This is a genomic window from Marinobacter shengliensis (assembly GCF_030297115.1).
Taxonomy (GTDB): Bacteria; Pseudomonadota; Gammaproteobacteria; order Pseudomonadales; family Oleiphilaceae; genus Marinobacter; species Marinobacter shengliensis.
In genome coordinates this window covers 3,786,263-3,900,254 of record NZ_AP028062.1, presented here as the reverse complement: position 1 = coordinate 3,900,254, position 113,992 = coordinate 3,786,263, and the positions used below count along the sequence as shown (strand labels likewise).

General features: G+C 59.2%; 107 protein-coding genes (2 of these 107 cut by a window edge). 51 read left to right on the top strand and 56 right to left on the bottom strand.

What is annotated here, in order from left to right:
• The 3 genes in view from hemB to QUE75_RS17920 are tightly spaced (at most 49 nt apart) and all read left to right on the top strand, a layout consistent with a single transcriptional unit that may run on beyond the window.
• Positions 1–673: the 3' portion of a porphobilinogen synthase gene (gene hemB, locus QUE75_RS17930; protein ID WP_171039992.1), read on the top strand. It extends 359 nt beyond the left edge of the window; only the last 673 of its 1,032 coding nucleotides appear in the window; its start codon lies off the left edge, out of view; it ends in the stop codon at positions 671–673.
• Positions 674–716: 43 nt separating this feature from the next.
• Positions 717–2,858, top strand: a complete 2,142-nt coding sequence (gene ppk1 / locus QUE75_RS17925) for a polyphosphate kinase 1 (protein ID WP_061330832.1) — start codon at positions 717–719, stop codon at positions 2,856–2,858.
• Positions 2,859–2,907: 49 nt separating this feature from the next.
• Complete coding sequence (locus tag QUE75_RS17920; RefSeq protein ID WP_061330831.1) at positions 2,908–4,200, top strand: DUF945 family protein; 1,293 nt, start codon at positions 2,908–2,910, stop codon at positions 4,198–4,200.
• Positions 4,201–4,205: 5 nt separating this feature from the next.
• Here QUE75_RS17920 and coaD read toward each other — a convergent pair whose 3' ends face one another.
• From coaD to QUE75_RS17900, 4 genes are all read right to left on the bottom strand, one after another.
• Positions 4,206–4,688 carry a pantetheine-phosphate adenylyltransferase gene (gene coaD, locus QUE75_RS17915; protein WP_061330830.1) on the bottom strand — a complete coding sequence of 161 codons (483 nt, stop codon included), beginning with the start codon at positions 4,686–4,688 and terminating at the stop codon, positions 4,206–4,208.
• A 241-nt stretch (positions 4,689–4,929) separates the two neighbouring features.
• Positions 4,930–6,525 carry a GMC family oxidoreductase gene (locus QUE75_RS17910; protein WP_286252196.1) on the bottom strand — a complete coding sequence of 532 codons (1,596 nt, stop codon included), beginning with the start codon at positions 6,523–6,525 and terminating at the stop codon, positions 4,930–4,932.
• A gap of 26 nt (positions 6,526–6,551) precedes the next feature.
• The gene (locus tag QUE75_RS17905; RefSeq protein ID WP_061330828.1) at positions 6,552–7,187 is read right to left on the bottom strand and encodes a hypothetical protein; all 636 of its coding nucleotides are present in this window, start codon (positions 7,185–7,187) and stop codon (positions 6,552–6,554) included.
• Between the two features lie 278 nt (positions 7,188–7,465).
• Positions 7,466–8,911: a coniferyl aldehyde dehydrogenase gene (locus QUE75_RS17900; protein ID WP_286252194.1), complete on the bottom strand. Its 1,446-nt coding sequence runs from the start codon at positions 8,909–8,911 to the stop codon at positions 7,466–7,468.
• A gap of 177 nt (positions 8,912–9,088) precedes the next feature.
• On the opposite strand from QUE75_RS17900, the gene QUE75_RS17895 reads away from it, so the two are divergent.
• The gene (locus QUE75_RS17895; RefSeq protein WP_072676133.1) at positions 9,089–9,799 is read left to right on the top strand and encodes a TetR/AcrR family transcriptional regulator; all 711 of its coding nucleotides are present in this window, start codon (positions 9,089–9,091) and stop codon (positions 9,797–9,799) included.
• 142 nt (positions 9,800–9,941) lie between these two features.
• On the opposite strand, the gene yihA is transcribed toward QUE75_RS17895, so the two are convergent.
• Positions 9,942–10,580, bottom strand: a complete 639-nt coding sequence (gene yihA, locus QUE75_RS17890; RefSeq protein WP_061330825.1) for a ribosome biogenesis GTP-binding protein YihA/YsxC — start codon at positions 10,578–10,580, stop codon at positions 9,942–9,944.
• Positions 10,581–10,762: 182 nt separating this feature from the next.
• On the opposite strand from yihA, the gene QUE75_RS17885 reads away from it, so the two are divergent.
• The 3 genes from QUE75_RS17885 to QUE75_RS17875 all read left to right on the top strand — a co-directional run bounded on the left by QUE75_RS17885 (position 10,763) and on the right by QUE75_RS17875 (position 13,074).
• Positions 10,763–11,371, top strand: a complete 609-nt coding sequence (locus QUE75_RS17885) for a c-type cytochrome (protein WP_286252189.1) — start codon at positions 10,763–10,765, stop codon at positions 11,369–11,371.
• A 156-nt stretch (positions 11,372–11,527) separates the two neighbouring features.
• The gene (locus QUE75_RS17880) at positions 11,528–12,163 is read left to right on the top strand and encodes a thiol:disulfide interchange protein DsbA/DsbL (RefSeq protein WP_106693972.1); all 636 of its coding nucleotides are present in this window, start codon (positions 11,528–11,530) and stop codon (positions 12,161–12,163) included.
• A gap of 50 nt (positions 12,164–12,213) precedes the next feature.
• Positions 12,214–13,074 (top strand): endonuclease/exonuclease/phosphatase family protein, encoded by an 861-nt coding sequence (locus QUE75_RS17875; protein WP_061330822.1) that lies wholly within the window; start codon positions 12,214–12,216, stop codon positions 13,072–13,074.
• 92 nt (positions 13,075–13,166) lie between these two features.
• Here the strand turns inward: QUE75_RS17875 and rpmG are convergent, their stop codons facing one another.
• The 3 genes from rpmG to radC all read right to left on the bottom strand — a co-directional run bounded on the left by rpmG (position 13,167) and on the right by radC (position 14,463).
• Positions 13,167–13,322 (bottom strand): 50S ribosomal protein L33, encoded by a 156-nt coding sequence (gene rpmG, locus QUE75_RS17870; protein WP_008173465.1) that lies wholly within the window; start codon positions 13,320–13,322, stop codon positions 13,167–13,169.
• A gap of 11 nt (positions 13,323–13,333) precedes the next feature.
• Positions 13,334–13,570 (bottom strand): 50S ribosomal protein L28, encoded by a 237-nt coding sequence (rpmB, locus tag QUE75_RS17865; protein WP_058091504.1) that lies wholly within the window; start codon positions 13,568–13,570, stop codon positions 13,334–13,336.
• A gap of 218 nt (positions 13,571–13,788) precedes the next feature.
• Entirely contained in the window at positions 13,789–14,463 is a 675-nt protein-coding gene (gene radC, locus QUE75_RS17860) for a RadC family protein (protein ID WP_106693971.1), read from the bottom strand.
• 174 nt (positions 14,464–14,637) lie between these two features.
• Between radC and coaBC the strand changes: the two genes are divergently transcribed.
• From coaBC to argA, 7 genes are all read left to right on the top strand, one after another.
• On the top strand, positions 14,638–15,852 hold the full coding sequence (gene coaBC, locus QUE75_RS17855; RefSeq protein ID WP_286252180.1) for a bifunctional phosphopantothenoylcysteine decarboxylase/phosphopantothenate--cysteine ligase CoaBC: 1,215 nt from the start codon (positions 14,638–14,640) through the stop codon (positions 15,850–15,852).
• Positions 15,849–16,310 carry a dUTP diphosphatase gene (dut, locus tag QUE75_RS17850; protein ID WP_286252178.1) on the top strand — a complete coding sequence of 154 codons (462 nt, stop codon included), beginning with the start codon at positions 15,849–15,851 and terminating at the stop codon, positions 16,308–16,310. Before coaBC ends, dut begins: the two co-directional genes overlap by 4 nt.
• A gap of 97 nt (positions 16,311–16,407) precedes the next feature.
• Entirely contained in the window at positions 16,408–19,047 is a 2,640-nt protein-coding gene (locus QUE75_RS17845) for a phosphomannomutase/phosphoglucomutase (RefSeq protein WP_286252176.1), read from the top strand.
• Between the two features lie 38 nt (positions 19,048–19,085).
• A complete protein-coding gene (gene argB / locus QUE75_RS17840; protein ID WP_058091499.1) occupies positions 19,086–19,982 on the top strand; it encodes an acetylglutamate kinase in 897 nt (298 codons plus the stop codon).
• Positions 19,983–20,006: 24 nt separating this feature from the next.
• Positions 20,007–21,251, top strand: a complete 1,245-nt coding sequence (locus tag QUE75_RS17835) for an acetylornithine deacetylase (protein WP_286252173.1) — start codon at positions 20,007–20,009, stop codon at positions 21,249–21,251.
• 22 nt (positions 21,252–21,273) lie between these two features.
• Positions 21,274–22,443, top strand: a complete 1,170-nt coding sequence (argE, locus tag QUE75_RS17830) for an acetylornithine deacetylase (protein ID WP_286252171.1) — start codon at positions 21,274–21,276, stop codon at positions 22,441–22,443.
• Positions 22,444–22,460: 17 nt separating this feature from the next.
• Positions 22,461–23,768, top strand: a complete 1,308-nt coding sequence (argA, locus tag QUE75_RS17825) for an amino-acid N-acetyltransferase (RefSeq protein ID WP_286252169.1) — start codon at positions 22,461–22,463, stop codon at positions 23,766–23,768.
• Here argA and QUE75_RS17820 read toward each other — a convergent pair.
• Entirely contained in the window at positions 23,742–24,812 is a 1,071-nt protein-coding gene (locus QUE75_RS17820) for an aminopeptidase (RefSeq protein WP_286252166.1), read from the bottom strand. The two genes, argA and QUE75_RS17820, sit on opposite strands and share 27 nt — an antisense overlap.
• Before the next feature lie 193 nt (positions 24,813–25,005).
• Between QUE75_RS17820 and QUE75_RS17815 the strand changes: the two genes are divergently transcribed.
• On the top strand, positions 25,006–28,758 hold the full coding sequence (locus tag QUE75_RS17815; protein ID WP_286252163.1) for a DUF1631 family protein: 3,753 nt from the start codon (positions 25,006–25,008) through the stop codon (positions 28,756–28,758).
• Positions 28,759–28,776: 18 nt separating this feature from the next.
• Complete coding sequence (locus QUE75_RS17810; RefSeq protein ID WP_230712873.1) at positions 28,777–29,643, top strand: phosphoribulokinase; 867 nt, start codon at positions 28,777–28,779, stop codon at positions 29,641–29,643.
• Positions 29,644–29,646: 3 nt separating this feature from the next.
• Here the strand turns inward: QUE75_RS17810 and QUE75_RS17805 are convergent, their stop codons facing one another.
• The 3 genes from QUE75_RS17805 to QUE75_RS17795 all read right to left on the bottom strand — a co-directional run bounded on the left by QUE75_RS17805 (position 29,647) and on the right by QUE75_RS17795 (position 31,999).
• Positions 29,647–30,507: a pirin family protein gene (locus QUE75_RS17805; RefSeq protein ID WP_286252161.1), complete on the bottom strand. Its 861-nt coding sequence runs from the start codon at positions 30,505–30,507 to the stop codon at positions 29,647–29,649.
• A 133-nt stretch (positions 30,508–30,640) separates the two neighbouring features.
• Positions 30,641–31,432 carry an adenosylmethionine decarboxylase gene (speD, locus tag QUE75_RS17800; protein WP_061330812.1) on the bottom strand — a complete coding sequence of 264 codons (792 nt, stop codon included), beginning with the start codon at positions 31,430–31,432 and terminating at the stop codon, positions 30,641–30,643.
• 144 nt (positions 31,433–31,576) lie between these two features.
• Positions 31,577–31,999, bottom strand: coding sequence for an OsmC family protein (locus tag QUE75_RS17795; RefSeq protein WP_286252158.1), 423 nt, complete (start codon positions 31,997–31,999; stop codon positions 31,577–31,579).
• Positions 32,000–32,279: 280 nt separating this feature from the next.
• On the opposite strand from QUE75_RS17795, the gene crp reads away from it, so the two are divergent.
• On the top strand, positions 32,280–32,921 hold the full coding sequence (gene crp, locus QUE75_RS17790; protein WP_007153756.1) for a cAMP-activated global transcriptional regulator CRP: 642 nt from the start codon (positions 32,280–32,282) through the stop codon (positions 32,919–32,921).
• Positions 32,922–32,995: 74 nt separating this feature from the next.
• Here crp and QUE75_RS17785 read toward each other — a convergent pair whose 3' ends face one another.
• The 4 genes from QUE75_RS17785 to QUE75_RS17770 form a co-directional block, all read right to left on the bottom strand.
• On the bottom strand, positions 32,996–33,886 hold the full coding sequence (locus tag QUE75_RS17785) for an alpha/beta fold hydrolase (protein ID WP_396631671.1): 891 nt from the start codon (positions 33,884–33,886) through the stop codon (positions 32,996–32,998).
• A gap of 90 nt (positions 33,887–33,976) precedes the next feature.
• Positions 33,977–34,912, bottom strand: coding sequence for an alpha/beta fold hydrolase (locus QUE75_RS17780; protein ID WP_286252154.1), 936 nt, complete (start codon positions 34,910–34,912; stop codon positions 33,977–33,979).
• On the bottom strand, positions 34,878–35,852 hold the full coding sequence (locus QUE75_RS17775) for a sterol desaturase family protein (RefSeq protein WP_286252152.1): 975 nt from the start codon (positions 35,850–35,852) through the stop codon (positions 34,878–34,880). The genes QUE75_RS17780 and QUE75_RS17775 overlap by 35 nt, the downstream gene beginning before the upstream one ends.
• 109 nt (positions 35,853–35,961) lie before the next feature.
• Positions 35,962–36,699 carry a glutathione S-transferase family protein gene (locus tag QUE75_RS17770; protein WP_138435900.1) on the bottom strand — a complete coding sequence of 246 codons (738 nt, stop codon included), beginning with the start codon at positions 36,697–36,699 and terminating at the stop codon, positions 35,962–35,964.
• A gap of 109 nt (positions 36,700–36,808) precedes the next feature.
• On the opposite strand from QUE75_RS17770, the gene QUE75_RS17765 reads away from it, so the two are divergent.
• Together QUE75_RS17765 and QUE75_RS17760 are read left to right on the top strand one after the other, a co-directional pair.
• The gene (locus QUE75_RS17765) at positions 36,809–37,249 is read left to right on the top strand and encodes an META domain-containing protein (protein ID WP_138435899.1); all 441 of its coding nucleotides are present in this window, start codon (positions 36,809–36,811) and stop codon (positions 37,247–37,249) included.
• Between the two features lie 137 nt (positions 37,250–37,386).
• Entirely contained in the window at positions 37,387–38,364 is a 978-nt protein-coding gene (locus QUE75_RS17760) for an META domain-containing protein (RefSeq protein ID WP_138435898.1), read from the top strand.
• Here the strand turns inward: QUE75_RS17760 and QUE75_RS17755 are convergent.
• Positions 38,337–39,191: a substrate-binding periplasmic protein gene (locus QUE75_RS17755; protein ID WP_286252147.1), complete on the bottom strand. Its 855-nt coding sequence runs from the start codon at positions 39,189–39,191 to the stop codon at positions 38,337–38,339. The genes QUE75_RS17760 and QUE75_RS17755 overlap by 28 nt on opposite strands.
• Before the next feature lie 151 nt (positions 39,192–39,342).
• On the opposite strand from QUE75_RS17755, the gene QUE75_RS17750 reads away from it, so the two are divergent.
• The 4 genes from QUE75_RS17750 (at position 39,343) to QUE75_RS17735 (ending at position 42,493) form a co-directional block, all read left to right on the top strand.
• The gene (locus QUE75_RS17750; RefSeq protein ID WP_138435896.1) at positions 39,343–40,443 is read left to right on the top strand and encodes a M14 family zinc carboxypeptidase; all 1,101 of its coding nucleotides are present in this window, start codon (positions 39,343–39,345) and stop codon (positions 40,441–40,443) included.
• A gap of 1 nt (position 40,444) precedes the next feature.
• Positions 40,445–41,182 (top strand): alpha/beta fold hydrolase, encoded by a 738-nt coding sequence (locus QUE75_RS17745; protein WP_286252144.1) that lies wholly within the window; start codon positions 40,445–40,447, stop codon positions 41,180–41,182.
• A gap of 74 nt (positions 41,183–41,256) precedes the next feature.
• On the top strand, positions 41,257–41,874 hold the full coding sequence (locus QUE75_RS17740) for a glutathione S-transferase family protein (RefSeq protein ID WP_138435894.1): 618 nt from the start codon (positions 41,257–41,259) through the stop codon (positions 41,872–41,874).
• 19 nt (positions 41,875–41,893) lie between these two features.
• Positions 41,894–42,493, top strand: a complete 600-nt coding sequence (locus tag QUE75_RS17735) for a DUF4202 domain-containing protein (protein WP_286252142.1) — start codon at positions 41,894–41,896, stop codon at positions 42,491–42,493.
• 19 nt (positions 42,494–42,512) lie between these two features.
• Here the strand turns inward: QUE75_RS17735 and soxZ are convergent, their stop codons facing one another.
• From soxZ to QUE75_RS17715, 4 genes are read right to left on the bottom strand one after another with little or no spacing between them, the layout of a single operon-like run.
• The gene (gene soxZ, locus QUE75_RS17730; protein WP_286252140.1) at positions 42,513–43,289 is read right to left on the bottom strand and encodes a thiosulfate oxidation carrier complex protein SoxZ; all 777 of its coding nucleotides are present in this window, start codon (positions 43,287–43,289) and stop codon (positions 42,513–42,515) included.
• Between the two features lie 37 nt (positions 43,290–43,326).
• On the bottom strand, positions 43,327–44,391 hold the full coding sequence (locus QUE75_RS17725; protein ID WP_286252139.1) for a YeeE/YedE family protein: 1,065 nt from the start codon (positions 44,389–44,391) through the stop codon (positions 43,327–43,329).
• Between the two features lie 9 nt (positions 44,392–44,400).
• A complete protein-coding gene (locus QUE75_RS17720) occupies positions 44,401–45,723 on the bottom strand; it encodes an FCSD flavin-binding domain-containing protein (RefSeq protein WP_286252137.1) in 1,323 nt (440 codons plus the stop codon).
• Between the two features lie 28 nt (positions 45,724–45,751).
• Positions 45,752–46,075 (bottom strand): c-type cytochrome, encoded by a 324-nt coding sequence (locus QUE75_RS17715; protein ID WP_058091478.1) that lies wholly within the window; start codon positions 46,073–46,075, stop codon positions 45,752–45,754.
• A gap of 224 nt (positions 46,076–46,299) precedes the next feature.
• Here QUE75_RS17715 and QUE75_RS17710 point away from each other — a divergent pair, with 224 nt between their 5' ends.
• The 7 genes from QUE75_RS17710 (at position 46,300) to QUE75_RS17680 (ending at position 53,754) form a co-directional block, all read left to right on the top strand.
• The gene (locus tag QUE75_RS17710; protein WP_106693949.1) at positions 46,300–47,004 is read left to right on the top strand and encodes a response regulator transcription factor; all 705 of its coding nucleotides are present in this window, start codon (positions 46,300–46,302) and stop codon (positions 47,002–47,004) included.
• Entirely contained in the window at positions 47,001–48,347 is a 1,347-nt protein-coding gene (locus tag QUE75_RS17705) for a sensor histidine kinase (protein ID WP_106693948.1), read from the top strand. The genes QUE75_RS17710 and QUE75_RS17705 overlap by 4 nt, the downstream gene beginning before the upstream one ends.
• An 88-nt stretch (positions 48,348–48,435) precedes the next feature.
• Entirely contained in the window at positions 48,436–50,409 is a 1,974-nt protein-coding gene (locus QUE75_RS17700; RefSeq protein WP_286252133.1) for a TonB-dependent receptor domain-containing protein, read from the top strand.
• Positions 50,410–50,417: 8 nt separating this feature from the next.
• On the top strand, positions 50,418–51,566 hold the full coding sequence (locus tag QUE75_RS17695; RefSeq protein WP_286252132.1) for an ABC transporter substrate-binding protein: 1,149 nt from the start codon (positions 50,418–50,420) through the stop codon (positions 51,564–51,566).
• Entirely contained in the window at positions 51,563–52,657 is a 1,095-nt protein-coding gene (locus QUE75_RS17690; RefSeq protein WP_106693945.1) for a FecCD family ABC transporter permease, read from the top strand. The genes QUE75_RS17695 and QUE75_RS17690 overlap by 4 nt, the downstream gene beginning before the upstream one ends.
• On the top strand, positions 52,654–53,439 hold the full coding sequence (locus QUE75_RS17685) for an ABC transporter ATP-binding protein (RefSeq protein ID WP_138435886.1): 786 nt from the start codon (positions 52,654–52,656) through the stop codon (positions 53,437–53,439). Before QUE75_RS17690 ends, QUE75_RS17685 begins: the two co-directional genes overlap by 4 nt.
• A 24-nt stretch (positions 53,440–53,463) precedes the next feature.
• Entirely contained in the window at positions 53,464–53,754 is a 291-nt protein-coding gene (locus QUE75_RS17680) for a DUF2218 domain-containing protein (RefSeq protein WP_061330791.1), read from the top strand.
• On the opposite strand, the gene QUE75_RS17675 is transcribed toward QUE75_RS17680, so the two are convergent.
• The 13 genes from QUE75_RS17675 to rpe all read right to left on the bottom strand — a co-directional run bounded on the left by QUE75_RS17675 (position 53,730) and on the right by rpe (position 68,027).
• On the bottom strand, positions 53,730–54,605 hold the full coding sequence (locus QUE75_RS17675) for a sugar phosphate isomerase/epimerase family protein (protein WP_106693943.1): 876 nt from the start codon (positions 54,603–54,605) through the stop codon (positions 53,730–53,732). The two genes, QUE75_RS17680 and QUE75_RS17675, sit on opposite strands and share 25 nt — an antisense overlap.
• Positions 54,602–55,621, bottom strand: coding sequence for a DUF6005 family protein (locus QUE75_RS17670; RefSeq protein ID WP_061330789.1), 1,020 nt, complete (start codon positions 55,619–55,621; stop codon positions 54,602–54,604). Before QUE75_RS17670 ends, QUE75_RS17675 begins: the two co-directional genes overlap by 4 nt.
• Complete coding sequence (locus tag QUE75_RS17665) at positions 55,618–55,887, bottom strand: phosphopantetheine-binding protein (RefSeq protein WP_061330788.1); 270 nt, start codon at positions 55,885–55,887, stop codon at positions 55,618–55,620. Before QUE75_RS17665 ends, QUE75_RS17670 begins: the two co-directional genes overlap by 4 nt.
• Positions 55,884–57,185: an AMP-binding protein gene (locus QUE75_RS17660; protein WP_286252126.1), complete on the bottom strand. Its 1,302-nt coding sequence runs from the start codon at positions 57,183–57,185 to the stop codon at positions 55,884–55,886. The genes QUE75_RS17665 and QUE75_RS17660 overlap by 4 nt, the downstream gene beginning before the upstream one ends.
• Positions 57,182–59,020, bottom strand: a complete 1,839-nt coding sequence (locus QUE75_RS17655) for an IucA/IucC family protein (RefSeq protein WP_286252124.1) — start codon at positions 59,018–59,020, stop codon at positions 57,182–57,184. Before QUE75_RS17655 ends, QUE75_RS17660 begins: the two co-directional genes overlap by 4 nt.
• Positions 59,007–60,839 carry an IucA/IucC family protein gene (locus tag QUE75_RS17650; RefSeq protein ID WP_286252122.1) on the bottom strand — a complete coding sequence of 611 codons (1,833 nt, stop codon included), beginning with the start codon at positions 60,837–60,839 and terminating at the stop codon, positions 59,007–59,009. Before QUE75_RS17650 ends, QUE75_RS17655 begins: the two co-directional genes overlap by 14 nt.
• Before the next feature lie 74 nt (positions 60,840–60,913).
• Positions 60,914–62,287, bottom strand: a complete 1,374-nt coding sequence (locus QUE75_RS17645) for an MATE family efflux transporter (RefSeq protein WP_061330784.1) — start codon at positions 62,285–62,287, stop codon at positions 60,914–60,916.
• A 27-nt stretch (positions 62,288–62,314) separates the two neighbouring features.
• A complete protein-coding gene (trpC, locus tag QUE75_RS17640; protein WP_286252118.1) occupies positions 62,315–63,127 on the bottom strand; it encodes an indole-3-glycerol phosphate synthase TrpC in 813 nt (270 codons plus the stop codon).
• 164 nt (positions 63,128–63,291) lie between these two features.
• Entirely contained in the window at positions 63,292–64,320 is a 1,029-nt protein-coding gene (trpD, locus tag QUE75_RS17635) for an anthranilate phosphoribosyltransferase (protein ID WP_061330782.1), read from the bottom strand.
• Between the two features lie 15 nt (positions 64,321–64,335).
• Positions 64,336–64,914, bottom strand: coding sequence for an aminodeoxychorismate/anthranilate synthase component II (locus QUE75_RS17630; RefSeq protein WP_286252117.1), 579 nt, complete (start codon positions 64,912–64,914; stop codon positions 64,336–64,338).
• Positions 64,915–64,930: 16 nt separating this feature from the next.
• Positions 64,931–66,418 (bottom strand): anthranilate synthase component I, encoded by a 1,488-nt coding sequence (trpE, locus tag QUE75_RS17625; RefSeq protein ID WP_286252114.1) that lies wholly within the window; start codon positions 66,416–66,418, stop codon positions 64,931–64,933.
• A 236-nt stretch (positions 66,419–66,654) separates the two neighbouring features.
• Positions 66,655–67,344, bottom strand: a complete 690-nt coding sequence (locus tag QUE75_RS17620; RefSeq protein ID WP_061330779.1) for a phosphoglycolate phosphatase — start codon at positions 67,342–67,344, stop codon at positions 66,655–66,657.
• On the bottom strand, positions 67,341–68,027 hold the full coding sequence (gene rpe, locus QUE75_RS17615; protein WP_286252112.1) for a ribulose-phosphate 3-epimerase: 687 nt from the start codon (positions 68,025–68,027) through the stop codon (positions 67,341–67,343). The genes QUE75_RS17620 and rpe overlap by 4 nt, the downstream gene beginning before the upstream one ends.
• Positions 68,028–68,122: 95 nt before the next feature.
• Between rpe and QUE75_RS17610 the strand changes: the two genes are divergently transcribed.
• Positions 68,123–69,046, top strand: coding sequence for a DUF3530 family protein (locus QUE75_RS17610; RefSeq protein WP_286252110.1), 924 nt, complete (start codon positions 68,123–68,125; stop codon positions 69,044–69,046).
• Positions 69,047–69,071: 25 nt separating this feature from the next.
• Here QUE75_RS17610 and QUE75_RS17605 read toward each other — a convergent pair whose 3' ends face one another.
• The 3 genes from QUE75_RS17605 to QUE75_RS17595 are packed head-to-tail and all read right to left on the bottom strand — an operon-like array spanning position 69,072 to position 71,559.
• A complete protein-coding gene (locus tag QUE75_RS17605; protein WP_138435873.1) occupies positions 69,072–69,827 on the bottom strand; it encodes a DnaJ domain-containing protein in 756 nt (251 codons plus the stop codon).
• A complete protein-coding gene (murU, locus tag QUE75_RS17600; protein ID WP_061330775.1) occupies positions 69,824–70,516 on the bottom strand; it encodes an N-acetylmuramate alpha-1-phosphate uridylyltransferase MurU in 693 nt (230 codons plus the stop codon). The genes QUE75_RS17605 and murU overlap by 4 nt, the downstream gene beginning before the upstream one ends.
• Entirely contained in the window at positions 70,513–71,559 is a 1,047-nt protein-coding gene (locus tag QUE75_RS17595) for an aminoglycoside phosphotransferase family protein (RefSeq protein WP_286252104.1), read from the bottom strand. Before QUE75_RS17595 ends, murU begins: the two co-directional genes overlap by 4 nt.
• A 237-nt stretch (positions 71,560–71,796) precedes the next feature.
• Between QUE75_RS17595 and QUE75_RS17590 the strand changes: the two genes are divergently transcribed.
• The 9 genes from QUE75_RS17590 to slmA all read left to right on the top strand — a co-directional run bounded on the left by QUE75_RS17590 (position 71,797) and on the right by slmA (position 80,333).
• On the top strand, positions 71,797–74,118 hold the full coding sequence (locus tag QUE75_RS17590) for an LPS-assembly protein LptD (protein ID WP_286255730.1): 2,322 nt from the start codon (positions 71,797–71,799) through the stop codon (positions 74,116–74,118).
• 69 nt (positions 74,119–74,187) lie between these two features.
• The gene (locus QUE75_RS17585; protein WP_061330773.1) at positions 74,188–75,531 is read left to right on the top strand and encodes a peptidylprolyl isomerase; all 1,344 of its coding nucleotides are present in this window, start codon (positions 74,188–74,190) and stop codon (positions 75,529–75,531) included.
• The gene (pdxA, locus tag QUE75_RS17580) at positions 75,528–76,538 is read left to right on the top strand and encodes a 4-hydroxythreonine-4-phosphate dehydrogenase PdxA (RefSeq protein ID WP_286252101.1); all 1,011 of its coding nucleotides are present in this window, start codon (positions 75,528–75,530) and stop codon (positions 76,536–76,538) included. The genes QUE75_RS17585 and pdxA overlap by 4 nt, the downstream gene beginning before the upstream one ends.
• Complete coding sequence (gene rsmA / locus QUE75_RS17575; RefSeq protein WP_072676171.1) at positions 76,535–77,368, top strand: 16S rRNA (adenine(1518)-N(6)/adenine(1519)-N(6))-dimethyltransferase RsmA; 834 nt, start codon at positions 76,535–76,537, stop codon at positions 77,366–77,368. The genes pdxA and rsmA overlap by 4 nt, the downstream gene beginning before the upstream one ends.
• Positions 77,361–78,164 (top strand): symmetrical bis(5'-nucleosyl)-tetraphosphatase, encoded by an 804-nt coding sequence (locus tag QUE75_RS17570; RefSeq protein ID WP_286252097.1) that lies wholly within the window; start codon positions 77,361–77,363, stop codon positions 78,162–78,164. Before rsmA ends, QUE75_RS17570 begins: the two co-directional genes overlap by 8 nt.
• A 34-nt stretch (positions 78,165–78,198) precedes the next feature.
• Positions 78,199–78,549 (top strand): DUF423 domain-containing protein, encoded by a 351-nt coding sequence (locus tag QUE75_RS17565; protein WP_061330942.1) that lies wholly within the window; start codon positions 78,199–78,201, stop codon positions 78,547–78,549.
• Between the two features lie 17 nt (positions 78,550–78,566).
• Complete coding sequence (thiS, locus tag QUE75_RS17560) at positions 78,567–78,767, top strand: sulfur carrier protein ThiS (RefSeq protein ID WP_058091456.1); 201 nt, start codon at positions 78,567–78,569, stop codon at positions 78,765–78,767.
• Between the two features lie 51 nt (positions 78,768–78,818).
• Positions 78,819–79,628, top strand: a complete 810-nt coding sequence (locus QUE75_RS17555; RefSeq protein ID WP_058091455.1) for a thiazole synthase — start codon at positions 78,819–78,821, stop codon at positions 79,626–79,628.
• A 117-nt stretch (positions 79,629–79,745) separates the two neighbouring features.
• On the top strand, positions 79,746–80,333 hold the full coding sequence (gene slmA, locus QUE75_RS17550) for a nucleoid occlusion factor SlmA (RefSeq protein WP_061330769.1): 588 nt from the start codon (positions 79,746–79,748) through the stop codon (positions 80,331–80,333).
• Between the two features lie 285 nt (positions 80,334–80,618).
• Here slmA and QUE75_RS17545 read toward each other — a convergent pair whose 3' ends face one another.
• The 3 genes from QUE75_RS17545 to QUE75_RS17535 all read right to left on the bottom strand — a co-directional run bounded on the left by QUE75_RS17545 (position 80,619) and on the right by QUE75_RS17535 (position 84,236).
• On the bottom strand, positions 80,619–81,443 hold the full coding sequence (locus QUE75_RS17545; RefSeq protein ID WP_286252093.1) for an inositol monophosphatase family protein: 825 nt from the start codon (positions 81,441–81,443) through the stop codon (positions 80,619–80,621).
• 50 nt (positions 81,444–81,493) lie between these two features.
• A complete protein-coding gene (locus QUE75_RS17540; RefSeq protein ID WP_286252091.1) occupies positions 81,494–82,789 on the bottom strand; it encodes a pyridoxal phosphate-dependent aminotransferase in 1,296 nt (431 codons plus the stop codon).
• A gap of 130 nt (positions 82,790–82,919) precedes the next feature.
• A complete protein-coding gene (locus QUE75_RS17535) occupies positions 82,920–84,236 on the bottom strand; it encodes a substrate-binding domain-containing protein (protein WP_286252089.1) in 1,317 nt (438 codons plus the stop codon).
• Positions 84,237–84,443: 207 nt separating this feature from the next.
• On the opposite strand from QUE75_RS17535, the gene QUE75_RS17530 reads away from it, so the two are divergent.
• The gene (locus tag QUE75_RS17530; RefSeq protein ID WP_106693921.1) at positions 84,444–85,106 is read left to right on the top strand and encodes a response regulator transcription factor; all 663 of its coding nucleotides are present in this window, start codon (positions 84,444–84,446) and stop codon (positions 85,104–85,106) included.
• On the opposite strand, the gene QUE75_RS17525 is transcribed toward QUE75_RS17530, so the two are convergent.
• The 5 genes from QUE75_RS17525 to QUE75_RS17505 all read right to left on the bottom strand — a co-directional run bounded on the left by QUE75_RS17525 (position 85,075) and on the right by QUE75_RS17505 (position 90,660).
• On the bottom strand, positions 85,075–86,430 hold the full coding sequence (locus tag QUE75_RS17525) for a sensor histidine kinase (RefSeq protein WP_286252084.1): 1,356 nt from the start codon (positions 86,428–86,430) through the stop codon (positions 85,075–85,077). The two genes, QUE75_RS17530 and QUE75_RS17525, sit on opposite strands and share 32 nt — an antisense overlap.
• A gap of 74 nt (positions 86,431–86,504) precedes the next feature.
• Positions 86,505–87,599 (bottom strand): lipase secretion chaperone, encoded by a 1,095-nt coding sequence (locus QUE75_RS17520; protein ID WP_286252082.1) that lies wholly within the window; start codon positions 87,597–87,599, stop codon positions 86,505–86,507.
• A 7-nt stretch (positions 87,600–87,606) separates the two neighbouring features.
• Positions 87,607–88,533, bottom strand: coding sequence for an esterase/lipase family protein (locus QUE75_RS17515; protein ID WP_061330763.1), 927 nt, complete (start codon positions 88,531–88,533; stop codon positions 87,607–87,609).
• Between the two features lie 116 nt (positions 88,534–88,649).
• Positions 88,650–88,961 (bottom strand): DUF3301 domain-containing protein, encoded by a 312-nt coding sequence (locus QUE75_RS17510; protein ID WP_058091449.1) that lies wholly within the window; start codon positions 88,959–88,961, stop codon positions 88,650–88,652.
• 67 nt (positions 88,962–89,028) lie between these two features.
• A complete protein-coding gene (locus QUE75_RS17505) occupies positions 89,029–90,660 on the bottom strand; it encodes a methyl-accepting chemotaxis protein (RefSeq protein WP_286252077.1) in 1,632 nt (543 codons plus the stop codon).
• A 230-nt stretch (positions 90,661–90,890) separates the two neighbouring features.
• Here QUE75_RS17505 and QUE75_RS17500 point away from each other — a divergent pair, with 230 nt between their 5' ends.
• From QUE75_RS17500 to QUE75_RS17490, 3 genes are all read left to right on the top strand, one after another.
• The gene (locus QUE75_RS17500) at positions 90,891–92,549 is read left to right on the top strand and encodes a putative bifunctional diguanylate cyclase/phosphodiesterase (protein WP_286252075.1); all 1,659 of its coding nucleotides are present in this window, start codon (positions 90,891–90,893) and stop codon (positions 92,547–92,549) included.
• A gap of 136 nt (positions 92,550–92,685) precedes the next feature.
• Positions 92,686–93,153 (top strand): hypothetical protein, encoded by a 468-nt coding sequence (locus QUE75_RS17495; RefSeq protein ID WP_286252073.1) that lies wholly within the window; start codon positions 92,686–92,688, stop codon positions 93,151–93,153.
• The gene (locus QUE75_RS17490; RefSeq protein WP_286252072.1) at positions 93,093–93,650 is read left to right on the top strand and encodes a helix-turn-helix domain-containing protein; all 558 of its coding nucleotides are present in this window, start codon (positions 93,093–93,095) and stop codon (positions 93,648–93,650) included. Before QUE75_RS17495 ends, QUE75_RS17490 begins: the two co-directional genes overlap by 61 nt.
• A gap of 58 nt (positions 93,651–93,708) precedes the next feature.
• On the opposite strand, the gene QUE75_RS17485 is transcribed toward QUE75_RS17490, so the two are convergent.
• Both QUE75_RS17485 and QUE75_RS17480 read right to left on the bottom strand, forming a co-directional pair.
• Positions 93,709–96,804: an efflux RND transporter permease subunit gene (locus QUE75_RS17485; RefSeq protein WP_286252070.1), complete on the bottom strand. Its 3,096-nt coding sequence runs from the start codon at positions 96,802–96,804 to the stop codon at positions 93,709–93,711.
• Positions 96,804–97,901, bottom strand: coding sequence for an efflux RND transporter periplasmic adaptor subunit (locus QUE75_RS17480; protein WP_061330759.1), 1,098 nt, complete (start codon positions 97,899–97,901; stop codon positions 96,804–96,806). The genes QUE75_RS17485 and QUE75_RS17480 overlap by 1 nt, the downstream gene beginning before the upstream one ends.
• 321 nt (positions 97,902–98,222) lie before the next feature.
• Here QUE75_RS17480 and QUE75_RS17475 point away from each other — a divergent pair, with 321 nt between their 5' ends.
• The gene (locus QUE75_RS17475) at positions 98,223–98,723 is read left to right on the top strand and encodes a DnaJ domain-containing protein (protein ID WP_061330758.1); all 501 of its coding nucleotides are present in this window, start codon (positions 98,223–98,225) and stop codon (positions 98,721–98,723) included.
• Here the strand turns inward: QUE75_RS17475 and QUE75_RS17470 are convergent, their stop codons facing one another.
• The gene (locus QUE75_RS17470; protein ID WP_286252066.1) at positions 98,724–99,509 is read right to left on the bottom strand and encodes a secretin N-terminal domain-containing protein; all 786 of its coding nucleotides are present in this window, start codon (positions 99,507–99,509) and stop codon (positions 98,724–98,726) included. It abuts the gene before it with no gap.
• Between the two features lie 364 nt (positions 99,510–99,873).
• Here QUE75_RS17470 and QUE75_RS17465 point away from each other — a divergent pair, with 364 nt between their 5' ends.
• Positions 99,874–100,926: a 3-deoxy-7-phosphoheptulonate synthase gene (locus QUE75_RS17465; protein ID WP_286252064.1), complete on the top strand. Its 1,053-nt coding sequence runs from the start codon at positions 99,874–99,876 to the stop codon at positions 100,924–100,926.
• Here QUE75_RS17465 and QUE75_RS17460 read toward each other — a convergent pair.
• Positions 100,871–101,542 (bottom strand): LysE family translocator, encoded by a 672-nt coding sequence (locus tag QUE75_RS17460; RefSeq protein ID WP_082780480.1) that lies wholly within the window; start codon positions 101,540–101,542, stop codon positions 100,871–100,873. The genes QUE75_RS17465 and QUE75_RS17460 overlap by 56 nt on opposite strands.
• 153 nt (positions 101,543–101,695) lie before the next feature.
• Here QUE75_RS17460 and QUE75_RS17455 point away from each other — a divergent pair, with 153 nt between their 5' ends.
• Positions 101,696–103,135 (top strand): dihydrolipoyl dehydrogenase, encoded by a 1,440-nt coding sequence (locus QUE75_RS17455; protein ID WP_286252061.1) that lies wholly within the window; start codon positions 101,696–101,698, stop codon positions 103,133–103,135.
• A 46-nt stretch (positions 103,136–103,181) separates the two neighbouring features.
• Here QUE75_RS17455 and QUE75_RS17450 read toward each other — a convergent pair whose 3' ends face one another.
• Complete coding sequence (locus QUE75_RS17450; protein WP_197463799.1) at positions 103,182–103,448, bottom strand: DUF2061 domain-containing protein; 267 nt, start codon at positions 103,446–103,448, stop codon at positions 103,182–103,184.
• A gap of 224 nt (positions 103,449–103,672) precedes the next feature.
• Here QUE75_RS17450 and QUE75_RS17445 point away from each other — a divergent pair, with 224 nt between their 5' ends.
• From QUE75_RS17445 to QUE75_RS17435, 3 genes are all read left to right on the top strand, one after another.
• Positions 103,673–104,146, top strand: coding sequence for a Dps family protein (locus QUE75_RS17445; protein ID WP_072676187.1), 474 nt, complete (start codon positions 103,673–103,675; stop codon positions 104,144–104,146).
• Positions 104,147–104,310: 164 nt separating this feature from the next.
• On the top strand, positions 104,311–106,212 hold the full coding sequence (locus tag QUE75_RS17440) for a choice-of-anchor I family protein (protein WP_286252056.1): 1,902 nt from the start codon (positions 104,311–104,313) through the stop codon (positions 106,210–106,212).
• 192 nt (positions 106,213–106,404) lie between these two features.
• Positions 106,405–107,397: a porin gene (locus tag QUE75_RS17435; RefSeq protein ID WP_106693910.1), complete on the top strand. Its 993-nt coding sequence runs from the start codon at positions 106,405–106,407 to the stop codon at positions 107,395–107,397.
• 58 nt (positions 107,398–107,455) lie between these two features.
• Here the strand turns inward: QUE75_RS17435 and QUE75_RS17430 are convergent, their stop codons facing one another.
• The 6 genes from QUE75_RS17430 to QUE75_RS17405 all read right to left on the bottom strand — a co-directional run bounded on the left by QUE75_RS17430 (position 107,456) and on the right by QUE75_RS17405 (position 113,703).
• The gene (locus QUE75_RS17430; RefSeq protein ID WP_286252053.1) at positions 107,456–108,580 is read right to left on the bottom strand and encodes an NAD(P)/FAD-dependent oxidoreductase; all 1,125 of its coding nucleotides are present in this window, start codon (positions 108,578–108,580) and stop codon (positions 107,456–107,458) included.
• Positions 108,580–109,893, bottom strand: a complete 1,314-nt coding sequence (locus QUE75_RS17425; RefSeq protein WP_286252051.1) for an SAM-dependent methyltransferase — start codon at positions 109,891–109,893, stop codon at positions 108,580–108,582. The genes QUE75_RS17430 and QUE75_RS17425 overlap by 1 nt, the downstream gene beginning before the upstream one ends.
• Before the next feature lie 162 nt (positions 109,894–110,055).
• A complete protein-coding gene (locus tag QUE75_RS17420; protein WP_061330750.1) occupies positions 110,056–111,354 on the bottom strand; it encodes a TRAP transporter large permease in 1,299 nt (432 codons plus the stop codon).
• Positions 111,351–111,896: a TRAP transporter small permease subunit gene (locus QUE75_RS17415; RefSeq protein WP_106693907.1), complete on the bottom strand. Its 546-nt coding sequence runs from the start codon at positions 111,894–111,896 to the stop codon at positions 111,351–111,353. Before QUE75_RS17415 ends, QUE75_RS17420 begins: the two co-directional genes overlap by 4 nt.
• Positions 111,897–111,996: 100 nt before the next feature.
• Positions 111,997–113,073, bottom strand: coding sequence for a TRAP transporter substrate-binding protein (locus QUE75_RS17410; protein ID WP_061330748.1), 1,077 nt, complete (start codon positions 113,071–113,073; stop codon positions 111,997–111,999).
• A gap of 171 nt (positions 113,074–113,244) precedes the next feature.
• Positions 113,245–113,703, bottom strand: coding sequence for an ATPase (locus QUE75_RS17405; protein ID WP_286252046.1), 459 nt, complete (start codon positions 113,701–113,703; stop codon positions 113,245–113,247).
• A 107-nt stretch (positions 113,704–113,810) separates the two neighbouring features.
• Here QUE75_RS17405 and QUE75_RS17400 point away from each other — a divergent pair, with 107 nt between their 5' ends.
• On the top strand, positions 113,811–113,992 hold the 5' end (the start) of the coding sequence (locus QUE75_RS17400; RefSeq protein ID WP_286252045.1) for an SLC13 family permease. 934 nt of this gene lie beyond the right edge of the window; the window shows 182 of its 1,116 coding nt (coding positions 1–182); its start codon is at positions 113,811–113,813; its stop codon lies off the right edge, out of view.

The following is a 113,992-nucleotide window of genomic DNA, read 5'->3' as shown; positions in this document are numbered from 1 at the left end:
AGCTCAGCCGGAACTGGGCGTGATCACCGACGTTGCCCTGGACCCGTTCACCACCCATGGCCAGGATGGCATTATTGATCATAACGGTTATGTGTTGAACGATGTCACCGTTGAAGCTCTGGTGAACCAGGCGTTGTCCCATGCCGATGCGGGGGCTGATGTGGTTGCCCCTTCAGATATGATGGACGGTCGCGTGGCGGCTATCCGCGATGCCCTGGAAGGTGCCGGTTATGTGAATACCCGGATTCTGGCCTACTCTGCCAAGTATGCCTCCAGCTATTACGGCCCGTTCCGGGATGCGGTCGGTTCTGCCGCCAACCTGGGCAAGGCCGACAAGGCGACGTATCAGATGGATCCGGCCAACAGTGACGAAGCCATTCATGAAGTGGCGATGGATCTGGCCGAGGGTGCCGATATGGTGATGATTAAACCGGGCATGCCTTATCTGGATATTGTGCACCGGGTGAAAACCGAACTGCAGGTGCCCACGTTTGTCTATCAGGTGAGTGGCGAGTACGCCATGCATATGGCCGCTGCGCAGAACGGATGGCTGGATGGCGATGCGGTGATGATGGAGAGCCTGATGGCCATGCGCCGTGCCGGTGCTGACGGCATCCTGACCTATTTTGCAGTGCGCGCGGCGAGACTGATGAGGGATCGTTCGCGGGCATAGAGGGGCTTGAAGGCGCCCGAAATAACCATGGATATAAAGAGTAATGACAACCGAGAATGCGCAAACCGCAGAGATCAGTGACCAGAGTGTGCCTGCGCCGGTAGATGTACCGCCGGTGGGTGAAGACATCAATCTGGACGCCAGTGAAAACTATTTCAACCGCGAGCTGAGTCAGCTTCAGTTCAACTACCGGGTGTTGAAGCAGGCGCTGGATACCACTCATCCGCTGATCAACCGGTTGATCTTCTGCTGCATTTTTAGCAGCAACATGGACGAGTTCTTTGAAATCCGGGTGGCGGGCCTGCGCCAGCAAATGAAGTACGGTCGGGAGACCGTGGGCGTGGACGGCATGCAGCCAGACCAGGTGCTGGCGGAGATCAGCCGGGTGGCCCACGACTACATCCACGAGCAGTACGACATCATCAATAACGTGCTGATCCCCGAGCTGGAGAAAGAGAACATTCACTTTGTCCGGCGCCGTGAGTGGACGCCGGCCCAGGCAGAGTGGGTGCGGAACTACTTCGAGGAAGAGATATTACCGGTGGTCAGCCCCATCGGGCTGGATCCGTCGCACCCGTTCCCACGCTTGGTGAACAAGAGCCTCAACTTCATCGTTGAACTCGATGGCAAAGACGCCTTCGGTCGGGAAACCGGCATGGCCATTGTGCCCGCCCCCCGCTCCTTGCCTCGCCTGGTTCGGCTGCCGGATGACGTCTGTGACGGCGGCGACAACCTGGTGTTTCTGTCATCAATGATCCATGCCCATGCGGACGAGTTGTTCCCGGGCATGGAAGTGAAAGGCTGCTACCAGTTCCGGTTGACCCGTAACGCTGACCTTGAGCTGGAAGACGACCTGGAAGACCTGGCCTCGGCCCTGCGCGGCGAATTGTTGAGTCGCCGGTTTGGTGACGGAGTGCGTTTGGAGGTGGCCGACAACTGCCCGGAGGAGTTGGTGCAGTTTCTGTTGCGGGAGTTCGGTCTGACCGAGCGGGATCTGTATCAGGTGCATGGGCCGGTCAACCTGACCCGTCTGATGGCCGTTGGCAGCCTGGTGGATCGCCCCGACCTGACCTATTCCAGTTTTTCACCCTCGATTCCGCGCCAGATTCGCAGCAAGGAATCCATGTTTGATGCCATCCGCAAGCGGCCCTTGCTGTTATTGCATCCCTATGAAAACTTCAGCCCGGTGGTCGACCTGCTGCGTCAGGCGGCGAAAGATCCCCATGTGCTGGCGATCCGCCAGACCCTGTACCGCACCGGAGCCGACTCCGAAATTGTCGAGGCGTTGGCGGATGCCGCCCGACGGGGTAAGGAAGTGACCGCCGTTATTGAGCTGCGGGCCCGGTTCAGCGAGGCAGAAAACCTGGAGCTGGCAAGCCGTCTGCAGGAGGCGGGGGTTATTGTGGTATACGGCGTGGTGGGCTACAAAACCCACGCCAAGATGATCCTGATTGTGCGCCGGGAAGAAGGCCGGCTGCGCCGTTATGTGCACCTGGGTACCGGTAACTACCATGCCGGTAACGCCCGGCTGTACACCGATTACAGCTTCATGACCTGCGACGAATCCATCGGTGACGATGTCAACAAGCTGTTCCAGCAGCTGACCGGCATGGGCAAGGCATTGAAGATCAAGAAGTTGTTTCACGCCCCCTTCACCCTGCACAATCGCCTGATCAGTCTGATAGAGCGGGAAGCCGGGCTTGGGGAGAACGGGCGGATTATCTTCAAGTTCAACGCCCTGACCGAGCCGCAGGTGATCAAAGCCCTGTACCGGGCGTCCCAGGCCGGTGCCAGTATTGATCTGATCATTCGTGGTATCTGCTGCTTGCGTCCCCAGGTGCCGGGCCTGTCAGAAAATATCCGGGTGCGGTCCATCATCGGGCGCTTTCTGGAGCATACCCGGGTATATTACTTCGGCAACAACGGCAAACCCGACGTTTACTGTTCCAGCGCCGATGGTATGGAGCGGAACCTGCTGAGCCGGGTTGAGACCGCCTTCCCGATCGAAGAGCCGGCGCTGATCGAGCGGGTGACCGAGGATCTGGATACCTATCTTTCAGATAACTGCCAGTCCTGGGTATTGCAGTCTGATGGCAGTTATCTACAGAATCAGCCAGAAGAAGGTGAGGAGCGCCTGGCTTCGCAGCTGGTGTTGCTGGACCGGTTAACCTCTAAACCGAATTAATACGCTGGCCCCGGCCAGCAGGAAATAAAAACACAACAGGATTGGAACCTTGAATCTTAAACGTTGGACCATCGCCGGCACGGCGATACTGGTAGTGGCTGGCGTAGCCCCCTGGGGCGTAGGCTATCTGACTGAGCAACATTGGCTGAATGCGACCGAGGAAGTCAACAATGCCCAGCCATTCCTGCGCATGGAAACCGATCGGTACCGGCGCGGTGTGATGAGCTCCGAAGTGTCTGGCACAGCCACCTTTCTGGACCCGGCCACGGGCGAGAGTAACCGCATAGATTTTGAGGTTCAGGTTTCTCACGGCATTACTGGCAGCCACTTGAATTTCAGACCTACGGAAGGCTGGCAGCCGGAGGGGGCAGGCTGGTTCCCCAACGACGAACCAAAACTGACACTGGAAACCCGGGTTTGGGGTTCCGCCACGCTGGAATTGCAGGCCCCTGCTATCGAGATCAGCGAGCCACACGGTGGTGGTGTTTTGCGCAGCAGCGGTGGTCTGGCACGGATTGATATTGGCCGTTTGGGTGAAAAAGCCGACATGCTGGTGGTCTGGCCGGCGGTGGTGCTGTCCGGGCCGGAGATGAATGTCACCATTGAAAACGTGCACATGGAGCAGAGCCTTGCCTGGTTATCCGGTGATATCTGGACCGGCGCCGGTGCGGTCACTATTGATGCCTTGACCATGCAGGGTCCTCAGGTGCCACCCGTGGCGTTTAACGGTATCGCCCTGAGCAGTCATAGCGAGGCAGACCGAAAAGGCGAGCGACTGGATTCCTCGATTGCCCTGGAGCTGGACTCCGTTGTCTTTGATGACGGTACCTTCGGCCCGCACCGGATAGAGTTCGCTGTAGATGGTCTTGATGTTGCCAGCTGGAATGAGTTCAGTTCGGTGATGACCGACATGCAGCTGATGGCGGCGCAGGCCGGTCAATCCCCGCAGGCGGCGTTCGAGCAGCAGATGGCCCTGATGCAGCGGTTTAACGACTCGGTTCGCGGGCTAGCGGCCGCCGGATTTTCCGCCGGCATCCGGGAGTTGAGCCTGGATACGCCAGAGGGAGCCGTACAGGGAAGCCTGGATCTGTCCCATCCCGAGTTGTCTGAGAGTGAACGGGCCAACATGCTGATGGTGATGCAGGGCTTAACCGGGGCGCTGGACTTCCGCATGCCGTTGGCCCTGGCTGAGAACTATCCGGCCGTGCGCATGCAGGTGGCACCCTTGATCAAACAGGGGTTGCTGGTGGATGCCGGCGACCAACTGGTCATGACTGGCCGCCTGCAGGATCTGGTTCTGGATATCAATGGCATCGAGATTCCGATGCCGCCACTGCTTTAATCCCTTCAGGACTTGCTGAACTTCTCTTTCAGGGCATTTGCCACTGCGGGGTCGACGAATTCGGAGATGTCGCCACCGAGCGAGGCGATTTCCCGGATCAGGGTCGATGAGATGTACGACAGGTGGTTGGCGGGTGTCAGGAACACGCTCTCCACTTCCGGTGCCAGGCGGCGGTTCATGTCGGCGAGCTGGAATTCGTACTCGAAGTCGGAGACTGCGCGCAGGCCGCGGAGTATGACGGTGGCGTTCTGTTCCCGTACGAAGTCGGCGAGCAGGTTGCTGAAGCCGGTGACGCTGACGTTCGGGAGGTGGGTGGTGGCTTGCCGGACCAGTTCGCAGCGTTCTTCGAGGTTGAGCAGGGGCTGTTTCTTCGGGTTGTAGGCAACAGCGACGACGATTTCGTCGAACATGCGGCCGGCGCGTTCTATGAGGTCGGTGTGGCCGTTGGTGATGGGGTCGAAGGTGCCTGGATAGATGACTTTGGGCATGCACAGCTCCTTTTGTTGATGGGCCGTAGGATAGCAGGAACCTTTGGTGGGCTGTAGTCCAGAGCCTTGTTCAACGCTGTCTTAGTTGTGTGCCATGCATATGCAGTGCCTCCCCTCCCGGGAAACGCTACAAGCACATCCATGTGCGCTTGACTCAGGCCATCCCTGGCCTTCGACATTCCCGGGAGGGGAGGCACTGCATATGCGAGCTGACAATCCGTATGCCGCTCCGGCAATCCAATTATGCCCCGCTCAACTTCTGCGCCAACCGGTTACTGTTCCTTGCCGCCAATGCATACACCGACAACTGCGGATTCGCACCGATGCTGGTGGGGAAGATGGACGCGTCGTGGATGCTCAGGTTGGCTACCTGGTGGTGTTCGCCGAATCCGTTGACCACGGAGTTTTTCGAGTCGGCACCCATGCCGCAGCCGCCCATCTGGTGGGCGGTGAACAGGCGGGCGCGGTGGGGTTTCATGGGGAGTTGGTTGATGGCGTCTTTGGCCTGGGTCCAGCTGGTGTACCAGCCGGAGTCCAGGTGCACGGCCTGGACGGCTTCGGCGCCGGCGGCGAACTGGATTTCGGCCATGTCCAGGTAGGCCTGGCGAATGCCTTGCCAGAGGTAGTCTGTGATGGGGTAGTCCAGTACCGGGCTGCCGTCGTCCCGCAGGCTGACGGTGCCGCCGGGGCTGTCTTCGTGGAAGCCGTCGCGCAGCAGGGCGATGACGGATTGCATCCAGGGCAGTTGGCCGAGGTTGTCTCTCTGTTCCTGGCCGTGGCCGGGGACGACGCCGGCGGCCATGGCCGGGTGTAGCGGCGGCACTTCCAGTTTGTAGCCTACCGGGCCGTCGACGCCGTGTTTGAAGTTGAATTCGTCGGAGTAGATCGACTGCGGCGCGCCGTAGAAGGGATCAACTTTGGCGGGCATGCGGGCGACGGTGGCGTTGACCGGGTGAATGAATGAGCGTTTGCCGACGCGCTTGTAGGGGTCCGGCAGTTCTGAACGCAGCAGCAACCCGGGGGAGCCGATGGCGCTGGCGGCGACTACGAAGTGGCGGGCTTTGAGGGTGACGGTGACGCCGGAGGGCGTGACACCGTTCGGGCCCATGGCGCTGGCCTGCAGGTGGTCGATGCGGTCCTGGTTCATCACCAGCCGGTCGGCGCGCAGTCCGTGGAACAGTTGGGCGTTGTTGTCCAGGGCGCCAGGGATGGTGGTCATCAGCGCGCCCTGTTTGGCGTTGGTGGGGCAACCGACGCCGCAGTAGCCCAGGTTCCAGCAGCCTTTGACGTTCCGGGGGATCACCTGCCAGGAGTAGCCGAGCTTTTCACAGCCTTGCTTGAGGATGTCGTTGTTCAGGTTTGGTGGTGTTACCCATGGCGCCATGGTGTGGCGTTCTTCCCGGCCCTGGAACCACGGGGCCATGGTGTCCGGGGCCAGGTCGCTCAAGCCCAGGTTCTGGCTCCAGTAATTGAGGGTTTCGTCTGGCGTGCGGAAACTGCTGGTCCAGTTCACTGTCGTCGAACCGCCCACGCAGCGGCCCTGCAGAATGGCGATGGCGCCGTCGGCGGTGACCCGGCTCATGCCTTCCTGATACAGGCTGGCATAGGACGTCAGCTCATCCATCTTGAAGTCTTTCTGGTAATACAGCCGGCCTTCTTCCACCAGAATCACCGACAGCCCCTGCCGGGCCAGAATCTCCGCCGTGGTGCCGCCACCGGCACCGGTGCCGATGACCACCACATCCGCTTCCACGGTTTGATCGGTGGTCAGTTTGCTGGCATCAGTAACATTCCAGCCAGAAGCCAGGCCCCGGGCGATAGGATCGTTCATGGACATACTGCTCTCCGTAATCTGCGATGGGGTCAGGCGTTGTGGAACTGGGGCAGGGCATCAACCGCCCAGGTGGGTGGCCCGGGGTAGCCAGACAAGTGCCAGTGCGCGTCGTGGCCATAAAACGCCACGTTACTGATCTTGGTCAGCGCGATGTAGCCGTTGTTCAGCAGACCAATCCGGCTATCCCGCCACCGGTTGAGAAACGCCTCGGCACTCTCAGTACTGACTGACGGCCAGTCCGACCACACCCGCGCCAGGGTTATCCGGGTGGGCGCGAAATTCAGCAGATCAAACAGCTTGCGCAGCTCCTTCTGATTCGCCGGCCCGAACATCACAATGCCCTGATCAATCCGCTCAATGGTCCCGGCAATCGCATGCTGCCGCTGATTCGGCTCCTCCGGCAGTGCACCGGCAAACATCGCCGGTAACAGCGCCTCAAACAGGGCAATATCATCCCGGCTCAAGAACTCGAACTGGTAACTGGCGTCCATACGGGAATCAACGGCACTTACCCGCCCGGCGGGGGCCGTAGCACAGCCTGTGAGGCCGGCGGTCATACTGACGGTGCTCAGGAACATGGCGCCGCCGAGGCCGGTTTTCAGGAAACTGCGTCGGCTAAGCTCCGGTCGATCTTCAGGGCAGTATTTCGGGGAAGGCGTGGTCATCGTTGAGGCTTCTTTTAACGTTATTGTTATAGGGCGGCAGGCACTGTGCCGGTGGCTGGGGTGTGGTGCGTCTTTCCAAGACTGTGCAAAACAGGGATGTTTTGCTCAAGCCTACATGGGTCAGTTCGAGCGATTATGAAGCGAAGCTTCATGCGACAAACTGACGACGGCAATCTATGATTGCCGGCCGGACCCCGCAGGGGTATTTACGGCGTGTCCCGGAAAGGCATCCCATCTGCCGGCCCGCACCCAACCCGAAGGCTGGGGCGAGCGGGGCTTCAGCGAATAAACAGCTTATAAACCATCCGATGGGCCGCCGTTCCGTGCGGCGCATAGACAAACTTACCGCTGTTGAACTTCTGCTTGGTAAAGATCGCCCGATGATGGGAGAAGGTCAGGAACCCTTCCTTACCATGGTAATGACCCATACCGGAATCACCGATGCCCCCAAACGGCAGATCATCCTGCGCCACATGCATCAACGCATCGTTGATACACATACCGCCAGACAGCGTGTTATCCACCACAAACTGCTGATGCGACTTGTCATAGCCAAAGAAATACAGCGCCAGCGGACGCGGCCGATCATTGATGTAATGCACGGCTTCCTCCAGACCGCCGTAACTCACCACCGGCAGAATCGGACCGAAAATCTCATCCTGCATCACCTTCATATCCGGCGTGGTTTTCAATACCAGCGTCAGCGGAATCTTCCGGGTGCCGTCCTTCATGTTCTCATTGGCCGGATTGATCTCCACCAGCTCCGCACCCTTGGCCCGGGCGTCCTCCAGATAGCTCTGCAGGCGATCGTACTGGCGCTCATTGATGATCGCCGTGAAATCATCGTTATCCCGCAGGCTTGGATACATCTCCGCAAACTTCGCGCGGAACTCATCCACAAACCCCTGAACCCGATCCGCCGGGCACAGAACGTAATCCGGTGCCACACAGGTCTGGCCCGCATTAAATGCCTTACCGAAAGCAATCCGCTGGGCCGCGTCTTCCATCGGCACATCCGGAGACACAATCGCAGGCGACTTGCCGCCCAGTTCCAGGGTCACCGGCGTCAGGTTTTCTGCGGCCGCGCGCATCACCAGTTTGCCTACCGAGGTGGAACCGGTGAACAGCAGGTGATCAAAGGGGCGCTGGGAGAAGTCAGCGGCCACGTCCGCCTCGCCGGTAATCACCGACACCAGGTCCTCCGGGAACATGGATTCAATGATTTCCTTGAACAGTGCGGAGGTGTGCGGAGTGAATTCCGACATCTTGATCATGGTGCGATTGCCGGCAGCCAGAGACGCCACCAGTGGGCCGACAGCCAGATACAACGGATAGTTCCAGGGCACGATCACACCTACCACACCCTTGGGCTGGTAATGCACCTTGTTGCTGGCGGGCTGGAACAGCACCGAAACGTGCCGCTTGGACGGTTTCATCCACTCGTTCAGATGTTTGAGCGTGTAGTTGATACCCTGGATGGATGGCATTACCTCGGCAATCAGGGTTTCATCTTTGGAACGGCAGCTGAAGTCCCTGTCAATGGCCTCTACCAGGCGGTCCTGATGGCTTAGCAAGGCATGCTTGAGCCGTTTCAGATTCTCCTTGCGTTCGGTCAGAGACGGCATCGGGTTGTTCCGGAACGCCTTCTTCTGGTCCTCAAACACGCGATGGGTGTGCTGAATCTGCTTTTTGCTCTCGGTGAGCTGGACGACAGTGGCTCCCATGTTTCTCTCCCCATTGGCTGCCGGGCGATACCCTGAGCCTGTTGTTTTTGGTTGGCTAAAATCTGGACGATTTGCACTTGAGGCTATTATTAGAGTATATACTCTAGGCAGTCAAGAAATGACGGTTGGCTCATCGGGCCATCCGTGATGCAGATAACAACAATCACTGGCGGGACGATGAAAACCAGAGACAAGATTCTGCTATCCAGTCTGGAGTTGTTTAACGAGCGGGGTGAAAGGAACATCACCACCAATCACATTGCCGCGCACCTGGCGATTTCTCCGGGCAACCTGTATTACCACTTCCGGAACAAGTCCGACATCATCTACGAGATCTTCCAGGAGTATGAAAAACTGGTGGATTATTACCTCGATATTCCGGAGGATCGGCTGCTGACGCTCGACGACCTGACCTTTTACCTGGAATCGGTGTTTGACGGATTGTGGAGTTACCGCTTCTTTCACCGGGACCTGGAATATCTGCTGGACAGCGATACCAGGCTGCGCCAGGACTACCGGGAATTCACCAATCGATGCCTTGCTGCCATCAATCGTATCTTCGGCAAGCTGGCGGAGGCGGGTATCATCGAGCCGCAGCCGGAAGATCTACGTTCGGCCATGTCGCTCAACGTCTGGCTGGTGATCACCAACTGGATGGCTTTTCTGAAGACAGCCCACGCCAGTGACGAGCCTGCCAGTCTCACCCTGACCGAACTCAAGCAGGGTATTTATCAGGTGCTGACTCTGGAATTGCCTTATCTGACCCCGGATTATCGCGAGCAGGTGCTGGCGTTACGTGAAAAGTATCGGCCAACGCTGCCGGAAAATCCGGAGCAGAACGGCGAGTCCTCACGGGCTGAAACCGGGGTTTCTGTCGGGATTGGTTAAAAATTGAACTTTTTTCCGCGATCGCGTTCAAAGGTAGTGACGTGGGAAACCGGACATTTCCTGCGTCTCCTGAGTGAGTTCTCAGGTACGTCGCAAACCCTGACGTTTCACCGGCCTGTCTGATGGCAGGCCGGTTTTTTCATCAGGGGGTTTCCGATTCCGGCGCTTCCAGCCAGTCTGTCAATGCTTCCCGGCATTCATCCACGCCTCGTTTTGAGGTGGCGGAAAACATAATCAGGTGTGCAACGCACGCAAAGGGTTTCAGTTTCTGGGCAATGCCCAGCATGGCCGTTTTCGCTTGCCCGAATTTCAGCTTGTCGGCTTTGGTGGCAAGAATCATCAACGGCAGGTTGTTATGCTCGCACCATTCCACCATCATTTGGTCGAAGTCGGTGAGTGGGTGCCGGATATCCATCACCAGCACCAGGCCTCGCAGGCAGCGGCGATCATTCAGGTAATGCCCCAGATGCTGTTGCCAGTCGTCTTTCATGTCTCGGGAGACCTTGGCGTAGCCGTAACCGGGCAGGTCGACCAGGCGCATGTTTTCTTTATTGAGTGTAAAAAAGTTTATCAGCCGGGTGCGGCCGGGTGTTTTACTGGTCCGGGCCAGTTTGCCGTTGGCAGTAATGGCGTTCAGCGCGCTGGACTTGCCGGCATTGGAACGCCCGGCGAAGGCAACTTCGGCACCGATGTCTGGCGGGCACTCGTCCAGTTTGGACGCGCTGATCAGAAAACGGGCACTGTTGAACGAAACGCTTTTTTGAGTCAGATCAGGGTCCACGATGGTTGGTATTCCTTTGGATTTCAGTTATCGGCGATTAATGTATAATGCTACACCAATTTCCGGCGGGACGCTGCGCGTTGCCGCTGTCAGCCCCGGTGAAAAGCCAGACAGATTGGCGCCTGCCGGCTGCACAACGAAGAATACTTTCAAGATGCAAAGATGAGAGAAGCGGAGCGAGCATGAAAAGACTGATCGCAGGAGTTGTTCTCGGAGTTGGCCTGACGGCAATGGCTCACGGGGCAGGAGATCCGGCAGCGGGTGAACAGAACGCAGCGGTATGTGCCAGCTGTCACGGCCAGGGCGGCGCCAAGCCGATCATGGCGGTGTATCCGAAGTTGTCCGGATTGGGCGAGAAATATCTGTATCGACAGCTGGTCGATATTAAAACCGGAGATCGTTCGATTCCGGAAATGACCGGTTTGCTGGATAACATGTCTGACCAGGATCTGTGGGATCTGGCTGCCTACTATAACGATCAGGAGATGGTTGTTGGTCAGGCAGATCCAGATCTGGTTGAGCGTGGCCAGGCGCTGTTCCGTGGCGGTAATATGGCCTCCGGCGTTGCCGCATGTGCCGGTTGCCATAGTCCGAACGGTGCTGGCAACGAGCCAGCGGGCTACCCCCGCTTGGGCGGCCAGACCGCCGAGTACGTAGAGAAGCAGCTGAAAGCCTACCGTGACGGCGAACGTGCAGGCACCACCAACGCCAACATCATGGTGGACGTGGCTACTCGTCTGACCGATGCTGAGATCAAGGCCTTGGCAAACTACGTTTCCGGCCTTAACTGAGTCCGGCTTCTGTAGCGAGTTATAAAAACCCCGCCAAGGCGGGGTTTTTGCTGCTTACCTTTCCGTAACCATTCCCTTCTGGCCGGCAGTGGAACTTTCCCGGTTTGCTGGGTCATAATCGTGGTCACATCAGAACATCGAACTCGGAGATTCCCGATGATAAGAACACTAGGCACAGTTGTTGTTTTCGCGCTGTCTATGGCGGTTGGTGCTGTTGCGCAAGCTCAGTCATGGGTTGAGAACACCCATTACCGCACCCTGGATAATCCGGTTCGCACCGCATCCGACGAAGGCGTAGAAGTTGCTGAAGTGTTCTGGTATGGCTGCCCCCACTGCTATACCTTCAAGCCGTTGGTTGAGTCCTGGGCTGATCAGGCGCCGGACTACGTGAATTTCGTGAAGCTGCCGGCAGCACTGGGTCAAAGTTGGGAGCCTCACGCTTACGCCTTTTATGCTTTGGAGGCCATGGGCGAGCTGGACAAGGTGCATGACGCCCTGTTTACGGCGCTGGCTGGCGAACGTCGCCCCCTGAATTCCCCCGAAGCTTTGGCGGATTTCGTTAGCGGGCACGGTGTTGATGCCGAGGAGTTCCTCAACAACTACCGCAGCTTCGGTGTTCGTGCACGGGTTCAGCAGGCCCAGGCCAAGATCCGCGGCGCGCGCATCACCGGTACACCGACTATGCTGGTAAATGGCAAGTACGTGGTCAGCGCCTCCATGGCAGGTGGTCATGAGGCCGTGCTGTCTGTGGTTGACTACCTGGTCGAGCAGGAACGTGCTGCGGCAGAATGAGCCGCCGGTATTGAGGGGCGCGTTCAGGTTCAGCGTGGGAATCCCCTGTTATGTATAAGCGTCTGCGCAATCAGATTAATGGCATTCTCCGAGGACCGGAAGGTCCCCGGGGGGCCTGTTCTGGTAGCGAGCATGTGCCTGAGTTTGAACCCCATCGTCATATCCGGCTGCTCACCTTCAATATCCAGGTGGGCATCAATACCTCGTCTTACCATCACTACCTGACCCGCAGCTGGCAGCACTTTCTGCCTCATCGTCGCCGCATCGAGAATCTCGACCGTATTGCCACCCTGTTGCGGCAATACGACGTGGTGGCGTTGCAGGAATGCGACGGTGGCAGTTTGCGCAGTGGCTATATCAATCAGGTCCAGTATCTGGCAGAAGCCGCCGGTATTCCCTACTGGTATCAGCAATTAAACCGCAATCTTGGTCAGATCGCGCAGCACAGCAACGGTCTGTTGAGTCGGTATCGGCCTCTGGATGTCACTGAGCACAAACTGCCCGGCCTGATTCCCGGCCGTGGGGCTATCATTGCCCGGTATGGTTCGGAAGACGATCCGCTCATACTGGTACAAATGCACCTGTCCCTCAGCAAGGCGGCACAGCAGCGGCAGCTGGGGTACGTGCGGGATCTCATTGCCGACTACCGGCATGTAGTCCTGATGGGGGATATGAATGCTCATGCAGAGCAGCTGCTGACCCAAACGCCCCTGAAAGAGACGGATCTGATACCCCTGCCGGGCACGGCTCACAGCTTCCCCAGTTGGCGGCCCGAAAAGGCCCTGGACCACATTATGGTCAGTCCTTCCCTGGAAATCCGACGTGCCGAGGTGATTAGTTATCCGGTATCGGACCATTTGCCGATCGCCATGGATGTGGCATTGCCGAAGGGGTATCTGGAAACCTTTTAAGGTCTGCGAGACCCTTTCGGTGCAGGGGTGTTTTGCTCAGGTATAAAAAAACCCGGCTCGCTGGCCGGGTTTTTTTGTGGAGGCAGGATCAATTACTTGATCTTGGCTTCCTTGTACGCAACGTGCTTGCGGACAACCGGATCGTACTTTTTGATCTCGATTTTTTCCGGAGTGTTACGCTTGTTCTTTTTGGTCGTGTAGAAGTGACCAGTGCCTGCTGATGATACCAGCTTGATTTTCTCGCGCATGATGCGGCTCCTTAAACTTTCTCGCCGCGGGCACGAAGATCGGCCAGCACAGCGTCAATGCCTTTTTTGTCGATGATGCGCATGCCCTTGGTGGATACGCGCAGCTTCACGAAACGCTTCTCGGTCTCAACCCAGAAACGGTGGTTCTGCAGATTCGGCAGAAAACGACGACGAGTGTGGTTCATCGCGTGGGATACATTGTTACCGGTAACCGGACGCTTACCGGTAACCTGACAAACTCTGGACATACTTGCCTCCGACCTGAGCAATGGTCTATCAATACGAATTCGTTTTTTAATGCGTCTCTGGTTGCTCCGGAGCAATAACTGCCACCGGTTCGCGCCTCTAAACTGAACGCTGCTCGCCAGACGCCGCCAGAAAGGGACGCTTTTATACCAGAACTGGCCGACCAACGCAAAAAATTGTTGGGAATTTGGCCAGTTTTCCGGAAGCGACCCTGCTGCAGCTACATCAACCCTCGTTCAGCCAGGGATATTACCTCACCGTGGCCGATAACCATATGGTCAAGAACCCTGATATCCACCAGTCCGAGCGCTTCTTTCAGTCTGCGGGTCAGGGAAATGTCCGCCTGGCTGGGCTCGGCGACGCCAGAGGGGTGATTGTGGGCAAAAATGACAGCGGCGGCGTTGTCTTCGAGGGCCTGGCGAACCACTTCCCGGGGATACACGGCAGCACCGTCAATGGTGCCGCGAAACAGCTCCCGGTACTGAATTACCCGGTGGCGGTTATCCAGGAACAGGCCGGCGAACACTTCGTGGGGGTAAGTGCCCAGCCGGCTGGTGAGAAAGCGGCGGGTGTCGGCTGGTGAGCGCAGCGGATCTCCCTGGCGCAGTGGTTCGTCCATCACCCGGCGGGCCATCTCCATGGCGGCCTGAACCTGGGCGTATTTGGCCGTGCCCAGGCCTTTGACCTCACAGAACTGCCTGCGGGAGGCAGTCATCAAGCCCCGCAGGCCGGAAAATTCAGAGATCAGATGGCGGGCCAGGTCCATCACCGGCATGCCAGTGGTGCCGGTGCGCAGGAAAATGGCCAGGAGTTCGGCGTCAGACAGGGCTTCCGGGCCGTGGGCCAGAAGGCGCTCACGGGGCCGTTCATCAGTTGGCCAGGCAGGGTTGTTCATGCTGTGCGTCCTTGCGTGTCAGATTGTGATGCATCCTGCATCGGTTCTCAGAATTACAAAGGTTACTCCAAAAAGTAACATTTGGTAAACGAACGGGTGCTCTTGCAGGCTGCCTGCCGGGCCCGGGCGTGCTATCTTATAACCCTTTCATTTTACGGGATTACGGAGCCCTTCATGGCTGCCAAACGAATTCTGCTGGGAATCACCGGTGGCATTGCTGCCTATAAAAGCGCCGAACTGGTCCGGCTGCTCAAGAAAGCGGGCCTTGAAGTGCGGGTGGTGATGACCCGGGGTGCCGAGGCATTTGTGACGCCGCTGACGTTTCAGGCCCTCAGCGGCGAGCCGGTGCGCACATCGCTGCTCGACCCGGAGGCCGAGGCCGGCATGGGCCATATTGAGCTGGCCAAATGGGCCGATCAGGTGGTGGTGGCGCCCGCGTCTGCGGATTTTCTGGCCCGTCTGGCCCAAGGCATGGCGGATGACCTGCTGACCACGGTCTGTTGTGCCACTGAGGCGCCCATTGCAGTGGCCCCCGCCATGAATCAGGCCATGTGGAAGAATGTCCGGACCCAGAGAAACATGTCTCTGCTGGCGGAAGACCCGCAGATTACCGTCTGGGGGCCGGATCAGGGCGAGCAGGCTTGTGGTGATACAGGCCCTGGCCGGATGCTGGAGCCGGACGCCCTTGCCAGCCGGATTCTGGCTGATGCAACCCGGGCCACTGTCGGAGCGCTGGCGGGAAAACGGGTGGTGATCACTGCCGGCCCTACCCGTGAACCCATTGATCCGGTGCGTTATATCTCCAACCACAGCTCCGGCAAAATGGGTTATGCCCTGGCTCGGGCGGCAGCAGATGCGGGCGCCCAGGTAGTGCTGGTGAGTGGCCCGGTTAACCTGCCGGTGCCGGATGGCGTGGCAGTCCGGCCGGTGATGACGGCGCAAGACATGTTGCAGGAAGCTGAGCGGGTAGTGGCGGAGGGCTGCGACATTTTTATCGCCACGGCGGCGGTGGCTGATTACCGGCCTGCTGCCTGTGCCGGCGACAAGATCAAGAAAACGGACGAAGCGATGACACTGTCGCTGGTGCGCAATCCGGATACGCTGGCGACCATTGCCGCCCGCAAGAATCCTCCGTTTACCGTGGGCTTCGCCGCGGAAACCACAGATGTCGCCCGCTATGCCAACGATAAAATGCAACGCAAGAAGCTCAATATGATCGTGGCCAACGACGTGTCCGTCCCGGGGCTGGGCTTTAACAGCGATCAGAATGCCGTCACGGTATTCTGGCCGAGCGGGGAGCAGGCGATTGGCCCGGACAGCAAGCAGGCCATCGCAGACACATTGGTGGCGTTGATCGCCGAACACAGCAACAAGGTCGGGAACTCATGACGCAAAAGAAACTGCAGGTACGAATCCTGGACGATCGAATTGGCACCGACATACCGTTTCCGGAGTATGCAACGCCGGGCTCGGCCGGCCTGGATCTGCGTGCTTGCCTGAATGCGCCATTAACGGTCGAGCCGGGCGAGACACACCTGATTCCGACCGGACTATCCGTGCACATTGCCGACCCGTCGCTGGCGGCAATGATCCTGCCGCGCAGCGGTCTTGGCCACAAGCACGGCATCGTGCTGGGTAACCTGGTGGGGTTAATCGATTCCGATTACCAGGGTGAATTGATGGTGTCATGCTGGAACCGGGGCCAAACCGCTTTCACCATCGCCATCGGTGAACGTATTGCCCAGCTGGTTCTGGTGCCGGTTGTACAGGCAGACTTTGAAGTGGTGCCTGAATTCGGCGCCAGTACCCGCGGCGAGGGCGGGTTTGGTTCAACCGGAACGCACTGAGTCGGTTACCGGAGGCTGGCAGCGTTTATGCAGGTCGGCGTCTATACTTTGCTGGTAACTGATTGTCCGGGACGTAAAAATCATTGCGGGAAGCACTATGAAACTCGGTAAAAAGAAAATCAAAGAGCCGTCGGTGGATGACAATCCCGAAAAGAAGCCGGGAAAGAAAAACAAGCGAAAAGCAGAATCTTCAGGGTCAGGCCTCAAGCGACTCAATACCGTAGCACTCAACCAGGCGCTGGTGGTGGTTCTGGCCGGCGTGGTTGCGGTGGCCCTGCTTCATTTCCTGGTCATTGTGCCCGCCGGTGAGCGCAGTTACCAGCAGGCCCGGGTGGTTGAGGCCGACGGCGCCCAACAGAGGCTGAACCAGTATTTTAGCGCCCAGCAGGAACAAGTGCGTGCCCTGGCCAATCAGCGCTATGTGAGCAATCAGCTTGCCGAACAAGGTGACCGGGACGAGCTGGCGCGCCAGCTGCAGGCGGCGTTGCCGGGAGCCCAGGCGGTTTTTGTCTTCCGTTACCGCGATATTCCCCGCACCGGCAGCAGCGACAGCCTGCTCGGGTTTGCCGGCCTGGAGCTGGCCCGGCGGGCAGAGAACGGGCAGTCACTATTGCCGGACGCCTTTCCCCGTAACGATCAGTGGTATCTTCAGTACGCCGCGCCAGTTCGACATCCGGTCAGCAATGCAGTGCAGGGCAGTGTGCTTGTGGTTTACGGCGCGGATCAGCTCCAGCCGCTTCTGACCGTTGGCAACCGCCAGTTGGGAGGCCAGTTGTCGCTGGTGCAGGCGGCATCGGGTTCCCAGCGCACCGTGGTCAGCGCCGGCCGGGGGGCGGGCCCTTCTGAAGCCAGAACCCTGACGAATCCGGACTGGTCGGTGGTGTTCCAGCCGGCCCGGGCGCCAGAGGCGCCGGTCAATACCATTGTGGCTGCCGTGCTGGTCGGCATTCCGGCACTGGCGGCCGCGATTGTTGTCTGGGTGTTGTTGGGCGGCGCCCAGCGAGGCATTCGCCAGGATGTAACGGCCCTGATCCAGTGGTCGCACAAGGTGTTTGGTGGCGAGCGGGTGAAACTGCCGACCTTCCGTTGGGATATGGTGGCCTCTACTGGCGAGGTGCTGTTCCGCCTGTCGCAGATGGTTGATAAACGGCTGGCAAAGGCCGCCGAGAGCGCAAAACCGCAGCCATCGGCAGCTGGTGCCAGAAAGCCCGCCTCCGGTGAAGAAGAACCCCTGTTCCAGGACAAGGACATGCCCGACATCGATATGCTCGATGGCGACGAGGATGTGCTTGGTTTTGGCAGTGGCGATGATGCCCTGTTTGATGAGGATATCCCCGAGGTAGTGGAAGCCGAGCTGCCGTCGGTCGAGGTTGCCCCTGAAATCTTCAGGGCCTATGACATCCGGGGCATTGTTGGCGAGACCTTGTCGCCCGACGTGGTGAGGGTGATTGGTCTTGCCATTGGTTCCGAGGCCTCGGCCCGTGGAGTTACCTCTATCTGCGTTGGTTACGATGGTCGCCATTCCAGCCCGGACCTGGCCGATGCGCTGGCCAGTGGCCTCATGGCCACCGGCTGCAATGTGATCCATGTGGGGGCGGTGCCCACGCCGGTACTCTATTTTGCCACACACCAGCTGCAAACCGGCTCCGGTGTGATGGTGACCGGTAGCCACAACCCCGCCAACTATAATGGCCTGAAAATCATGCTGGGCGGTGAAACCCTGTCTGGCGAGGCGATTCAGAAACTTTACCAGCGTATTCAGACCGCCGACTTCACCTCTGGTCAGGGCGCCCAGTCCCGGGAAGATGTGCGCCGGGCCTATCTGGACCGGATTGTCGGTGACATCGCCGTGGCTGCCCCGCTCAAAGTCGTGGTGGATGCCGGCAATGGTATCGCGGGCGAACTCGGCCCCATGCTGATCGAGGAACTTGGCTGTGAGGTAACCCCGCTGTATTGCGAGGTAGATGGCGACTTCCCCAATCACCACCCGGACCCCGGCAAGCCAGCCAATCTGCAGGATCTGATCGCCAAAGTGCAGGAAACCGGCGCCGATATCGGCTTGGCCTTCGACGGTGACGGCGACCGCCTGGGCGTGGTGACCAACACTGGCAAGATCATCTGGCCAGACCGGTTACTGATGCTGTTCGCCCGGGATGTGGTGTCCCGTAACCCGGGCGCGGACGTACTGTACGATGTGAAATGCAGCCGCCGCCTGGCGGGCGTGATTTCCGAAGCCGGCGGCCGGCCCATCATGTGGAAATCCGGCCACTCCCTGATGAAAGCGAAAATGAAAGAAAGCGGTGCCCTGTTGGCTGGTGAAATGAGCGGCCACGTGTTCTTTGGTGAGCGTTGGTACGGTTTCGATGACGGCCTGTATTCGGCAGCCCGGTTGCTGGAAATCCTGGGTATTGAGGATCGTCACAGTGACGATGTCTTTGCCGATTTCCCTGAGGATATCAGCACGCCTGAGCTGAATGTCGAGGTGACGGAAAGCGAGAAGTTCGCGATCATTGAGCGCCTCGGTGAACTGGGTGAATTTGGTGACGGCAACATCAGTACCATCGACGGCATTCGGGTAGATTATACCGATGGCTGGGGGCTGTGCCGGGCATCCAACACCACGCCGGTTCTGGTACTCAGGTTCGAAGCTGAAACCGACGAGGCGCTTGAACGAATCAAAGCCGTCTTCCGCGAACAATTACAGAAGGCCGCACCCGACCTGGTTGCGGGCTTCTGACAAGACACATTCTCTGACAGTAAGGAATGCACATCACCATGGCGCTGGATCGTGAAACAGCAATGCAGGTGGCCTCGGTACTGAGCCGGGGCCTGCCCTATATCCAAAGATTTACTGGCAAGACCGTTGTGATCAAATACGGCGGTAATGCCATGGAAAACGAAGAGCTCAAAAGCAGCTTTGCCCGGGACGTGGTGCTGATGAAACTGGTGGGTATCAACCCCATCGTGGTTCACGGCGGCGGCCCCCAGATTGGCGAGCTGCTGGAGCGTTTGAACATCAAATCCCGCTTTGTGAACGGCATGCGCGTAACCGATGCTGAAACCATGGATGTGGTGGAAATGGTGCTGGGTGGCCAGGTAAACAAGGAAATTGTATCCCTGATCAACGCCCAGGGAGGCACCGCCGTGGGCCTGACCGGTAAAGACGCCAACCTGATTCGTGCCCGCAAGCTGGAGGTGGTTGACCGTTCACCGGAACTGGAACGACCGGAGATCATCGACATTGGCCACGTGGGCGAGGTTGCCAGTGTTAATGTCGACGTGATCGACATGCTCACCCGTAGCAACGTGATTCCGGTGATCGCCCCGATCGGTGTGGGCCCGGATGGCGCCTCCTACAACATCAACGCCGACCTGGTGGCCGGCAAGGTGGCGGAAGCCATGAAGGCGGAAAAGCTGATTCTGCTGACCAATGTCTCCGGCCTGAAGAGCAAGGAAGACAAGGTGCTGACCGGCCTGACCGCCCAGCAGGTCAACGATCTGATTGATGATGGCACCATCCACGGGGGCATGCTGCCGAAGATTCGCTGCGCGCTCAGTGCGGTGGAAAACGGCGTGCGCACCTCCCACATCATTGATGGCCGTGTTGCCCATGCCTGTCTGCTGGAAATCTTTACCGACGAAGGCGTTGGTACCCTGATTTCCCGGAACTAAACAACCTGACCCGGGAGCAACCGGATGAAGCGCCTGTTGTCATTTCTGATCACGTTGGGAATCGTGGCTTTTGTCGGTTTCAAGGCCGGCGTCTGGTGGCTGACGGATCAGCGCATGGCACAAGCGCGGTCGGAGCTTTCCAGCTATGGTGTGCTGGAGCGAGGCCAGATTGGTTCCGCTCTGGATGGGCGGGTGACCCTGAGGCAATCCCGCTGGGAAGATTTCCGACTGACCCAGCCGTTGCAGCTGGGTCTGATTGAGTTTGATGCCGGTTCCCCGGTGACCCTGCTGACCACCCTGGCCAACCCGTCACCGCTGCCGGCGACCTGGTCGCTGGCGGCAGAGCAGGCCAGCATGGCTCTTGAGCCTACCATGTTCCGGAACTGGCTGACCGCCGGTACCGAGACACAATCGCGGCTGCCGCCGCTGGTGTCACTGGCCTGTGCACCTGATCCCCGGCAGCAGTTGGGCAGTGGCGACCTGATGCGCATGGGCATTTCCGCTATTCGCGGTGATGTGCACCTGAACCAGAGCCCTGAGGGGGTCCGGTTGGAGATCAACAGTGCAGAAACCGGCAGCCTGGAAGCGGAATGGTCGGGCGCCCGGGTTCATCTCTCCGGCCTGGCGGCCACCCTGGAGAGCAGTGCTGAACCGGTTCGTATTACGTTTCGTGATGCCGGCCTGATGCGCCGCCTGTCGGCATACTGTGCCCGGGAAACCGGGCAGGACGTGAACCAATGGGCCCGTAACGCTGTCTCGGTGATGGAGGCAGGCCTGAAAGCCCGCGGCTACGATGGTAGCGATCAGTTACTGGCGCTCTATCGACAGTGGCTGATGGAAGGTGGCGAGTTGCAATTTGCCATTCAGCCCGGCGCTGGAACTTATGGAATACCGGTACGCTCCGAATCGGTGCCCGAAGCGGCCTGGCCCGTTGACTATAACGGTGCCGGGGTTCCCGACATCTACCTGACCGAAATGGAGGCCCCGGAGCCACAGCTGCCCCTGGAAGCTCTGGAACCTGTGATCCCCCAGGAGGAGCCCGGTGTTCAGCAATGGTACCCTGCGGACCTGGACGGGGCGCAGAGCTGGCTGGGGCGGCAGGTGAGGGTAACGCTGTCTAACGGCAATCAGGTAGAAGGCCGCCTGGTCAGCGTGGGTGAGCGTGAGCTGGAAGTGTCACGCACCGTTGCTGGCGGCGAAGTGGCCTATCCGATACTGATCCGTGCGATCACCCAATTCGATGTCTGGCGGCGGGGCAGGGCAGACTGAGATCAACAGCCGGGAGGCTACCATGGCGCACAGCACTGACAAGTTACAGACCGTACCGGGCATCCGGGACATGCTGACCCGGTTGATTTCGTTGCCCTCCATCAGCAGCGCATCACCGGACTGGGACCACAGCAACGAAGCGGTGGTGAGAACCCTGGCCGAATGGCTGGAGCCTATGGGGTTTGCGGTGGAAATCCTGGAAGTGCCAGGTATGCCGGGTAAATACAATCTGATTGCCACCCTGGGCAGCGGTCCGGGCGGGTTGGTGCTTTCTGGCCACACCGATACCGTTCCGTTCGATGACAAGCGCTGGCAAAGTGATCCGTTCACGCTGACCGAAAAGGACAATCGCTGGTACGGCCTGGGCACCTGCGATATGAAAGGCTTCTTTCCACTCGCCATTGAAGCGGCCAAAGCCTTTGTTGACCAGCCGCTTCAGCAACCGCTGATTATCCTGGCCACAGCGGACGAAGAAAGCTCCATGAACGGCGCCCGGGCCCTGGCCGAGGCCGGCAAACCGAAGGCCCGGTATGCGGTGATCGGCGAGCCGACCAATCTCAAGCCGGTTCGGATGCACAAGGGCATCATGATGGAACGGCTGCGGTTTGATGGTCAGTCCGGCCATTCCTCCAATCCGGACCTTGGTCGTAACGCCCTGGAGGGGATGCATGAAGCCCTGGGCGAGCTGCTGAGCCTGCGAGCTGAATGGCAGGAACGATACCAAAACCCCAACTTCAAGGTGCAGGTGCCGACGCTGAACCTGGGCTGCATTCACGGCGGCGACAATCCGAATCGGATCTGCGCCCAGTGCGAACTCCACTTCGATTTGCGCCCGCTGCCCGGGATGAACATGGAAACCCTGCGTCAGGCAATCCTCAGCCGGATGCAGCCACTGGCCGAGCGCCGGCAGTTGAATCTGACTTTCGAGCCCTTGTTCGACGGCGTACCGCCGTTCGAAACGCCGGCCGACGCGGCCCTGGTCAAGGCCTGTGAAGCGCTGACCGGCCATACCGCCCATGCGGTTGCCTTCGCCACCGAGGCGCCCTGGTTGCAGAAGCTGGGCCTGGAAACCCTGGTGATGGGGCCTGGTTCCATCGACCAGGCCCATCAGCCGGATGAGTTTCTCGAGATGTCGCAATTACAACCAACCGTGGATATTCTGCGCGGGCTGATCAAGCAGTTTTGTCTGTGATGGAAGGGGAGAAAGGTTTGAAATCGAACGAATGGCTGCACGGATTCCGCCACTCATCTCCGTACATCAATGCTCATCGCGGCCGAACCGTTGTGCTGACCATGCCTGGCGATGCCATCGAGCACCGGAACTTCATCAATATCATCCACGATATTGCCTTGCTCAGCAGTCTGGGTGTGCGCCTGGTGGTGGCCTTTGGTGGTCGCCCGCAGATTCAGTCCCGGCTGGACGACGCCGGCCTGGAGTCCGCCTTTGCCCGTGGCCTGCGCATCACCCCGGATAACCACCTGCCCCTGGTTATGGAGGCTATTGGCGGATTGCGGGCCTACCTGGAGAGCCAGTTATCCATGGGCCTGGTTAACTCGCCCATGCACAATGCCAGAATCCGGGTCACCAGTGGAAACTATGTCACCGCCAAGCCCGTGGGCGTGCTGGATGGCGTGGATTTCGGCTACACCGGGAAAGTGCGCCGGGTGGATACCCGTGGCATCGAACAGCTGCTGGAACGAGGCCACATCGTTCTGTTGCCGCCGATGGGGTACTCACCCACCGGTGATGCTTTCAATCTGTCTTACGAGGACGTTGGCAGCCAGGTGGCGGCTGCCTTGCAGGCAGAAAAACTGATCGTGTTCATTGATGACGAAGGCCTGCTTGAGGAAGACGGCTCACTGATTCGGGAGCTGTCGGCCCGCCAGGCGTCGGAACGCCTCAATACCAATGTGGTGACCGGCCATGACGCGGCACTGCTCAAAGCAGCCTGTGATGCCTGTGTGAAAGGCGTGCGCCGGGCCCACATCATCAGCTACGTTGAGGATGGCGCGTTGCTGGAGGAACTGTTCACCCGGGACGGTTCCGGAACCCTGGTCAGCGGGGATAACTACGAGCAGATCCGCCAGGCCAGGGTGGAAGATATCGGGGGTATTCTGGAGTTGATCCAGCCCCTTGAAGAGCAGGGCATCCTGGTGCGCCGCTCCCGGGAAATGCTGGAAACCGAAGTGGACCGCTTCGTCGTGGCCGAGCGGGATGGCACCATCGTTGGCTGTGCTGCCCTGTATCACTACCCGGACGAAGGCACCGGTGAACTGTCCTGTTTTGCGGTCGACCCGTCGTACCGGCGTGCCGGGCGTGGTGACGACATTCTGGCGATGATTGAAAAGCTGGCGAAGGCCCAGGGTATCCGCAAACTGTTCGTGCTGACCACCCAGACCGAACACTGGTTCCGGGAGCGGGGCTTTCTGCCCACGGCGGTGCAGGATCTGCCCGGGCCAAAGCTGGCCTCCTACAACACCCAGCGCAACTCAAAGGTGTTCTACAAACCGTTGTGACAGGGCGCTGAGCTGTTGTTCCCGCTCCTCCGGCGTGGCCCTGGACAAGGTCTTGACCGAGTCATAGAAGCGCCCGAAGTCGTAGTGGTGATCCCGCAACAATTGCCTGAATGCCGGCACATGCTGGTTGTATTGCTGGAACAGAGCCAGGTTGGCGTTGTTCAGGCGCACCGGCGGTGTGCCAAATGGGCCAGGCTCCGGGTAGTCTTCTGATAGCTCGGCGTAGGCATGGGCCAGTTCCTCCAACAGGGTTGCCTTGCGGTCCCTTAGCACGTCTGCGGCCAGTACCTGTTTTTGCTGATAAAGCTGTCGGAGCTGTGCGCCGACGTCGTTGACCAGGTCCAGGGTCCGATTACGGTGCTCCAGCCGCTGCAGGGCGCGGTCAAAACCGGCTTCGGACGCCTGCTGTTCCAGCCAGATTCTCAGGCCTTCCAGTTCAACGGCGGTGGCAAAGCTTTCGTTGAACGCGGTGTCTTCCTTGATATACACCACCTGATGGGCCAGTTCGTGGAACATCAGTGCCACCATGCGGTCATCTGGCAGGCTGGTAAAACCGGTGTGCAGAGGGTCATTGAACCAGCCCAGGGTAGAGTAGGCAGTGACGGCGCCGATGAAGGTGTCGTAATCCTGTGCGTTGAACCGGGCCTGCTCCTTGCGCGCCCGCTCCAGATTGAAGTAGCCTCGATAGGCTTGGCAGCCCACCACGGGATAACACCACTGGTGAGGGTCCAGCGAGAATTCGGGTACAGCAACCAGGTTGACCACAACCCAGGGCTGGTCCAGTTCAACGTATTTGGTAAAGGCCTTGCCGACGGGTAGCTGAAGTACGTCATTTGCGAAGGTGCGTGCGGACTGTGCAACGGACAGTTTTCGTTTCAGTTCAGGGTCAGTTTGTGGGTCGCGGGCAACGGATTCCACGGGTTGTCCCCGCAGCATCAGTGAAAGATGGCCGCCCACTGCCTGACCATAGTAGCCAATGGTCGAACACCCCTGGAGCCCCGTTAACAGTAGCAAAAGAAGATAGATCTGACTAAGCTGTCTCATGTATCCGTACGTTGTGATTGATGGTCTTTCCGGCTCCGCCCTGGTGCTCGTCGTGACAGGCTCGCTGGCTGTTTTCCGGGGCTGGCTATACTCTTTTTATCATAACAGCAGATCACAGCCACTAACTCAGGGATGTTCGCCAGGGCGACGGTCATTGGCGACCAGGCCGGCTTATCAATTGGTCAGGTAGTTCATGGATCCGAGAGAACGTCGTAGCAGTACCCGACAGCCCATTAAACTCGCGGCACAGATCGACGCAGGTGGCGGTAATACCTGGCCCTGCCAGATTGCTGATTTTTGCGCCGAAGGCCTGTTCATACGTTATTCCGGTGAAACCTCCCGAAAACTGGACCGGGTGTTCGATCAAAACCAGCCGTCCGAGCTGGTGGTTCGTTTTCGCGGTGCGGATGGTCAGCGTCGTTACGAACTGCACGTCAGTCCCGTTCGGCGTATCGACGGCGCCATGGGGGTAAACTTCACCCGCTCTAATCCCGACGCCCTGAATGCCATGCTGCAGCTTTGCGGCAGCAGTGGTGATCAGGCCAGGTCGTCGTTGCGGGCGCCGAGTGAGCGTGTGCAGTTTGTTCTCCATCAGTCCGCAAAAACGGTAACCAGTTTCATTGAGCCGCTGATGGATGCCTGTTTCGTGCAGATGGCAGAGGCGCTCCGCAAGGCTGCCCAGAAGGCACCCAGCGACCAGTTGGCCAACGAGTATATGGACGCCTCAGGGCAGCTCCAGGCACGCCAGAGGATTCTTTGGCACCATATGGCGAGGTTCCTGGAATCTCCTCTGAAGCCAGCCCAGAAGGGCGCGCCGGGGGCTGAGTTGTCTGTGGTCGACAAGAACGAGTTCGAAGACTGGCTGACCATCCGGGTAATGGTCACCCGGGCCGATACCCAGTACCGGGGCGACCTGCTTCAGCTCAAGCTGCGACTGGACAAGCTCGGTATCGCCAATCGCACCGGCCACCACAACCCGCTTGGGCCAGCGCTGGTCTGTGAGGCTTTCCATCATGCCCTGTTACAGCTCAAGGCAACCAGGGAGGTGGAGAAAGTCTGCCTGAAGACCTTTGAGCAAACCGTGCTTAAACAACTGGCGCCGCTGTACCGGGAACTGAACAACATTCTTATTCGCCATGGTGTGTTGCCAGACCTGGACCTGTCCAAATACCTCAGTGAGCAGGCACCGCCAAAGAACGAGCCCACGCCCGCTCCGACAGTCACCAGGCCAGAAGAGACCCCAGCCGAGAGCCCGGCCCAGCCCGCCGAGGAATCCCGCGCCACGACCGCAAGTCGAGCCCTGAAAAGCCGGTTATCCGGTGAATTCCGTGGCTACGCCCAGGCCGCCCAGACGGCGTTTTCCACCGTTCGCAATCTGCTCACAACCCTGCAGGCAAGCCGGGTTTCCCGAGGGGAAAGTCCCCAGGAGGACTTTGCCCCCAATGCGCGCCCACTGTCGACCGGTGAACTGCACCGGGAATTGCAGGAGTTGCAGGTGCGCGCGGCGGGCCAGGAAGAATCCGCCGCCCCGCTGAAAGAGCGTGTGGTCGAGAAGATCAAGGAAATCGGCGAAGCCCGGCTGGATGACGAGCAGCAGCAAACCCTGGATGTCGTTGATCGCTTTTTCAAAAGTGTCGTGGAAAGCCCCAAGCTCAGTGACTATGTGCAGGCCCGGATGCGTCAACTGGAAGTCCCGGTGCTCAAGGTAGTGATGCGGGATCCGGCGTTTTTCGAGGATCAGGACAGCCCTGTCCGCGGCGTGATGAACCGTTTGGCCCAGCTGGGGGTGAAGGGTGGCCGCCTGAACCCGGTGGTCCAGCGACGGGTCGACGAGCTGGTTCAGCGCATTGCCACGGATTTCGAGCAGGACACCGGCGTGTTTGAACAGACGGTGACCGAGCTGGACACCCTGATTGACCGGCAGAATCTAGTCTACCGCCGGAACGTCGAGCGTGTAACGGCAGCGGCCGAGGGTGCCCAGAAGGTGTCTGAGTCCAAGGCGGCGGTGAGCGCCGCGATTGATCAGCGTATTGCCGGTCGCAAGGTACCCCGGGCGCTGGTCAGTTTGCTGGAAGGCGGCTGGCGGGACCTTTTGTCACTGACCTGGATTCGCCAGGGGCCAGACAGTCAGCTCTGGCAGGACTACCTGGCGGTGATTGATTCGCTGCTGGCCTTTGCCGATGATCCGGAGAGCAGTATCAACCTGCCGGAGCTTCTGCGGCTGATCCAGGACGGCCTGGCGTCGATATCCAGCAATCACATGCCGTCATCCCAGATTCGCGATGAATTGAAGCACTTCCTGGTTCGCCGGCCCGACAAAACCCCTGAGATGGTCGAAGTACCGCCGGCAAAAACAACCGAGAAAGACCCGCAAACCCTCAACGAGCGGGAACAGCGCAGCCTTCAGCGCTGGATCAACCGGTCACAGCAGCTGCGTACCGGGGACTGGCTGCGGGACCAGACCCGGCCTGATGAACCCCAGTATATCCGGCTGGTCTGGATTGCCCGGGGCTTTAGCCGCTTTGTCTTCGTCAATCATCAGGGCATGCGGGTGGTTGAGCTGGAGCTGGACGCGCTGGCCCGGCAGATGCGCAAAGGCATCATCGTGCCTGATAACCAGTACGACCGACCACTGGTGGATGAAAGTATCGACCGCATGGTCCGCAACGTTTATGACCAGCTGTCCTGGGCATCCACCCATGACGAGCTGACCCGTTTGCTCAACCGCCGGGAGTTCGAACGGATGCTGGAGCAGCAGCTGGCCCGTCGTGAAGACAGCCGCACTCTGTTGCATCTGGACCTGCGTGGCTTCCGGTTGCTCAATGATACCGCTGGCTACCAGGCTGGTGATGAAACCCTCAAACAGGTGGCAGAGCTGTTGTGCCGCCATGTGGGTGATGGCATGCCGGTGGCGCGCCTGGCCGGCAATGAGTTCGCCATGCTGGTTGCGGAAGAGCAGGGCCAGGATGTGGCCGCTGCCCTGATCGAGGCCATTGAATCGGCAGAGTTTGCCTTTGGCGGCCGCCAGTATACGTTGTCGGCGAACGTTGGCCTGGTGGCCGAGTTGCCGGCTCTGGTGAGTGCTGAACGCTGGCTGAGAAGTTCGGAGCAGGCGTTATCCCAGGCCCGGAAAATGGGGCCGGGCAAGATCGCCGAATATACCCTGGATGCCGATGACCAGGCCCGCCAGGAGCAGATCGCTGCGCGCGTCGCCAGCCTGTCGGATCCGGATGAAGAGCGCATGCTGCTGCGCTGCCAGAAGATCATACCGCTTCATGCCGAGGCCCGGATGACGGCCCAGTATGAGATTCTGATCAGCATGTACGATGACAGCGGCGCCCTGATAACCGGCCAGGATTTTGTACGCATGGCTGAGCGCTATGATCGCATGCAGGCGGTGGACCGCTGGGTGGTCGGGCATATGCTGGACTGGCTGAGGGACCAGGCGCCGGACCCCCGACATGTCGGGGGCGTGTGTATCAACCTGTCTGGGTATTCGTTGAATGATCAGAGCTTGCTGGAATTTATCTACGAGAAGCTCAGTGAAAAAGACGCGCCCATCGAACGGCTTTGGTTTGAGCTGACCGAGGCATCTGCCATCAGCGACGTGCAGGCGGTGGCCGATTTCATCCTGGAAATGAAAGAGCTGGGCTGCCGGTTCTGCCTGGGTAATTTCGGCAGTGGCCCCAGTTCGTTCCAGTTCATGCGTTCCCTGCCGGTGGATCTGATCAAGATTGACAGTGCCTTCACCAGCCAGCTGGTGTCGAGCCAGACTGATCAGGCAATGGTGAGATCCATGGTGGACATGGCGCACTACATGAACCGGGAAGTCATTGCCTCCCAGGTTGAATCCCGAGACGTTCTGGATATGCTCAGGCAGCTGGGTGTGGACTATGCTCAGGGCTTTGTTGTTGAAAAACCCCGCTTGCTTACCAGCCTGACCTGATCCGGGAATTTGCTCATTATGTCCAAACGCCACCCTATCATTGCGGTGACCGGCTCCTCCGGGGCCGGCACGACCACCACCGGCCAGATTTTCAGGCGGCTGTTTGCCAGTGAGGAGTTGAACGCCGCCATGGTGGGGGGGGACAGTTTCCACCGGTACACCCGGGAACAGATGGCCCGGCTGGCGGCCAAGGGGCAGTTTGGCGAGCGTAACCACTTCGCCCTGGAAGCCAATCATATCGACCGTCTGGAAGCTTTGTTCTATGACTACAGCCATACCGGCAACGGACGATACCGCCAGTACGTTCACGATGAAGATCGCCAGCTGGTTGAGGCCGGTCATAAACCGGGGACATTCACCGCCTGGGGACCACTGCCGGCAGACACGGACCTGCTGTTCTACGAAGGGCTGCACGGGGGAGTGATCAGCGAAAGCTACAACATTGCCCAGTACGTTGACCTGCTGATCGGCGTTGTGCCCATTGTAAACCTGGAATGGATCCAGAAAATCCATCGGGATACCAACCAGCGGGGGTACAGTCAGGAGGCGGTAGTACAGACCATCATCAACCGCATGGAAGACTACGTGCACGATATCGTGCCCCAGTTTTCCCATACCCACATCAACTTCCAGCGGATACCGCTGGTGGATACCTCCAACCCCTTCATCGCCCGGGATGTGCCCAGTGAAGATGAAAGCATGGTGGTGATCCACTTTCGCGACTCCAACGAGGTGGACTTTTCCTGGCTGTTGCAGGCCATTCCCCAGAGCACGCTGTCACGCCACGACACGCTGGTGATTCCGGGGCCAAAGATGGCGTTGGCCATGGAGCTGATTATCCGCCCCATGATCCAACGCCTGATGGCGGGCCGAACCTTCGCCTGATGTTCAGGCGGCGGTTAAGCGACCGGTCTGGTAATCCCTCAGTGCCTGCTCGATTTCCTCACGGGTATTCATCACGAATGGTCCGTACTGAACAATAGGCTCACCTATCGGGCGGCCTGCAATCAACAGCAGCCGGGCACCGGATGGGCCAGCCGCCAGCAGGATCTCATCGCCGTCATCCAGCAGGTTGGCAGCCGATAGCCGAAGTTGGGTTTGTGCCTCACCAGTAACCAGGCTCGCGTTGCCCTCGTAGAGGTACAGCATGGCGTTCAGGGGCTGTGCCACGGGCAGCGAAAGCTGGGCATTGGGCTCAAGGTGAATGTCGGCGTATAGCGGTTCGGTAGTGCCGCCGGTCACGGCGCCGGATACCTGCACGCTGCTGACGTTCATCTCGCCGGCAATCAGCTTTACGGAGGCTCCGGGCTGGTTGAACACGGGGATGTCTTCGGGCTGAATATCCCGGTAGCCGGCTGGCTTCATTTTCTCGGCTGCCGGCAGGTTCAGCCACAACTGGAAGCCGCGCATGACACCGGATTCCTGTTGCGGCATTTCAGAATGCACGATGCCCCGGCCGGCGGTCATCCATTGCACGCCACCATTACGAAGGTTGCCACGGTTGCCCAGGTGGTCTTCGTGCAGCATGTGCCCTTCGATCATGTAGGTGACCGTCTCGAAGCCCCGGTGCGGGTGTGCAGGGAAGCCGGCGATATAGTCCTGGGGCTGGTCGGAGCCAAACTCATCCAGCATCAGGAAAGGGTCCATGCGAATGGCCTGGCTTTGACCCAGTGAGCGTTTGATTTTTACGCCGGCGCCATCAGAGGTGCCCAGGGCGGGAATGATTTGTTTCAGGGAGCGAAGCGTCATGTCGTCCTCCTCTCGTTGATGATGGTTCTATTAAACCGGGGAGAGACGAAGGATGAAAACGCAGAATTCTGGCGGGGCAGATCAAAAAAACTGAAGAAGTTCAGCGGTGGCACGATGCCACCGCTGAACGAGCTTATTCCACGTTGCGGGAATAGAAGATTTCCAGCATTTCGCGGCGCAGTCGGTCTTCGATGGACTGGGCTTCGGCCGGGTCCAGTTCGCCGGCATTCACACCGAACACATAGTTATCCAGGTTAAACTCTTTCAGCATCATCTTGGTATGGAACAGGTTTTCCTGATACACGTTCACGTCGATCATCTGATAGGCGTTCTGGGTGTCCTCGGTCAGGTAGTTCTGGATCGAGTTGATGTCGTGGTCGATATAGTGCTTGGTGCCATCGACATCACGGGTGAAGCCACGTACCCGGTAGTCCACGGTGACCACATCGGAGTCAAAGCTGTGGATCAGGTAGTTCAACACCTTCAGGGGTGAAATCAGGCCACAGGTGGACACGTCGATATCGGCGCGGAAGGTGCTGACGCCATCATGAGGGTGGCTTTCCGGGTAGGTGTGAACGGTCACATGGCTCTTGTCCAGGTGCGCTACGATGGTGTCGGGCAGCGGGCCCGGAGATTCTTCGTTGTTGGCTTCGCTGTCGGTGAGTTCATGCTCGGCAATCAGCATGGTCACAGAGGCACCGTGGGGCTCGTAGTCCTGGCGTGCAATATTGAGGATGTTGGCGCCGATGATCTTGACCACGTCAGACAGGATCTGGGTCAAACGCTCGGCGTTGTACATCTCGTCGATATAGTCAATGTAGGCTTCACGTTGCTCTTCGGTCTGCGCGTAACAGATATCGTAGATGTTGAAGCTCAGGGATTTGGTCAGGTTGTTGAAACCGTGCAGCTGGAGTTTGGTTTCCATAATAATTGCTCACCTTTTGCGCAGACCTGCGGAGAAAGTTGCGTATTATGCATACCGTGTGTGTCAATGAATAGTATCTACAATGACATTTTTGGTTACAGTGGCCCCAACGGCGGCATGGGGCGCGCTGGCTACGGAAATCGCTTACTCTGCGGCGCGGATTTCGTGGCTGTGGGTGATCTCGACACCGGCTTTTCCGAGCATGATGGACGCTGAGCAGTATTTTTCAGCAGACAGGCTGACCGCTCGCTCGACCTGCTTCTCTTTGAGGTTGTGGCCGGTAACCACAAAATGCAGGTGTATTTTGGTAAAGACAGCCGGCACGGCATCGGCCCGCTCTGCTTCAAGTTCGGCATGGCAGGCGGTGACGTCTTGCCGACTCTTTTTCAGGATGCTCATCACATCAAAGGCCGAGCAGCCGCCCACGCCCATCAGCAGCATTTCCATGGGGCGTGGCCCGAGGTTTTCGCCGCCGTGATCGGGTGGGCCGTCCAGCTGCACGCTGTGGCCGCTGCCACTGGTAGCCCTGAAACTGGCATTGCCGGTCCAGTCGACGGTTGCTTTCATCGGGTTCTCCCATGGGTGAGGGTTCATGGCCGGATGTGATGAAGGTTGCTCCGGAGCCTGATGGAGGATGCTAGCACAGTCTGATAGTGGCGACAGCTACCCCTTGCGACCAAAGAGGCATTGATCCCAGATACATCTTGTATCCGCTTTCGAGTTGCCGAAAGATGACCTTCTTGTTATAAGTTGCGCTGCAAACAATAAAAATCGCGAAACCCGCAAGGAAATGCGGGGCAGAAAAACATCAGGAATCGCCAGACTCTGAGGAGGCATGTCCCGCACTATGGCTACCATCGTCAAGCCGGTTGAGCAGAAAACCAAACACCTGGATTATTTCCTTTCCCAATGCCACCGTCGGCGTTACCCCGCCAAAAGCACCATTATTTATGCCGGTGACAAAAGCGACTCCCTGTTTTACATCGTCAAAGGTTCCGTCACCGTCATCATTGAAGACGATGATGGCCGCGAGATGATCATGGCCTACCTGAACGCCGGAGACTTTTTCGGCGAAATGGGCCTGTTTGATAACATGGATTCCCGCAGCGCCTGGGTCAAGGCCAAGACCGAGTGTGAAGTGGCGGAGATCAGCTACACCAAATTCCGTGAGATCGCCCAGCAGGACCCGAGGGTGCTGTATTTCATCGGCGAGCAGATGGCTTCTCGCCTGCGCCAGACTACCCGCAAGGTTGGCGACCTGGCGTTCCTGGATGTGACAGGCCGGGTGGCGCGCACCCTGCTGGACCTGTGCAAGGAGCCAGACGCCATGACCCATCCCGATGGCATGCAGATCAAGATCACTCGCCAGGAGATTGGCCGTATTGTTGGTTGTTCCAGGGAGATGGTGGGCCGCGTCCTGAAAACGCTGGAAGACCAGGGCCTGGTTCGGGTCAAGGGCAAAACCATGGTGGTGTACGGCACCCGCTGAACGATTCCCGCCTGGCAACTGCCTCAAAGGCCGCTGAATTTCAGCGGCCTTTTGCGTTGTGGCGGTCGCCCATATCAGCGATGGGCTTCGACAAATTCCCGTACCGACCGTGACACGGCCGCCGGTTCGGTGATGGGTGCCCAGTGCGTGGTATCCAGTTCCTGCAGGGTCAGCTTGCCGGTCCAGCGGGCCAGGTTCTCGGTGAGTTGGCGGCCCACATAGGCATCCCGGGTGGGGATGATCACCTGCACCGGGCAGCCTGCCAGCCTCGGCTCTGGTCGCAGCAGCTTACGAATAAAGTTGGCCCGGTAGAGTTTGACGCCATAGCGGCCGTCGGCTTTCTGGTATTCGCTGAACTGGGCATCGGCAATCTGTTCGTGTTTGCGAAGATACCCCGGCCACAAGCGGTCGAGGCCGGCCTTCCACAGGGTTTCTGGCAGCACCGGCAACTGGAACATGAACACATACCAGGAGCTGGCCAGCTGCTTCAGGACCTTGGTGGTGCCCCCGGAACCGGGTGCCATGATCTGGTCCCGCAACCAGTAGCCCACGTGATCCAGGCAAGGTCCCGAAATGGCAGTGTAGGATCGAATGCGCCCGTCCAGGGCTCCGGTGGTCACCGTTTCCCAGCTCTGGATAGAGCCCCAGTCGTGGGCCACCAGGTGGAAGCTGCGATCCGGGATCACCGCGTTAGCCACGGCCTTGAGGTCCTGCGCGAGCCACTTCATGCGATAGGCGCTGGTTCTGGCTGGCTTGTCGGAGCGGCCAGCGCCCCGAACGTCATAGCGGACGACCAGATAATCCTTTTTCAGTTGCTCGGTCACCCTGTCCCAGACACTGTGGTTGTCCGGGTAGCCGTGTACCAATACCAATGGCGTGGCCTGGGGATTACCTTCGACTCTGGCGTACAGGAGCAGGTCACCGCTGGTCACCCAATGTTCTTGTTCGATACTCACGCTGATCATTACCTTGTGGTGGCGTTGAAGTCTGATCAGGTTAGCGGTATCCGGTGGCAGGCTCTGCGGCCAAACAGGCCAGAAACCATGCCGGTGATGTCAGCCTGCCAGGGCCTGGTCGCGGCGGAGGCCCTGGCTTCGGCCGGGCAAGCATTGCAGCAGATGCTGCCAGACCACCTCAGCATTGGTTTCGTTCAGCGTTTCGTGACGCCCGCCCTCAAACAGCCGGAGGGTGACTTGTTGCACGCCGGCCTCCCGAATGGCCTGAAAGTGGCGGCGTATGCCTTTGCCCATTTCGCCCACCGGGTCATCGGTGCCGGCGAACAGGTGAACGGGCAGGTCCGGGCGCCACCGGGCGGGATTGATCGACAGCATACCCTGGATAAAGTCTTGCCATAGCCCGGTGGTGCATTCGAATCCACACCAGGGGTCGGCCAGGTACAGATCCACCTGATGCGGGTCCCGACTGAGCCAGTCACAGGGCGTGCGGTTGGGTTTGAACATCCGGTTAAATTTGCCAAACGTCATCCGGGCAATGGTCTTGCTGGCGTGCCGCTGCCCACGCAACGCACGTATCAGGCGCACCAGTAGCAGCGAGAACCGAAGTTCAGCTGTGTGGATTCGGTTGGTTGCGCTGAGGATCAGTGTATCCAGGTTCTGGCCGTATTGCTGGGCGTAGCTTTGGGCAATGAACGAACCCATGCTGTGCCCCAGCAGGGCGACCGGAATGCCCGGCATCTGTTCCCGGGCGCAGTGGACCACCTGGTTCAGGTCGTCCACCACTTTCTGCCAGCCGTCCGAGTCTGCGTAGTGTCCCGGGTGACCACTGCCCGGGCCATGGCCGCGATGGTGATAGCTGATGACCGCCACGCCCTGGTCGGCCAGCCAGGAGGCCAGGGCCGCATAGCGGTCGCCATGTTCGGCCATGCCGTGACTGATGATCAGGCAGCAGTCGGGTGACGGCTCTGGTTCAAACAGGGTCGCGTTGATCTGATGGTTGTCAGGGGTTGTCAGTAGCAGGGTCTGTTTGCGCATGGTCCTGGCCGGGTTCCTTTGCGGCCGGGCGTTGCCACTCCGGCGGTTTCCACAGGTGTTTGAGTCGAGACAATAGTCCGCCTGGCTGCTGCATGTCGCGGAACAGGTCCACGTATTCGTGGGTCCAGAGCACAATCAGGTTATTTGAGGCCACCGGGCGGGTGATGCCGTACTCGGGCGGGTCCTTGGCATCTTCGTCCACGAAGGTGCCAAACAGTCGATCCCAGATGATCAGCGTGCCGCCATAATTACGATCGATGTAGCCGGGGTTGCGGCCGTGATGCACCCGGTGATGGCTTGGGGTATTAAACACAGCTTCGAACCAGCCGGGCAGCCTCTTTACCAGCGTGGTGTGAATGAAAAACTGGTAGACCAGGGAGAACGCATAGGCCACGCCAATCCAGACAGGATTGAAACCGACCAGTGCCAGCGGCAGATAGAACATCCACATGCCGTTGAAAATATTGGTGGCGTTCTGGCGCATCGCGGTTGAGAAGTTCATCCGCTCTGACGAGTGGTGCACTACGTGGGCGGCCCAGAACCAGCGCATCCGGTGACTGGCCCGGTGCATCCAGTAAAAACAGAAGTCGACACCCAGGAAGGTCAGAAAGGCAGTGAGCCCGTTGAGCTCGAGGTCGAACAGTCGGAAGTGATAACACAGGGCATAAACCGGAAAAGCGATGATGCCTGCGAACAGCAGCTCTGTGGTCTGGTAGCCAGCGCCCAGGGCGAAATTCCGGACCGCCTCGCGGGTATCCATCAGCGCCGGGTCGTGGCGGATTTTCAGGTATTCCCACAGGGTAACGCCGACGAAAATCGGTGTGGCTACCACAAAAATAAGCTGGCGCTCATCCAGTGCCAGCCAAGGGGCTACGGTTTGCCAGAGTGCCAGCAGGCCGCTGTTTTCCAGCACCGCCTTCATCATGTCTATCAGTGCCATTAAGGAACCCGGTGTTGTTCTTGTTCAGGGTCTATCTTGGCACAATTACCGCCAAACACGTTGTCCTATTACGTCAGCGCAAGTGGCGGTTTCCGACACACGAACACCGTCAGCGATGCTTCTGGTACAGGGCTTCGATCGGCTCGAGTTTGGGGCGCCACTCTTCCAGCCAGCGTTGTACCGGTTTGGGAATACGGGCGGGCTTTGGCCAGGGCACCGGATACTGGGGCGGTTGGAATAGCGGCGCCAGCAGGGCTGCAGCGGCCAGATCTGCCCGGCTGAACCGGTCGCCCACCAGGTAGGGCCGCTGGCGGTAGATGTCGGTCAGTTCCGTGACCAGCTGCTCCAGGGTCTGTTGCGCCGCATCTGCCGTTTTCTGGTTGATCTTCATCCACTTGCGCATGATCTCATCCACCCGGCTGAAGGCCAGGCTGAGCAGAATCCGGTTATAGAACGGGGTGCCGGCGGCGAGCAAAGGAACCACCACTTTGGGCCGTTGCAGAAAGTAATGATAGACCCAGGTGCGAATGGCAGGCCCAGCCTGTTCATCCAGCTTTTTTTCCCATTCCAGGGCTTGTTCACGAAGTATGGGGTCTTCCGGTGTCAGAGGGTTGTCGGGGAACATCTGGTCCAGATAATCCACGATCTGCGCTGAACCCTGAACGATCTGGCCGTCATGGTCCAGCACCGGCACCGAGGAATCCGCCCCGGTCATTTGGGTGATGGTTCGCGCGTGTTGGCCCGGGAGCAGATTGATCGGCTTGTAGTTGACACCTTTGTAGTCCAGTGCCCAGCGGGCTTTCTCCGAATAGTGGGAAATACAGAACTGATAGAGCTTGACGGTCATGGGTGTGCTCCCGGTGTTTTGATGACGCAAGATTAACTCTTCTGTCAGCGATTTCCCACCAGGCGAGGCGTAGACTGTGAGGGTTGTTCCATAAGTTTCAGGGGGTTATATGAGTCTTGCAAAGAATGTCCTCGCTATGTTGTTGGTCACCGGGTCGTTATGGGGATGTTCCCTGTCCCAGGAGCGGGCGACGGGAAAAACCATGAACCTGGCAGGGAGTCAGTGGCAGGTCGAGGAAATTGACGGCGACCCGGTGGCAGAAGACAGCGATGTCACCATCGCCTTTACTGACGAAGGGCGGGTTTCCGGAAGTGCCTCCTGCAACCGCTACCAGGGTGGCTGGGATGCCAATGGCACCCAGCTTGAACTCTCTCGCATGGCGGCCACCCGCATGGCGTGCCCTGAACCTCTGATGCAGCAGGAAAACCGGTTTTTGAAGCTGCTGGGGGATGTACGGCATTATCAGTTCGAGCCTGACGGCCGATTGGTGCTTGAAACGGCCGATGGAACAAAAATGACTGCGGTACCACAGCCCAGCGGTCAGGAGTAATCCGCTTCGCTGGTTGTCTGAGACACGTCGACGGTTGTTTTCCGGGATGCAAGGTTCCCGTGCCCGCAATGATGGTTAATCGGGCCGGGAATCTCTAAACTAGCGACCTGTAGTGTGGAACAACAGAGGATGTGTTCATGTTTTTGCGACGAGTATTGCCGTTGTCCGTCGTGGCGCTGACGGGCCTCACCCTGGCAGCCTGTGCCTCCCATCCACAAACCGAGGGCTTGTCCGATTTTGGCCAATATCGCTGCGGCCAGCTGGATGTCCGGATGACCAGCTCTGAAGGCAGTGATCTGGTGGGGCTGGAGTACCTGAACAAGCGGGTACTTCTGAAGCCGGCAGTGGCCGCCTCCGGTGCACTCTATAAGGCGCCGGGCGACCCGGATACGAGTTTCTGGGGCAAGGGAGAGCGGGGCACACTGACATTGCGCGGGCAGGTCTATCCCGAGTGCCTGGAGCCGGGGGCCATCGAAAGTTCGTTTCGTGCCATCGGTACCGAGCCCTTCTGGTCGGTGCAGATTGAGCAGAACCAGATGACCCTGAGCCGTCCTTACGATCAGCAGCTCAGCGAGCAGATTGTGCTGAATGAAACATTGGCCAACCGGCACGGGCGAACCTACGAGGCACGGTTCGACGGTCAGGCAATGGAATTCCGTATAGCCCACCAGCTGTGCGAGGACGACATGGCCGGGGCCCAGTATCCGGCGCAGGTTCGGTTGACTCTGGACGGTGAAACCTTCATGGGCTGCGGTGGTGACCGGGAACGTTTGTTCCGCGGTGCGGAATGGGTTGTTGAGGATCTTGCAGGCAGCGGGATCATCGACCGGTCCCGGATCACGATCGAGTTTCTTGACGAGGGGCGGGTTGCGGGCCGGGCCTCCTGTAACCGCTATTCCGGCGGTTTCCGGCTGACCGGAGAAGGCCTGAGCTTTACGCCGCCGGCCACCACACTGATGGCCTGCGCGCCGGCATTGATGAACCAGGAACAGCGGTTTCTTGACCTGATGTCAGAGGTGGTCGATGGCCGAATTGGCCGCCATGGCGAGCTGCTGTTGCGGACCGCGTCCGGTGACACTATTACCGCCTATAAGTCCGGTTCAGAGAGCCTGTAAGCCGACAGGATGGCGGCGAGCCTGCCATTGGCCGTCAGCCGGGCGAGGCCGCTGTCCAACAGGTTTGCCAGTTCGGCTGCGTCAGGGTTTTCCGGCGGGAAGGCAATAAACAGGGGGGCCTCGTAGGCTAGCCCCGCGTTTCTGGGGGCGGCAATGGACGTGTTTTGAGCCAGGAACCAAGACATCACGGCGCTGTCTTCAACAAACACGTCGGTGCGTTCGCGTTCCAGAAGCTGGAGGGCTCGGGCCAGTGGTGCCGGGCCAGACAGAATCCAGATCCGCTCGGAATCATCCGTGTATTCGCTGATATAGTGATCAAGTTCCGGAGAGTAGGCGTACCCGTTAATCACCAGTAATGTCTTGCCCTGCAGGGAGTCAATGCCGTCATACTCCCATTGACTTTGCGGGTGGGTATATAGCGTAATTCGGGCTTCGCCAAGGCTGGTCTCGGGGAAGATGAAGTCCGGTGCATCGCCTTTCAGCGCGCCAACCACTCCGTCAATCAATTGCTCCCGTGCCAGCTGCAGCGAGCGTGCCCAGCCGAAATTCTGGTAATCGAATTCGTAGCCCGCCTCCGCGAAGATCTCCCTGGCAATATCCACCATGTAGCCCTCCTGCAGCGCGCCTGCCAGGCAGTTGTGGGGGCACCATGGGTCCGCGGCGAGTATCACGCGCCGAATGGCGGCACCGGCGGCTGTCGCCTGCTCGGGAGTGGCACTGGAAAGGTCGGCCTGGTTCGGAGCGTCGGTTTCTGGTGAATCCGTTGGCGCCTGGTCAGAACAGGCCGAGAGCAGGAAAAACGCAGAGAGCAACAGGGTTCTGAACATGGAAAGTTAAACCGCCATCAGTATCGGGGCAGATACTTTAATCATATCGCTTCCTGAATAGTTTGTATTGCATATTTGGGGCTGTAACGCTGTCAATCTATTGCAGCATTCCGCAGGTAAACTCCGGGGCTCAGCGACCAGAGATTGCACCATGACCGAACTACGGGCACTGACTCCCCACAGCGTCATTCCGGCTGAGCAGGCCAGCCGGGATCGCCATCAAAAACGACTGCTCAGAACCTTCCTGCCGGAGCTGGTACAACTGGAGCGACAGTTGGCTGAAGCACCGGATTTCGTCAGCACGCAGGTCGCTGGCCGAGTGGTTGTTGGCCCCATGGGGTTGCCGATCTATCGGGTGGATCTTGGCACGCCCGCGACGGATGTGCCGGTGGTATTGATTGTGGGCGGGGTGCATGGGCTGGAACGTATTGGCAGCCAGGTGGTGATGGCCTGGCTGGATTCCCTGTTGGCTCGCCTGGGTTGGGACCAGCATCTCAACGCCCTGCTTGAGAAAGTCCACATTACCCTGTTACCGATCATGAACCCCGGTGGCATGTATCTGAACCAGCGCAGCAATCCCAGCGGAGTGGATCTGATGCGCAACGCGCCCATTACCGCGCAGGATGGCAGTGCCTTTTTACTGGGCGGCCAGCAATGGTCGTCTCGACTACCCTGGTATCGGGGCCGGCCAGAGCAGGGGATGGAAGTGGAAAATCAGGCGCTGGAAGCGGTGATTCAGGACCTGTTGCCAAACCGACCGTTCAGTCTGGCACTGGATTGCCATTCCGGTTTTGGCTGGCAGGACCAGATCTGGTTTCCTTATGCCTATCGCCGCCGCCCGATGCGACGTATTGATTCGGTTATGGCGCTTAAACTGATCTGGGAGCAGGCCTACCCCAATCACAACTACCGGTTTGAGCCCCAGTCTGCCCACTACCTGACCCATGGCGATCTGTGGGACTATTTCTACAAACAGGTAAACCGGGAAAACAGTGGTGTGTTTCTACCCCTGACCCTGGAAATGGGGTCTTGGCGCTGGATACGCAAACGCCCACGGCAACTGTTCCGGCTGGATGGATTTTTCAACCCGCTGGTGCCACACCGGCATCAGCGCGTACTGCGCAGCCATCTGACCTGGATGGACTTTCTGATCAGTGCGGCGGCCAGTCACCTGAACTGGTTGCCCACCGGTGAGCAGCAGTCCATGCTGAGAGAAGCGGCCATCATGCACTGGTACAGGGATACCCGATGATATGCACTGGATACTGCTCAGGGGTTTGACGCGTGAACACGCTCACTGGGGCCCCTTTGTCGAGCAATTGCGGACGGCAATGCCGAATGATCAGGTGCATCTGGTGGATCTGCCCGGTACCGGTATTCACTATCGGGACGACAGCCCCGGCACCATTGCCGGTATCCGTCAGAAGGTGCTTGAGCAGGTTGGTCATATCCCGCGCCCGTTCTCCATCGTGGCGTTGTCCATGGGCGGAATGGTGGCGCTGGATTGGGCGCAGCATGCTGAGCCCGGTGAACTGCAGCATCTGGTTCTGATCAACACCAGTTCAGGCTTCAGCCCGCCCTGGCGCAGGATGCGGCCGGGCATCTGGCCCCGGGTACTTCGATTGCTGGCCAGGCGGGAGCTGTTCCACCGGGAGCGGGATATCCTTGAGCTGACCTCCAACCGCGAGGTGCCGTTGTCTCTCTGCAAAGCCTGGTACAGCATTCAGCGTCAGCGCCCGGTGTCGTTCCACAATGCGATACGGCAGTTGGCAGCAGCAGCCCGCTATAAGCCTCAAACCAGGGCACCGATGGCTGATGCCTTGCTGTTGGCCAGCAAAGGGGACCGGATTGTGCACTGGCAGTGCAGTGCGGAGCTGGAAAAGCGCTGGTGCTGGACCCTGAAACTGCATCCGGATGCGGGTCACGACCTGCCCCTGGACGAGCCAGCCTGGGTTATCCGGCAGATTCGGGAATGGTTGCCGGGCCAGTAGCAGTTGCTTGACGCAACCGTTTTTTCCGTTCACTCTCAAGGCCTTGATGTCAGATCAACGGAGCCAATAACAATATGAAAATCTTTGAGACCAAGTCTGCCCCCAATCCTCGTCGCGTGCGCATATTCATGGCGGAGAAGGGCCTTCTGGACAAGGCCGAGTTTGTACAGGTGGATATCGAAAAAGGCGAGAACCTGACACCGGAATACGTAGCCCGCAACCCGATGAAGAAAGTGCCGGTCATGGAATTGGACGATGGCACCTGTATTGCGGAAACCATGGCCATTTGCCGTTACTTTGAAGAAGCCTATCCGGACACGCCAAAACTGCTGGGGCAAACCCCGGTCGAAAAAGCGCTGGTGGAGCAATGGCTGCGCTGGCTGGAATTCTATTTCTTCATGCCCACCGGTATGTGCTTCCAGCACACCACCGGATACTTCAAGGACCGGATGAACCCGATCAAAGAGTGGGGCGAGGAATGCGGGAAGGGTGTGGAGAAATTCATGCACTTCCTGGACAAGCATCTGGACGGCAAAGAGTACATCTGCTGCGACCGCTTTACCGCCGCAGACATCAATGCCTTCACCACCATCGCCTTTGCCCGGGTGGTGAATATCCGCATCAAGCCGGAACAGGCCAACCTGCAAGCCTGGTATGACCGGATCAAGGCCCGGCCCTCCGCCCAGGTATGAACCAACTGTAAAGGTAATCATGAGCCAGAAACTGGATTGCACCCTGAGCGCCATTGATCAAGCTAACCTGGCCGATCCGAATCGGGAGTTGTTAGAGGGAGAAACACTGCCCAGGGAATATGCCTACAGCCTGCACATGACGCGTTGGCTGTTCGCGCTGGAACCGGAGCCTTCCGAGCGTATGCAGATTGCCTGCCGGGCCCAGCATATCGAGCGCTGGACCATGCCCCGAAGTGATTACGGGGAGGGCCGGCAAAATTACTATCAGTGGCGCCAGGCCTGTGGCCGCATGCATGGCCGGCGGGCCGCGGAGATCATGGCCGAATGTGGCTACCCGCCGGAGGAATGCGAACGGGTGGAGCTGATTCTGACCAAGCGCAAGCTGCGGGAGGATGAAGACACTCAATTACTGGAAGACGTGGCGTGCATGGTGTTTCTGGAACGCTATTTTGCGCAGTTCTTCGAGGAAAAGCCGGACTACGACAAAGAGAAGTGGCTGCGCATCGTGCGCCGAACCTGGGGCAAGATGACACCCCGGGGCCACGAGGCGGCCCTGAATTTGGCCGGCAAACTGCCAGACCACCTTCAGTCACTGCTAAAGGAGGCCCTGGCCGAATGACGCCAGCTGCGGGTGCGGTTCAGAACCTGATAGGCTGGCTTGCTTCCATCTGCTCACCCTCCTGATCCTGCCAAACCAGCTTCAGTTCGCCTTCTTCTTCCGGCGTCAGCTGGAACTGGAGGTAGGGGTTAGCGGAGGTACCCGTGAAAAAGCGGGCGGTCAGTACCGGCTCGTCGTTCAGGGTGGCGGTCAGCGATTCAACCAGCTGCTGTTCAATGCTGTCATCGGCCTGGCCATCCGGCCGCAGTCCGGTTTCCATTGGATGATTGATCAGCGACCTGACCGTCACCGGCTGGCTCTTGCGAACACTGCCGGCCAGCGCCAGGCGTGGATTGGCCATGGCAATGGCAGACGCATCGCCGCCGCCCACCAGGCAGCCACTGACCGTCACTCTTACATCCCGGGTTGTGAGAAAGGCGCGATCCTGGTTGGTGATGGCCAGGGCCACCACCTGCTGGGTTTCACTCAGGCGAATTCGGGTGGCAATGTTGGCGGGTGAAGCCAGCGCGCTCAGGGTAATATCGGCCACCTCGGGGCGGGGATTGCCGGGCGCAAACAGGCGGACCTTTTCGATGTGTTCGCCATCTTCCAGGCTGCCGGTAAACGACACGGACAACGCAACGCTGCTGCCGTCTTCCGCCACCAGGGGAAGCTCAAGGCTCAGGCCTTCCAGTTCAGGTACCCGGTTGTCGAGTGCCTGGGTCACGGCTTCTACCCTTTGCCAACGCTGATCGGCGTTGGCGGTACCCATCACGAACATCAGGGCAAAAGCGGCGAGCAGGAAACGGGATATCATGACTACCTCGAATTGATCAGAACCATTGGCCGTGCGCTTAGCGGCTGGCAGCAATGCCGCCACTGAAACGAAGCGCCAGGCGTGAGCCTGCTACTATACCGGCAAGGGCCAGAAAACTGGAAATTGCCAGGGTGGAAAAGCCACTGAGCCCCTGGCCCAGTGTGCAGCCTATCGACATGATGCCGCCCACGCCCATCAGGAATCCGCCGACGATGGCACGGCCATTGTGGCCCGGGCTGGTGAAGCTCTGCCAGACGAATTCCCGGGTGAGTAGCGCCACCAGAAAGCTGCCCGCCACAATGCCCGCCACCACGGTAACCCCGAAGCGCAGTGATGTGCCGGTGGAGAGCATCAGGTACTGCAGGCTGTCGCCAACCGGTGCGACAAAGGTGAGAGACGCCAGCCGAACCGGGTCAAAGTCGTCTGCGCCCAGCACCCCGGTGATCCACCAGCCGGCGGCAACCAGAAGCCCGATCAGCAGCCCACCCAACCAGTCCCGGGGCGAGGTTCGGAATGCCCGGGAAGACAGCGCCCAGGCAGTCAGCGCCAGAGAAAGCAGGCCCGCCAGAACCAGGCGACCGGTCTCTGTGTCGAGCCCCAGGGGCGCCGTCACAAGGGTTAGATCGGTGGCAGGAAGGGTAGGGCGGTACAGATCTTCCATCCATAACCGGAATTCAGCCAGCACGCCGGACATGGTCATATAGGCAGCAATGCCAAGAACCAGCAGCACCAGTAACGAGCGCAGATTGCCAGTGCCCAGCAACACCAGCGAGCGGGCGCCACAGGCGTTGGCCAGGGCCATGCCATAGCCAAACAGCAGGCCGCCAACAAGCAGGGCGACTACTGGTAAACTGGTCGGGTGGTAAGGTGTGCGGGTGAGGTTGATGCCTGCCTGCCAGGCCAGCCACTGGCTGCTGACCAGCGCGACCGCCATGGCCAGGGCGAAGGCCCTTAGCCGGCGGCTGTCGTTCTGCTGCCAGCGATTAAACAGGCCCCGCAACAGGCAGAACCGGCTCCACTGGGCGATCATGCCGTATACCACGCCAATCAGGGCGCCGGCCCAGAGCACGGCGCTCAGGTGGTTTGCAAACAGGTTGCCCATCGTCCCGGCCTAGCGGCGCGTGCCCCAGGTGTCCTGGGTGATGGCGCTGTACCAGCCCGACGCGTAATCGGCTTCCAGTTTGCGGAAGGTGGCATTGGCATCGCTGGGGCTGACACCGCCGGACGACTCGTGAATCAGGCCTTCCTGAATCCGGTACACCGCAGCCACGGAAATGCCGTATTCCGGGTTGATCAGGCTGTAACAGGTGTTTGCCCAGGACGGCTCCAGCGGCCGCTGACCTTCCAGGGCGGCAATAATGGCCGCGGCGGCCACCTTGCCCAGGGCGTTGGCGGCAAAGCCGGACTTCGGCATCGGGGCGGCAATGGTGGCGTCGCCCACCACGTAGATATCTTTTACCTGGGTGGATTCGAAGGTAACCGGGTCCACCGGCACCCAGCCGGACTCATTGGTTACGCCCGCCCGGTCAGCAATAAAGCCGGCCTTCTGGGGTGGCACCACGTTCAGCACTGAGGCCTTGTGAATGGTGCCGAATTCGGTTTCCACTTCCCGCTTGCCGGCATCAACACGAACCACCTTGCCGTCGCCAGACAGCCCGACCCACTCAATGCGGTCGCCGTGCACGTCTTTCCAACCCTGCATGAACAGGCCCTGCTTGGAGAAGTTGTCCTTGGCATCCAGGATCAGCACCTTTGAGCGGGGTTTGTGCTGGCTCAGGTAATGGGCTACCAGGCTGGCGCGCTCATAGGGCCCTGGCGGACACCGGAACGGGTTGGCGGGGGCGGTCAGTACGAACACTCCACCATCATCCATGGCTTCGATCTGGCGACGCAGCAATCGGGTCTGGTCGCCAGCCTTCCAGGCATGGGGCGCCTGTTCTGCAGCAGCCTGGTCATAGCCTTCGATGGCGTTCCAGCGGATATCAATGCCCGGTGATAACAGCAGTTTCTCATAACGGATACTGCTGCCATCGCCGAGGCTGACCGTGCGGGAAACCGGGTCAACATCCTGGGCGGTGGTGTGTACTACCCGGACACCCAGCTCACGCAGCTCGTTGTAGTTGTGGCTGATGCTGTCCATGGTGCGCATGCCCGCCAGTACCAGATTCGAGAACGGGCAGGTGTAGAACACCTTGTTGGGTTCAACCAGGGTAACGTCCAGATCCGGTGCGTTTCGCTTCAGGTACTTGGCGGCGGTGGCGCCGCCAAAGCCGCCGCCCACCACCACGACCCGTGCAGACAGATCTTTGCTGGCGGACCCGCCAAGGCTGCTGCAGGCGCCCAGCAGAGGCAAGGCAGAGGCCGCGCCCATCAACTTGAGCAGATCACGACGGGACGAGTTCAGGCCCTGATTCTTGATGTTTGATTTGGTCATGGTCTCGATTCTTCTGTCGTGGTGATAATCAGCGCTGCTGGGCGGAGCCGATGCGTGAGAAATACTGGGCCAGGGCTTTCAGCTCGTCATCGGAATAGCCTTTGGCAATCCGCGGCATGACGGTGGCCCGGGTGGAGTCGCTGTGCTTGAACTCCATCAGCTGGTTTTCAAGCGCCGTGGCGGGCCGGTTGGCGATGGCCGGGATAACGCCGGCCAGCTTGCCATCGGTACCGTGGCAGTTGGCGCAGGAAGCGGCGAGCAGCGCGGTTTGCGCGGCGTTTGCCTGGTCGTCAGCCAGCGCCGGCAAGGCCGGCAGCAGCAACGCAAAGGTCAGAGCGAATCTTGTTTTCATGGAGTGGTCTGCCCGGATTAACTGGATGATAGAACAGCTAATTTACTGGGCCAGACCTCGGGTAGGCCAATAATATGGCGGTATATGATATTCGCTTTGGTTATTAGAATTCCTGGTTATTTCGGGTTCTCGGGAATAAGTCTCAACGTTGGTAGTCGTGTGATTGATAAATGATAATCAACTGCATATGATAAGGTGAATTGATAAGCTAAGGTTGCCCGGTAATGTCCTCTGGTACCCAGTCCCGCCCAAGAATCCTGATTGTTGAAGACGACCAGACCCTGAGCGATCAGCTATCAGGGCTGCTGACCAGCAAGGGGTATCAGGTTCAACAGTGCTTTGAGGGCGACCAGGCCCTGCTTGACGCGCTCAGCCTGCGGCTGGACCTGATCCTGCTGGATGTGTTGTTGCCCAGGATGAACGGGTTTGATGTCCTGGAGCGCCTGCGAAAGACCCGCCAGACGCCGGTCATGATGTTGACCGCCTGTGGCGCGGAGGAGGAGCGTATCCTGGGTTACCAGCAGGGTGCGGACGATTATCTGCCCAAGCCGTTCAGCTTTACCGAATTGCTGCTCAGGATCGAAGCACTGCTCCGGCGCACCCTCAAGGCAGGCGACCAGCGTGCCGACCCCACGGAACTGGTGGTTGGTAATCTGACGCTCAATCGCGCAAGTCTGTCGGTGGTTTGCAACGGCGAGGCAATTTGCCTGACGCCCATCCAGTTTCGACTGCTTTGGATGCTGGTTCTGCACCAGTCGGAGACTCTCAGCAAACCCTATCTGTACCAGGTGGTTCTGGAAAAGGAGTTCAGCCGTTACGACCGGAGTCTGGATATGCATTTGAGCCGGGTGCGCCGCAAGCTGGTTGAGGCCGGCATGGCGGCGGACCGCCTGCAGACTGTCCATGGCCGGGGGTACTGTTTTCTGTGAGCCGCAAACTCTGGTGGCGCCTTTGCGGCACCCTGGCCCTGGGTACGCTAGTGCTGGTCTGGGTGATCTCCTTTCTGGGGGCCACCACCGAACAGCAGATGAGTTTTATCGCCAAGCACCATCAGGACACTCTGAAGCAATGGGGGCGAACGGCCGAGCGGCTATACCTATCCGGCGATGAACGGGCGCTGGCAGACTGGCTGGAGAACCTTCAGGTGCAGGAGGATACCTGGGCGGCGGTGGTGCGGTCGTCGGTGCAGCCCCTGGCTGGAAGTGAGTTGTCCGGGCAGTTTATGGAAGGCTTTCGTCTTGGCCGGAACGTAGAGTGGAAAATCCATCTCTACTTCGCGGACAACCCGATCATGGACATGACCTTTGCCGATGGCCATACCCATTTTCTGATTACCCTGCCGCAACGGATGCGCCCGGGCACCTACCTGCCGGAGATGAAACTGTTCCTGAAAGTGGCCTTGCCGTTAGTGGTGCTGTTGGTGCTGTCACTGGTCATTTACCGGCATGTGATGAATCCCATCCGGCAATTGGAACTGGCTACCCGTCAGTTCAGTGAAGGTAATCTGGGAACCCGGGTGCGTGCCCTGCTGGGCAATCGTAACGATGAACTCACCGCCCTGGCAGATACCTTTGACCGTATGGCGGAGCGTATTGGCGATCTGATCCTGTCCCAGCGCCGTCTGATTGCTGACCTCTCTCACGAGTTGCGAACCCCGTTGACCCGGATCGATATGGCCGTCAGTTGCGTTGAGGAAGGCATTGATACTCATCATTTCCTGCCGCGTATCCGGCGGGAGTGTGATCTGATGCGGGCGTTGGTGGAAGATACCCTGACCCTGGCCTGGCTCGAGAACGAACAGCCGGACCTGGGCAACGAAGACCTGAACCTGACCGACCTTGTGGACACCATCGTTGAGGATGCCCGCTACGAGAACCCCAGCCGCAGGATTGTGGCCGAATTGCCTGATCAGGCCATGCTGGCGGGGAGCAGTCACCGGGCCATAGCCCAGGCGGTTGAGAATGTCGTGCGCAATGCCTGTCACTACACCCCGGCGGAGGGCTGTATCCGGATCGTGCTGGAGCCCCAGGACAACGGATACCGGCTGTCGGTCAGCGACCAGGGGCCGGGCGTGCCGGCCGAGCAGCTTGAGCTGATCTTCAAGCCATTCTTTCGGGCCTCCCGCACGGGTCAGTCCGGGCCTGGCGGGCATGGACTGGGGCTATCCCTGGCTCGTCGTCAGGTTGAGGCCATTGGTGGCTGGATTCAGGCCCGGAATCGGCCCGGCCGGGGGCTTCAAATGGATCTGTGGTTTCCTGCGTCACGTTTGTAACAAATGTAAAAGTCGTTCACTTCCTCGATTTTCTAATCGAGAATGCGCCCCAAATAGGAATCATTTTCAGTATTGGAGCGCAGTACCCATGGCAAATCTAGGAACTGAATCTCGAGTGGGTGGTTTTCGTCGCAACGCCTTGTGGCTTGCCCTGGCCGCATCCCCCCTGGCCCATGCAGACCCGGTGTCCCTGGAGGCGATACAGGTGACCGCTGAGCGGGAAGCTGCCAGCGATATCGTCATTGACCGGCAGAACCTGGATCGTTACCAGGCGGATGATCTGAACGATGTGTTTGCCGGGCGCCCGGATGTCAATGTGGGTGGTTCGAACAGCATTGCCCAGAAAGTCTACGTGCGGGGCTTTGAAGATCCCCTGCTGAACGTATCAGTGGATGGCGCCACCCAGGCCGGGGCGCTGTTTCATCATTCCGGCCGTCTGTCGGTGGAGCCCGAACTGCTCAAGCAGGTTGAGGTCAACGCCGGGGCCGGTCGGGCCACGGATGGTGCGGGTGCCCTGGGTGGTTCAATCCGTTTCGTGACCCGGGATCCGGAAGACCTGTTGCGACCGGGAGAAAACGCTGGCGCCCTGGTCAAGCTGGGTTCTTTCTCCAACACCGACGGCTACAAGGCAAGCGGAACAGCCTTTGGCCGGCTGAGCGATAACTGGAGCACCCTGGTGTCTGTCAGCCAGAGTGATCACGAGCCCTTCAAGGATGGGAATGGTGAGCGTGTTGCCGGCAGTGATGCCCGCCAACAGCTTGGCTTTGCCAAACTGGTAGGCCAGTTGCCGGCCGATCAGACCCTGAAACTCAGTCACGAAGTCCGCACCGACAAGGGCGAACGGCCCCAGCGCCCACAGTGGATCGTTAGTGGTTTCAATCGCCTGTACGACCTTGATGGCCGCCGGGATACCACCACACTGAATTACGGATATGCACCCTCCGGCAATGCCCTGGTGGATTTGGAAGCAACCGTTTACCACACCGAGTCCGACATCGAGCAGAACGTTGAGGACCGCTGGGGTCGCTACTTCGGGTTCAGCAAGAACACCGGCGGCGACCTACGCAATACCAGCCGTTTCGGCGAGCACAGCCTCACCTACGGCGTGGACTATCGGGAAGACAAGGTCAATGCCGGCTACGAGGACGACAAGAAGGCCGAACAGCAGACCGGTGAAGTGCTGGGTATCTACCTCCAGGGTGATGTATGGCTCACTAGCCGTCTGCTGTTCAGTGCCGGTGCCCGCTATGATGACTACCGGCTCAAGGACAACAATGACCAGCGCTTCAGTGAGGATGAGGTCAGTCCGAACGCCAACCTGGCCTGGGAGGTGGTCGACGGTTTGACCCTGAAAGCCGGCTATGCCGAGGCATTTCGTGGGCCCACCACCCAGGACTCCTTCAAACTGGAAGGCTCGGAAAACGATCCCGACCTGAAGGGGGAAAAGGCCCGCAATACCGAAGTTGGTTTCGACTACCGCTATGACCGCTTCCGCCTGTCTGCGGAGGTGTACCGTTCCGAGATCAAGGATGCGATTGCCGACCCGCTGCTGCCTTTCCGGGAGTCCATCTACAAGAACATCGGTGACCTGGAGTCCGATGGCTATCTGATTTCAACCGGTTACCAGTGGCAGGCGCTGTCCGCCGGGCTCAGTTTCCACAGCAACGATGCCGAAGTGGATGGCCAGCCGTTGACCGTTTACGAGCATAACCTGCTTGGCAACACCATGGGCGACACCTGGATTGCTGATTTTGCCTACCGCTGGGACCGCAACCTGGAGTTTGGCTGGCAGGGCCGGTTCGTCAAGGGTATTGATGGCCTGGAAACCTCTGTGGGTACCATCGACAAGCCCGGCTACGGCGTACACGACGTGTTTGTTCACTGGCTGCCTACCGGCAGTGAAGATCTGAGGCTGACCCTCACGGTCAAGAATGTGGGTGACAAGCAGTACCTGGATCATGCCAGTAACGCCGATTACCAGCATATCGAGGACTACGAAGGCATTGTTGGTATGCCTGAACCCGGTCGTGACATTCGCCTTGGCCTGGCCATGCGGTTCTGAGGTCGCTGATGGCATTGTCACAGTTTGTCGCCGCCCTGCTGGGCGGCGTTCTTCTGATCCAGGCAGGCGTGGTCCAGGCGGCGAGAACCGTCACGGACCTGGCCGACCGGCAGGTGACCATTCCCGAGACCGTGGACCGGGTGATACTGGGTGAGAGCCGCTATATACCGGCGCTGGCCATTCTGGACGGCGATGCAACGATTGATCGCCTGGCCGGCATATTGCCGGATTTCGAACAGACCGACCCCGGTGGTTATGCCCAGTATCTGGAACGCTTTCCCGCATTGGCGGAGGTGCCCAAGGTGGGGCATGCATCTGCCGACAGTTTCAGTCTGGAATCGGTGCTGGCCATCGGGGCCGACCTGGCCATCTTCAGCCTGGAGGGCCATGGTCCCGGAGCCCACAACAGGGCGTTGATTGAGCGCCTAGAGCGGGCTGGCGTGGCGGTCGTGTTTGTCGATTTCCGGCAGCAGCCCCTGGTCAATACACCCCGAAGTATGGCCCTGCTGGGAGATGTGCTTGGCCGAGAGCAGGAGGCGCAGAGGTTCAACCGTTTCTACCGGGAGGAGCTTGCACGGGTCAGTGAGGTGGTATCTGACATCCCTCCGGACAACCGGCCCAGGGTGTTTCTCCACAGCCGGTTAGGCCTGCATGACAGCTGCTGCGAAACCATGGTCCGGGGAATGATGGGGCGCTTCATTGACGCAGCGGGCGGGCGCAATGTGGCGGCAGACCGGGTGCCCGGGGTTTCCGGTGTGATGAATCTGGAGTACCTGCTCAGTGACCCTCCCGATCGCTACCTGGCCACGGCCATTGGTTCGCGCAAGTACCAGGTGTCCGATGCCGATCAGCCCTATGTGATGCTGGGGGCAGGTGTTGATGGGCCGATGGCCCGCGAGTCGTTCCGGCGAGCGACGGATCGGCCCGGGCTTCGGGCCCTGGAGCCAATCCGGGAGCTGCGGGCCATGGCGATCTGGCATCACTTCTATAACACGCCGATGAACGTAGTTGCGGTTCAGGCGCTGGCTCGCTGGCTGCACCCGGAGGCGCTGTCTGAACTGGACCCGGAGCAAACCCTGGAAACCTTTTATCGGGAGTTTCAACCGGTGCCCCTGGATGGTCGTTACTGGATCACGCTTGGCGAGGAAACGCTATGACGTCGCCGAGTGCAGGCGCTGCCGCCAACCGGGCAGGCACACCGGCGGATGGCGGGCTGGCGAGCCAGTACCGCCGTTTTGTGTTCCGGCGGGTACTGTGTCTGGCTGGTCTGGTGACTGCGGCGGTGGCTGCATTGCTGGTAGACATCGCCTCGGGGCCGGCCATGCTGGGTTTGCTGGACGTGATTCGCGGGCTGTTGAATCCTGAAAGCCTTGATGCCGGCACCCGGGTGATCATTCAGGACATCCGGGTGCCCTACGCGTTGATGGCGGTGGTGGTGGGCGCCTGCCTGGGCCTGGCCGGGGCCGAGATGCAGACAGTACTGAACAACCCCTTGGCCAGCCCGTTTACCCTGGGCGTCGGCGCGGCTGCCACCCTGGGGGCGTCACTGGTGATCGCCTTCAATATCTCGGTATTGGGGCTGGCGGCCCATGTGCTGTTGCCTCTGTCGGCCTTTGTGTTCGCTGCGGCCGCCTCGCTACTGATTCTGGTGCTGTCACGCAGCCTGGGCGCTTCGGTGCATGCGGTGGTGCTGTTCGGTATTGCCCTGTTATTCGGTATCAACGCGGTGGTGGGCCTGATCCAGTTTATGGCCGATGCCGAGTCGGTCCAGCAGATTGTGTTCTGGACCATGGGCAGCCTGGCCAGGGCCAGTATGGACAAAGTGGCTATCGTGGCCCTGGTGCTGGCGGTGTGCCTGCCGTTTTCCCTTCGTAATGCCTGGGCCATGACCCTGTTGCGCAGTGGTGAAGAGCAGGCCCGCAGTCTGGGCATCCGGGTGGAGCGCATGCGCCTGGTGGTGCTGATGCGGGTGAGCCTGTTGACGGCGGCGGCCATGTGTTTCGTTGGGGAAATCGGTTTTATCGGCCTGGTGGCACCCCACATTGCCCGCTTGATGCTGGGGGAAGATCACCGTTTCCTGCTGCCGGGCAGCGCCCTGGCCGGGGCCGTCCTGCTGTCGTTGTCATCCATCGCCAGCAAGCTGCTGGTGCCGGGAGTGGTATTGCCTGTGGGTATTGTGACCGCACTGGTGGGTATCCCGCTGTTCATCACCCTGATCATTGGCCGCAGCAGGAGGGCCGCGTTGTGACCCTGAAGCTGCAATCCGTGACCGCCGGCTACCGGAATCGATCCGTCTTCACCGGCCTTACCCTGCCGGAGATACCCGCGGGCTCACTGGTGGCCGTGGTTGGCCCTAATGCTGTGGGTAAGTCCACGCTGCTGAAATCTATTGCCGGCCTGCTGCCGATTGCCGGCACCATGACCTTTGCCGGGGAGAATCTGGCGGCGATTACTGCCCACCAACGCATTCGTCGTGTCGGCTACCTGCCCCAACCTCTGCCCCAGGCCATTCCCCTGGTGGCCTACGAAACTGTGTTCAGCGCCTGCCGCTCTGCCCGCGGCGACTGGTCCCGGGAAGAGACCGAGCTGGCGATCGAAGAGATTTTCGACACCCTGGGTATCCGGCAACTGGCGCTTCGGCGACTGTCGGAAATGTCTGGTGGTCAGCGCCAGATGGTAGGGCTGGCTCAGGTACTGGTACGCCAGACACCATTGATGCTGCTGGATGAGCCTACCAGCGCCCTGGACCTGCACTGGCAGCTCAACGTACTCAATGCGGTGCGTGACGCCACCAGCCGGACCGGCTCGATTGCCCTGGTGGCCAGCCATGATCTCAATCTGGCCCTGCGCTATTGCGACCAGGTTCTGGTGTTGTCTCCCGGCGGCCAGGCCGTGCTGGGCTCACCGGCACAGGTACTGACGCCGGAGCTGCTGGCCCAAACCTATGGTATCGAAGCCAGAATCGAACAGTGCTCTCGTGGACACCCCATCGTGCTGGCGGATCGTCCGCTATCCGCCAGTGTTAATTGACCCACTGATGTCGAGGAATCTGCCATGCCAACCATGAACGCCCAAGTGGCCACCACCGATCCCGGTCGCCTGATCAATCGCCTGTGCAAACACTTTCGCCACAAGATTGAGGCTGAGTGGACCGGGACCGATGGCAGGCTGACTTTCTCCATCGGTGAATGCCGGCTCGAAGCAGCAGACGGTAAGTTGCTTATGCGGTGCCAGTCACCCACCGAGACGGAGCTGGAGGAGCTGGGCCAGGTGGTAGCTTCCCACCTCATCCGCTTTGCCGGCGATGAGGTGGATAAGGTTCACTGGCAGGCCGCCAGCGACTGAGGTTGATCGCCGGTTTCCGGAACCCGCAGCCTCAGCTGGCGAAGGTCGCTGGATAGCACCCGGTAGCTGTCCGGGCCGAACCATTCCAGGGAGATGTCCAGAGGGGCCGGGTTGGCCAGCGACTGTTGCCAGTTTGCCAGCGTGTCCAGCAGTGGTCGGTAATCACAGGCGCCCTCCATCACCGGCACCATGCCTTGCCTTGAGCCTGCGGGTGAGTACACATTGGCCGGGGCAAACACGCCAAGCTGATCCCGCTGGTGGATATTCTTGAAGTGAAAATGCCTGACCCAGGGCGCCATCTGTTGCAGGGCAAGCTGTGGGTCCGCACCGGCCTCCCAGACATGCAGGACATCGAAGTTGATGCCCAGCGCCGGATGGTCAATGTCTGCCAACATTTCCAGGGTAGAGTCAACCGTATCGGCCAGGGTGCCGGGGTGTGTTTCCACCACCAGGGTCAGGCCTTCGTCGGCGACGCAACGGGTGAGCGTCTGCAGGCGTCGGGTCAGTGCCTTGCGCTGCCCCCGGTCAAGCTCGGCGCTGCCCTGATGGCCGGCAAACGTTCGCACTTTGGGTGCCTGCCAGTGCCGGGCCAATTGGCAGAGGTCGCGGGTGTAGCGGGTGGCCTCCTGTTCACCACCCTCCAGTGGCAGATAGTCGCTGACCATGGGAATGCCCAGTCCCTGGCTTTTCAGCCAGCGGCCATCCAGCCCGGGTTGCTGTAACAGGTGCCGGGCATGCACGCCCCAGAGTTCAATGCCGTCGAAGCCGGTGGCCCCGGCCCAGGTGGCCAGTTCCGGTAACGACACCAACTGGTGGCGGAATGAGATGGTACACAGGTGGAAGCGGATCATGGCAATACCTCCAGGTCGGACATCCGGGTGTCGGCGGTGGCGCCGGTGAGGTCGGGGTGTTGCTGCTGCCATTCCTGGAACAGCCCCTGCAGGCTGTCCTTGATGGCGAACTCCCGCCGATCCTGCTCGTCCAGCAGCTGCTCGACCCCGGCCAGCAGGGCAGGGTTGCCTGACATCACCAGTTTCAGCGCCCGGTACTGGATTTGGGTGTAGGTTTTCACCAGCCGGTCAATGTCCTCGCACAGGGCCTCGAACCACGGATCGCCCTCGGCGGTGCGGCCCTGATCCTCCAGAAGCCAGGCAAAGGCGTGCTCGTAGGCGTACTTGCGAATCGCCATCACCGGAATCTCCCGAAATGCCCGGGGCAGGTTCGCCAGTGGTTGTCTGGCATCGGGCCCGGTATGGGCGCGCAGAATCTGCCGCAGGGCATCGGTAAACGGATTGGTATCCGCTTTCATGCACTGGGCAAAGTAGGCGGCAACCGTTTCCGCGGGCGTATGCCGGATTTCCAGACCGTCGAAACAGAAACCACCGGCAGCGGCCGGGGATCGGACCGATTCCAGAATCCGGGCTTTGGGCAGCACACCCTCCCAGCGAAAATCCGGGTCCGACATGAACCACTGCTCCGGGTCGTCCGTGGCTTCCAGCATCACGTAGTGGGGAAACGGGTTCTGGTGAAACTTGTTCTCCCGTTCCGGCAACCGGTAAAGGTCCAGCATGACCATGACCTGACGATCGGCAGGGCGCGTTTCCACCAGTTCAATCAGCCGGTCGATGTTGGCCTCTTTCGATTGCTGGTGGTTGTACCAGGGCTCAATGGTGACGCCATACAGCAGCCGGTACCACTCCCGGAACTGGTCGTGGCGGGTATGGGGCGAGTGGTAAGACAGAACCTGCTCCTCACTGACCGAGAAGTCCGCATCCCAGACGCCAAAGTAGAAGGGGCGGTGGTCCACACCCGGTGTGCGTTTGATGATCTCGCAGACACAGCTGACAAAACAATGCACTTTGATCACAGGGAAACCTCCGGATTGCCGGTGGCGACCAATAGCGCTTCCAGATCCTCAACGGTCTCGAGCTGATGGGTCAGCAGCGCTTCCTCCGGAACATGCAGGCCGTGCTCAAGTTCCAGGTGCACAATCAGTTGCAGCAGCATGATGGAATCAATCGCCAGGTCGGCGTTGAGGCGGGCCTTGGCCGAAAACACCGATAGCCGGGCGTCAGGTAGATGGTTTCGAATCACCGTTTCAATGGCGCTTCGGGTCAGGTTGGTTTTGCTCATGCCAGGGCCTCCCGCTGACCCTTGTCAGCGAGGGATTCGCTTAACAGCCGGCGGCTGACCTTGCCGTTCGGGAGCCGGCTGATGCTTTCCACCTGTTCGATCAGTGACGGCACCTGGTGAGGTGACAGTCGGTCGCGGCTCCATTGTCGAAGCTGGTCGGTGTCGATGTCTGAATCCGCCACGAAACGCAGGCAAACTCGCTCACCGGCAAAGGCATCGGGTTGCTTGAAAGCCACCGCCTCGCGAATTCCTGGGTAGCCAAGGAACACGTCTTCCACCGCGCCCGGGTAGACGTTAATGCCGGCGACATTAATGGTGTCATCGGTGCGGGCCAGGAAGTGCAGCTGGCCCCGGTGGTCGAAATAGCCCAGATCCTTACTGTGAATGCGCTGTCCGGTGGCTTTTACGGTGATCAGGATTTCATCCGGTTGCCCGGCGGAGGCACCGGCCTGCACCGACAGGTGAGGCAGCGGGTGGCCCAGCAGGCCCGGCTCAGTCACGTCCGCGCTCACAGCCACGCAGCCGGCTTCGGAGCATCCATACTGCTGGCACAGCCGCAGACAGCGGTCCCTAAGCTGAGTCAGCACCGGCGCGGGTAAAGGAGCCCCGGAAAGCATGACAGCATGCAGCATTTCCTGTTCCGGCAGCATCCTCATCAGCAGGCTAATCAGGGTGGGTGAGGCATAGAGCAGGTGCTCAGGCACCGCACGCAGTCGGGCAATAATGAATCGTGGGTTCAGATTGGTGACCACATGGGGTGCGATGCCCCGCTCCCGGGCAGCCAGCACACCACAGATCAGACCGTAGGAGTGGGTGACCGGACAGGCGACCACCGGCGTTAAGGCCCGGGCCTCAGTAAAATGGGCGACATAGGCGGCCAGTTCCCGGTCTATGTCGCGCCAGGGCCGGGCGATGGTCTTGGCCTTACCCGTGGTGCCGGAGCTGAGCTGAATCAGCTCACCACCCTCGGCCGAAGCCGTCCGTGTCACCCCGCCAAGAGTTTCCGGCGTTACCTCCTGCAGTTGCTCGCCGAACAGCAGGTAGCTGCAGCCGGTGTCCTCGGCCAGGGCTTTGGCAGCAGGGTAGGGTGTGCCGGGGTGAATGGGCAGTACGCTGGCGCCAAGGGGCTTCAGCCAGAGACACAGGGCCAGCCAGTGGGCGGTGTCTTGCAGGCAGACCGCAAATCGGCAACCGACCGGCGACTGGAACTCGGGCCGCTCCGCCAGGCCCCGGACAATATGATCACAGTCGGCCTGGCTGTAGGGGGTGTTGTCGACGTAAAACAAAGGTGCAGTCACGGTAACCTCTCGTGATGGTGATCGGTAGGGGGCATCGATGTGGAATCCGGTCCCGAAGCCAGGGGGTTGGTTACCCGGAGGCAATGGCTTTGGTTGTCTGGCTGCAGCTTGCGGCGCAGCAGGGATTCGGTCTGAAGTGTTGACTGGTCCCAAGCCAGCCTGTGCAAGCGGGAGGTCAGATACGGGTGTTGCCGTGCGTAATCGGTCAGGATCGTCCTGACCCGGTCCCAGAAGCGGGTTTCGTTAAATCCGTAGGCCTCATCCAGCAGCAGCGCCAGCTCACTCAGATTGAAGATAAACAGGGTATCCATGACCAGTTCCCGCAGGGCTTCCGGGCCGCTCATACGGTAGTACTGGTCGTCTGGTGCCTGATCGTAGAGCGCCTGTCGCGGGCCAAAGTCTGGTTCAGGAGTGGCCGGGGGCAGGTAGTCACGGGCGTACTCGACGCTGTCGTGGAAATCCCGAAGCATCAGCGCCCTGGGCCAGCCGTCGCGCACCACCAGCAGACTGTTCTGGGCATGGGCCTCGAGGCCGACACCGTGGGCCGCCAGCATATGCCAGACCGGCAGGATGACGGCTTTGAGCGTGGCTTCCAGCCAGGGGCCCAGGCCGTAGTGCTCTACCCACGGGTGGATGAACGGCATGCCGTCAGGTTGCCACTGGAACAGGGCGTTCAGGGGGATGGCCTGCTCACCGGCATTAAGCCGGGAGCTGATGCTGGCACGCCAGATGGCGGCCAGTTCTCCTTCAAGCCCTGCACTGCCTGTGCCCCGGTCACGCCCAGTGTTAACGCCCAGGCTGGCATATTCGGGCAGCAGGCGGAGAGGGTAGGCAGCGTCGAATTGCGAGTCAGCGGCCAAAATCGCTTCAAGCCAGCGGCTGATGGCCGGCGCTGAAGGCACCGAGTGGGGTTCCAGGTGCCTGCGGGACGAGGTGTTATGGATTCCGAGCGGCAGTTTGATGCAGGCGTTCGCCGGCCGGCTGACATTGAACAGGGACCGCAGTGACTGCCCCGGACGGTAACGGTCTCCCAGAGGCCCCAGGCTTCTGATACCCAGTGCGTCGAGCCGGGACGCCTGGGGCCCCTGGCAGAGTTGCTGCCATTGCCAGGGGTGGGTTGGCAAGGCACCGCAGTGTTGCCAGTCAACGCCCGCCCGGTGGAATGCGGCCCGCAGCAGATAGGCCTGTTCCCGGCCGAGTTCCGACTGCCAGAACGCCAGGTCCGGAGCCGGCAACTGCGAATCCAGATAGCGCCTGGGAACCGCCACCCAATGGAGCCGGAATCCGGTGCTGGTTTCCGGGCTATAGCGCACCAGGTCATCGCCCTGGAATCCCAGTCGGCTCTTGTAACAGGGGTGGTAGGGGTGACCCTCGTGCAATGCACGGTCCAGCGCTTCGCCGTGCAGGCCCCGCCGTTCCCGCGGACCACGGGTCCGATACAGGGCGTCGAGTCTTTCGGTGTTTTCGATGGTGGCGACAAGTTCTTTTAACAGCGCTTGCTGCTGCGTGCTCGCGGCCGGTAACTGGCCGACCAGCGTGGCCAGCGACCTTGAGGTTGATGGTTGTTCCTGCCCCAGGGTCAGGGTGTCCATATCCAGCCGCAACCGGCCAAAGCCACGAACCCGAGCGCGGCAGCGCCCGGGCAGGCTACCAATCCGGAACGACAGCCATTGCCAGCCGGAGCGGTTGTCATTGCATGGGCGGTAGGGGATCAATCGCTCAAACAGCAGGGCTTCCAGCAGTTGCCGGAGCACGCGCTGTGTTGGTGACTCGGTGAGGGCGATGACCGGGCGTAACCCTGTCATTGCCGATGGGGTTTGCTCACGCAGCGCCATGATCTGCCCCAACAGCCTGAACAGGAAAACTTGGCTGCGGCGCTGCGTGCGCCAGACCGCGAAGAGGATTGGCAATACTGGTGTACACCGCCATTTCCAGCTCGGCATTCAGCTCATCAACATCGTGTACTCGAGTCAGCAGGTTGCCCTTGTACGGCAGGCGACTGTCCTCGAGCAGGAGATTGACCAGTGCCCGGGCCGGGCCATGGAGCCGGGTGTGTTCGGAGCGGAGAAACTGCCGGAACTGCCGGATCAACACCGATTCCGGAATCAGGCCGTCCAGGCCGAACCGGGCGATCACGGAGAACACCTGGTTGACGATCAGGTAGTAGCAGAAGCGGTCCCGGATCATGGCATCCCGGTAGAACAGTTCCGGGGTTTCCGACAGGTCCGGGCACTGCTCTGTCAGTTGTTTGCGAAACGTTTCCGAAAGGTAGTAACCCTGATTGTCCCGGTAGTAATAGCAGCGAGGATAGCCACCACCAATATCCAGCAGGCTGTTCTGCTGGTGTGCCTCCAGGGCAATACCGTGGTCGTCATAAAGCCGGAGCGCCGGGCCAATGGCGCAGGCAAGATAGTGCTGGAACCAGTCCAGAGTGACCGCGGCCATGCTTCGACTCTCGTTCAGCGCCAGGCCCTCGATCAGATCCATTAACCGGGAATTACGGCCGGGCATTGGATCCTGGGTCAGAGCGGCCATGCTGATCACACCCTGGTCCTGGCCTGGAGTGAAGGGATTGTTCCGGAAAATGACTTCAAAGCCGCTCTCGGCCTGCCCGGGTAGGGAAACCGTCAGATAGGCCGGGTCCTGCAGGATGCGGAAGCCGGGTTCAGACTCCGCGAACCCGGTCTGCCGGATCAGTCTGGACATCACCACACCCGCTTTCAGCTCGTGAGCCTTGTTGACCCGGAGCGAGTTGGTCACTTTCACCGGAATGGAAAACTTCAACATCCATTCTGCCTGTTCACTGTAAACCGTGCGCACGGAAGACGTGGCAGATAACTCCGGCCCCAGAGCGCCGAGCGGATGAATCAGCCCCTGCTCGATGGCGACCAGCACCGACGGCTGTGCAAGTAACCACTGCGCTTGAAGTGGGTGTGCCGGAACCAGAGTATGATTGTCTGGCAGGTTCAGGGAGGCATGGCCACTGTTTAACAGGGTTTCCGCCATGGTGCTGGCGGGCAATGGACCGTCCGAGTCTTGCTCCACGTAGTCTTGATGGACCAGAAAATAATGAAGCCGGAATCGCCCGCTCAGCTCGGGCGCATAAGCCGTTTGCTGCCATTCCGACATGCCCTGGCGGCTTTTGGGTGTGGGGTGAGTGGCGTGGCCAAACAACAACGACTGTTCTGAATCGATGAATCGGTTGGTCAAAAGCCGGGGGTCGTGGCGGCGCTGTTCCAGGTAACGGGTCATCACCCCGTAGCTGTCTGTTAGTCGGTGCAGGAACTCCAGTTCCCGGAGTTTACGAAGCTCCGGGACCATACCGCCGGAAAGTGCATAGAGCTCGCGTACCAGAAGACACATGGCCTGGAACGGTTCGATGTCTGACCAGCAATGACGACCGTTTAGCCACTGGCGCACCTTGCCATAGCGGTGCCGGCCGACGGGGGAACGGTAAAGGATATCGACAGCAAGCCGGGCCCGCTGGGTGTTCAGGGGCAGTTCGCACACCCATGAGCCGGAGAAACAGCTGCCGGGGTCATGAAGGCGTTGGCTGGCGGCCAGCCAGTGGCCGGGATCAATTTCCTGAAGATAGCCATGCAGGAAGGCCTGAAAACTTGCCTGTTCGGCAATCGCCCGGGCAGACGGTCCCATGTCGACACTCCGATTCCAGAATTTGGAGTAAATCTAAATGAGAATCGAGTGCAGGTGAAATATTTTTACATTTTTTACATTTGGTTTGGTGCGTTGATCACCCTCTGAGGACGGAAACGCAAAAACAGCGCCACGGCCAGCCCGAACGTGAGCCATTCGGCAAGGGGCAGTGCCACCAGTAGCGGCCACTGTGGCGCGAACTGGGCAATGCCTATCAGTAACAGCGCAGGAAGAATCAGGCTTCGGGAAAAGGCCACCAGGGCGGAGGGGATGGGTTTGTGCATGGCGGTCAGGTAAACCGACAACAGTACGTTAATACCGTTGACCAGGAATAACGGCCAGAGGATGGTCAGGAACCGGTCGGCCAGTTCGGCGGTGGCGGGGTCTGCGGCGGTGTCGAGAAACAGCCGGACCACCTGGTTTCCGAACAGCCAGACCGTGGCCACCAGCGCCAGTGCGAGGCTCAGGATGACGGTTGCCCCACAGCCCATGAAGCGCCGGATGCGCTCGGCGTTGCCGGCCCCCAGGTTGTGGCTGATCAGCACATGCATGGCATCTGAAATGCCGTAGAACACCATCAGGCTCAGGAAAATCAGATAGTTCACGACGGTGAAGGCGGCTACCCCGGCCACACCCTGAGTGGTCATCAGCAGCCAGTTGATCAGCAGCATGACCAGCCCCACCGAGAGCTCGTTGATCCACTCCGAAACACCATTGGCGAATGCCTGGGGCACTTCCCGCCAGTGTTTTTGATAAAGCCCGAAGCGCAGCTTGCGCTCCGGCTTGAGAAAATAACGGGCCAGAACGCCGAACTGCAGCACCTGGGCCAGGCCAGTTGCGATGGCGGCGCCACGCAAACCGTAATCCAGATAGCCCACCAACAGGGCGTCCAGCAGGATATTGGCGGCGGCCCCCGTTACCAGGGCCGTGGTTGCCAGCCCGGGGAAACCGTCCACCCGCACGAAGTAATACAACACCATGGTGACAAGCTGAGCCACCAGCACCCAGATGATCACCAGAAAATACTCGGACATCAGCGGGTAGATGTCCGGGGAGGCCCCCAGCACTCGATAGATCGCATCGTGGAACAACAACCCCGCCAGGGCCCCGGTTATGGCGAGGGCCAGCGTGGCCATCAGGCACTTGCTGAAGATCGCAGACGCGGCTTCCGTTCTGCCTTCGCCCAGATACCGGCCAGCCCGAACCGTACCACCAATGGCGAGGGCCAGTGCCATGCCAAACAGAAAGGTAAACCAGGGAATCAGCAGGTTCAGCGCCGCCAGCGCCTCGGCCCCGGCAAAGTTGCCAATAAAAATGCCATCAACAATGTTGGCGGTGGTCAGCGCCAACAGCCCCGCCACCGAGGGCAGGGCATAGCGGAAAAACACCGGCCAGAAGGGGCCAGTCAGTATAGGGTTGTCGGATTCCTTACCGGTATCTGCGTCCATCGTTCGCTTGCCCGTTACCTCAGTGAATCAGCCAAACAGCTCCTGCAGTTTCTCACCTGGATCTGGCGCGCGCATGAACGACTCGCCCACCAGGAACCCGTAGATGCCCCGGCTGGTCATGGCCTCCACGTCTGCTCGGGTCATTATGCCGCTTTCGGTGATGGTCAGCCGGTCGTGGCCAATGCGCTGATGCAGGTTAAACGTGGTGTCCAGCGACACCTCGAAGTTGTGCAGGTTGCGGTTATTGATGCCTACCAGCGGCGTGCTCAGGGTCAGGGCATCGTCCAGCTCCTTGCCGTCGTGCACTTCCACCAGAACATCCAGCCCAATCTCGTGGGCAATGCCTTCGAGTTCCTGCATCTGCGCTTTGGTCAGGCAGGCGGCGATCAGCAGGATGCAGTCAGCACCAATGGCGCGGCTCTCGTAGACCTGATACGGGTCCACCATGAAGTCCTTGCGGATCACTGGCAAGCTGCAAGCCGCGCGGGCGGCTTTAAGGTAGTCCTCGTGGCCCTGGAAGAAATCTTTGTCAGTAAGCACGGACAAGCAGGCTGCGCCGCCTTTTTCGTAGCTTTCGGCAATGCGTTCCGGTTCAAAAGGGTCGCGCAGGATGCCTTTGCTGGGAGATGCCTTCTTGATTTCAGCGATCACGGCAGGCCGTTGTGCGTCGATCCGTTTCCGAAGGGCATTGGCGAAACCTCGGGCGGGCGCCTGATCACCGGCCATGGCTTTCAGATCGCTAATCGAAACCTTCGGTTTTCGTTCGTCTATTTCCTCCCATTTCCGGTCAACGATTTTCCGAAGAATAGTAGGAGTTTTGTCCAAATGTCTGTCAGTCATAGCAGGCCCGTATATGGTATGCGAGGCCGGCTGCGGGGAGGCTTTCCAAAACTCTCTGTAGCCAGGGATGGCTACAGCGAAGCCCTACAGGGACGTACTTGTGGGCGTGTTTTGGAAAGCCTCCCCGCAGCCGGTCGCCCAGCAGCAAAGTTAAAGGCGCGTGATCAAAAGCACTGTGAAAAATCCGCCAGCTCCGACATCTTGCCGGCAGCCAGGCCGGAACCCATCGCGTCCAGTGCCATGTCGACGCCCTCTTTGGCGGTCCTGGCCAAGCCGGCGACATAAATGGCTGCGCCGGCATTCAGGGCGATCATGTCTCGGGCTTTTTCGGTGGTTTCGTCGTGGCTGCGGCCGAAAGCGGCGCGAATGAGTTTCAGAGATGCATCGGCACCATCCACAGACAGACCCACCAACGACTGGCTCTTGATGCCAAGGTCTTCCGGGGTCAGATCGTACTCGGTGATTTCGCCGCTTTTCAGCTCCGCCACATGGGTGGACGACGCCAGGCTGATTTCATCCAGGCCATCTTTGGAATGCACCACCATAATGTGCTCTGCACCCAGGCGCTGCAGCACTTCCGCCATGGGCCGGCACAGTTCCCGAGAGAATACGCCAATCAGCTGACGAGTCACGCCCGCCGGGTTGGTCATGGGGCCAAGAATATTGAAGATAGTCCGGCAGCCCAGTTCCCGGCGTGGGCCAATGGCGTGTTTCATGGCGCCGTGGTGGGCCGGGGCAAACATGAAGCCGACGCCGATCTGCTCTACGCAGCGGGCGACTTCTTCTGGTTTCATGTTCAGATTGATGCCGGCTTTTTCAATCAGGTCGGCGCTGCCACTCTTCGATGACACGCCCCGGTTGCCGTGCTTGGCCACATACCCGCCAGCGGCGGCCACTACAAACGACGCGGCAGAGGACACGTTGAACAGGTTAGCGCCGTCGCCGCCGGTGCCGACGATATCCACCAGCGGGCTGGCGTTGACGGCGACCTTGGTGGCCAGCTCGCGCATCACTTCGGTGGCGCCGGTGATTTCATCGATGGTTTCGCTTTTCAGGCGCAGGCCCATCAGGAAGGCGCCGATCTGGGCGTCTGTGGCCTCGCCGTTCATCACGATGCGCATCACATCTTTCATCTCTTCCCGTGACAGGTCCAGGTTGGAGGCAATGCGGTTCAGGGCTTGTTTCATGTCCATGGGGTGGGCCTCTTGTTATGTTCTCAGGAAGTTGCGCAGCAGTTCGTGGCCCTGCTCGGTCATGATCGACTCAGGGTGGAACTGCACGCCTTCAATGGGCAGGGTCTTGTGGCGCACGCCCATGATTTCCTCGATGGAACCGTCTTCGTTGCGGGTCCAGGCGGTGACTTCCAGGCAATCGGGCAGGGTGTCCTTGTCGATCACCAGGCTGTGGTAACGGGTGGCCTGCAGGGGGTTGTTCAGGCCCCGGAACACGCCCACGTCATTGTGGTACACCGCCGACACCTTGCCATGCATCACCTTGCCCGCGCGGATGATGTCGCCGCCGTACACCTGGCCAATGGCCTGGTGGCCGAGGCAGATGCCCAGGATTGGCAGTTTGCCGGCGAAGTGGCGAATGGCGTCCATGGAGATGCCCGCCTCGTTCGGTGTACAGGGGCCTGGGGAAATCACCAGCCGCTCCGGTTTCAGGACTTCAATCTGCTCAATGGTGATTTCGTCGTTCCGGTATACCTGCACGTCTGCACCCAGCTCCGCCAGGTACTGCACCACGTTGTAGGTGAAGGAATCGTAGTTATCGATCATCAGCAACATAATCTGTTCCTCCGCCTCAATGGTCGTAGTCGTTGTAGGTCATGGCCACGGCACGGAAAATCGCGCGGCCCTTGTTCATGGTTTCTTTCCATTCGAGGCGGGGAATGGAGTCTGCCACCACGCCGGCGCCGGCCTGGATGTGCAGGGTGTTGTCCTTGATCACCGCGGTGCGGATAGCGATGGCGGTGTCCATGTTGCCGTTGAACGACAGGTAGCCCACGGCGCCGCCGTAGACGCCACGCTTCACCGGTTCCAGTTCGTCGATGATTTCCATGGCGCGGATTTTCGGGGCGCCACTCAGGGTGCCCGCGGGCAGGGTGGCGCGCAGTACGTCCAGGCAACTGGTGCCCTGTTTCAGGCGGCCGGTGACATTGGAGACAATGTGCATGACGTGGGAATAGCGCTCCACGATCATCTTGTCGGTCAACTTCACGGTACCGGTTTCCGACACCCGGCCAGCGTCGTTGCGGCCCAGGTCGATCAGCATCAGGTGTTCGGCGATTTCTTTCGGGTCGGCCAGCAGTTCTTTTTCGAGGGACTTGTCTTCGGCATCGGTGGCGCCGCGTTTGCGGGTGCCGGCAATAGGACGAACGGTGACTTCCTCGTCTTCCACCCGGGCCAGGATTTCCGGAGACGAGCCGACAATGTGGAAGTCTTCCAGATCCAGGAAGTACATGTACGGCGATGGGTTGAGCACGCGCAGCGAACGGTACAGGTTTAGCGGCGGTGCCTCGAACGGGATCGACATGCGCTGGGAGATGACGGTCTGCATCACGTCGCCGTCCAGTACGTAGCCCTTGATCTTGTCCACCGCCGCTTCGAATTTGTCCTGGCTGAAGCCGGAGATGAAATCGCTTTCGTCCACCACCTTGCCGCGCAGATGTTCCGGGGTGCGCGGGGCGTTGGCAGTCTGGCGGTGTAGCCGGTTTTCCAATTCGTCGATGCGGGCCTGGGCCTTCTGGTAGGCACCTTCAACCGATGGGTCGGCGTGCACGATCAGGTGCAGCTTGCCTCGCAGGTTGTCGAACACCACGATTTCATCGGACACCATCAGCAGGATGTCCGGGGTGCCGATTCTGTCGGGCGGGCAGCTGTGGCGCAGGCGTTTCTCGATATAGCGCACGGTGTCATAACCGAAGTAACCCACCAGGCCACCATTGAAACGGGGCAGTTCCGGCAGGTCCGGGGCGTTGAACCGTTGCTGGTAGTCGTCCACGAAAACCAGGGGGTCGTCCACTTCGGCCTGTTCAACCACCTCGCCGTGGCGGCTGACCTCAATGCGGTGGTCAAAAACTTTCAGCACTTCCCGGCTCGGCAGGCCAATAATGGAATAACGGCCCCATTTCTCTCCGCCCTGTACCGACTCGAACAGGTAGGAGTAGGGCCCACTGGCCAGTTTCAGATAGGTGCTGAGGGGCGTGTCCAGGTCCGCCAGTACTTCGCGGTATACGGGGATACGGTTGTAGCCGGCTTCAGCGAGCTCGTGGAATTGCTCGGGTGTCATGGTTCGGTTTCCTGAAATCTGATCTGCGTTTTGTCAGAACGGTGTTACACCGCTGTGACCGGTGGTGCGGGCAAGCAGGCATGCGCCATGGGCCCTGTGGCTTGCTCAGCCGGTGCGCCATCGCCACCATCGTGTTGCGCGGGTTGTCAGGATGCCTCGCGCTGCAGTCAGATTCAGTCCCTGCACGGCAGGAATCTCCCGAATGGATGTGTTCAAAGTAAAACGTCCTTGCGAGATTACAAAAGCTGGGCCAGCGAATCAACAACAGCGTCTGCGCCGAGGCTGTCTACCGGCCCGCCAAAATTGTAGCCATACCTCACGGCTACGCATGGGATGCCCGCCGCCAGGGCAGCTTTTACGTCGGCTTTGGAGTCACCGACCATCACCGTGGTACCACGGGTGCCGCCCAGTTGTTCCATGGCGTGCAGCAGCGGCGCTGGGTCTGGTTTCTTCACTGGTAGGGTGTCGCCGCCAACCGACAGCTCAAACCACCGGTCCAGGCCGGTTTTCTCCAGCAGTGGCTGAACGAACTGGTCCGGCTTGTTGGTCACCACGGCCATCCGGCAGCCCAGGCCTTTCAGGTGCTCAAGGCATTCGTTGACGCCGTCAAATACCACCGCATGGCGGCCGTTCAGTTGTCCGTAGGCGTGGTAGAAGATCGCCAGCGCGTCTTTAAACAGTGCGTCATCTTTGGGCGCGGCGGGTTCCCAGTCGGTTTTCCCGGCAAGGGCACGGCGCACCAGTACCGGGGCGCCATTGCCAACCCAGTTGCGTACTTTCTCAAGCCCGGCCGGGCTCCTGCCGAGGTGTTCCAGCATCTGGTCTACCGCAGCGGCCAGGTCGGGGGCGCTGTCCACCAGGGTGCCGTCCAGATCAAACAGGGCCACGCCCGGCCAGCGGGCGTTGAACAGACCTTTCAGGCTCATCCGCCAATCACCTTGCGGGCCTGCTCCAGTTCCTCGCGCATGGCGTCGATGGTGGCCTTGTAATCCGGGGTGTTGAATATGGCAGAGCCGGCCACGAAGGTGTCGGCGCCGGCTTCGGCGATTTCCCGGATATTGTCGGTTTTCACGCCGCCGTCGATTTCCAGGCGAATGTTGTAGTTGCTGGCATCAATCTTCTTGCGGGCTTCCTTGAGCTTGTCGAGGGTGCCGGGGATGAACTTCTGGCCACCGAAGCCCGGGTTTACCGACATCAGCAACACCATGTCGAGCTTGTCCATCACGTAATCCATGTGGCTCAGGGGCGTGGCGGGGTTGAACACCAGCCCGGCCTTGCAGCCGCCGTCGCGGATCAGTTGCAGGGAGCGGTCTACGTGGTTGCTGGCTTCCGGATGGAAAGTAATGTAGCTGGCACCGGCGTCAATGAACATGCGGATCAGGTCATCCACCGGGGAGACCATCAGGTGCACATCGATGGGTGCAATCACACCGTGCTTGCGCAGGGCCTCGCACACCATGGGGCCGATGGTCAGGTTGGGGACATAGTGATTGTCCATCACATCAAAGTGAACCACGTCGGCACCAGCGGCCAGAACGTTGTCGACTTCCTCGCCCAGGCGGGCGAAATCAGCGGAGAGAATGGATGGGGCAATCAGGTAAGGGTTCATCAAAGGCTCTCTTGATCAGGTGAATTATCGGCGGCACAGGAACCCTGCTAGTCTATCAGTTTGCCAGGCATTTTCGCAGCGTGAGGTAAGCGGTTTTGATCACAGGTCGAGCAGGTATTGGGGTTCTCTGGTTGCTGTTGGTCGGTTTGGCGCTGACGGTATCGGCGCAGGAGAACGAGCCGGAGCCGGACCAGGGCGCGCCCCACGCTATGGAGCGCAGGGCGACGGCGCTGACGGGCCTGGGTGAGTGGTCGTTGGCCCGACAGTTCCCTGAGCGAACAGTATGGCTGGATCTGGATGACGATAGCCGGGCACTGGCGTTGTTCCAGCCAGAGTTGAAAACACCGGCACGTGGCGCGCTGATTGTGCTGGCAGACGAGGGGCAGACAGCGGCTGAAGGTCTGGCCGGCGGGCTTCTTGATACCCTGGCGGAGCGTGGCGTGGCAGTGATGACACTGGGGCTTCGGCCGCCTCCGGAAAGTGTAGTTCGGCGCCGACAACAACGGCTAGTGCCAGAGCCGCAGGAGACAGCTCCGCCTGAGGATGACCAGCTGCAATCCTCGGTGATGATTGACGTGGCTGAGGAAGAAGCCCTGGAGGAGGTGATGTCAGACTACCGCAACTCTATCCGCGAACTGCTGGATGCTGCCGCCGGTGAGCTGGAGCGGCGCGGATACGAGCGGCCGGCGGTGTCGGGTATTGGCTGGTCGGCCGATTATGTGACGGCCTGGGCACTGGGCCAGGGGGCGTTGTCCGGGGTGATCTGGCTGGCGCCACGTTTCTCCGGTGACAGGTTGCCGGAATTGCCCGCGATGTTGTCGGCAGACAGGCCGTGGCGGGTTCTCGACCTGCACGCCATGGATGACGCCGGCCGGCATCCGGCGGTTGCGCGGGCGGCTGCCCTGGCGCGGGAGCAGGTCAGTGGTTATCGGCGTCAACCCATGGCGTTGTCAACTCCGCCGCAACGGGCCGATGCAGAGCGGGTGGCCAGCCGGATTCAGGCCTGGATGAATCGCTGAACGGTCCGGCGGCTGCGGCGACGGCTTATAGTGGGCGGTGGCGTTGTTTGATCAGTTCCCAGGCCTGCTGGTAGCGAAGCAGTCGGTCCTTGGCCATGGCCAGTTCTGATGGTGTCAGTTTCTGCTGGGCGAGTTTGTCCGGATGACATTCGGACACCTTCTTTCTGTAGGTCCGTTTGATGGATTCAAGGTCGTCCCGTCGGGTCACACCGAGGATCTGGCAGGCCTGTTCATAGGTATCCGGTTTGGCGATAGCGCCGGCGTTACGGATCCAGACTTTGCTGGCGTAACTTTCAAAGATGTCGTCGCTGACCGCCACCGGCAGGCCTATGTGGTCGATGGCATCTTCGCAGCGGTAGCGCCGGGCTTTGCCGGGCTGGCCCAGTACCTGGGCACCGTGGCACAGGCAGATGGCAGTCTTCAGGGCTGGTCCGGGCCATATCGCTGCCAGCAAACGGAACAGCAGGCCCTGCCTCAGGGGTAGCTGGCTGGCGGCCTTGCCCCGCTGGAACTGATCAATCGCCTTCTTGCGTTGGCGGTTGGAAAGGCCAAGGGCTTTCATCAGGGCCTCGGCGTAACGGATGTCTGCTTCCATCACCCGGCCGTCGGCCTTGGCAATGTAGCCGAGGAAAAAGAACAGGGGTTTGCGGCACCAGCGCGGCAGCCTTGCTCTCTCCATCAGGGTGCTGGCCTGGTGCCCGCAACTGGACAGCTCTTTGAGCAGGTCGGAGAACACCGACTCCAGTCTCGCGGGTAACGGTGGCGTGCTGGGTTTGCTCATGCCTGGTGCCTGCCGTCGGCGAGTTGCCTGTCCAGCTTGGCCAGTCTGGCCGGGGTACCAACATCCACCCAGCGGCCACCATGATAGAGGCCCCGAACCTGATGGCTTGCCATGGCCTTGCGAAGCACCGGGCCCAGCTTGCCGGATGTGTCATCCAGGCCATCGAACAGCTTTCGATGCAGCAGGCTGATACCGGTGAATGTGAGTTTGCTGCCGCCGCTTGTGATCAGGGCGCCATCGGCTTCAAGGTGAAAATCCCCCTCCGGGTGGTGCTCGGGGTTATCCGTCATCACCAGAACGGCAAGGCAGTTATCCTGTTCCGGAGGCTGCAGGTCCGATAACGAGACATCGCTCCAGATGTCGCCATTGATCACCAGAAACCAGTCGTCTCCCCGGTCGGTAAGCAACGGCAGCGCCCGGACGATGCCGCCGGCGGTTTCCAGTGGCTCGCCCTCGGCCGAGTAGCGAATGCTCAGGCCAAACTGCTTGCCATTGCCCAATTGCTGCTCTATCTGCTCACCCAGCCAGGCGTGGTTGATGACGACGTCGCGGAAGCCCGCGTCACGCAGGTGTTCCAGGTGATGAACGATCAGCGGCTTGCCGCCGGCGACCAGGAGTGGTTTCGGGGTGGTCAGGGTCAGCGGGCGCATGCGTTCGCCCTTGCCGGCGGCCAGGATCATGGCTTTCACAGCTGGCTGCTCTCCTGCCCGGGAACGGGGCCAATGCGCTGTTCAATGGCGGGCAGTACGCGGTCGCACAGCCATTCATGGAAGTGTCGGAGCGCCGGTTGCCGAGCGCTGGCATCTCGCAGGTAAGAAACGGTGCGGGGGATGTCGTCCAGGTACCCGGTTTTGCCATCCCGGATTGCCAGGCGGGCAAAGATACCGGCGGCCTTCAGGTGCCGTTGCATGCCCATCAGCTCAAACCATTGCCGGAAGGTATCCGGGTCTGCGCGATGCAGGCCGGCCGCCAGGCCGGCTGTGCGGAAATATTCGAGCCAGTCGGCGATCTGGTGTTCGGGCCAGCGCACGTAGCAGTCTTTCAGCAGGGAAACAACATCGTAGGTGACCGGTCCGCGCACCGCGTCCTGGAAATCAATCACCCCTGGGCGCTTGCTGCCGGCCAGTACCAGCAGGTTCCGGGAATGGTAGTCCCGGTGCACCGTGACCTCGGGTTGCGCCAGGGCGCTCTCCTTCAGGAGCGCAAAGGTGGTGTCCAGCAGTGCCCATTCCTGGTTGCTCAGTGTCAGTTGCAGGTGTTGCTCCAGCAGCCAGTCGGGGAACAGCGCCATCTCCCTGTCCAACAGCGCTTCATCGTAAGGTGGCAGCGGGTAATCGCCCGGCGAGGACACCTGACCGATCTTGACCAGCTCATCCAGTGCCTGCCGGTACAGTGTCTCGGCGTTGGCCTGGGCCAGGGCCGGCAGCATCAGCTGGTCGCCAAAGTCTTCCAGCAGCAGGAAGCCAAGGGCCAGGTCTTTAGCGGCAATGGCGGGGACCATAATGTCCTGCTGGCGCCAGTGTCGGGCGATGGCCACAAACGGCCGGCAGTCTTCTTGCTCGGGCGGGGCATCCATAACGATAAACGGCACCGGGGCTTTGCCAGTGGTGCTTTGCCAAACCCGGAAGTACCGGCGGAAGCTGGCGTCACCGGAAACCGGCTCGGGGCTGGCAGTTTCAAAACCGGGTATGTGCCTGACCCATTCGGTCAGCCGTTGCAGGCGGATATCCATGATGATGCTGCGCTTCCTGAGTTCAATGACTGAGTGCAAACGTTAGCAGAGCAGTATAAAGAGCGTAAAACGGATTTGCAGCGGTGTTTCCGTTAACAAGCCCGTGGGGCGCGTGTAAACTAGGCAGCTGTTTTTCTTCAAGCCCCATTCACCCGGAACAGGAACTTCGCTACCGTGCCCAGCCGTTACCGTTACCTGTCGTGGCCCCAGCACCGGTTCGCCAGGCTCCTGTTGGCAATGGCGCTTTTGCCTGTTTCCGGAGTAGCAAACGCCCAGGAACAGGCTCCCAGTGCGGCGGAAATCGACTGGCGCCCCCGTAGTGAGCTGCCGCCCGAGGTGAGGGATCGATTACCGGTATTTTGTGAAGGCGGATACCTGCCATCGTCGTCGGCTGGCGGCCAGATGCCCTTGCTGTCCGGAGCGGAGACCGGCGGGGCACCGCTGGAGGCCAGCGCCCTGAACGCTCGCTATGAGCTGAATTCCGAGTTGTTCCTGCAGGGCGATGTGCGCCTGCGCCAGGGTGAATTCCAGGCTACAGGTTCTGAAGCCCGTTATAACCAGCAAACGGGGCAGCTGGACCTTGTCGGCCCGCTGGTCAGCCGTGGCGACGGGTTTTTGCTGACCGGCGACAGCGCCCGTTACTCGGTGGAGTCCGGGCAACTGGACATCAACACCGCCACCTTCCTGCTGCATGACGCCGAGATGCGGGGCCGGGCATCGTCGTTGTCCCGGGTGGGGGAGCACCAGGTGCTGATCACCGATGGCATGCTGACCACCTGCGGGCCTCATCAGAACGACTGGTCTATTGTCGCTTCCGATATTGCCCTGGATCAGGAGGAAGGATTTGGCACCGCCCGCCACGTTCGCCTGGAAGTGTTGGATACCCCGGTGTTCTACTGGCCCTACATCACCTTTCCCATTGATGACCGCCGCAAGACCGGTTTCCTGTACCCCCAGTTCGGTTCCTCCAGCGCCGGCAGTGGCGGCTATCTGGCCTTACCGTATTACCTGAACCTTGCACCTCATTACGATGCCACCCTGACACCCCAGTACATTCATGGTCGTGGGCTGTTTACCGAAGTAGAAGGGCGTTACCTGAGCCGCTTTGGTGAATCGGTCCTGCAACTGGGTTATATCGACAACGATTCCGCCTTCAAGGCTGACAATCCAGGCGAGGGTGGCGATCGCTGGGCACTGGATTTCACCACCCGGGCCCGGTTTGGCGGGGGTTGGACCGGTTACGGGGACTACTCGGTGGTCTCTGACCAGGACTACCTCAGTGACCTCAACCGCTCCCTGGAAATCGATCAGGCAACGCACCTGCAACGTCGCGGGGGTGTGCGTTATTCCGGCAATAACCAGTATTTCGATGCCTACCTGAACGGTTACCAGACCATCCGGGACCGGATCGCCGATGTCGACAAGCCCTACGCCCAGTTGCCGGAGATTCTCTACGCCGGAACCGGCGAATTCGGGCACGTCGAGGCCAATCTCGAGAGCCAGTACACCTGGTTCTATCGCGACAACGAGAATCTGACCGGCCTGGACCGGGCCAACGGCCAGCGAGTTCGGGCCATTCCGGAACTGGCCCTGCCTGTGCGCAGGCTCTGGGGTTTCACCCGGCCGTCGGTCAGTCTGGATTACACCCGCTATGACCTGGAAGATTACACTCAGGGCAGCGGCAGCTTTGACCGAACGGTGCCGGTGTTTGAGTGGGATAACGGGCTGTACTTTGATCGCCGCTCCAGCCTGTTCGATGTGCCGTACAACCAGACCCTGGAGCCCCGGCTTTATTACGCCTGGGCCGATGCCGATGCTGACCAGAATCACATCCCGGACTTTGATACCGGGCTCAAGAGTTTCCGCTTCGACCAGTTGTTTGAGCGGGATCGCTTCACCGGCGGTGACCGGGTGGGTGACGCCAACCAGTTGACCGTCGCCCTGACCAGCCGGTTCAATGACTTGGTGACCGGGGCGGAGCGTGCCAGGGTCAGCATCGGGCAGGTGCGCTATTTCGATGATCGGGAAGTGGATCTGTTCGGCCAGGGTGCCTCCGACAGAAGCCGCTCACCGCTGGCCGGTGAGCTGGTATTGAATCCGCTGGAGAATCTGGAGATTCGCAGTGCCGGCCTGTGGGACCCCGACACCCAGCAAACTGAAGAAGGCCGAAGCCAGCTAATCTACCACTCACAGGATTATCGTTACCTGGCCACCCTGGGCCACACCTACAGCCGACCAGACGAGCTGGAACAGAGTGATGTTGGTGTTGTTTTCCCAGTGACCAACCGCGTCAGCGGGATCGGCCGCTGGGTTTATGATTCCGGCCTGGACCGGACGGTTGGTACCCTGGCGGGTATTGAATATAACAACTGCTGCTGGAGTGTTCAGGTGGTTCACCAGAACTACCTGACGGACGATGAACAGCTGGACAACCGTGTGCTGTTCCGCATTGAACTGAAAGGGCTCGGGGGTAGTGGTGGCGCTTCCGACAATATTTCTGATGCCATCTACGGCTATGACGAACGCGAGCGCCGCCGTTTTGGAACTCCGCGCCGTTAAAACGAACCAATGTCATCAGCCAGCCTGTTCCGAAGGCCTGGCTGGGAATGTACACATCAAGAGGTGATTATGAAGGCGACGTTACGCCACGGACTGACACTGCTGCTGACCATGGCCATGCTGGCTGTGTCGGTTTCTGCCCACGCCGAGCGACAAGTGCTGGACCGGGTGGTTGCCATTGTGGATGACGATGTCATCCTCCAGACCGAACTGGATGCGCGGGTGAATACCATTGTTGGCCGTCTCAGCGCCCAGGGCACCGGCCTGCCGCCCCGGCAACTGCTGGAAGAGCGGGTATTGGAACAGCTGATTTCCGAGTCTCTTCAGTTGCAGATGGCGGACCAGATGGGGATGCGCATCAGCGATAACGAGCTGAACGAGACCCTGGCTAATATTGCCCGTAGTAACGGCTTGAGCCTGGAGCAGTTTGAAGAGCAACTGGCGGAAGAGGGCGTTACCTACCAGCAGGCCCGGGAACAGATCCGTAATGAAATGTTGTCTGGCCGGGTGCAGCAGCGCCGGGTTGGCAACCGGGTCCGTATCACTGACCGGGAGGTTGAGAATTACCTGCAGGCCCAGGCCGGCCGGGGGCCGGATGCTGAGGAATACCGCCTGGCTTATATCTTTATCCAGGTAGATGACCCCGGTAACGAGGATTCCGTTGAGCAGGCTCGCGCAAAAGCGGAAAACCTGCGCCAGCAGATCATCGATGGTCGCGACTTCCGGGAAGTGGCGGTTGCCGAATCGGATGCCGGAAACGCCCTTGAAGGCGGCGATATGGGCTGGCGTACAGAGAGCCAGTTGCCATCCCTGGTTGCGCCGGTGGTGCCGAACATGGAAGTAGGCGTGCCCTCAGAGGTGCTTGAGAACAACAGCGGTTTTCACCTGGTGACGGTGATGGACAAGCGTGGTGGCGAACAGCTGACGGTGATCCAGCAGCACCGGGTGCGTCATATCCTGATTCGTCCCTCCCAAGCGGTAACCGAAACCCAGGCTGAAAACCGCATTCGCGATATCTACCAGCAATTGCAGGACGGCGCGAACTTTGCGGCCCTGGCCCGGGAGTTGTCAGATGACCCGGTGTCCGGCTCTGATGGCGGCAACCTGGGCTGGGTCAGCCCCGGCCAGATGGTTCCGGCTTTCGAGCAGGCCATGATGGAGGCCGATGTGGGCGAGATTTACGGGCCGGTGCGGTCCCAGTTTGGCTGGCACATTCTTCAGGTAGAAGAGCGCCGGCAACAGGACGTGACTGCTGAAAACCGGGAGTCCCAGGCCCGGCAAGCTATCTACCAGCGCAAGTTTGAAACCGAACTTCAGAACTGGCTCAGGGAAATTCGCGATGAAGCCTTTGTCGAGTTCAAAGGGGACTACGCCGATCTGAACCCGGCCAGTGAGGAAAATAACGCGTCATGACGACACCGGTGATTCTGGCTTTGACCGCCGGCGAGCCAGCGGGCATCGGGCCGGAACTGTGCCTGCAACTGGCGCTTGAACCGCGCCAGACTGGTATCGTGGTGGTGGCTTGCAAAACGCTGCTGGCAGACCGTGCCCGGCAGCTTGGTTTGGCCGTAGAGTTACACGACTGGCACCCGGGCCAGACGCCAGACACCCGGGCTGGCCATGTGTCGGTGTGCCATGTGGAAGGCTGCGCGTCTACAGTCGCGGGCCGGTTACACGCCGGCAACAGTCAGTATGTGCTCGATACCCTGACCACCGCCGCCAGGGGCTGCCTGAACGGTGATTTTGACGGTATGGTGACCGCGCCGGTTCACAAAGGCGTGATCAACGAAGCCGGAATCGCGTTCAGCGGCCACACCGAGTTTCTGCAGGAACTCTGCGGTGTTGAACGGGTGGTGATGATGCTGGCTACTGAGGAATTGCGGGTGGCGCTGGTAACCACCCACTTACCCCTGAAGGACGTATCTGCGGCCATCACCCCCGAACGGTTGACCCAGGTAACGCGCATTCTCAACGCCGACCTGAAAACCTTCTTTGGCATTGAAAAACCACGGATCCTGGTGGCGGGGCTGAACCCACACGCCGGCGAGGGTGGCCATCTGGGCCGGGAAGAAATCGAGGTGATCGAGCCGACCCTGGATAAACTCCGGGCCGAAGGTATTAAACTGACCGGCCCGCTGCCGGCCGATACCCTGTTCACCCCACACTGGCTGGATAACGCTGATGCCGTGCTGGCCATGTACCATGACCAGGGCCTGCCGGTACTGAAATTTCAGGGCTTTGGCCGGGCCGTTAACATCACCCTGGGCCTGCCCATTGTCCGTACCTCGGTAGACCACGGCACCGCCCTGGACCTGGCCGGCACCGGCAAGGCCGACGCCGGCAGCCTGCACACCGCCATTCGCGTAGGCGAACACATGGCCCGCTGCCGCCAGGCGGCTATTGCCGGAGAGTCATCATGAGTAACCATCCGGGCCACAAGGCCCGTAAACGTTTCGGCCAGAACTTCCTTCATGATCCGGGCGTGATCGAGAAGATTGTCCGGTCGATCAATCCGAAACCGGACGATGCCATCGTCGAGATTGGTCCTGGTCTCGGTGCGATCACCGAAGAGATTCTGGCGGTTAATCCGCGCCTGCAGGTGGTGGAGCTGGACCGGGACCTGATTCCGGTGCTGCGCACCAAGTTCTTCAATTATCCCGAGTTCCGGATTCACGAAGCCGATGCCCTGAGTTTCGATTTCAGCCAGCTGGTGGTCGATGGTCGCCCACTTCGAATCGTCGGCAACTTACCCTATAACATCTCAACGCCGCTGATCTTCCACCTGCTGGCGCAGTCCGGGGTGGTTCAGGACATGCACTTCATGTTGCAGAAAGAAGTGGTGCAGCGGCTGGCGGCCACGCCGGGCGACAATAATTATGGCCGACTGGGTATCATGGCCCAGTACTTCTGCAAGGTGCAGCCGCTGTTTGAAGTGGGCCCGGGGGCTTTCCGGCCGGCTCCGAAAGTGGATTCCGCCATCGTCCGACTGGTGCCTCACAAAGAATTGCCGCACCCGGCCAAGAACCTCAAGACCCTTCAGGCCGTGGTGCGCACCGCCTTCAACGCGCGCCGGAAAACCCTGCGCAAGGCACTGGCGGCCCTGGTGACGGTGGAACAGTTGCAGTCTGTGGGCATCAACGACGGCCTGCGGCCGGAAAACCTGAGCCTGGCCGACTACGTCAAGATTGCCGACCTGCTGGCGGACTCCGGCCCGCTTAACGTCGAGGTAGATGAGGTAAGTAATGACTGACTACGCCATTGGCGATATTCAGGGTTGCTATGAACGGTTGCGGGATGTTCTGGCGAAAGTGGATTTTTCGCCCTCCCGGGACCGGCTCTGGGTGGCGGGCGACCTGATTAATCGCGGGCCCGCCTCACTGGAAACCCTGCGTTACATTGAAAGCCTGGGCGACGCTGCCGTGGTGGTGTTGGGGAATCACGATTTGCACTTGCTGGCGGTTGCCCTGGGGGGCCACAGCCCGAAGCGCAAAGACACCCTGCACGATATCCTGGATGCACCGGACCATGACCGCTTGATCCATTGGCTGCGTCAACAATATCTGTGCGTGCACGACGAGAAACGTAACCTGGTTATGGCCCATGCCGGGCTGCCTCATATCTGGAGCGTGGACCAGGCAGTGGCCTGCGCCAGGGAAGTAGAAGCGGTGATCCGGGGCGGGCAGGCGCAGGACTATTTCAGCCAAATGTATGGCAATCAGCCGGAGCGCTGGTGTGATACCCTCACCGGTATGGACCGTTGGCGGGTGATCACCAACTACTTCACCCGGATGCGCTTTATCGCCGAAGACGGCAGCCTGGAGCTGGCCACCAAGGAGTCGGCGGATAATGCACCGCCGGGCTTCGCACCCTGGTTTACCTACCCCCGGCAAGATGACGTAAAGGTGATCTTCGGCCACTGGGCTGCGCTGGAAGGCAACACCGGCAGCGACCGGTTTATCGGCCTGGATACCGGCTGTGTCTGGGGCGGCGCCTTGACGCTGATGAACCTGGATTCCGGGGAGCTGATTCACTGTGACTGCGCTTAAACCCTCAGAAGCGGTGATTCGCTGGGCTCTGGTGATGGGTGCTGTGGGCGGCCTGTTGGCGGTGATGGCGGGTGCCTTCGGAGCCCACGGTTTGCGCCAAGTGGTGAGCGAGCGGGGCCTGGAAGTGTTCCAGACCGCCGTCAGTTACCAGATGTATCACGCCTTGATACTGGTGGCGGCGAGCATGATGCCGGCCCTGGGCTTGTCCCGGCGACTGCTGGGTATTGCTTGCGGCTTCTGGCTCGCAGGCATTGTGCTGTTCAGCGGCAGCCTGTATCTGCTGGTGTTATCCGGCCATCACTGGCTCGGGCCGGTTACGCCCATTGGCGGTGTCTGCTTCATGATTGGTTGGGCCCTGCTGGTTGCTGCGGCCCTGAAAAAGTAACGGAGGTGATCCGAACCATGCAGGTTCAGGTAAATGGTGAGCACATGGAACTCCCCGGTGGAGCAACCATTGCGACCTTGATTGAGCATCTCACGCTGGCCGGAAAACGGGTCGCGGTTGAGGTCAACGAAGATATTGTGCCCCGCAGTCAGCACCCGAGTTTCACCCTGAGCGATGGCGACCGGGTGGAAGTGGTGCACGCCATCGGCGGCGGTTAAGTTTGCGTTCAGCTGAACGCGCCCCCTCTTTTCACTGAACTCAGGTAGGTTATGACAGATACCCCGGAAATCCAGCTCCCCGAAGACAAACCCCTGGAAATTGCAGGCAAGGTGTACCAGTCCCGCTTGCTGGTGGGCACTGGCAAGTATCACGACCTGATGGAAACCGGCCACGCCATCGAAGCCAGTGGTGCCGAGATTGTGACCGTGGCGGTGCGCCGTACCAACCTCGGCCAGAACCCGGACGAGCCGAACCTGCTGGATGTCATTTCCCCGAGCACCTACACCATCCTGCCCAACACAGCCGGCTGCTACACCGCCAAAGACGCGGTACGCACCTGCAAGCTGGCCCGGGAGCTGCTGGACGGCCACGACCTGGTGAAACTGGAAGTGCTGGGTGAACACAAAACCCTGTACCCCAACATGCCGGAAACCCTGACCGCCGCCGAAGAGCTGATCAAAGACGGTTTCAAGGTGATGGTGTACTGCTCCGACGACCCGCTGCTGGCCATGCGTCTGGAAGAAATGGGCTGCGTGGCCATCATGCCCTTGGGTGCGCCCATCGGCTCAGGCCTTGGCATCCAGAACCGCTACAACATCCGGCTGATCGTTGAGAACGCCAAGGTGCCGGTGCTGGTCGACGCGGGTGTTGGCACCGCCTCGGATGCCACCATCGCGATGGAGCTGGGCTGCGACGGCGTGCTGATGAACACCGCCATTGCCCAGGCCAAAGACCCGATCAAAATGGCCAACGCCATGCGCCTGGCCATCGAAGCCGGCCGCGAGGCCTACCTTGCTGGACGTATGCCAAAGAAGCTGTACGCCAGTGCGTCGTCACCGATTGACGGCACTTTCTTCTAAAAAATATAAAACCTTAGCCACGGACGGCACGGACTGACACGGGTAGAAAGATAATCCCAGTGTCCGAGCAGGTCCGTGTTGTCGGTGGCCAAAAAAACAGAGCGCTGTAGTACTGATATGACCACTCAGAAACCCAGCCGGCGGGAGACCATCCTGCAGGCCCTTGTTGAATTGCTGCAAAATGACCCGGGGGCCCGGATCACCACCGCCGGCCTGGCCAAAACCGTGGGCGTTACCGAAGCGGCCTTGTACCGGCACTTTCCCAGCAAACGCAAAATGTTCGAGGCCCTGATCGAATTTGCCGAGGAGGCGGTGTTCTCCCGCTGCCAGGTGGTGCTTCAGGAGCAGGAAGATGTGCGGGTTCGCCTTCAGCAGCTGGTGCATCTGGTGCTGGTGTTCGCAGAGCGTAACCCGGGTTTGTGTTGCGTGCTTACCGGCGATGCCCTGATGGGCGAGGATGAGACACTGCGCAAGCGTGCGTCCCAGTTCTTCGAGCGTTTGGAAACCCAGTTCCGCCAGACCCTGAAAGAAGGCGAGATCCGCCAGAGCCTGCGGCCTCGAACCAGCGCGGCTCGCGGTGCAGATTTTGTGATGGTGTTTCTGGAAGGCCGCATCCAGCGGTTCGTTCGTTCCTCATTCTCCCGTTTGCCTTCGGCTGATTTCGACGAGGCTTGGAGCTTGGTTTCCGAGGCTGTTTGGGGTTGAGGCTTGGTGTTCGTTTACGCCTAGCCTGTCGGTTTGGTGGTTAGGCATTGGCTGGGAGCCCTTTCCCGAAAACGCTACGAGCACATCCATGTGCGCTTCGCTCCGGCCATCCATGGCCTCCGAGATTTCGGGAAAGGGCCCCCAGCCAATGCCTTTCTGACCTCACGGAAATCGCAATAGAAAAGCTAAGGCGGTCTCAGCATCCATCCCGCCCACAACACACCCGAATCTCGCAGGCTGCGTGTACGCAAACTCCCAAACTAGAGGACTCGGAAACTCCCAGTCTCAGTCATAACCCGAAGCAGATCGGAGTAGGGACCGCACGTGCTCCCATACGGCCGGGGCGGAGATGAGGATGTCGCGGCCCCAGAGATCGGCCGGATAGCCATCGGGCACGTCGCCGAAGTGGCCGACGGTGGCGCCGGCTTCCCAGGCAATTAGGCGGGCGGCGGCGAAGTCCCAGGGGCTGACGTTCTCGTAGTAGATATCCAGACGGCCACAGGCCACCCAGCAGATGTCCAGGGCCGCCGAGCCAATGCGGCGCAGGTCCCGGCATTGGTGAATCATGGCATCCAGTCGGCGCACCAGCGGTTCCAGATTGTCCTTGGTGTAGGGGAAGCCCGTGGCAAACAGGCTTTGCCGGGGTTCCGTTGCGCCGCTGTGGCGAATGGGCTGGCCGTTTAACGTAGCGCCTTCGCCCTTGGTGGCCCGAAAGGTTTCGCCCGGAAAAGGCGCGTGCACCACACCCACCTGAACCTGGCCGCGCTCCGCATAGGCAATGGACACCGCCACCTGCGGGTGACCGTAGGCGTAGTTTACCGTGCCGTCGATGGGGTCGATGATCCACAGCGGCGTGTCCAGCTCTTCTGCCTGGGACAGGTCCGGCATGGTTTCTTCAGACAGGATGCGGTGATTGGGAAAGCGTTCGCGGATGGCGCCGGTGATGAATTCGTCGGCCATCACATCAGCGTGGGTAACCAGTTCCGTTTGCTGCTTGTAGTCGGTGCGCAGGGTGTTTTCCTGGCGCTCGTGGCGGATCAGCTCGCCGGCCTCCCTGGCCAGGGCTTCGGCAAAATCGGTGATTTCGCGCAGAGAAACGGAATCAGACATGGCACCCCCAGTTGAACAACGTGAGGGTGCCAGTTTAGCACGGCGCGGCTTTACAGGCTGCTCAGCCACTTCTCCATCTTGTCCATGGCCAGCACAATGCGCGGGCAGGCCTGTTTGACGAAATCGTCACCCAGCGCCTGCTCGGCGTAGTCACCACCGGCCAGGCCCAGGGCCTGGGTGCCGTCGAAGTCGACGAACGCGAGGCGCGCGCCCAGGTGGTCCGGCACAAAGCCGAAGTCACTGGAGGGCAGGATGGCCACGCCGGTGTCCCCCAGCAGAGCGGTGCAGAACGCCTGGGCGGTCTTGATATCCCTCCGGGCCAGTCTGTCGCTGAAGCTGGAGAAATCCGGGAACAGGTAGAAGGCCCCCTCCGGCTTTTGCACCACGGCACCCATGGCGCTCAAACGGGTGTAAACGTATTCACCCACCACTTTCAGCACCCGACGGGACTGTTTCAGGTACTCGTCGATGTCTTCGCCACCGTCAAAGGCGGTGATGGCGGCATGCTGGATGGGCGCTGCGGTGGAGGTGAAGGTCTCACTGGCAATGATGGCCATGGCATCCTGTAGCGGGCGCAGTTCCGGCGGGAAGATGAAGGCACCAAGGCGCCAGCCGCCGGCACCCAGCCACTTGCTCATGCCGGTGCTGATGATGGTGCCTTCCGGGTAATAACGGGCGATGGATTTATGCTTGCCCTCAAAGTGCACTTCACCGTAGATCTCATCCGATAACAGTATCAGGTTGTACTTGCGCGCCACGTTGGCGATGGCCAGCAACTGGTCGTCGGTGTAGGTGCAACCGGTAGGGTTGGACGGGTAATTCAGGATCAGGATACGCGGGCGCGACGGGTCATCCCGGCAGATTATGTCCAGTTCTTCCGCCGTCAGCTGCCAGTTGTTTTCCGCGTGGGTGGGCAGCCAGTGTACCGAGCGGCCGATGATTCGCGCCTGAGGCGCATAGGATACCCAGCTCGGGCGCGGAATCAGCAGGTCACCGTAGTAGGCCAGCTGCAGAATAAACAGCAGCTCTTTCGAGCCCGGGCCAATCAGCACGTCTTCCCAGGTGCAACGCATGCGCTCGGCCCGGTTAATGTAACCGGCAATGGCCTCGCGCAGGCCCTTGAGGCCTTTCACCGGCAGGTAATCTTTCTCGTGGGCGTGCTCTTTGAGGGCATCAACCACGCGCTCGGGCACCGGGAATGGCGACTGGCCCAAGCCAAGTTTGATGATGTCCTTGCCCTCGGAACGTAGCTGGTTGCTCAGCTCGTTGATCCGCAGGGTGGAAGAGGGCTGAATGCCCCGAACGTTCAGGTTGATGGCGAAGCGGTGGTCTTTTTTGATGTCCATTGTCCCGGTCTGTTGGTTGGTGGTGACAACGGCAGTATAGGAAACCCAAACATATCTGTGATACCAGTGCGGATAGGGGATTGCCGAAGGCTTGGGCGAAACTTTCGTCGAACCCCCTGTCTATCCGGTGCTATCGGTCTTTGATCCAGACTTCCACTCGGCCGTTACGTTGATTGCCGGTGCCGCCCACCGGCATATAGTGTCCATAACCCGTGTAGGCGACCCGGGGCAGGCCTGCCTCGTTTAACGCCTTGCGTACAGAGAGCGCCCGCAGTTCGGAGATCATCTGGGCCCTCAGTTCATGGCTCTGGGTGTCGGCGAAGCCGATCAGCAACAGGTCTTCCGCTGAGCGTCCTTGCGCTTCGAGATAATGCTTCACTCGCATCAGGTCCCGTTGTGCCTTGTTGTCCAGTTTGGTGCGGCCCTCGGCAAACCGGAAGTTTACGGTCAGCCGTTGGTAGTTCTCGGTCAGGCGACGGAAGGTGAGCGGCACGGAGGCATCGAAGTCCGGCTTCACCGCAATCGGGTTCTGGGAAATAAACCCGGATTCGGCCACCAGGGCCTGGCCGTTGGTGCCCAGGGCAAACTCGATCAACTGGGCGGCCAATTCCGGCGTGCGATCACCCATGGTGTACATGAACAGCCGCCTGGACAACGGGTAGTCCTCACTGGCGACGGTCAGTTGGTTCGGTTTCAGGGCCGGTGCGTTGCCGTCGGAAACTGCCAACAGCTTGCTGTTGCGTACCGAGGCCAGGCCTGAGAAACCGATTCCACCCGGGTCTCGGGACACATCATCAGAGAGCTGATCATTGGATTCGTAACGCATTGCCGAAGGATCCAGCGGGTATTTCTTGCCAAGCACGAGGGATTTGAAGGTGTCCCAGGTGCCGGAGCGGTCGTCCCGCGCGTACAGGGTGATAGCCCGGTTACTGCCTCCGAGCTCTGACCAGTTGCGAATCTCACCGGCAAAGATCTGGCCAATGGTGTCGATGCTGAGTTGATTGATCGGATTGGATGGGTGCACCAGGATGGCGAGGCCATCAATGGCGATCACATGCTCGCTTTCCAGCGCGGTGAGATCGGCTTGCGCGCGCACTTGGTCGGCCTCGGATGGCTTCACCGGTCGGGACGATGCCCAGATGCCGGCCCGGCCGCTGGCGAGGGTTCGAAAGCCGGTGCTCGAGCCATGCGCCGCCACCAGAACACTGAGATTGCGGCCGCCGGCGTTGGCACTGAGGATCTGTTCATTTTCCTCACCAGTGGGCCGGCTGCTGGGGTTGTCGTCGCCCAGCTGCTGTAGATACCCGGAGACCAACATGGGGGCCAGTGTGGCGCCAACGGTGTTCGACCCGTGAATTTCAAGCACATGGGCGGATGCCGGAGACAGCATGACCGCCGCGAGAACGAACAGGCAGAGAGTGAAAAACTTCCTTGGTGGTTTCGCCATTAGTTGAAAAACCTATTTATAACAGATGGTTGAGTAAGGGGAAGCATGCTTCAGAATTATGACATTTGTGTTTCAGTCGGTTGCAGTGAGCGGATAAGAACAGGCACCTATGTAATAAAGTGTTAAGCAGGCCGCTGAGTGATTGGTCTGGCTGGCTTATAGTGGCGTATCCCCGGAAACAAAAATAAACAGTGCGGGAGACTGTGAATGATTGCGACAACGCTTGGTCGGGGTGCCGAATCCGCCCCGGCATCGGCAGTATCACTCTTCGGGAGGGTGCTGTTGGTGGACGACCATGCGCTGTTTGCTCAAGGACTGGCGGGTCTGATTCAGCAGGAGATGCTGGCAGCGCAGGTGAACATTGTCTCGTCGGTTGAACAAGCTGCCGATGCCCTCAGGCACGATGACAACATTGATCTGGTGCTGCTGGATGTCGCCCTCAACGGTGAGGTGGGGCTATCTCTGTTCGCCCGGCTGTCTGGTCAGAGTGCCAAACCGCCCATTGTCATCATTTCCAGCAGCGATGACGAAGGGACGGTGCGGGCCGCCAGGGCCGCCGGTGCCAAAGGTTTTCTTGCCAAATCCGCAAGCAGGGCATCACTGGTGCGAATGATGCGAGCAGTGGGACAGGGGCAGAGCTACTTCCCCGGTGGCCTGACGGCTTTCGCTACTGACGACCTTCCCCTGACGCCAAGGCAGCGGGAGGTATTGGCCCTGCTGGCTCAGGGTTTCCCCAACAAACGCATCTGCCAAAGCCTGGACCTGACTGAACACACCGTGAAAACCCACCTGAAGGCGATCTTCACCCAGCTCGGTGTTCACAACCGGACAGAGTGCGTTAACAAGGCCCGGGCGCTTGGCTGGTTGTAGTGGCCGGTAGCTCAACCCAGAACACGCTACCCTGTTTAGGCCGGGAGTCGACACCGCACCGGCCATTCATCAGGCCGGTGAATTCCCGGACGATGGTCAGCCCCAAACCAAGCCCCGGGCAGGGCGCCGGGCTGGTGCCACGAACGTAGGGCTGGAACAACTGCTCCCCCAGCTCCGGCGCCACCCCTTTGCCGTTGTCGGCTACCTGTAGCCTTACCCTGTGGTCCTGGCATTGGCTGCTGACGGTGATGGTATTGCCACCGCTATGGTCGGCCGCATTGATCACCAGGTTCTGCAGTATACGCAGCAACAGGCCCGGGTCAGCCAGAACGGGATAACCGGCAGGCTGTGGTTCAATGTTCAGAGTGATATTGCGTTGGCCGAGCGTCTCGTTCATCAGGTCGTGTAGTTCCTGAACCATGGCTTCGAGGCTGACCGGCACTATTTCTGGTTGGATCATCCCTTCACTCAGGCGAGCGCTGTCGAGCACGGTTCCGAGCAGGCGGCGTAGCTGGGCCACCATATCTTTGACTTGAGCAATGACCGAGCTCTGATGGCCATCCTGTTCGCCTGGTTTCAGATTTTCCAGGGTGATGTAAATAGCATTCAATGGCTGGCGCAGATCGTGGCTGGCGGCGGTAATCAGTTCGGTCTTCCGCCGGCTTTCAGCTTCAGTAGCCTGGTGCATCAGGTCCAATAGCTGGCGGTCCAGAAAGTGCGCGCGATGCCGGTATTCACTGACCCAGGAGCCAATCATGCCGATGGCGTTTGCGGTCAACAGAAAGAAGCCATTGCTCAGGACGGCGGGGGTGGGCGTGCCGGCAAAGGCCTCTGTGCTCAGATAGGCGATGACCAGCAGGCTGGAGGCCACAGCGGCAGTTTTGAAAGGAAGGCCCATGGCGAAATAGCCAAACATGAGCATCAGGATCATGCCCTCATAGGGCAGCGGATAGTCCTGTTTTCGGGCCGCCAGGATGATGGCGATCACGCCGACACCACCAACAAGGTAGGCGGCGGTATACAGTTTCTCGAACGTCTGGTCTGAAGGCTTGTCCTGATAGGCGAGGATGAGCACCAGGATGATTATCGGGCAGACCACGGCCAGGCGAACCCCGGCGGTTATACTGGCCAGCTCCGGAGGCAGGGTGAGAATGTCTACGATCGCATAGACCAGGTACAGGGCCAGGCCGGCAATCGACACCGGCCTTGCCCGTTGCCGAATCATGGCTGACCTGGATTCCCGGTAAACGGGCTCCAGCCTGGGGGTAAAGTTCAGAGACCTGAAGCCCAGCGCTTGCTGTTGTTGGATTTGTTCAGCGTTCATATCGGGTCCTACTGCGTCTTCGCCCGATTGTAATACGCGGCAGCGCCGAGTTCAGGCGCTTCCGCACATTATGATCAGCTTTGATCCAGCAGCTTCAGTCTTGCCCAGGTCTGTTCCTGTTCATCCTGGAAGTGTTGCTGTAACAATTGTTCCTGATGTTGCTGTTGTTCGGCGTCCACGAGACCGCCGGCAACGCTGCTTTGCAGGTCCTTCCAGAAGCTTTCGAACCGAGCCTGGAAGGCTTCCTGTTGCTGGAGGTAACTGACCACGCCGTCAACGCTCTGGCGATCAAGCCCCAGCTCGGTGAGTCGTTGTCCCGCCGCTTCCGGGGAGGTGGCCGACTCCACCGCGAGAACCCGTTCCTGGTGCTGTTGTGCGCTGGCTTCCAGCCGTTGTTCGGTGGATTTCAGGGTGTCTGGCAGCTGGTTGCGGTGCCATTCCACCAGGGCCTGTTTACCCTGATCGGTCAGGTCGGCCCGCTGCTGAATGGCAAGCGTGGCCAGGGTATATTCGCTGTAGGCTTCTTCCATGCCGAAGAAGGCTTGATGAGCGTCGGGTGCGAAGGTTTGTTGCCGCAGACCCTTCAGCTGAGCCAGGGCATTACCCAGAGCAGAAAGCTGATAGGCCGGTTCATGCTGGCGGGCCGGGTCCAGTTCGGTTTGCATGACTTCCAGCGAAGCCTGTTTGTAAGCCAGATATTGATCCAGCAGGGCCAGGGCTTGCTGTGCGGCGGGTTCTGGCAGGTGTTGGCGGGCCATTTGCTGAATCTGGCCGATGGCGGTTTCCGGTGATACCTCGCCGACGGTGCTCAGGAAATAATCGAAGAAATCCCTGACCTCCAGATTCACGATCAGCTGACCGTTGTCGTCCGCCTGCAGAACGCCGTCTATATCGGTACCCTGCAGTGAGGGCGCAAACGGGTTGGGACCCAGGGACTCCGGGGTTCGGGTTTCAGCAACCGGTGCGCTGGGGGCGACAATGGCTGTCGGGGCAAGGCTGGTTGAACCAGACTGCTGAGCGGCCTTTTCAGTTGCCTGCTGAGGTGTTGTGTTGGCGGTGCCCGTATCTGCTTGCGGCGTCAGTGCCCACCAGAGGCCACTGCCGGCCACAACGGCCAGCAGCGCCCCGGGAAGCACCCATCGACGCAATGCGATGGGTTTGTTCGTCATACTGTTCTCACAATCCGCGGTTCTTCAAACGGTTGGCGTGGCTGCGGTACAGGCTGACCGGATTGGTCCAGAGTGAGCGTGCACCCAGCAGGTGGTTGATGGCATCGACATGGTTCATGTCGTAGTGGGTGCCGATCACATTGCCCATCATGGTGGAGCAAACGCCCACCAGGCCATCACTAGGCTCACTGCCGAAGGCGAGAGAGGTTACTCCCAGGAACGGATCGGTGATGTCGAACACGTTGGTCCAGATGCCGCGCCCGGTCCAGGAGAAGAACTTCACCCGGTTGCCGTTGATCCAGACGTCCTCATCGGTGCCAGCGCAGGCATTTCGGTTAACCCCTTTCCAGCCCAGGGCGTTGTTCAAGCTAGTGGTGCCCGGGGTGGTGAGGGTTTCCAGCGCGGCCACGCCATCCTGCGGGTTGTTGGAACCGGACAGAGCGTTGATCAGTCCGCCGAGAGCATTGGCGATGGCGTCCACCCCACCTTCCACGTAGCTGCCGGGAGGCAGTATGCCCCGGATGACATCGGCGACTTTCGACCCCTTGTTAACACCATTGATGGAGGTAACAGAGGCAATGCGGTGGGGAATCAGGGAGGCGGTTACCCGGGAGGTGGGCGCGCCCTGGCTGTGGGCCATCAGGTTGACCTTGGAGTGGCCAAGACTGTTGACGTAGTTGGCCAGCTGTTGTCCGCGCTGTTCACTGCTATTCACAAACGAAACACTGGCGGTGTAGACCTTTGCGCCACTGCGCTCAAGGTTCCAGGGGATGGTATGGAAATAGTTGACCAGACCACCGATGGTGTTGAAACCGGTCACACCGTGAACCAGCACAATCGGGTGGCGGGTCTGGGTGTAACTGGCGTGGCTCACCATTGAGAAGACCAGCATGAGGGCCGCGGCCATCAGCCGGAAAGGCATGGCAATTCGCATAAAAGACTCCTGTTGTTTTTGTTGGTTGTCGTAATGCAACGAGGAGTATTGCCCGGCGGTCGGGTCTGGCGTAATCGCCCATTTGGGTGAGGTGAAAGGGTGTACGTGTGCTGGGCTCAGAACCGGTGGGGTTCCAGTTCCATGTGCTCAATCTGTCGGCCGAGCATGATGATGCGCCCGGTATAGCGTTCTTCGCCAGTGGTGGTGAAATCAAACAGGAAGCGGCGCCATACCCGGAGTTTTCCGTTGCGGTCGCGTTTGAACCAGAGTCCGCGCAGGTAAACGGCATCATCCAGTAACAGCACATCCATGGTCTTACAGTAACGGTGTGCGGCCTGTAGCACGAAGTCTTTGATGTCCTTGGCTTTCCACCAGTACCAGATGGCAAAACCGGCGACAAACAGCCAGAAAAGATTTCCGAGGGTCAAGGTGCTGGCGATCCTGAGCTTTTGTGGGTTGGGCTGGTTTCACCAGCCGACAGATCGCCAGACTACCCTATTGCGCCGCCTCGGGAAATTGCTGTTTGACCTGCCTGGTCTGAGCGGGCAGCAAGCGATCACAAAGCATCTTTAGAAAATGACTGGTCAGCAGCTGTGCCTGGTCCACGTTGTTGCCCAGTTGTTCCGATTCCTGGTGGGCGCTTTCGCTGCTTTTGACAGACTGATTGCCCAAATGCAGCAGGTTTTCAGCTTGCTGCTCTACCTGCAGTGCCAGGGCCGACTGCTGCTCGGAGGCTCCGGCCACTTCCCGGGCACAGTCATCGATAATGTCTATGTCTTTCAGGGTGGTTCCCAGTGCCTCGCTTGCCTCGCGGGCCATCGTGGCGGTTTGCTCACAAGCCTCGCCACCTTCCATGATTACTCCGACTACCGTCCGGGTTTCCGCCTGCAGGTTTTCTATCATGGTGTCGATACGGCGGGTGGATTCGTGGGTGCGTTGGGCCAGCCCGCGTATTTCATCGGCGACCACGGCAAAGCCTCGTCCGGATTCACCGGCTCGTGCTGCCTCGATAGCGGCGTTCAGAGCCAGTAAGTTGGTTTGTTCCGCAATATCGGAGATCACTTCCAGTACCACACTGATGGTGTCGCTTTGCCCGGCCAGTTTATCCATTTCCTGATTGGCGTCGGCCAGGCGGTTGCGAAGCCTGGATATCGACTCGTTCACGCCTTCCATGCGGCTCTGGCACTGGTGCGCTGATTTCCGGGCATCTGCGCTGGCTTGTTGAGTGCGGCAGGTCATTTCGTTAACCCTTTGAACGCTCTGGGCCAGCTCTTCGAAAGCTCGGGTAATGTTCTCGATATCCGTTTGCTGGCTGCGGATGCTGCTAACCGAGCTGGAAACCCACTCCATGGTGCGCTGCTTGCGCCCATGCAGCTTACCGATGTTGGCGTGCATTCGGGCAGAGACCGCCCGCAGGGTGCTATCCCGCTTTTGCCGGTCGAATTCTATCCAGGCGCCTTCATCCCGCCGGCCGGTATAGATCCAGGGCATAACCGGGTGAGCTTCGCAGCAGGTATCGCGGGCGGTTTGCATCATTGGAAGGGTCAGCCAGAACAGCACGCCGAAAACGCCCAACACTAATGTCTGCAGTGTCAGCATATGGGCAAGCGTCAGCTCGGCCAGCCCGAACAGCAAAAGGCCGCCGGCCAAAGAGCCATACAGGCAAGCGAGCTTGGACATCAGCGGAGGACTGACGGCCTGGAAACGGCGCGGTAATTTGCCTTCATGCCAGGCGGCATAGGCCTTCTCGGCGCGATGAATCTGGGCCCGGGTAGGCCGTGAGCGCACGGACTGGAACTCAACCAGTTCACCATTTTTCATGATCGGAGTGACGTAAGCATCTACCCAGTAGTGATCGCCGTTCTTGCAGCGGTTCTTGACGATTCCGCGCCAGGACTCACCACCGCGGATGGTGTGCCACAGGTTCGCAAAGGCTTCCGGGGGCATATCCGGGTGGCGAATCATGTTGTGGGGCTGGCCGATCAGTTCATCAACAGAGAACCCTGCTACTTCGGCAAATTCATCGTTGGCGGCAGTGATCTTGCCTTTCAGATCCGTGGTGGTGATCAAGTGGTATTGAGCGGGAAAGTCGCGCTCTTTGCCGGTGACCGGTTCATTCCTGCGCATGGATCGCTCCTGGGATCTTTTTATCGAACTCGCTGGAATACTATCGACCTGTCGCCGTGTGCGGGGTATCCCAATATTGCAAATCGCCAAATACGAGTCATATTTTTCTACTCCTTTGGTCAAAGGCTGGTTTCTTTTGCAGAATATGGATAGGTTTACGACAGTTTGTCCCTATGCTGGAAACAAACGTGTTTGGTTTCGGCGGGCCCGGTATGGATGGGGGACAGACAATGCAGGTGTTGAAAGAACAAGACTTCAAGGCCCTGGTGGACAACCACCCGAGGGCCATCATGCTGTCAACACCCGATGCCCGGATTGCCTACGTCAACCTTATGTTCCAGGCGGTGACCGGCTATCTGGCAGAAGAAGTCGTGGGGCAGAAGCCATCGGTGCTGAGCTCCGGGCTGCATTCGCACGAGTTCTATCAGACCATGTGGCGCAGCCTGAACCAGACCGGATGCTGGGAGGGACTGATCTGGAACCGGCGCAAAAATGGCGAGAACTATCCGCAGTGGCTCAATATCTACCCGGTAGACTACCAGGGACAGAGGCTGTTTGCCGGCGTTTTCATGGATGTTGGTGAGCTGACTGCCAGTAACGAGCGTCTGGCGTCTCTGGCTTACTATGATCCGCTCACCGAGCTGCCAAATCGCTCGCTGTTCCAGGAGTTTCTGAAAGCAAGGGTCGGACAACGCAAGGCAGGCAACGGCTGTTTCGCCGTAGTCTACATCGATCTGGATTTCTTCAAAGCAGTCAATGATCTGCATGGCCACGACTGTGGTGATCGAGTGCTTCAGCAGGCGGCGGCCTGCGTGAAGAGTGTGCTTCGAGATGGGGATGTAGTTGCCCGGCTATCCGGAGACGAGTTCGCAGCCATTGTTGAGCTGGAGGATGAGTCTGAGTTACCCGTGGTTTGCCAGCGCATGAGCGGGATATTCCAGGCGCCAATGCTGGTGGAGCACCGGGAGCATTTCCTGTCGGCCTCTGTGGGGGCTGCGGTGTTTCCAAAGCATGGGGAAACGGCTTCGGCTCTGCTGCAAAATGCTGATCGTGCAATGCACGCGGCCAAGCTCTCAGGCCGCGCCTGTTATCGAATCTACAGCGCCGTGGACGGTGAAGAGGGGCAGTTCCATCAGCGCTTGTCTGAAGCATTGATTGCTTCGCTCAAGGTCGCTCCGGAGGAGTTCTCCGTGGTGTACCAGCCCCAGTACGACCTGGCAAGCGGCTCCATGGTGGGGCTGGAGGCCCTGTTGCGCTGGCACCACCCTGAACTCGGCGCAGTATCGCCGGCGGATTTTGTCCCGGTGGCAGAGCAGCGTGGCCACATACATGAGCTTACGGAACAACTCGTACGGCACATCATAGCGGACCTTCAGCGATGTGAAGTCGGTTGGGGTAGTGGGCGTCGGCTAGCGATTAATATTTCCGCCCGGCAGATTTCGGACGGGCGGCTGGAGCCGATGCTGGAGCCGCTGTTCTCAAGCCTGGAGGCCCGGGGGTGGTGCCCGGAAATCGAGATTACCGAAACCAACCTGATGAATCTGTCGCGCCGCTGCCTCGCCAAGCTCCAGTCGTTTGTGGACCGGGGCATCATGGTCGCCATTGATGACTTTGGTACCGGCTACTCATCTCTGGCTTACTTGCATGCCTTGCCGGTCAATGTTCTGAAGATCGACCGTCAGTTTGTCCAGCGTCTCGGGCCGGATGGTCGCGACTCGCGCATCGTGTCAGCCATTCTAGCCATAGCCGAGGCGCTGGATCTGGAGGTCGTTGCCGAAGGTATTGAAACGGAAGAGCAGCGCCGCAGGCTGCGGGAACTGAACTGCCATCGTGGTCAAGGCTTTCTGTTGGCAAGGCCGACGCCACTGGCCGACCTGTCATTGGCCTGACTGCTTCTGCAGTTTTGACAACTATCAATAAAAACATAACTTTTGTTCAGCTTTTGCGCATTTTGCAAGATTTGGCTAGGGCTTTGTCCGCAGCTACTTTAAAACGGCAGGCTCATTAATTGCCTTTTTGAGCTATATGCGAACTCTGAATGCCAAACCGGAATTGGAAGCCTACCTGCGATTGAGCGGTGCAGGTTGTGGAGAGTGGCTGGCCGCCATGACAGAACTGCTCGGGTGCCGGGGAATAACCTGTGGCCTGACTCGTCCCCAGGGATTGGTGGGTTCGTTGTCAGCCCTTGATGTAGAGGCTGGTTTGGTCTGTGTACTTGATGTCGCTCAGGATATGCTGCTTGCCGACTGCTGTATGCCTCAGAGGCTTCTGGTAGCCACCATTCACGGGTCGGCGCAGATATCGTCGGAAGGTGGCCCTGGTGTATCCGCCTTTCCGTTGATCATGATTCCCGCTGGCCAAACATTTAGCTTGAGAATCAGTAAGAACAGTCGGCTGGTACTGGTGTATCCGGTGAGTGAGCTGGTTCCAGTATGGCCCCGGCCAGGCCAGGCCTGGACGTGGCGTTGGCTGGTCATATCCATCGTTTTCTAATGAAGGCGGACTATTTCCAGGATCATCAGGATGCCAGCCGGGAGACACTCGCTCTGTTTGAACGCCTGGAACGGCAACTGGCAACGGGCAGGGTAGAACTGCCCGAAGAGCTGCCAGTACTGGACCGGAGGCTGGCGAGGGTGATTGAGAAAATTCGTAGCGAACGGGACTGGGATTTTGATCTGCAGGAGCTGGCCAACCATTCCGGGGCCAGCGAACGTAACCTGTATTACCTGATGAAGCGGGAAACCGGCATGACCCCTTATCGCTTCTACCAGCGCTGTCGTCTGATACGCGTGCGTAAACGCCTGGTGGATTGCCAGTGCGACGTGCCACACATCTCCTGGTATGCCGCTGACGAGGGCTTTACCCATCTGGGCCGCTTCGCCGCGCTGTATCGGGAACACTTCGGCGAGCTACCCAGTGAAACTGTGCAGTGGCGACGGCGGCTGCTGGTTGAGCCAGTGATGGAACCCGCCGACTTTGCCATGACCTGACGCCACATAGCCCGCAGCGGATGACCGGTGCGGGCTATGTGTTAACATCAGTCAGCGTTTAATGGCTGCTGGATGTGGCCGGAGCCCCGTCGTTGTTGTCAGCTTCCGTATACTCATCGGCCGCAGTTCCATGATGGTCTCGCGCCAGCAGAATGTAGAAGGCCGGCAGTACGAATACGGTAAACAACGTGCCGATACCCAGTCCTGCACTGATGGTCAGGCCAATCGCAAACCGACTCTCGGCCCCCGGGCCCACCGCAATCAGCAGCGGCACCATGGCGAAGATCAGTGCCAGGGAGGTCATGATGATCGGGCGCAGACGAATGGCCGCAGCCTCAATCACCGCATCCACCTTGTTCAGGCCTTTCTCTTTCTGCAGCAGGTTGGCGAACTCCACGATCAGGATGCCGTTCTTCGACACCACACCAATCAAGGTAATCAGGCCCACCTGGGTGTAGATGTTCATGGAGGCAAAGCCGAGCACGATAAACGCCATGGCACCGGCGACGGACATGGGCACCGACACCAGGATGATGAACGGATCGCGCCAGCTTTCGAACTGTGCCGCCAGTACCAGGTAGATAACCAGCAACGACAGGAAGAAGGTTACCATCAGAGCGCTGCCCTGGGTGGCCAGCTGCCTCGACTCGCCGGTATAGTCAAAGCTGAAGCCTTGCGGGAATACCTCGGCTGCGGCCTGCTCCATAAAGTCCATGGCGGAGCCAGCCGCCACGCCGGGCATGATAACGCCCTCGAGAGTCAGCGAGTTCAACTGGTTGAACTGGGTCCGGTTGGAAGGTTCCACCTCTTCACTGAAGCTGACCACACTGGATAGGGGCACCAGTTGGCCATTGCCGGCGCGGATGTAATAGTCGTCCAGTGCTTCACGGCTGGCACGGAAGTCATTACCCACCTGCGGAATCACCTGATAGGAGCGGCCTTCCATATTGAAGCGGTTGATGTATCCGCCGCTGAGCATACTGGCGAGCGACTGGCCGACATCACGCATGGACAGGCCCAGGTCTGCCACCCGGTCCCGGTCTACGTTGATGCGGGTAACGGGCTTGTCGAAGTTGATGGACTTCTGCAGGAACATGAAGTTGCCACTTTGCATGGCTTTGCCAAGAAGCTCGTCGGCGACTTCATTCAACTGTTCGTAGGTGCCTCCGGTGGTCACTACAAACTGGAACGGCAGGCCGCCACCCGAACCAGGCAGGGCCGGTAACGGGAACACCGCCGTCTGCAATCCGGTTACTTTTTTGAGTTCGGAATCCAGCAGGGGCTGTACCTCGAACTGGCTGATCTCCCGCTCACTCCACGGTGCCAGCTTGAAACCACCAAACACGGCGTTCGGGCTGGTGATACCAAGAATCATGAAATCCTCGTTGTAGCCGGGCACGCCGGACATCCGCTCCTGAACCTCCTGGCCATGATCAAACAGATACTCCAGCGTCGAGGTCTGCGGCCCCAGCCCCTGGTAAAACAGAATGCCCTGGTCCTCGGTGGGTGCCAGCTCATTCTGGCTCATCATCACCATAAAATAGATAGAACCCAATACCACGACGGCGAAGAACACCACCACCGACTTGGTCTGCATCAACGAGGTAAGCGCAGCTTTGTAGGCATTGGCGAGGCCATTGAAGGTTTTTTCAACCAGCACCTCGAAGCGTCCGGGATTGCCATGGGGTTTCAGCACCTTGCCGGAGAGCATGGGTGAGAGTGTCAGGGCAACAATGCCGGAGATCACAACCGTACCCGCCAGGGTGAAGGCAAATTCAGTAAACAGCGAGCCCACCAGACCGCCCATAAACCCGATGGGCGCATACACCGCCACCAGCGTCGTGGTCATGGCAATGATCGGTGTGGCCATTTCACGGGCGCCATTGAGGGCAGCGTCAAACCGTGATTCACCCTGCTCAATGTGCCGGTGCACGTTCTCCACCATGATAATGGCATCGTCCACCACCAGCCCGATGGCAAGCACCAGGGAGAGCAGGGTCAGCAGGTTCAGGGAGAAACCGAAGATCAGCATGATAAACGCGCCGCCAATCAGCGACAGCGGCACTGCCACAGACGGCACGATGGCCGCTCGAATCGAGCCGAGGCAAAGGAACACCACCACCAGAACAATCAGCATGGCTTCCAGCAGGGTACGGATGACTTCGTTGATGGAATCTTCAATGAAGTCGGAGGCATCGTAGGCCAGGCGCACATTCAGGCCGCTGGGTAGCTGGCTTTCGATGTCCGGTAACTCGTCTTTTACCAGGCCGGCGACGGTCAGCGGATTGGCCCCCGGGGCCAGTTCGATGGCGACATAGGTGGCTGGCTCGCCCTTATAAAGCGCCAGCTGATTGTAGGTTTGAGAGCCAAGCTCCACCTCGGCAATGTCCCGCAACCGAATCAGAGTGCCGTTTTGCTGCTTGACCACCAGGTTACGGAAGGCTTCCGGATCGGCAATGTCGGTATCACTTGTCAGGGCAATCTCGGTGTACTGGCCCCGGGTAGTGCCGACAGCGGCCTGATAGTTGTTGGCTCGCAGCTTGTCTGCCACTTCGACCGGAGTCAGATCCACCGCGGCCAGCCGCTCCGGGTCCAGCCACACTCGCAGGGCGAAAGTACGCCCCAGCAGCTGGGCCTTGCCAACGCCAGATAGCGCCTGCAGCTTGGGCTGAACCACGCGGGTCAGGTAATCGGTAATCTGGGGGACTTCCAGCTCGGTACTGTAGAAAGCAATATACATCAGGGCCGTGTCGTCACCGGTGGTGGAGGTGATCACCGGGTCTTCTGCATCGCCGGGCAGCACGTTGCGCTGGCTGGCAACCTTGGCCTGAATTTCAGCGAGGGCGTCGTTGGCATCGTAATTCAGAACCATCTTGGCCTGAATCGTTGACACGCCCTGGGAACTGGTAGAGGTCAGATAGTCGATGCCGCTGGCCTCAGCAATGGCCTGTTGCAGGGGCGTGGTGATAAAGCCCTTGATCAGGTCAGAACTGGCCCCAGGGTAAGCGGTTGTGACCGTTACCGTGGTGCTTTCCAGTTTCGGGTACTGGCGGACTTCCATTTCCATGGCTGCCCGGGCACCGATCAGCAGAATGAGCAGGCTGACCACGGTGGCCAGCACCGGCCGGTGGACAAAAATGTCGGTGAATTTCATTACTCAGACGCCTCCTGCCCGGACTCGTCCTGGATTTCTACCCGCTGGCCTGCCCGCAACCGCAGCAGACCCTTCGAGACCACGGTCTCGCCGGGTTCAAGGCCTGAAAGAACCGCAGCCCGTTCGTTCCGGACCTCGCCCGTGGTGACGGTACGGCGCTCAACGACCAGTTCGCCGTCATCATTCTCCTTCACGGCGAACACAAAGTTGCCGTAAGTGTTATAGGAGATGGCGGTCCTGGGGACCGTGACCACTTCGTTGTCCCTGGGCTGGCCTGTTTGAATCGTTGCGAACATTCCCGGGCGCAATTTGCCATCTTCGTTGTTGAGGGTGGCGCGGATGCGAACCGTACGAGTCTCCGGGTTGACCGATGTGTTGATGGCACTGACTTCACCACTGAATGCCTCATCCGGCACCGCGGCCACCGTGACCGTTACCGGGTAACCCCGGTCAACCTCAGGCAGGTACTTCTCGGACAGCGTGTAATCCACGTAGATCGGGTTCAGCATATTGATCTCGACAATCGGCGTACCTGTAGGGATGTACTGACCCTGGTCGACCATGCGGATACCGAGGGTGCCGTCAAACGGTGCCCGGATCACCTTTTTGCCCAGTTGTGCCTCGGCTTCGTTTACCCGCGCCCTTGCGGCGTCGTAGTTGGCTTTGGCCTCATCGAACTGTGATTGTGATACCGCGCGTTTGGGCAGCAGATCAGACACCCGCTTGAACTCCTGCCCAGCCAGTTGGGCTTCTGCCCGGCGGGTACGTAGCGCCGCCTCGTCGATGGCGGCATCCAGGCGAATCAGTACGTCGCCTTTCTGCACGGTATCGCCGGATTCAAAGTTAATGGACTCAATGACCCCCGGCACCTCGTTGGCCACCTCGATACCGTTAATGGCGTTCACACTGCCCACGGCCTTGATACTCGGCTGCCAGTTTTCAGTGGTGGCGTCGGTCACGGAAATGATGGCTGGGGGCTGTGGCTGGGAGAACATCTCCTGCATCTGGCCGAATTCATAGAACTTGTAACCGAAGATGCCGCCGAGGACGACACCCAGAAAAATGATGACGATGACAAAACGGGATGCGGTACGCATAGGTCTGTTCCTGGGCTAGGTTTCTTTAAACGGATAACGTCGCCGGGATGGGAAGGCTGACAGCTTTCCTTGCGCATCAGGGGGCGGCGACAGGCGGACGCTTGTTGAGAATGCGTCGGCTTAACGATAACCAATAGGATGCTACAAAAAGCACTCCTGTTTGTCACCAGTTTGCCTTGAAATCTCAGTATATATACTGCGATGAAACTACGATGACGTTGCTGGCCCTTTACGGATGTAAAACCGCAGTTTCACATACATAATGGCGCGGATGTGTATCTGTTATGATCCAGTCACGATAGAAACGGGTGAGAGGATGGAATGCAGTTAATTCTCGGCCTGGCCCTGGCGGCCGCCGTGTTTGTCATCTTGAAAAAATGGGGTGCCCTGTCACCGGAAGGCCAGAAAGCCGCCATATGGAAAGCGGTGCTGGTGGTGGGCGGCGCCCTGTTGTTGTTTATGGTGCTGACCGGGCGGGTCCATGTGTTGACGGCAGCGGTTGCCGCGATCATTCCGTTGCTGCGCAAGCTGCCGGCGCTGTTGAAGTTTGCCCCCCTGGTTCGCCGGGCGATGGGTGATAACGAAGGGCCAGCTCCGGGTGGAGCGTCAGGTGCCCGAGCCAATGTGGCGACTCAGGGCCCGATGACCGAACAGGAAGCTTGTGACATCCTCGGTTTAAAGCCCGGCTGCAGCCGGGAGGAAGTGACCGCGGCCCACCGGCGGCTGATGCTCAAGGTACACCCGGACCGGGGTGGTAACGATTACCTGGCGGCCAAGCTTAACGAGGCCCGGGACCTGCTGCTCGGTAAACGGGCAGCGTAATCAGGGCAGAATATCCACTTTCACGTCCACCGACTGGTTTTCAGAGCGGTTGCCGGTTACCCGGTAAGTAATGCCATCCTGGCGATGACTCTGGGACGTGCTGGTGCCACCCAGGGACACCCACTGACCGGGTTCAACCCGTCGAATGGTCATCAAGGCTTCGGTTTCATAGCCCTGGATACTGGCCGGATCTTCCTCAAACGAGACGATATTCAGCTCTACCGTCTGGTCGGATATGGCCTGGGGTGTCACGATAAAGCCGCTGCGGGTTTCTACCTGTTCGAGTATCGCCGCCGGGTTGCGCCCGCCCTGGACCGCAAACGGTATGGTGCGCACATTGCCGGAGGTGATGTGGGCGGACTGGCCATCCTGGACCACCAGTTGCCGTTCAGTGCTGGAACTGGTGCTTATGGTGCGGCGTTCGACATTGGCGCCGGCCCGGTTGTCGGAAATCGTCACGCCACCGCCGGACTGCTTGCCGCCGATGTCCTGCCGGTAGCGAACGCTGATACGCATCTGCACGGGTGGTACGTCGATGGATTCAATCAGCATGCCAATCTCATCCAGCAATCCCGGCTCACCACGAACCACCAGTTGCTGTCCCCGGGCGGAGACTGAGACGGGAGCCTGCTGATAGAGTTCTTTAATCTGGTTGGCAACGTCAGCAGAGGTGCGGTTGTTGAGCTGGTAAACGCGAGACTCCTGGGCGAGGGCAAGGGTTGAAAACAGGGCAAACACCAGTGCCAACAGGCTGGTTGTGATGGAGTGGGTCGTGCGTTCAGTCATCGGGGCCTCCGGAGCCGTTACACATACCCGCCAAAAATATTCCGGATTGCGGGTTGCCAATCTGAAAACCGCGGGGTTATAGTGAAAAGCATGAAGACCACACACGCAGCCTGTCAATTGAATGTTTTGAAAGCTTTCGGTGAGAAACTGAAGGCCGCAGGTTCTGCTGTGTATTTTTGGTGGTTTGGTTATGGCTTTTATTTTAGCCAGAGCCCGGGCCGCCCGTAAGATCTTCATCGACCGAATTTTAACGAGGAAGGCAGCCCGGCAAGCAACCCAGGCTGCCACCGGACTCCAAAAAGCCCCGACTGGTAGCCCAGCCGGGGCTTTTTTGATTCTGACACAGGGAAACGGGAACACAGACATGAACATGCCGCTGAAATCCGAAACGCTGGGCGAGCAAATCGCAAGTGCCTGCCAGCACCGACAGGAAGCCACACTGCCCACCGCGGGCGAGTTGCGCCAGCAGTTTTCTGCCGGTGAGCACCTGGTTCGTGCCATTGCCAGTTACCGTGAGCAGATCCGCGCCGTACTGCACGGTCAGGACGACCGAACCCTGATTGTGATGGGTCCGTGTTCGATTCACGATGAACAGGCCGCCCTGGATTACGCTACCCGTCTGAAAACCCTGACGGACGAGGTGAGTGATCGCTTCCTGATAGTAATGCGCGCCTACCTGGAAAAACCACGCACCACGGTGGGTTGGAAAGGCCTTTTATACGATCCCGAGCGCACCGGCCAGGGCGACCTGAAGCAGGGCCTGGAACGTTCCCGCAAGCTGTTGCTGGCGCTCTCTGAGCTGGGTTTGCCGCTGGCGACGGAAGCCCTGAGCCCGTTCATGATGGATTACCTGGGTGACCTGGTGAGCTGGACCGCCATCGGTGCCCGCACCACCGAATCCCAGATCCACCGGGAAATGGTCAGCGGCCTGCCCATGCCCACCGGCTTCAAGAACGGTACCGATGGCGGCATTACCGTGGCCAGCCATGCCATGAAGTCTGCCTCGCACCCACACCACCATATGGGTATTTCCCATAACGGCGCGCCGGTGATGATCTCTACCTCCGGTAACCCGGACACCCACCTGGTGCTCCGCGGTGGCCGGGGCGTGACCAATTACGATGAGTTGAGCATCGCTAAGGCGGTGGCGGAACTGGAGAAAGCCGGCTTGTCGACGGCAGTGATGGTGGACTGCAGCCACGACAACGCCTGCAAACAGGCTGAGCGGCAAGTGGATATCGCCCGGGAGGTGATGGCCCAGAAGCGCAGCGGCAACCGGCACATCAAGGGGCTGATGCTGGAGAGCTTCCTGGAATTCGGCAGGCAGGATGACGGTGAAGAGCTGATCTACGGCTGCTCGATTACCGATCCGTGCCTGGGCTGGGAGCAGACGGAGGCTCTGATCCGCTCACTGTAGACAGCAACAGCTGCCCGGCCAGCAGCACCAGGATGCCCCCCATGGCCCGGTCGAGCCAGTGTCCGAACCGGTTGAAACCCCGGCGGACACGGGGGTGGGTAAAGAATATCGCGACCAGGGCAAACCAGAGGCCGGTGGCGAAAGCCATATAAAGGCCGTAGCCCGCCTGCAGCAGCACCGGGGTGCCGGGGTTAATGATGACCGAGAATAGAGATACGAAAAACAATGTGGCCTTGGGGTTCAGCACGTTGGTCAGGAAGCCGAGCCGGAACGCCGCCCAACCGGTTTGCTCGTTGCTACCCCTGGCATCCACATGAATGCCGCCGGGTTTTGCTCGCAGGCAATGCCAGGCAATCCACAACAGGTACAGGGCACCCACCACCTTCAGTACGGTGAACAGCATCACCGACTGCTGAATAATGAAACCAATGCCCAACAACGAATAACCCACATGCAGCAAGATACCAATGCCAATGCCGGTTGCGCTCAGCAAGGCATTACGTCGGGACTGGGTGAGCGCCTGGCGCAAAACGATCGCGAAATCCGGGCCCGGGCTTGCCACCGCAAGTAAGTGAACCAGTGCCACCGTCATAAATTCCAGCCAGTAATTCTGCACCTGAGATCTCCGGGTATAGTCATTGCCAGACGAACGTACTGAAGGTAAACCTGCACACTGCTGAGGATTTTTTGCCAGCTTCACCTGTCAGGCAATGATAAGGTTTCTATACTTTCAGTTTAACTGCCGAATTCTAGCTTACCGGGAGGCAAAATGAACAAGCGTGAAGTGGATGTGGCCATTATCGGTGCCGGGACTGCCGGCATGGTGGCATACCAGCGGGTTCGTAAAGCCACCGACAATGTGGTTTTGATCGAGGGAGAACGGTACGGCACCACCTGTGCGCGGGTGGGCTGCATGCCCAGTAAACTGTTGATTGCCGCTGCTGAAAGAGCCCACGACCTGAAAACCGCCGATGAGTTCGGTGTGCTGGCGGGTGATGTACGGATTGATGGCCGGCTGGTGATGGAGCGGGTGCGGGCCGAGCGGGACAAGTTTGTGGCACCGGTGGTTCGGTCCATGGAAAAACTGCCGGAGGAACACCGATTGATGGGCCATGCCCGGTTTGTCGACAGCCACCGGCTGGTGGTTGGCGAACACACCGAAGTGCATGCCGATCGCATCATTATTGCCACCGGCTCCCGACCTAACGTGCCGGGCATCCTGAAAGAAGCCAAAGACCGGTTAATCGTTAACGACGATGTGTTTGACTGGCAGGACCTGCCGGAATCTGTAGCGGTATTCGGCCCTGGTGTCATCGGCCTGGAATTGGGCCAGGCACTGAGCCGGCTGGGCGTGCGGGTTCGGCTGTTTGGGGTCAGCGGTGGTATTGGCGGCCTGCGGGACGAGAAAATCCGTGACTATGCGAAGGGCGTGTTTGGTGAAGAACTGGCATTGAGCCTGAAGGCGGAGACTCGTCGGGTCGAGCGCACTGGTGAAGGCGTTCACATCACCTGGCTTGAGAATGGCGAGGAGCATCAGGAAACCTTTGGCTACCTGCTGGCGGCCACAGGCCGTCGCCCCAATGTGGATAACCTGGATATCCAGAATGCCGGCATTGAACTGAATGACCGGGGCATGCCGGAGTTTGATCCCTTCACACTGTGCTGTGGCGACAGCCATATTTTTATTGCCGGTGATGTGAATAACCACCGGCCCTTACTGCATGAGGCGGCAGATGAAGGCCGTATCGCCGGGGAGAACGCCGCGGCCTGGCCCGATGTACGCACCGGCTTGCGCAAGACGCCGTTGGCCGTGGTGTTCTCTGACCCACAGATTGCCTCGGTCGGGCTGACCATTCATCAGGTGGACGAGAAGTGTCAGGGTTGCTTTGCAATCGGGGAGGTCAGCTTTGAGGACCAGGGCCGTAGCAAAGTGATTGGCAGGAATCGCGGTTTGCTGCGTGTGTATGGTGAGCATGGCAGCGGCTTGTTCATGGGCGCGGAAATGTTCGGGCCGGCGGCGGAACACATTGCCCACCTGTTGGCCTGGTGTGCCCAGAAGCGAATGACCGTCAGTGAAATGCTCGAAATGCCTTTCTACCACCCGGTGATTGAAGAAGGGTTGAGGACCGCCCTGAAAAACCTCAACAGAAACCTCAGGCTGGGGCCGGAACCCGCTGAGGGTTGTATGGATTGCGGGCCTGGTGTCTGAGCTGGCCCGCTTCTGTTATATCCGTAATTGATCTGAATCAGCCGTTTCAGGGCGTGTTGTGCCGTACGATCAAGGGCCTGGCGGTTGCATTTCGCTGATACCGTGCCCATATCTTCTCATGGAAGAAGTAGGCAACGGTGTTGATGGTCGGCTCAACCATGGCGATCAGGCTGCCGATCAGAATGTCGCCGGTCAGCAGATAGGCTACGGAGAACGCCACTACGAAGTGCGTGATTGCAAAGGTGATGGTTTTTAACAGTGACTGGTCACCGTTGGCACTGTGGTTGTGAACGAACAGTTTCAGTGCGCTCATGATCAACTCCGTTTTCGTAGGGTCTATGGGTGTATTGAAGACCAAACGAGAATTATTTCCAAATAGATCTTGTGATTATCGTCGATAGCATCGGCCTATGGGTTTCTGGTTTTTGATATAATCTTATGCTATCGCAAGTATTGAAGAACTAAACTTCAGCTATAGCCGACGACTGAGTAGAGTGGTTGGCAGATAAACCCAAAACGCGAATCAGGAGGTTCAATATGGGTAAGAACTTTATTGGTCTGGATACGGAAAAGACCCAGAAACTGGCAGACTCGCTTAATGAGTTGCTGTCCAACTACCAGATTTTTTACATGAACGTTCGTGGCTATCACTGGAACATCAAGGGCGACAATTTCTTTGAGCTGCACGCCAAGTTTGAAGAACTGTATGATGACCTGTTGCTGAAGATTGATGAGATCGCCGAGCGTGTTCTGACCTTGGGCCACCGCCCGGCGCACGCTTACAGCACCTACATCGAGAAGTCCGATGTGCCCGAGCGTAAGGATGTGTCTGATGGCAAAGAAGCCGTGGGCAACATCGTAGAGAGCTTCGGGAAACTGATCGCCAAGCAGCGTGATCTGCTGAATCTGGCCGGCGAGGCTCAAGACGAAGGCACCGTTGCCCTGATGAGTGACTACATCTCCCAGCAGGAAAAAACGGTGTGGATGTACCGGAGTTACCTTGGCCAGTAAGTTGTCATAACACGGCCGAATGGGCACATGGTGGCATCAGGCCGCCATGCGCCTTTCATTAATATGTCATTGTCCTGTCTTATTTCCTTCCCGATCCTGTAACAGCGGTGAAATAGGTTTCTTTGCTACCGAGTTAGTTTTCTAACAAAGCAAAGGAGCGTTCCGTGCAAAACCCAAAAACCATTTTCAAACCATCACTGTTGGCTATCAGTGTCTCGGCTGTCTTGCTGAGCGGCTGCCTGTCATCCGATAACGACAGTACGCCGCCAGTAGAGGCACCCCCTGCAGTCACCGGCCTGACCCTCGAATTCGTAGGTCGCTATAGCTCTGGTGTATTTGGTGAAAGTGCCGCAGAGATAACGGCGTTTGACTCTGCCAGCCGCAGAGCGTTTGTGGTGAACGCTCTGGAAGGATCGCTGAACGTGCTGGATATGAGTGACCCATCAACACCAACGCTGATTGATACCCTGACGGTTGGTGACATTGCTGATAATGCGGTTGTTAACAGTGTCGCGGTCCGGAACGGACTCGTTGCCGTCGCGATCGAGTCTTCACCGAAGACAGAGCCGGGATTCGCTGCCATATACGATGCTGCGACGCTGTCCCTGCGCGGCTTTGTAGAGGTTGGTGCTCAGCCGGATATGCTAACGTTCACGCCTGATGGCAAATACCTTTTGGTCGCCAATGAGGGCGAACCGAGTGACGACTACCAGATTGATCCGGAAGGCTCTGTTTCAGTCATTGATGTGACTGACCCTGACAACCTGCAGGTCAGAACGGCAGATTTTACCGCCTTCAATAGCCAGAGAGCGCAGCTGGTGGCGGATGGTGTTCGGGTATTTGGTCCGGGTGCCAGTGTCGCCCAGGATATGGAGCCGGAGTACATCACAGTGAACGCCGACAGCACCACTGCATGGGTGGCGTTGCAGGAGAACAACGCACTCGCGAAAGTGGACATCGCCTCGGCCACCATCACTGAGATCCTGCCGCTGGGCTACAAGGATCATGGTGCTGAAGGTCAGGGTCTGGATGCCAGCGATAGTAACGATGCCATCGACATCAAACCCTGGCCGGGGATTCTCGGTATGTACCATCCGGATGCCATCGCCAGCTTCAGCAGCAACGGCGAGACATACATCCTGACCGCCAACGAGGGCGATGCCCGGGCCTGGGGTGAGGATAACCCAGCCTATTGGGGGCCTGAAGATTCGGAAGACCCTGCCTTTGGTGGTGATGCCAATCAGGGCTTTGTCGAGGAAATACGATTCAAGCACTTGTTCCACAGGAACGGTTTTGAGCGCCGCCTGGGCGATGACATGCCGCCACAGCTCTACGATCTGGCCAAGGGGGCGCTGCTGAACCCTGAGGTGTTCGACTACTGCGGCGCCAGTGCCGGTGAGCCGGGCGGCTGCCGGGAAGATGAACAGTTGGGCCGCCTCACCGTGACCTGGACCATGGGCTACCGCACCGATGAAAACGGTGACCCCGTGATGTTCAACACCGCCGGTGTTGAGGACCCTGCAGGTGACCGCCTGATGTATGACGCGGTTTACGCTTTTGGTGGCCGTTCCATGGCGATCTGGTCGGCTGATGGTGATCTGGTGTGGGATTCCGGCGACATGGTTGAGCAGTATCTGGCCACTGATGCCTGCCTTGCCGGGTCGCAGCGAGATATCCCCTGTGCTGAGTTCTTCAACTCGAACCACAGTGCCGGTGATTCGTTCCTGAACCGTTCGGATAACAAGGGGCCAGAGCCGGAAGCGGTAACAGCGGCCACCTTTGGTGACCGCACGTTCGCCTTCCTCGGTCTTGAACGTATGGGTGGTGTCATGGTGTTTGACATCACCAATCCGCAGTCGCCGTCGATTGTGGACTACCTCAACACCCGAGAGGAATGGGTGTTGGACCCGGAAACCAACCTGGCTATCGCCGGTGACCTGGGGATTGAGGACATCACTGTGATACCCGCGAACCAGTCACCAAATGGCGACGTGCTCTTGCTTACCGGTAATGAAGTGAGTGGCACAACTGCTGTGTATAAGGTGGTCCTGCAATACGCCGAGTAATCCGCCAAAGCAGTCTGTTAAAACAACCCCGCCGTGAGGCGGGGTTTGTCTTTGTGCATCGCAACCCTTTGCTGAAAGTCAGGTTTCACACAACTGACATATATAGTTAACAAATCGTTCATAAACCATCGCCATAGTGACATCACGAAATTCAACACCGATCAAGAATGATCACTGATGGAGAAGAACGTAATGAAAAAGCAATTGCTGGCACTGGCTATCGGTTCCATGGTTGTCGCGCCGTCTGTGGCGATGGCTGACAAGGGCCCGACTGTTTACGGTAAAGTGAACGTTTCTTACGAAAACTTTGATAATGGCACCGACGACGCATGGCGTCTGCAGAGCAACTCTTCACGCATCGGTGTCAAGGGTGATCTGGATCTTGACGTTGAGAACCTGAAAGCGATCTACCAGGCTGAATTCCAGATCGCCGTAGACGACGGTGACAACAGCGGCCAGACTTTCAGCCAGCGTAATATCTTCGGTGGTTTCCAGCACAAGCAGCTGGGTACCCTGAAAGCTGGTAAATTCGATACCCCGTTCAAGGTTTCCCAGGGCAAGATTGATCAGTTCGGCGACCTGGAAGGTGATATCAACAAGATCGTTCGTGGCGACGTGCGCGCCAACAACATCGTTCAGTACACCACTCCGAAGCTGGCTGATGCCTTCAGTGTGAACCTGGCACTGATCCCGGGTGAGGCCGCTGGTACTGATCGTGACGGCGTTGCCGACAGCATCTCTTCCTCTCTGGTATTCGACAACGGCTCTATCTACGCTTCTATCGGTTATGACTCAGAAGTGAGCACTACCCTGAACGACCTGGGCAGCTCAACTCTGGTTGATGCTTTCCACATCGCCGCCAAAGCCAACATCCAGAACTTCGAACTCGGCGCCCTGTTCCAGCAGTCCGAGAACAGCGATTCCATCGGTGGCATGGACTATGAAGACACCACCTACATCGTCAGTGCAGCCGTCAAGCTGGACCGCTGGAAGCTGAAAGCCCAGTACGGTATGACTGATCTGGATACGTCTGATGACGACCTGACCCTGATGGCTGTCGGCGCAGACTACAAGGTTGGCAAGAGCAGCAAAGTGTTCGGTTACTACGCCAATGTTGAAGCGGACAAGGGTGCTAAAGACGACACCACTTTCGGTATCGGTTTCGAGCACAACTTCTCCATGTAATACCCATTTCATGTAGCGTCACTTCGCCGGGCCCCGCAAGGGCCCGGCTTTTTGCGTTTCAGCCGACGGCTTTCAGGGTAGGCACATCCTGATGCAGGAACCATTTCTCCGTCACTACCTTTCGGGTAAACCAGTGCGAGCGCATCAATGTGCTGGCGAGGGGCTGCTTCAGCCATTCCGGTAGTTCCCAGCCAGCTGCCGGTTCACTGGCACGGTTGCCAAAGCGTTCTGCAATGCGCTCACCGTAGCGCTGTAGCGCGGCGGCAGAAAAGTCGGGGGCGTGAAGAATCACGTCCGCCGCCATCAAGGCAGATTCAATGGCAGGGCGGATACCCTCACCGCTCTGGGTGTAAGCCAGGCCTGCTGCATCTCCGATCAGTAGTACGCCGTCGTCTACCAGTGGCCGATCGGCATGGGCGTACAGCAGGTAGGCATGGCCTTTGAATCGCCCCGGCAGGTCCGCGGGTATTCGCCCTTCGTGCTTCATATCGTCCACGAATGCCTCCAGGTGATCCGTTAGCCTGTGGTTGTCTTCCCGCCCCAGGCCAATGTTCAGGAAATTACCTTTGCGGAATACCCAGGCATAACCCTTGAGATCCCGGCAGAACCAGAGCTCCGGGGTATCCCCCCGGGCTTCGCAGGTGCTGGCCTGTTCCGGTGTCATCTCGAATTCGACTTCCTTGGCGGCCACCACCGTTTCGTGTTTGCCGGGGCCATTGCCCAGCAGCTTGGCAACCGGGCAGAAGTGTCCCCCGGCACCGACTAATAGCGGAGCCTGCCATTGTTCGTTGATGGTCCAGTTGCCGTTGCTGCGCACGATGGATTTGACCGTTGTGCCCAGTTGTTTGGCACAGGTTGCACGGTTCAGCAGAAAGGCATCGAACTCACAACGGCGGATGCCGTAGCTGACGATACCCTGGTGATCATTTTCCACCGCAGGCTGGTCCATCATGCCGATGCGGAAACGACGAATGGGCTGCAGGGTCCGGCCATGGCCGTAATCGTCCGGATCGATGTCCAGGCTGTCCATCACGGCCGGCGTTACCCAGCCGGCGCAGGTTTTATCACGCGGGAAGTCGGCTTTGTCGATGACCAGCACATTTTTGCCTGCATTCTCCAAGGACCGCGCCAGCGTCGCACCCGCCGGGCCGGCACCTACGATAATCGCGTCGTAGTATTCCATCAACTGCCCTCCGGTGTTGCTGGGAAGGCATACAGGTCCTGCCGGCTCTGGGGCAACTGATTGTTATCACCATGGGTGAACACCACTTGGAACAGCTGCAGCGACCCGGCCCGGAATGCCGCAATCGAGCCCGCCAGATAAAGCCGCCAGGCGCGGGTGAAGTGTTCGTCGTACATCTCGGTCACGCGCTCGGCATTGGCCTCGAAGCGCTCCGTCCAGTGGCTCAGGGTCTGGGCATAGTGCAGCCGCAGGTTCTCCACATCCAGCACCGAGAAGTCGCCGTGCTCACAGATTTCCATAAACTCGCCGATACTGGGAGGGTAGGCGCCGGGAAAGATCCGCTTCTCTATCCAGGCATTCATCAGCATGGGCCGGTTGCGCCCGATGCTGTGGAGCAGAGCTATGCCGTTGGGTTTCAGGCTGCGCTTGATCAGCTCCGACAGGGCTCGGTAGTTTTCCTTGCCAACGTGCTCCAGCATGCCAACAGAGACGAATGCGTCATACTGGCCGGTGATGTTGCGGTAGTCGTCCTCCACATAGGTAATAAGACCATCGAGCCCTTGGCGTTCAGATTCGGCCTGGGCGTATGCCAGTTGCTCACGGGATATGTTGTAGGAGTGAACTTTCACGCCGTAGTTGCGGGCCATATAACGGGCCAGGCCGCCCCAGCCACAGCCGGCTTCCACCACCGTCATGCCTGGCTTCAGGCGCAGCTTCCGGCACACGTGCTCCAGCTTGGCCAGTTGTGCCTGCTCCAGCGTATTACCGGGGTGTTCGTAATAGGCACAGGTGTACTGCATTTCTGCGCTGTCCAGCCAGAGCTGGTAAAACTCGTTGCCCAGGTCGTAGTGGTGATGAATGTTTTCCTTGGCCTCGGAAATGCCGGTTGCTCTGGGGTTGTGATTCTTCCAAAGCGCATCCAGCCATTTTGGCCATTTCTGTCGGGCGGCGTGGACTGATCGGTAAAGGCTTTCCATCAGATCAGGCAGGTCGCCATCGATCTCCAGGCGGCCAGCGCTGTACAGATCGCCGAAGGCGAGGTTGGGGTTGGCAACGAGGGAGTAGAGTGCCTTGTGATCCTTCAGGTGCAGGGTGAAGCGGGCGGGCCCTTGCTCTGGCTCGATGACCTCGCCATTCCATAGCTGGAAGCGTATGGCGGGTGAGCCGGCCATTCGCATCAACTTGGCGATCAGCCAGCGTTCATAGCTGTGTGGTTCGCGATCAGCCTGACTGTTTTCCACTGGCAGGCTAAGAACATGTGCTTTGGTGTTGCTGTCAGAATAGTCCGTCTTTGGAGCTGTGCCCTGTGCCATGAAACTTCTCTCCCTTCGCGTTAATTCTCCGGCGTTTTCCCGAATGCATCACTGAGAGTCGCGTTTCTGACTTAGTATAGAAAATGATCAGGGTTTGTCAGGTTTGGGGGCAAAAAGGACAGGAGGCAGGGGCGGGTTGCATACCCGACCCTGCCTGAAAGGTCAGTAGGTGGAGCTCATGCCGAACCATTCCGGGAAGATGACGATCAGCGCCAGCACCAGAATCTGGATCAGTATGAATGGCACAATGCCTTTGTAGATATCGATCGTTCGGACATTCGGTGGTGCCACCCCTTTAAGGTAGAACAGTGAGAACCCGAAGGGTGGTGTCAGGAAACTGGTTTGCAGGTTCATGGCCACCAGAATGGCAAACCACAGCATGTTGATGCCCAGCGCTTCCGCCACCGGCGCCAGGATGGGCACGATGATGAACGAAATCTCCACGAAGTCGATGAAGAAGCCGAGAATCAGGATGACCAGCATGGCCAGAATGATGAAGCCCCACTGCTCGCCCGGCAGCATCAGCAGCCACTCTTCAAGCAGGTAGTCGCCACCGGTGTAACTGAACACCATCGAGAATGCCGTGGCCCCAATCAGAATGGCAAAGACCATGGCGGTCACGCTGACCGTGTCCTTTGCCGCATCCCAGACCATCTTGAACGAGAACTGCCGGTAGATCAGCGCCAGTACCACCGCGCCGATACCGCCCAGGGCTGAAGACTCAGTGGGGGTGGCAATGCCGGTGAAGATGGAGCCAAGCACCACGATGATTAATGCAAGCGGAGGGATAATTGCCAGCAGGGCATCGCGTATCTCTTTGCCCCGGCTAATGCTGTCGTCATCCTTGGGCATTGCAGGTGCGGTCTGCGGCTTTAACCGGGTAAGGATAAGTATGTAAACAATGTACAGGCCGATAAGAAGCACACCAGGTCCCACGGCAGCCCTGAACAGGTCGCCAACGGGCAGCCCCAGTACATCACCTAGAATGATCAGAATGATGGAGGGGGGAACTATCTGCCCCAGGGTGCCAGAAGCGCAAATCGTGCCGGTTGCCAGCCGTTTGTCGTATTTGTGCGCAAGCATGACCGGCAGAGAAATCAGGCCCATAGCCACCACGCTGGCGCCCACCACACCGGTCGAAGCGGCCAGCAGCGCGCCAACAAGAATGGTGGAAATGGCCAAACCACCCGGCAAACCGCCAAACAGGCGACCCATGGAGGTGAGCAGTTGCTCAGCCAATTTGGTGCGTTGCAGCACCACCCCCATAAAAATGAACAAGGGCACCGCCATCAGTACCGTATTCTGCATCACGCTCATGATGCGGTACGGCATGAAAGCAAACAGGTCCATGCCCTCGGCATAGATACCGAACACCAGAGCCACACCACCAAACGTAAAGGCCACGGGGAAACCGAACATCAGCATGATCAGGGCCACGCCGAACATAATCATACCGATCATGCCAGGCCTCCCGCGCTATGCTCGCCCACGTATTCCTTCTCGCCCGCCAGCACCCGAATGGCATAGGTCACCATATTCAGGCCGGCGGTCGCCATGAATACGGCACTCAATGGTATCACCGCTTTGATCACCCAGCGGTGAGGCAGGCCACCTGGGTCACCACTGCCTTCGCCCATCTGGTAGGAATCCAGGGCGAAGCTGTAACCGTAACGGCCGATCAGGTAGGCAAAGGGAATGACAAAAATCAGCGCACCCAGAATATTGACCCAGGCCTTGGTCTTGTTACTCCAGCGGGTATAGAACACGTCTACCCGAACGTGGCCATCCGTGCGCAGGGCGTAGGGAATACCCAGCAGAAAAACCACGGAATACAGATGCCATTCCATTTCCTGCATGGCGATGGACACATCGTTGAAGACGTAACGGGCAACGACATCGTAGAAAACGTTCACGGCCATCAGGATCATGGCCAGGCAGGCAATCACGCCGCACAGTTTCGAGAGCCAGGCCAGGCTCTTGTCGAGTTTGATTATCCAGTACATGGAACTTCGTCCTCCGCAAAGCGGATGCGTATCTGTGAAACGAAAAAACCGGGATCACTGCGTTGAGCGATCCCGGCTCTGTTACTTGAAGGCCTCAATTTTACTCGATTTCAGCCATGGTATTGAGATAGGCGTTATCAGAAATGCGAGTGTACGCTCGGGAATCCCGTTGGTAGTCCTCAAGAGACTTTACGATACGCGCAGCCTGCTCATTGTTGCCGGCGGCTTCCTTGAGCAATTTCTGATTGGCGTCATACATGGCCTGGAAAACATCGTCTGGGAAATTCTTGATCTGTACGTTGGGGTAGTCCTGCTTGATGTTAGCCCACGCCTTGGCGTTTTCATGCTGAGAATGAATCAGCATATCGTAGGCCGCGGTACGCATGGCAACGCGCAGGATTTCCTGCAGGTCTGCTGGCAGCCGCTCCCAGACACGCTTGTTGATCAGGAACTGCAGTTCGGTGGCAGGCTCATGCCAGCCAGTGTAGTAATAGTCCGCGATCTGGTGGAAGCCCAGACGGAGATCGAGTGCTGGACCTACCCACTCCAGGGCGTCGATGGTGTTGCGCTCAAGGGCTGTATAGAGTTCGCCGGGAGCGATATTGGTGGGGTTAACGCCTACTTCCGCAAACACCTCTCCGGCAAAGCCTGGAATACGCATTTTCAGACCTTTCAGGTCGTCCAGTGATTTGATTTCCTTGCGGAACCAGCCGCCCATCTGGTTGCCTGTGTTGCCGCCGGGGAAGGACAGCATGTTGTGAGGTTCGTACACCTCCTGCATCAGGTCCATGCCATCGCCATAATAGAACCAGGCGTATTGCTCAAGGGCTGTCATGCCAAAGGGCATGCTGGTGAAGAATAGTGTGTTGGGTACCTTGCCTTTCCAGTAATAGGAGGCAGAGTGACCCATGTCGTACTGACCGGCTTTGACCATGTCAAAAACGCCGAGCGGGGCCTTGTGCTTGTTGGCAGAATCGATCCGGATTTTCAGCCGGCCGTTGGACATTTTTTCCGCCATCTGGGCCATGCTTTTGGTGGCATCTCCAAATATCGGAAAGTTAGGTCCCCAGGTTTCTGCAAGTTTGAGGGTGAAGGTGTCTTGGGCGAGCGCCTGAGTGGCGGCAAAGGTAGTTGCCACAGCCAGCACAGCCGCGGAAAGAACAGAACGGATCTTCATTGCTCTTCTATCCTCTGGTTTTATTGTATTTGTCGTTTTCGATGGACCCGGTTCCCTGTAGGAAACCACCGTCCGGACAGTCTAGTTCAGATTAGCAACTACCGCGGCCGTTCTACAGCAAAAAATAACCTATGTACGACATAGGTCTAAGGTCGTTGGGAGGTGAGAAGTTCACACATCCTGCATGCGGCCGATCTGGCTGGCCATGCGCATGGCCTCGTGTTCCTCGAGGGATTTCAGGTCTTCCAGCAGGGTTTTGGCCTCGGGAATCTCGGCTTTGCCGATCAGGTTGTCATACAGGTTCATTACCTGGTCGTGGAAATCGAAAATCTCACGGGCAATGCCGGCAAAATCCAGATCGTTGTAGTGGGTGTCGCAGGTGCGTTCATTCTCGATAGGTTTGTGCACGCCATAGTCGTAAAGGCGGGTGTTCATGGCTTTCGAGTCGGCCTGTTTTTCATACTCTGCCACGGCTTTTGCCAGCAGGCTTTCATGGCGGCTGATGTAATCCAGCAGGGCGCTGGCCCGTTCGTCCTTGTTCAGGGCGGCCGATTCGTGCAGGCAGCGGGCAAGGTGGGCGTGCAGCTGCCGGGTCCAGTCGATCAGGTCGGCAAAGGTTTTGATTTCCATACAGGTAAACTCCCTTCAAAATGAAGTGGTTCAACAATTTTCTGTAAGTCTAGACGATATTTTCCACCTTCCATGTTGGCGGTCTTTTGATCGGGATCAGGAGCTTGATGAATCCTTCAAAACCTTTTCGTTTTTTGCTGACCCGGCTGACGGAAGATTACCTGTTATTGGCGTTGGTGCTGTCGCTTTTGCCCTTGTTGTGGTTCACCTCGCCAGAGCTGAATGAGCTGGTTGAACTGGTGCATTGGCAAACTCTGGCAGCGTTGACCGGGTTCCTGGTACTGAGTCG

Bases quoted from the DNA above. Each gene is read 5' to 3' on its own strand.
- QUE75_RS17765 (WP_138435899.1), top strand. From the start codon at position 36,809: ATGAGTCTTGCAAAGAATGTCCTCGCTATGTTGTTGGTCACCGGGTCG.
- QUE75_RS17910 (WP_286252196.1), bottom strand. From the start codon at position 6,525: ATGTCCATGAACGATCCTATCGCCCGGGGCCTGGCTTCTGGCTGGAAT.
- QUE75_RS17700 (WP_286252133.1), top strand. From the start codon at position 48,436: ATGGCAAATCTAGGAACTGAATCTCGAGTGGGTGGTTTTCGTCGCAAC.
- trpE (WP_286252114.1), bottom strand. From the start codon at position 66,418: ATGACACCCGAGCAATTCCACGAGCTCGCTGAAGCCGGCTACAACCGT.
- QUE75_RS17770 (WP_138435900.1), bottom strand. From the start codon at position 36,699: ATGACCGTCAAGCTCTATCAGTTCTGTATTTCCCACTATTCGGAGAAA.
- QUE75_RS17895 (WP_072676133.1), top strand. From the start codon at position 9,089: ATGAAAACCAGAGACAAGATTCTGCTATCCAGTCTGGAGTTGTTTAAC.
- QUE75_RS17585 (WP_061330773.1), top strand. From the start codon at position 74,188: ATGAAGGCGACGTTACGCCACGGACTGACACTGCTGCTGACCATGGCC.
- rsmA (WP_072676171.1), top strand. From the start codon at position 76,535: ATGAGTAACCATCCGGGCCACAAGGCCCGTAAACGTTTCGGCCAGAAC.
- pdxA (WP_286252101.1), top strand. From the start codon at position 75,528: ATGACGACACCGGTGATTCTGGCTTTGACCGCCGGCGAGCCAGCGGGC.
- soxZ (WP_286252140.1), bottom strand. From the start codon at position 43,289: ATGATATCCCGTTTCCTGCTCGCCGCTTTTGCCCTGATGTTCGTGATG.
- QUE75_RS17630 (WP_286252117.1), bottom strand. From the start codon at position 64,914: ATGTTGCTGATGATCGATAACTACGATTCCTTCACCTACAACGTGGTG.
- trpC (WP_286252118.1), bottom strand. From the start codon at position 63,127: ATGACTGACAGACATTTGGACAAAACTCCTACTATTCTTCGGAAAATC.
- QUE75_RS17695 (WP_286252132.1), top strand. From the start codon at position 50,418: ATGGCATTGTCACAGTTTGTCGCCGCCCTGCTGGGCGGCGTTCTTCTG.
- QUE75_RS17490 (WP_286252072.1), top strand. From the start codon at position 93,093: ATGGCCCCGGCCAGGCCAGGCCTGGACGTGGCGTTGGCTGGTCATATC.
- QUE75_RS17540 (WP_286252091.1), bottom strand. From the start codon at position 82,789: ATGGACATCAAAAAAGACCACCGCTTCGCCATCAACCTGAACGTTCGG.
- QUE75_RS17725 (WP_286252139.1), bottom strand. From the start codon at position 44,391: ATGGGCAACCTGTTTGCAAACCACCTGAGCGCCGTGCTCTGGGCCGGC.
- QUE75_RS17810 (WP_230712873.1), top strand. From the start codon at position 28,777: ATGTCCAAACGCCACCCTATCATTGCGGTGACCGGCTCCTCCGGGGCC.
- QUE75_RS17470 (WP_286252066.1), bottom strand. From the start codon at position 99,509: ATGACTGAACGCACGACCCACTCCATCACAACCAGCCTGTTGGCACTG.
- QUE75_RS17565 (WP_061330942.1), top strand. From the start codon at position 78,199: ATGGGTGCTGTGGGCGGCCTGTTGGCGGTGATGGCGGGTGCCTTCGGA.
- QUE75_RS17755 (WP_286252147.1), bottom strand. From the start codon at position 39,191: ATGTTCAGAACCCTGTTGCTCTCTGCGTTTTTCCTGCTCTCGGCCTGT.
- QUE75_RS17710 (WP_106693949.1), top strand. From the start codon at position 46,300: ATGTCCTCTGGTACCCAGTCCCGCCCAAGAATCCTGATTGTTGAAGAC.
- radC (WP_106693971.1), bottom strand. From the start codon at position 14,463: ATGAACAACCCTGCCTGGCCAACTGATGAACGGCCCCGTGAGCGCCTT.
- QUE75_RS17500 (WP_286252075.1), top strand. From the start codon at position 90,891: ATGCAGGTGTTGAAAGAACAAGACTTCAAGGCCCTGGTGGACAACCAC.
- QUE75_RS17655 (WP_286252124.1), bottom strand. From the start codon at position 59,020: ATGGCGCTGCGTGAGCAAACCCCATCGGCAATGACAGGGTTACGCCCG.
- QUE75_RS17880 (WP_106693972.1), top strand. From the start codon at position 11,528: ATGATAAGAACACTAGGCACAGTTGTTGTTTTCGCGCTGTCTATGGCG.
- QUE75_RS17665 (WP_061330788.1), bottom strand. From the start codon at position 55,887: ATGAGCAAAACCAACCTGACCCGAAGCGCCATTGAAACGGTGATTCGA.
- QUE75_RS17450 (WP_197463799.1), bottom strand. From the start codon at position 103,448: ATGAGCGCACTGAAACTGTTCGTTCACAACCACAGTGCCAACGGTGAC.
- QUE75_RS17780 (WP_286252154.1), bottom strand. From the start codon at position 34,912: ATGCGCAAACAGACCCTGCTACTGACAACCCCTGACAACCATCAGATC.
- speD (WP_061330812.1), bottom strand. From the start codon at position 31,432: ATGGAAACCAAACTCCAGCTGCACGGTTTCAACAACCTGACCAAATCC.
- QUE75_RS17570 (WP_286252097.1), top strand. From the start codon at position 77,361: ATGACTGACTACGCCATTGGCGATATTCAGGGTTGCTATGAACGGTTG.
- QUE75_RS17605 (WP_138435873.1), bottom strand. From the start codon at position 69,827: ATGAGCAAACCCAGCACGCCACCGTTACCCGCGAGACTGGAGTCGGTG.
- QUE75_RS17480 (WP_061330759.1), bottom strand. From the start codon at position 97,901: ATGCGTACCGCATCCCGTTTTGTCATCGTCATCATTTTTCTGGGTGTC.
- QUE75_RS17900 (WP_286252194.1), bottom strand. From the start codon at position 8,911: ATGGGAGCCACTGTCGTCCAGCTCACCGAGAGCAAAAAGCAGATTCAG.
- QUE75_RS17750 (WP_138435896.1), top strand. From the start codon at position 39,343: ATGACCGAACTACGGGCACTGACTCCCCACAGCGTCATTCCGGCTGAG.
- argE (WP_286252171.1), top strand. From the start codon at position 21,274: ATGGCGCACAGCACTGACAAGTTACAGACCGTACCGGGCATCCGGGAC.
- QUE75_RS17430 (WP_286252053.1), bottom strand. From the start codon at position 108,580: ATGGAATACTACGACGCGATTATCGTAGGTGCCGGCCCGGCGGGTGCG.
- QUE75_RS17505 (WP_286252077.1), bottom strand. From the start codon at position 90,660: ATGCGCAGGAATGAACCGGTCACCGGCAAAGAGCGCGACTTTCCCGCT.
- QUE75_RS17410 (WP_061330748.1), bottom strand. From the start codon at position 113,073: ATGAAGATCCGTTCTGTTCTTTCCGCGGCTGTGCTGGCTGTGGCAACT.
- QUE75_RS17745 (WP_286252144.1), top strand. From the start codon at position 40,445: ATGCACTGGATACTGCTCAGGGGTTTGACGCGTGAACACGCTCACTGG.
- QUE75_RS17525 (WP_286252084.1), bottom strand. From the start codon at position 86,430: ATGAACGCTGAACAAATCCAACAACAGCAAGCGCTGGGCTTCAGGTCT.
- QUE75_RS17530 (WP_106693921.1), top strand. From the start codon at position 84,444: ATGATTGCGACAACGCTTGGTCGGGGTGCCGAATCCGCCCCGGCATCG.
- QUE75_RS17835 (WP_286252173.1), top strand. From the start codon at position 20,007: ATGAAGCGCCTGTTGTCATTTCTGATCACGTTGGGAATCGTGGCTTTT.
- QUE75_RS17620 (WP_061330779.1), bottom strand. From the start codon at position 67,344: ATGAGCCTGAAAGGTCTGTTCAACGCCCGCTGGCCGGGCGTGGCCCTG.
- QUE75_RS17690 (WP_106693945.1), top strand. From the start codon at position 51,563: ATGACGTCGCCGAGTGCAGGCGCTGCCGCCAACCGGGCAGGCACACCG.
- QUE75_RS17905 (WP_061330828.1), bottom strand. From the start codon at position 7,187: ATGACCACGCCTTCCCCGAAATACTGCCCTGAAGATCGACCGGAGCTT.
- coaBC (WP_286252180.1), top strand. From the start codon at position 14,638: ATGGCTGCCAAACGAATTCTGCTGGGAATCACCGGTGGCATTGCTGCC.
- QUE75_RS17465 (WP_286252064.1), top strand. From the start codon at position 99,874: ATGAACATGCCGCTGAAATCCGAAACGCTGGGCGAGCAAATCGCAAGT.
- QUE75_RS17885 (WP_286252189.1), top strand. From the start codon at position 10,763: ATGAAAAGACTGATCGCAGGAGTTGTTCTCGGAGTTGGCCTGACGGCA.
- QUE75_RS17495 (WP_286252073.1), top strand. From the start codon at position 92,686: ATGCGAACTCTGAATGCCAAACCGGAATTGGAAGCCTACCTGCGATTG.
- QUE75_RS17805 (WP_286252161.1), bottom strand. From the start codon at position 30,507: ATGACGCTTCGCTCCCTGAAACAAATCATTCCCGCCCTGGGCACCTCT.
- QUE75_RS17795 (WP_286252158.1), bottom strand. From the start codon at position 31,999: ATGAAAGCAACCGTCGACTGGACCGGCAATGCCAGTTTCAGGGCTACC.
- QUE75_RS17715 (WP_058091478.1), bottom strand. From the start codon at position 46,075: ATGAAAACAAGATTCGCTCTGACCTTTGCGTTGCTGCTGCCGGCCTTG.
- QUE75_RS17535 (WP_286252089.1), bottom strand. From the start codon at position 84,236: ATGGCGAAACCACCAAGGAAGTTTTTCACTCTCTGCCTGTTCGTTCTC.
- QUE75_RS17775 (WP_286252152.1), bottom strand. From the start codon at position 35,852: ATGGCACTGATAGACATGATGAAGGCGGTGCTGGAAAACAGCGGCCTG.
- QUE75_RS17555 (WP_058091455.1), top strand. From the start codon at position 78,819: ATGACAGATACCCCGGAAATCCAGCTCCCCGAAGACAAACCCCTGGAA.
- QUE75_RS17485 (WP_286252070.1), bottom strand. From the start codon at position 96,804: ATGAAATTCACCGACATTTTTGTCCACCGGCCGGTGCTGGCCACCGTG.
- QUE75_RS17595 (WP_286252104.1), bottom strand. From the start codon at position 71,559: ATGGATATCCGCCTGCAACGGCTGACCGAATGGGTCAGGCACATACCC.
- QUE75_RS17475 (WP_061330758.1), top strand. From the start codon at position 98,223: ATGCAGTTAATTCTCGGCCTGGCCCTGGCGGCCGCCGTGTTTGTCATC.
- QUE75_RS17820 (WP_286252166.1), bottom strand. From the start codon at position 24,812: ATGAGACAGCTTAGTCAGATCTATCTTCTTTTGCTACTGTTAACGGGG.
- QUE75_RS17875 (WP_061330822.1), top strand. From the start codon at position 12,214: ATGTATAAGCGTCTGCGCAATCAGATTAATGGCATTCTCCGAGGACCG.
- rpe (WP_286252112.1), bottom strand. From the start codon at position 68,027: ATGAACCCTTACCTGATTGCCCCATCCATTCTCTCCGCTGATTTCGCC.
- rpmG (WP_008173465.1), bottom strand. From the start codon at position 13,322: ATGCGCGAGAAAATCAAGCTGGTATCATCAGCAGGCACTGGTCACTTC.
- thiS (WP_058091456.1), top strand. From the start codon at position 78,567: ATGCAGGTTCAGGTAAATGGTGAGCACATGGAACTCCCCGGTGGAGCA.
- QUE75_RS17735 (WP_286252142.1), top strand. From the start codon at position 41,894: ATGAGCCAGAAACTGGATTGCACCCTGAGCGCCATTGATCAAGCTAAC.
- QUE75_RS17645 (WP_061330784.1), bottom strand. From the start codon at position 62,287: ATGGACGCAGATACCGGTAAGGAATCCGACAACCCTATACTGACTGGC.
- QUE75_RS17515 (WP_061330763.1), bottom strand. From the start codon at position 88,533: ATGCGAATTGCCATGCCTTTCCGGCTGATGGCCGCGGCCCTCATGCTG.
- QUE75_RS17425 (WP_286252051.1), bottom strand. From the start codon at position 109,893: ATGGCACAGGGCACAGCTCCAAAGACGGACTATTCTGACAGCAACACC.
- ppk1 (WP_061330832.1), top strand. From the start codon at position 717: ATGACAACCGAGAATGCGCAAACCGCAGAGATCAGTGACCAGAGTGTG.
- QUE75_RS17785 (WP_396631671.1), bottom strand. From the start codon at position 33,886: ATGATCAGCGTGAGTATCGAACAAGAACATTGGGTGACCAGCGGTGAC.
- QUE75_RS17815 (WP_286252163.1), top strand. From the start codon at position 25,006: ATGGATCCGAGAGAACGTCGTAGCAGTACCCGACAGCCCATTAAACTC.
- dut (WP_286252178.1), top strand. From the start codon at position 15,849: ATGACGCAAAAGAAACTGCAGGTACGAATCCTGGACGATCGAATTGGC.
- QUE75_RS17435 (WP_106693910.1), top strand. From the start codon at position 106,405: ATGAAAAAGCAATTGCTGGCACTGGCTATCGGTTCCATGGTTGTCGCG.
- QUE75_RS17520 (WP_286252082.1), bottom strand. From the start codon at position 87,599: ATGACGAACAAACCCATCGCATTGCGTCGATGGGTGCTTCCCGGGGCG.
- rpmB (WP_058091504.1), bottom strand. From the start codon at position 13,570: ATGTCCAGAGTTTGTCAGGTTACCGGTAAGCGTCCGGTTACCGGTAAC.
- QUE75_RS17680 (WP_061330791.1), top strand. From the start codon at position 53,464: ATGCCAACCATGAACGCCCAAGTGGCCACCACCGATCCCGGTCGCCTG.
- QUE75_RS17845 (WP_286252176.1), top strand. From the start codon at position 16,408: ATGAAACTCGGTAAAAAGAAAATCAAAGAGCCGTCGGTGGATGACAAT.
- QUE75_RS17445 (WP_072676187.1), top strand. From the start codon at position 103,673: ATGGGTAAGAACTTTATTGGTCTGGATACGGAAAAGACCCAGAAACTG.
- slmA (WP_061330769.1), top strand. From the start codon at position 79,746: ATGACCACTCAGAAACCCAGCCGGCGGGAGACCATCCTGCAGGCCCTT.
- QUE75_RS17590 (WP_286255730.1), top strand. From the start codon at position 71,797: ATGGCGCTTTTGCCTGTTTCCGGAGTAGCAAACGCCCAGGAACAGGCT.
- QUE75_RS17650 (WP_286252122.1), bottom strand. From the start codon at position 60,839: ATGGGACCGTCTGCCCGGGCGATTGCCGAACAGGCAAGTTTTCAGGCC.
- crp (WP_007153756.1), top strand. From the start codon at position 32,280: ATGGCTACCATCGTCAAGCCGGTTGAGCAGAAAACCAAACACCTGGAT.
- trpD (WP_061330782.1), bottom strand. From the start codon at position 64,320: ATGGACATGAAACAAGCCCTGAACCGCATTGCCTCCAACCTGGACCTG.
- QUE75_RS17455 (WP_286252061.1), top strand. From the start codon at position 101,696: ATGAACAAGCGTGAAGTGGATGTGGCCATTATCGGTGCCGGGACTGCC.
- coaD (WP_061330830.1), bottom strand. From the start codon at position 4,688: ATGCCCAAAGTCATCTATCCAGGCACCTTCGACCCCATCACCAACGGC.
- argB (WP_058091499.1), top strand. From the start codon at position 19,086: ATGGCGCTGGATCGTGAAACAGCAATGCAGGTGGCCTCGGTACTGAGC.
- QUE75_RS17720 (WP_286252137.1), bottom strand. From the start codon at position 45,723: ATGACCAAATCAAACATCAAGAATCAGGGCCTGAACTCGTCCCGTCGT.
- QUE75_RS17740 (WP_138435894.1), top strand. From the start codon at position 41,257: ATGAAAATCTTTGAGACCAAGTCTGCCCCCAATCCTCGTCGCGTGCGC.
- QUE75_RS17415 (WP_106693907.1), bottom strand. From the start codon at position 111,896: ATGTACTGGATAATCAAACTCGACAAGAGCCTGGCCTGGCTCTCGAAA.
- QUE75_RS17675 (WP_106693943.1), bottom strand. From the start codon at position 54,605: ATGATCCGCTTCCACCTGTGTACCATCTCATTCCGCCACCAGTTGGTG.
- QUE75_RS17420 (WP_061330750.1), bottom strand. From the start codon at position 111,354: ATGATCGGTATGATTATGTTCGGCGTGGCCCTGATCATGCTGATGTTC.
- QUE75_RS17545 (WP_286252093.1), bottom strand. From the start codon at position 81,443: ATGTCTGATTCCGTTTCTCTGCGCGAAATCACCGATTTTGCCGAAGCC.
- QUE75_RS17760 (WP_138435898.1), top strand. From the start codon at position 37,387: ATGTTTTTGCGACGAGTATTGCCGTTGTCCGTCGTGGCGCTGACGGGC.
- QUE75_RS17405 (WP_286252046.1), bottom strand. From the start codon at position 113,703: ATGGAAATCAAAACCTTTGCCGACCTGATCGACTGGACCCGGCAGCTG.